The following is a 115,343-nucleotide window of genomic DNA, read 5'->3' as shown; positions in this document are numbered from 1 at the left end:
TTCCCCACGGTAGGTCTTGAAGCTTCAGCTTGCGGAGTGCCGGTGATTGCTTATTCTCGTGGTGGTTTAGTGGAAATTGTGGAAGATGGTAAAACTGGGTTTTTGGTTGAACCAGACAGTGTACAAGGTTTGATAGAGGCTGTTAAGAATTTACATACAATTGATCGTCAAATTTGTCGCCAGCGAGCGGAAAGTTTATATTCTTTAGAAGCTATGGGTGGTCGCTTGGAAAAATGGTTTCATAAAATTTTGTCAAAGGTCTAAGAATAAAGCTCCGTCTGAGCGGAGCATTTCCAAGATCAGGCATAATACAAATTCAGGTTATTTAGGGTGTGATGATGATCATAAATTTTGATAATTCCAAGTTAGACAAGTTAGATCTTAATCTTGGCTGGCGAATTGGGGAAGAAGCATTCTTGAAAATTGTGGAATTAATTCATCAAGAATTCAATATCCCAAATCATATTGTCGAGTTTGGTAGTGGAGCAAGTTCTATCCGTCTAGCTTTAAGTTTTCCTAAAACTAACATTCTTTCCATAGATGCAGATGCAAATTTTTATGATCAAACTCAAGCACTAGCTCAAGAATTTCTGGAATTTCCAAATCTTTTACAATTAAAATATCAGCCTTTGAGTTTTCAAAAATACGGTTCAGGTCAGATTTTGACTTATACTCAAGAGGCTGCTTTAAGTAACCTGAATATTGATTGTGTAATTATAGATGGGCCACCATTTTACACATTAAGAGGAAGAGAAGCCTGTTTATATCAAATCTATGATCAATTGTGTGTTGGTGGTTTGGTAATTTTAGATGATGTCAATAGAGAAGGTGAAAAAACAATCTTAAAAAACTGGTTGTCCGTGTATCCAGATAGTTTTGATGTGGAAATAATTGAACCAGGACATCAAATTGCTATTCTTCAGAAAAAACAGTCAGTACAACCTAATTGGCTGAGTGCAGACAAACATCAGGATAGTATGCAAATTAATCAAAGATATGATAATCTTTGTGCTTCATTTTTAAACTTAGAAAACGCAGATTTTGGCAAAATAATTGCATCTCTTCCAAGTAATTTAGTTGTTCCTTCTCTGGAAAATCCTGATTATTTAGATGACTTTATTAACATGATTTCCATAATTAAAGCAACTTATAAAAGCATTGCTGATCAAATTAATGTTGTTTCTCAGCCTTTTGCCAATCTTACAGACGAAGAATGTTTTCTACAACAAATAGAAAGTTTCTGTTGTTGTTTAGAATCGTTAGGTTTAACAGCAAACATTTAGTATTCCCTCATCTGCATCTAATGTTGCTTCTACCCCTACAGGTAAAGCAGCATTGGGACTATCATGACCAAAAGGTAAATCGGAAACAATAGGAATACCTAAATCAGATAATCTATCTTGCAAAACTTCTTCTATACTCAAACTCGGTATATTAGGTGGTGCATCACAGTCGGTGAAACCTCCCAAAGCAATACCCCGAACTTTTGATAAAACGCCACTTAACCGCCATTGAGTTAACATTCGATCAATGCGATAGGGTGCTTCTGCGACATCTTCAAAAGCTAAGATGACACCATCTAGATCAGGTAATAGCGGTGTACCTAAAAGATGGGTTGCTACCGTGAGATTACCAGGAAGTAGCACTCCTGTAACTTTACCACCACCCCAACCCTTACCCTGTAAAGGTGCTACAGAACGACCTGCTACAATATCAAATAACCGTTTTATTGACCATTCTGGCTCATTTGCTAGGGTAGTGAGTACGGGACTATGTAAACCAGAAATACCAGCCTTGTAGAGACTCCAGAGCAGGGCTGTGATATCAGAAAAACCGAGCAACCATTTCGGATCTGCCGTTTTTTGTTCCCAAGACCAACTTTCCAAAATGCGGGTACTACCGAAACCACCCCTAGCGCAGATAATACCGCGACAGTCTGAATCATGCCATGCTGTAGCGAGTTGTTGACAACGGTGAGCATCAGTACCGGCAAGATAACCATATCTGCTGTCTATATTGTCGCTAATTTGGATATTGTAACCATGCGCTTTCCAAATTTCCAAACTTTGTTCAAAAGCTGCAAACTCTCTTAACGCACCACTAGGAGCAATAACACGCAATAAATCACCAGGTTTTAAAGGAGGGGGTAAAATAATTTTAGACATAAAATAACCATATTTTAGATTATTTAAAAAACGATAAATCAATAATTAACAAACTTTCTATTTCCTCTTCTCTCTGCGTTCTCTGCGCCTCTGCGGTTCGTTTTCTTCTATTTCTTAAAAATGAACCACGAAGGAGCGAAGAACACGAAGATAAGAAAGTATTATAGAGATTTTCAGTTATTTTGTAAGTTCCGAATTTCCAAATCTCTAAAATAATTTACACTGTCCATGATGTCTTAAAAGATGATCGCATAAAACCAAAGCCACCATTGCATCAACCATAGGAACAGCACGAGGTAAAACACAAGGATCATGTCTTCCCTTTCCAGCTAAAACTGTTTCTTCTCCTTCCTTAGTTACGGTTTTTTGTTCTTTTCTAATAGTTGCAGTTGGTTTGAAAGCAACTCTGATAATGATATTTTCACCGTTAGAAATTCCCCCTTGAATACCACCAGAACGGTTGGTTATTGTTCTAATTTCACCACTTTCATCAATATAAAATTCGTCGTTATGTTCAAAACCTGTTAACAAAGTTCCGTCAAAACCTGAACCTATTTCAAAACCTTTACTTGCAGGAAGTGACATGACCGCTTTTGCTAAGTCTGCTTCTAATTTATCAAAAACTGGTTCTCCTAAACCTTTGGGAACGTTTCTGACTACACATTCAACTACACCACCAATAGAGTTACCATCTCTACCAGTTTTTTCTATTAGTTCTATCATTTGGTTAGCAATTTCGCCATCTGGACAACGGACGATATTACTTTCTACATCTTCCAAAGTGACGGTGTTTGTATCAACTTTTCCTTCTAGGTCTTTGATGCGTTTAACATAGGCGATAACTTCTACATTTGCAACTTGACGGAGAATTTTTTTGGCGATCGCACCTGCTGCTACTCTACCTATTGTCTCACGGGCTGACGATCTGCCACCACCTTGCCAATTTCTAAACCCATATTTTGCATCATAGGTAGCATCTGCGTGAGAAGGACGGTATTTTTGCGCCATCTCATCGTAATCTTGGGAACGGGTATCTTTATTTCTGACTAGGATAGAAATAGGTGTTCCCAGGGTTTTACCTTCAAATGTCCCTGATAATATCTCACAGGTGTCCGCTTCTTTGCGGGGTGTTGTGATTTTACTTTGTCCTGGCCGTCTTCTGTCTAGTTCAAATTGAATTTCTGCGGGGGAAATTTCCAGTCGTGGGGGACAACCATCAATGATAACACCCACACCGCCGCCGTGAGATTCGCCAAATGTTGTAATTCGGAAAAGATGACCAAATGTGCTACCCATGTTGTTGAGGAAATACAGTCTGAATTATGTATTTTACATGGAGTTGGGGATTTTAAAGCATTCTGTTGGTTATGGAGTATAAATATTTTTATTTTTAAATTTTTAGGGTTTTCAGTGAATATACGCTTTTTTTATTTTATCATCAGTATTATGTGTGATGATCTCCTAGATACAAATTACATAACATTTGAGGATGCAAATAGTGGATATGAATCTTTAAATATGGTTTTATTAGCTTTAAAAAACATTGATGACAGGGTTGATTTAACTTGGCTACCTAACTAACTATTATCTTACCATCCTAAGATTACTCTTCTTGCTTCTTGTTCTTCGTGTCTTCGTGGTTCATTCAATCAGTATTCTTATGGTGGTGAGGGAGTAATGTAAACTTTTATTTATTCTGGTAACGCATCTAAATCCATTGATTTAGCTTGCCAATTTGCTCCTTCAATTTTATTCAAGTATTCTATTATTAAATCAAGTTCTTGATTAGAAAAGGTTGATGAATAGAAATCTTCATTAATATTATCTTGTTCAGATCCATCTGTTTTACTTATAAAATAACCACCTAATTCAATATCATACCAAAATCCAAAATCTACTATAAAATTTCCGCTTGTTGCACGTGCTTGTTTACTATAAGAAGTTTGTGTTTCATCGTCACGAGTACAACATTCAAATTTCCAAGTTTTTCTAATTACACCATTATGCACTTTCTCTAGTAATTTTTTCATGTATCCTAAACGAGATCCTTCTGTAACTATAATATTCATCATTTTTTCTTCTTGCATATTTTCCCCTTGCCCATTATTTTGTAATATAAAAATACGCTGTCTTGCTTCGTTCAAAATTTCTTGATTATTTATATCAGTCTGTCTTGAACATTCTAACTCTAACCTTTCAACCAAATAACCATAAACCTCTAAACCCTTTTCATAATTTTCTGGTTGATTCAATAAATCATCACAAGCATTTAAAGTATCCAAAGCAAATTGATAATTTCCCTGTTCACAATGATGATAAAAAGCATCAATATAATCTTGTAAATCATCTTCCCAATCCCAATTTTCCAGCCAATCACCTTCTATATCATCAACATAAAGATGAATATAATCAGCACCATAATTTTGCTTATCTAGCTGCAACTGTTGGGATGCTTCCAGATATTTCCAATCTACCTCGGAAGTTGACTGATTATAAATACTTACATTCTTAGTCATAATACTATCCAGGAAAGGGTATAACAGCAATAAAATTATTCGGGCGATCGCTACTCTCTTTTAGCATAACATCAGCTAACTTGAGTAGATTGTTTGCACTGTTCACTTGAGCATCATGAGTAACCAATAAAGCCCGTTTAATACCCCAACATGATAGAGTGTTATTCCATCGCTGCTGCTTATTCAGAAAATCAGGGTTAAGTTGTTCATCCCGCAAGTTAGACATACCTGTAAGCTGAACAAACACAGGCTCAAGTGTACTAGGAACATGACTAACAAGTAAATCTGTAGCCATAGATAAATCTAGAATATAACGATTTGAAGCACTTCCGTCAGTCCTAGAATTAATTGTTTTAGTTATAGCAATAATTAAATCTTCATCACTACCACTATACTCTTCTTGTATAAGTTTTTCAATCCAGTAAGAAAATTTTGGATCTTCTTGACTCAACCAATTAGGCAATATAACGCTATACCAGTAATACTCAGTTACAGACAGATTCTTTTGTTGGCAAAATTTTTCTATTTCTCCTTGAGGTAAATTTAAAATCGGTTTGATGTCATATATATAAGTTTGAATATCGTAATAAAATTCATTGAGAAAACCTATTAAAAACCGTTTTTTATCAAGAAGTTCATTTTTATATTTAGACAATGTAGTTCCCATTTCATTAATCCTAGCTGCCAACTTAGGTTCTATTAATAAAGCTTTCTTTTTTAGCAGTTGCAACCTGGGCTTAATCTCGTTTGCTTGTAGTTTAATTCTGTATTCGGTCAAGTCAAATCTCCATCAACTGTTATGAAGTTTATTTAATACCATTTTGTATATCAAGTGTATCAAAAATGGGTATTCCAGATACACACCTCATGAAAATTATTTAACATTCAGCCTTGCAAGAACTAAAACGGAAACACTGTCACTATTTTTACTATTATGCCCTAACCTTCCTGAAACTATTAAAAATTACCATCCTGAAAATCCTAAAATCCTGGACATCCTGATTCAGACAAAAATATATTTAAAATATGTTTGAAAATTCTGATAATGTTTCTATATATAATTCCACCGCTTCCTTAATATTTGCTTGTACTGCTTCTAATGAATCACCTTCAGATTGACAACCAGGAAGTTCAGGACAATAAGCATAATATCCATCTTCATCCTTTTCAATAACAATACTGACTTTATAGGACATAAGTTACGTCTAACAGAATAATTAATAATTTACTATTATATCATATATATTCATCAAATACCTATCCTGGACATCCTGATTCAGACAAAATATTTAACTACTTAATATTCTCCAGTTTCGTCAACCATTTATCGAAATGCTGACACTGATTACGTATTGTATCCAAACCAATATCCATAGCAATTAAAGAACCATGTAAAGGTTTATCATATCCAGGACAACATCGAAGAATACGTTTAGAAGGTGCTGTTATCGGACTATCATTAATATGTTCAGGTGAAGGAAATAATTTACGTTCACTTTCTAAAATTTCTACTACACTTTGATCAAACCATCCTAAAAAAGCTTGGGGATTACTATAAAGAAGTCCCTCAAACTCATGCACCAATAAATTAGGAATAAAATTTTGCGTTCCAATATCTACACCCATTTGTTTTTCTAGATATTCAGCTTTTTCAAAAGGATTATTGGTACTAGGAATAGAACTTTTACCTGGAAAATCTTTTGGTAATCCATACAAATCTAACATCGTAGTTACAAAAGCAGTGCTATCTTCAGAACATTTACGAGATAATTCTTTTCTAATTTTTCCATAAGTTACCGCACCACCCAGAAGTATAGGATTAACATATATGTTTTGTTGTAGAAAATGATTGTAAAGCAATTCTCTAACAAAAGTTTCTTCCGTTTGTCCTTCCACAAAAATCTGTACTCGAATCATTTTGAAGGTCTACCTCCAATAATATTCTTTTTCCATAACTCTCCTAAAGTATAATCTTCTAACCACTCTTGTAAATCATCCTCATTTAATCTACGCAGTAATGATTTACCATCTTTTCTATCTACAACAATCACATCATTTGCTGTAAATTCATTCAATAATTCCACAGATTGAGTTGAAACAATTACTTGTTTTTCTCTAGAAGCAGCACGTATTAAAGATGCTAAAATAGTAATTGCATAAGGATGAAGACCTAATTCTGGTTCATCAACTAAAATAGTTTCTGGTTGTAAAATTGCAGGTTGTAAAAATACCGTTGCTAAACATATAAAACGCAGTGTTCCATCAGACAGCAGATGAGCTTTAAAAGGAATATCCTGACCTTGTTCAAACCATTCTAACTCTATTACATCCTGATTGTGTGGAGAAGGACGCAATAAGAAATCATCAAAAAAAGGTGCAACAAGCCGGATTGTTTTGACAATTTGTTGATAAGATTGAGAATAATTGTTTTTTAATAAATACAAAAAAGCCGCTAAATTACGAGCATCTGGACGCAGGTAAATATTATCATTAATAGGAGTAGGTTGTTTTACATAAGCACTGTCACTGGTATCATGAAAATGATAAACCCTCCAAGGTAGCATAGCAAATAATACATATTCATCAATTTTTCTCTCAGTCCCTGTATAAGCGTGAGTTTCAAAATGTCCACTACCTATTTCCCACTCACTATCATCAACCAATCCCAAAGACTCTTTAGAAAACATCATACGGTTATCTTGAGTTGGTTCAAGGGTCGCAAAATATGTAGTATTATCGTTAAAGTAGAGTTTAATCTCTAATTGTTCAGTTGTTTTTCGACCAAAATGTAAAATTGAATCTGGTCCACCTTGACGACTAACAAAAATTTGTAAATGTCTATCAAGTATTTCTTGAACCATACGAAAAAAGCCAATAAAATTGGATTTCCCTGCACCATTACAACCAATGAGTATATTAAGTTGAGAAAGATGAAGGTCACATTCTGCAATAGATTTGAAACCTTTTAAAACAATCCTTGATAGCTGTTTTATACTGGTTAGTTCGGTCATAGTTCTTAATTCATGTAAAGCATCTACATTTATTGAATTCGCTTACTAATTTGCATCTATTTTGCTATTTTTTTACATTTTACATCTTTACATAGTTATCCATAAAATCCCCATCCGGTACATCCTGTTCGCGCAGCGTGGCGTAAGCTACTTCTGACAAAAAATACTTCTACTATAAGTAAGTATGTGCTAAATTATAACCAAACTTGTAAACTCAAATAATCATGGGCTTTTTACTGAGAATACTTGGCTTCGGTTTGCTGATATTAGGTATCTACTTTGTAGGACAAAATATTATTTTCACTACTAACGTTTATCCCTACTGGTGGCGCGGAATAGCCGCAGATACATCTATCCTTGCACTCAGCATAGGAGTAATGATACTAATTTTCTTCCCCAGAGGGATGAAAGAATTGGGATGGATACCCGTAGTTATGGGAATTATCCTCGTATTTATGAGTAGTCGCGCTATCCTCAATCCTACGAGTTTATGGCAATTTTTCCTATCATTAATCCTCATGTCAGGAGGTTATAAAATGTTCATCACCGGACGTTTACCTATTTAGAATATTTTGATGTCTTAACTAAAAAAAGTGGCTCTGATACTCTCAGAACCACCTGTATTTTTTAACAAAGTTAAACTCAATTAATTAAATTACCGAACTTGACCATGAGCTACAGCCGCATCAATGGGTTTCATTAGGTACAAGTTCAATAACTGCCAACCATGAGAAACATAAACGGGCAATTTTTGGAAGAATTGTAAGAACTTGGGACTATTGGAGTTAGAAATCTCTCTCAATTTCTCGTTATTTCTAACGCAAACATCCAACCGTTCATAAAAAGCTGGATTCTCAACATCCAACATCACTGGGAAAACTCGACCTGCGGTTTCGTTGGTTTTCTTAATGACATGAATGTCATATTCCCTTGCATCTAAACCGAGAGTAGCATAGAAATCTTTACGCTGAATATCATTGAGATACATGGTAGCAAATACTGACAACAGGAAGAAACGACTCCATAGTTTCGCTCTCCAGTCGTTCAACATTTGGGGTTGCGCTCTCATAATTGCGTCAAAGAAGTCACCATGACGGTTTTCATCCTGACACCAATTTTCAAAGAAGCGGAAAATTGGGTAAATTCTATCTTCAGGATGTTGTTCTAAATGACGATAAATGGTGATATAACGCCAGTAACCAATCTTCTCAGAAAGATAAGTAGCGTAGAAGATAAATTTAGGTTTAAAGAATGTGTAACTACGGCTCTTAGTTAAAAACCCTAAATCCAAGGACAGATTAAAGTCTGACATAGCTTTGTTTAAGAAACCAGCATGACGGGCTTCATCCCGTGACATCAAGTTAAAACATTCTGCTAAGACAGGGCTTTTGTCTTTTAAGCGACGGCCGAGTTCTTTGTAAAGTAAAAATCCAGAGAATTCCGCAGTACAGGAACGTTCTAGAAATTCCACGAACAATTGACGAGTTTCCCCATCAATATGATCCCAGGATTGTTCAAACTCAGCATCCCGAACAAAGTGATGACGGTTGTAGTCAATGCGAAATTCTTCGAGGATGGCTTGTAATTCGTCTTCGTTGACGGAAATATCCATCCGCGCCATTTCATCAAAATCTGTTGTGTAAAACCGGGGTGTTAAAAGGGTTTCCTTAGAGGGGACTTTCACCCCAGGACGCATTTCTTCAAAGCCTGGTTTTTCGAGGGAATTTACCATGTGTTAATTGCTCTTGTGTTTTTCTTATGTTGAGTACACCAGACAGCTAAATTCTAAATTTATGCTCTCACAAGGTGCTGCTAAGGACAATAATGACATTTGTATGAAATCCAGTGTAGCAAGGTCTAGGGGTGAAAATAGAAATAAAACATTAAGAGTTGCAACAAATCTTTAGATATTGCGAAATTAGGGGTTGAAAATTGGTAATCACCTAAGATCCTCAATTCCATCTACTACTAAAATTATTGAGTTAGGATAGATATAATTTTACTTGCATTTTAAAAGACTAGCATAAACGCTTTGTTTACAGAAAGCTATGAAAACAGAAAAAAATAATCATCAAGAGCGTCTCATCGCTTCTTATATCTTATGTGCTGCTGGTTTTTTGGGTTTTGGCGGTTTACATCGCTTGTATAATGGCAAAATCGGGACGGGTTTATTATGGTTTTTTACCCTTGGTTTCTTCTATGTCGGTCAGTTCGTAGATTTGCTGTTAATTCCAGGAATGATAGATGAATATGAGCAAAATTTGCGATTAAAGGCAGGTTTATCACCTTTAGGTTTACCAGTAAATCAACCTGTTGTTAACACCCAAGTTTACCAACCCACTGGTCATAAATTAATGCTCAAATTGTTAGAAGCAGCAGCAAGTAGAGGTGGTTTTTTGACAGTTACTCAAGGTGTGATGGCTACTGGTGCTAGTTTTGCCGAGGTGGAAATGGTGTTAAAAGATATGCTGCAATCAGGTTATGTGATTATGGATAACGACCCTGTAACTGGGGCTGTTACCTATCATTTCCATGAAATGTAAATGTGTTAGTTATCAGTTAAGGAAGGGAATAGGGAATAGGGAATAGGAAAAAACTAACCACTAAGTACCAATGCCCCATGCCCTATGCCCAATGATTAATTTCTACCTAGCCATTTTTGACCGTTTAAACGGTAGAGTAGACGATTGACCAATAAATCAAGGGTGATTTTGCGTTCATCAATGAGGAATGATTCCAAAGTGCTGGGTTTTTTACCCTCATGACAGGAAAATCCCTTTTGACCTTGGATGTCTGCATCAGGGAAGTAAACATTAAATTGGCGCTGTCCGTTTTGCCAACTACCGATAATTTGCCAGCATTCTTCAGTGGAGTCAAAACCAATAAGAGGATACTTCTGTTTAGCAAAAGTCAGGTTTACATCTGTTAGTCCTTCCTGTGCGATCGCCTGTTGTAAAGCAGGTAGGTAATATTGCTGCATAAACTCTTCAAACGGCTTATCTTCCACAGCAGGGGGTTTTTCTTTCTTGGCCGCAGGTTTAGCAGCAGTTTTTTCGGTTTCTGCTGGTTTTTGGTTGGTTTCTTCTGCCATTTCTCAGATCAATCCTTTATCTAGCTGTTTGAGTGAGTTACTTACGTTGTGATAGTCAATCCTTTTTATTTTGACATACCAGAGGATAGCTATTCATCTCTAATCATCTCTCAGATTTTTTCTTTGATGACAATGACAAATCATTTTATATGGGAATAAAATTAATAAATAAGTAAGTAAATTATTTTTATCAAACCATGAATTTAAATATAATAGATGACTGTTTGCAGATTGAATTTACATTCACAGAACAACTTTTAGCAGCTAGACTGCACAAATCTTGGCAAATTCCTCTCACTAATATTATCCAAGTGACAACAGAGTTACCACCGAATACCTGGAAAGAAATCCGCGCTCCTGGTACAGCTATTCCTGGTGTAATTAAAACTGGAACTTATTATACAGACAGAGGTAAGGAATTTTGGTATGTGAGAAGAAAGAATAATTTTGGTAATGTTTTAAACATTCAATTAGCCAATGAATCCTATCAGCGAATAGTTTTGAATAATATAGAAAACAATGATGAATGGCAACAGAAATTAATTCCAACTAAATCCTGATCAGTTTTGATGATTATAGTTGATAGAAATAAATTAATTCAACATTCCTGGACTCTCAATCTCCATAAAATAAATCTATTGAAAAGAATTAACCGCAGATAAACGCAGATAGACGCAGATAAAAACGAATGAATCATAATTTTTCATATCTGTTGCATATCTGTTATTATCAATTCTGTTCGAGTTAGACAGAAATTATTCTAGGAGATTAAGAATGGGCAAGAAATATGATGTTTATGGTGTGGGTAATGCTTTGGTGGATATTGAATATCAAGTCTCTCCAGAGCTACTACAAAAGCTAAATATTGATAAAGGTGTAATGACACTCCTAGATGAAGAAAGTCAAAATCATGTTTTAGAAAATCTGAAAACTCTGAATTGTCATAAAAGTTGTGGAGGTTCAGCGGCTAACACAATTGTAGCAATTAGTCAATTTGGAGGAAGAAGTTTTTATTCCTGTAAAGTTGCTAATGATGAATTTGGCGACTTTTACATTAAAGATTTGCTTAACTGTCAGGTAGATACAAATTTAAAAGATGCTGATTTACAATCAGGAATTACTGGTAAATGTTTGGTTTTAGTAACTCCCGATGCTGATCGGACAATGAATACATTTTTGGGAATTACGGGGGAATTTTCTACTAATGAATTAGTTCCAGAGGCGATCGCAGATTCTGAATATTTATACATCGAAGGCTATTTAGTCACTTCTCCCACTGGCAAAGACGCAGCTATCAAAGCCAGAGAAATCGCTAAAAATGCGGGAGTAAAAACCACTTTTACTCTGTCTGATTACAACATGGTAAAATTCTTTAAAGATGGTTTATTAGACATAATCGGATCTGGTTTAGACTTTATCTTTGCTAATGAAAGTGAAGCATTAGGTTTAGCAGAAACTGAAGATTTTCAAGTAGCTGTAGATAAGTTAAAAATCTTGAGTAAAGGGTTTGCTATTACTCGCGGCCCCAAGGGTTCAGTCGTATTTGATGGTGAAAAATTAATTGAAATTGCTGCACCTCAAGTCAAAGCTGTAGATACAGTAGGTGCTGGTGATATGTATGCAGGTGCTTTTCTTTATGGTGTCACCCACGGGATGAACTATGAAGCAGCCGGAAAATTAGCATCTCAAGCAGCTTCTCAGATTGTTACAACCTACGGGCCAAGATTAAAAACTGAAGAGTTAAAGGCTTTATTGAGTTAACAGGTGCTACACCACGGTGACAGGTGACAGTAGGGGTTTAGCAGTGCTAAACCCATTTACTTCTAGTTTTCCAATGATTAATATTTGGCTAACTGCTAATTAACCACCTGCTACAGCTGGAACAATACTAACTTCATCACCATCATTTAGAGTTGTTTCTGTGTTGTCTAGAAAGCGGATATCTTCACTGTTAACGTAGATGTTCAGGAAACGACGGGGTTTTCCAGTTTCATCACAGATTTTTTCTTTAATTCCAGGACAAGCAGTTTCTAAGGAATCTAACAATTCAGAAATATTACTACCACTGCATTCTAAGGTAGCTTGATTATTTGTAAATTTTTGCAGCGCAGTGGGAATTAAAACTTTAACGGCCATGATTTCCAGGTGAGTCTTTACTTTTTAATTGTGAGTGAATTTGTAGGGGTTCAGCAATGCTAAACCCCCTCAAGTCAGTGGTTAAATTTTACGTTACCAATGACAGAATTTAAACTAAAACTTGTTGCCATTCTAGGCGATCAAGGGTACGGGATCTTTCTAATGCCCGCTCAAAGCTATCTAATTTAGCATCAATGGTTAGAGGTTCGCCAATGTAGCCTTGTATTGCTTCCTGGGTTTTCAAACCATTACCAGTGATGTAAACAACGGTGGTTTCATCTGGGTCAATTTTGCCAGCTTCTACTAATTTCTTCAGCACTGCAACGGTTGTACCACCTGCGGTTTCGGTGAAGATACCTTCAGTTTCTGCGAGAAGTTTGATTCCTTCGATAATTTCTGTGTCGTTCACAGATTCGATATTACCGTTGGTTTTTTGGGCTATTTCTACAGCATAGACACCATCCGCTGGGTTACCAATAGCGATAGATTTAGCGATGGTATTGGGTTTAACTGGTTTAATAAAGTCTCTACCTTCTCTGAATGCTTCAGCGATGGGGGAACATCCCTCTGCTTGTGCGCCGCTGAAACGGACTTTTTTACCTTCGACTAAACCAGTTTCTACAAATTCATTGAAACCTTTATAAATCTTGGTGAACAATGAACCAGAAGCTAAAGGTGCAACGATGTGATCTGGTAATTCCCATCCTAGTTGTTCGGCAACTTCATAGCCTAATGTTTTAGAACCTTCAGAATAATAAGGACGGAGGTTAATATTTACAAAACCCCAACCGTAGGTGTTTGCAACTTCTGAACACAGGCGGTTAACTTGGTCGTAGTTGCCTTTAACAGCCATTAAGGTAGGACTGTAGACTAAGCTACCCAAGATTTTACCTGCTTCTAAGTCAGAAGGAATAAATACACAACAATCTAAACCAGCATGGGCGGCGATCGCTGCTGTAGAATTTGCTAAGTTACCGGTACTAGCACAAGATACTGTAGTAAAACCTAATTCTCTAGCTCTGCTAAGTGCCACGGATACAACCCGATCTTTAAAGCTCAGGGTGGGCATATTAACAGCGTCATTTTTAATATAAAGTTTATTTAAACCCAGGCGGCGGGCAAGACGGTGAGAACGGACTAAGGGTGTCATCCCTGTTCCCACATCTATATAGTTATCAGTAGCAACTGGTAAGAATTGACGGTAACGCCAAATAGAATTGGGGCCAGCTTCAATAGTTTCTCGACTTACAGACTGACGCAAAACATCATAGTCATATTTAACTTCCAATGGCCCGAAGCATTCCTCACAAACATGAATTGCTTTGAGTTCGTATTCAGCACCACATTCTTTACACTTGAGTGCTTTTAAGATGGAAGCGTTGGCTTTGTTTAAGTTTGCTACTGCTTGAGTCATAAACTACCTTTCCCCGTATATTCCTTGACTGTTAAATGATAGTAGCATGAGCCAAAATACTCGTCAAACATACCCGACTATTTTTGTCGGGATTGGTGATTGGTGAGTATGTCAACATTCCAACTCTCCATTTCTCCTCAACCTCCACTTACGGGGGGAATGAGGACGACTTCATCACCATCATTTAAAAGAGTGTCCGGTTCGACAAAGGTTAAGTTAATGCCGAAGCGGGTAACATGGCGCCATTTTTCTAGTTGTGGATGTTCGCTAATTAGGCGATCGCACACGGCTTTGACTGGTGTACCATGAGGAAATTCCAGGGTTAATTCTGGCAGTTGATATGCTTCTTGATAAGCAGCGAACAATTTAACAGTGATATTTATTGCAGATTTAGACATAAAATAGTTTACAGATTTAAACAGTAATTGATTTTCATAATTAAGTGTAATGGAAAACGAATTTAACTTTTTTCAACATTGGTATCCTCTTTCACCAGTTGAAGACCTTGATCCAGAACGTCCTACACCAGTAACCTTGTTAGGAATACGTTTAGTAATTTGGAAACCCAGAAATTCCGAAAATTACCGAGTATTTATAGATCAATGTCCTCACCGTTTAGCACCATTAAGCGAAGGAAGAATTGATGATAAAACTGGAAATTTAATGTGTAGTTATCACGGTTGGCAATTTGATCAACAGGGTATTTGTACAGATATTCCCCAAGCAGAAAAACCAGAAATACTTGATAAAAACAAAGATAATTTCTGTGTAACTTCCCTTCCAGTCAAAGAAGAAAATGATTTACTTTGGGTTTGGCCAGATATCAAAACAGTAGAATTAGCAGCAAAAACACCTCTACCGCTATCACCTCAAGTAGATGCAAGTAAAGGATTTGTTTGGACTTCTGTAGTCCGTGATTTAGAATATGATTGGCAGACTTTCATAGAAAACCTAGCTGATCCTAGTCATGTTCCTTTTGCTCACCACGGGGTACAAGGCGATCGGAACAAAGCAATACCTATACCCATGAATATCACGAAATCAACCATTGATTTAATTGAAGTTGATCTTCCCAGAGGTTTACCAACAACTATTACTTTTGAACCACCTTGTCGTTTAGAATATGCCATTACTATTGGTAAAACTGAGAAGAAATTCGGAATTGTAACTTATTGTATACCTGTATCTCCTGGAAAATCCAGACTTGTTGGTCAATTTCCTCGTAACTTCGCTAAAACTACCCATTCTTTAACACCCCGTTGGTGGGATCATATTAATAATAGAAATTTTCTTTTAGATGGTGACATGATATTATTAAATCAGCAAGAGTATTTCTTAAAACAAAAACAAGAAAAAGAAAGTTGGAAAACAGCTTATAAATTACCTACCAGTGCAGATAGATTAGTAATTGAGTTTAGGACTTGGTTTGATAAATATTGTCAAGGTAAGTTACCTTGGGATAAGGTAGGTATTAAGAATACAGAAAGTAAAATTAATAATGATCGTCGTGTAATGTTGGATCGTTATCAACAACATACTCAACATTGTAGTAGTTGTAGAACAGCGGTTAAAAATATAGAACGTCTGCAAATAGGACTTTTAGGATATTTTGTAATTGTTGTTTCTGGGGTTGCTGTTCTTCCTGATAGTTTGCGTTTGCGGGTAGGTTTACCATTAATTATTACCGCACTTTTAGGAATGGGAATTTCCGCTTTGTTGAAGTTTTCTTTGATTCCTAAATTTTACTTTGTTGACTATGTTCATGCGGACAAATAAAAATTATTCTTTTAAATTCAGTTCTTGGAAAGGTTCTGAAGATTGATCTAAATTTAAACTACCAGCAGATTTACCATTAATTTCTAGCTGGTAATTTCCTTGGGGTAAATTTTCTAAATAATAAACTCCAGCACCGTTGGTAACAGAAAAACGTCTAATTCCTTGGTTTTTTTCAACTGCTTCTACCCTTGCACCTACTAACGCATCACCTTGAGAATCTGTGACAACTCCTGATACTGTGTAGGAGAGAATTAAAGGAATAACAACAGGGGTATAACTACCAGGAATTACATCTACTGCTAAAGCAGTATTATTAGCTTGCCAGTCGGGGGGGAACCCTGCTGGATCAAGGTCTAAGCGGTATGTTCCCGGTGCAAGACGGATTAAAATGCCATCACTTCTAATATCTGGTGAAAAAGACCTGAGAGGACGATTATTTATAATTACTAATAATCCTGCATCCTGTGTGTAAAATTCTTCGTTACTATCTCGTTTACCGTTATTGTTTTTATCAAAAAATGGCTGAATTAATAAACCTCCTTGGGTACGGAAATATTCCGAGCGTCTATCACTTGGTTTAATACCTCTTTGCAAATTTAAACCAGATACTAAATCAATACTAAAGCTGCTTTGATCAGAATTTACTGATACACCTTGATAACGTCCTCTCAACATTAAACCTGGTAAAATTGTAGTTCCCAAAGATGCAATGATACCTTCACCTTGAGAACCAATACCATAACCTAATTCCACATCCCAAATATAATTACCATCTAATGCTTTTTGCTCAGAACGATAACGCCAACCAATATTTAGTAAATTATTAGTGTTATTCTGATTATTGGTTTCGTATCTTAATAATATTGCATTTCCTGAATCAAATAATTTCTGGTCTGAGAATTTATAATTTAGTTCCGAAAAAGTACCAATTTCATTTCCCCGCTGTGTTAATTCCAGTTTGTTTAATCGTTGTAGTAAATTCCAACGGATGCGGTCTTTATCATCAAAACTCACCCGACCAAAAGTAGAAAAACCCCGACTATTATAACTAACTTGTAAACCTCCAGAAGTAGCATCACGGGAATTATCTAAAGCAAATAAAGTCAAATTCGGAAATACTCGCCAATTTATTTGAGAACGTTGGGAAAAACGATCGCTATTAAATGTTAAATTCAAATTAGAAAATGGATCATAACGAATATCTGTATTTACATTTCCATTCTCACCTGAAAGTGCAAATAAGGCCACCTGTACAGGTACATTAGTAGGACGATAAAATAACTCTGCTAAAGCTTTGGGAGAGTCTTCATACACACCACCCACACCAACAGTTAGACTTTCCGATAAACCCCAACGGCCAGCAATACCACCGCGAAAATCAGCAAAATCTCCTAAGAAATTTCCGTTTCCTGAAGATTCTCTTTTCATTCCTCCGGAAAATATCAAAGCTGAAGCACCTGCGGGTATTTGTCCCAGAACAGTGGTAAAACTTGCTTCTTGTATTTCTGGTTGTGCGGTTAATTTTCCTTGGGGATATAATAAAACTCGATAATTATTACTAGCAAATCGGTTATTATTTTTAATATCTTCAAAGCGATAAATACCAGAAGAATCTACTAAAATTTCCGCAATTACCTGATCACCAAAACCCTGTACTAATCTTGCTAATGTCCCTGGTTCAGCTTCACCTGCTATAGTTCTTCCAATCGCAGATGCTTGTAAACGTTGACGAGAATCTACAGCACCACCACTAAAAGGTTGAGGAGGTGTAAAACCTGTTCTATTGATGTATGTTAGACCCCAAAAATCTCCTTGACTTTGCCAAAAATTACGCTGAGAACCAATAATAATATCTGTAGATTTTTTCGGTTTAAAAAATTGTGCGTCTCTGATATTCCAAGTTTGTAAATCAGTTAAATCTCGTTGAGTTGTGCGTAAAAACCAAGAACCTCCAAAAGCACTACCAATAGTGATTAATTCACCTCGATAATTTGTGTCTTGTCTCTCACTCCCGCTAATAGTTACTTTTTGTTCTATTGCTGAGATATTAATATTTTCTGGTTTAACTTTTGGTAATCCTGTCAATGAAATTATATTTTCTGTTTCTGCAAACTTATCACTAGATTTATTTTCCCAAGGAACTTCTAAAATAATCGCATATTCATTAATATCAAATGTAGCTTTGACACCAAATAAATTTTCTAAATCTGCAATACTTAATACTAATCCTAATTCAGAATCGGTGCGTATTTTATTAGGATCAATCTTTGTAATTAAACCAGGAGATTTTACTTCTAATTGACCATCTTCCAAAATGGTAACTTTTAATTTTAAGGCTTCAATTATAGCATCATAAGGTATCAACCAATTGGCAAAATCAACAGCATCCGTTCCATCTTCCTTACCCTTAACTAAAAAACTAGATTTAACTGGACGTTTACCAATATTCAAACCAACTGGAAATACTATAAATTCTGTATTTTGATCAGATATTTGTGTAGTCTCAGAGTTGTTTTTATTTAAATCATCTGCTTGTACTGGAATTATGAGAATTTGGCAAATAATTGGGACAGTCGCAAACAGACAAATACTGATTTTATTTGTGAGATGCTGTTGCATATTCTGTTGATTTATCTGCGTTTATCTGCGTCCATCTGCGTTCAATTATTTTCGACATCTTATTCTATGCAGCTTCATATTATTTCTTATCTGGGACAGGTGCTATTTTCGGGATGGAAATATTGACATTAAATGGTAATTTACTAGCATTGTTATTATCTCCCCAGATTAAATCACCACTTAACTGATATTCACCAGGAGTTAAAGCAGGTTCATCTTTTAGAGGATATTTTAATAATAAATTACGCTCACTTTCTGCAACCACAGAGCTAGGATCTACTTTCCCGCTTTTAACAACTGTTTCCCCTTGTTTTAATGTCCAATTAACCCCAGGACGTGCGGTTGCTTTACCGCTGTTGGTAACTAGGATTTGTATTTGTTTTTGTGCTTGATTAAAACTTGCACCAGACACCTCTAATTTTTGGGAAATATTACCTTTTCTCACATAGAAAGTTACACCAATTCGTGCTACTAAACCTACGCTATTACCCTGAGAATTTTTGGTTTCTGTGAGAGTTTCATTAAAAATTACTGCCCGATATTCTCCATCTGGTAAATTAGGTGCTAACCGACTAATTAACCTGACTCTGCGACTTTCTCTGGGTTTAATTGTTAACTCACGGGGGGAAAATTGCAGATATTTGGTTAAGTCTGTGGGAGTAGATGATAAAATTTCAAATCCGCTATCACGACTATAGGTAAAAGGTTTAGCATAGACTCGCACACGGGTAATAGAATTACTGGTATTTGTAATAGTAATCATTCCTTGAGCTTGTCCCCGTTTAGCGTTGCTTTCAATAATTAGGGGAGAAACACTAACTTGAGCTTTTGCTATATTCGGAAATAGAGTTAAAGCAGATAATGTTAAGCCAAAAGCAAGGTTAGAAATCCAGGATTTATCAAGCATATTCATAAACATATTTATTTTTAAAAATCAGATCCCCAACTTCTTTTTTCAACTTCCAAATTAATTGATGATTGATATCAGAAGTAGGGGATCTACTCTAGTGATTTACAAAGGTGTAATACTCACTGTTGTGACAAAGTTGTAAACATCAGGTACTAAAGCAACACCTTTATCTACCATCATATCTATTGTTAATTCCATACCTAGACCAGGAGGAATTATGTGTGTACCAAAAGCTCCCATACCATCTGCCCAAGATGAACCAAATGGTGAGTTGAGGTTACTATAAGAATTGATAGCTATAAAATCAGATCCTCCAGTTTGCCGTGGTTTAGAGACGCTAACCACAGCATCTTGGTTACAACTAACAGCAACCTTACCCTGTGATCCTCCCGGAGCATATGTATCCAACATTGTGGGATTTGTACCTGGACCACCAGGACTATAAGTACCTAACATACCAGGAGTAACCTGGCCAACATTACAAACACCACCCACACTACCGGTAAAAGGTACATCAATACTTTGAGCGTTGACTTTAGGAGCAGCAATTACACTACCACCTAAAATTAAAGCAGCAGTTAATAAAGAACGACGAATCATAATTAATCCTTTTGCAAAAAGTAGATTTACACCGAGTCATTAAATAGGAACAAAATCTAAACTCGATACTATGGCGTAACAGTCAGGGTGACAGTATATGTATATGTCCCGGCTGGAAATGCAGTAGGGCGTTCTACCAACATACTCACCTGTAAATCATTTGTTCCCGCAGGTAAAGGCGCACTTCCACCACCAACATCACTACTGTAAGTATTTCCACCAAAACTGACATAACCTATTTTTATAGTTCCTGGAGGGTCTTCACTCGCACCAGATAACAAAACAGGGGTGGATACTGTAATGGTGGCGTTTGTGCTGGTTTGCACGTTAACTGTAGCTGGAGTTAGTGGTTCTAAGGTGGTAGGCATACCATCAGAATTACCAGAAACAGTTGGTTCTATGTAAGCTGGGGTAGTCTCTGTAAAGGTAGCCTGAACAGGGACAGTGCCATTAAAAGGAACGTCTACACTTTGAGCCAGGGCTGTATGTTGCACAGTGAACACACTAGCTAAGGCCAAAGTTGAATTTAAGATGAGACGGTAAAACATTACATACCCACCTGACGAATCAAAGTTGTGATTCAACACAACATGACATTAGATTATCCTGTTAATTTACACGATAGCTATAGTAATAATACTTAAATAAATACTCGGTGAAGGTTTTGTGTAAAATTACTTAATTCTTGTTAATTTTTGTGTAAATAGATAAATATATCTTAAAATTTAATCCCCAAGCGCTGAAAGTCTTGTTGTATTTCGTGTAACAAAGCTTTATTATGAGGATCTGTTTTCAAAGCCTTTTTTAAATAAATTCTCGCTTTGGGTAGTTGTTTGTCATTAATTAAAGCCCTACCCCAAATTTGATAAGATATAGCTTGCCATTGCCGTACTTCTGCATCTTCTGGTAATCTAGCAGCTAAAGCCTCTACAAGTGCGATCGCCTGGGGAAATCTCTTAGCTTGGAGAAACCTTTGTAACTGTTCATAGGTCTTCCACTTTAACCGTTTTTCTATATCCTCTACAGTCGGAGGATCAGGCATGACAGTGGTTGTTGTTGATGATTCCTGGGTTATTACTTCCGTTGTATTACTGACAGAAGTTGATGAACTCACAGAACTATGACGTGATTTTGCGGTTACTTCCTCTAGAGGTGCTACCGTTTGCAGGAGTTTATAAGCCTCTGTTAAGGCAATAAATTTTTCTTTAGATTTTTCATCTGGGTTAATATCTGGATGATATTGCTGTACCAGTCGGCGGTATGACGATTTCACCTCAGTAAAAGAAGCTCCTTTCCTTAAACCCAATAAACGGTAGCAGTCTCCAATGTCCATGTTTGCTTTACTCCAATCCAAAATTCAAAATTAAAAATTAAAAGTGAATAATTCTAACTTTTGAATTTTTAACCTTGAATTTTGAATCTATTTTTCTTTTTTTAGATGCGTTCTTCAATCACACGGTCAATTAAACCATATTCTTTGGCTTCTTGAGCAGACATAAAGAAGTCACGATCCATATCTTTCTCAATCTTAGACAAGGGTTGACTGGTGTTATCAGCATAAATCTGATTTAATTGGCTGCGAATTCGCAAAATTTCCCTAGCTTCAATTTCAATATCAGAAGCTTGGCCGCGAGTTCCACCGGAAGGTTGGTGAATCATAATCCGGGAGTGGGGTAAAGCTAGGCGTTTACCTTTTGTTCCTGCCGCTAATAGGAAAGATCCCATGGAAGCAGCTAAACCAACGCAAATGGTAACAACATCAGATTTGATGTGTTGCATGGTGTCATAAATTGCCAAGCCAGATGTCACCATCCCACCAGGAGAATTGATGTATAAATAGATATCTTTACCTGGATCATCGGAATCCAAATAAAGCATGACGGCGATAATTTGGTTGGCAATTTCATCATCTACATCTCTTCCCAAGAAAATAATTCTCTCCCGGTAAAGACGGTCATAAATACTAATCCAATCTGTATATTGTCCACCGGGCATCCGGTATGGAACTTTTGGTACGCCTATAGGCATTTTAGTTACTCCAGTTTTAATTTATTTAGGTGGGGAGGTGGGGTGTAGGGTGTAGGTAGACAAGGCTAGATTAATAACCCAGTCACCAGTCACCAATCACCTTCTTAAAGCACACTTGTAGGCATTGGGGGGTTGGCGAGTTCTTCTTTCTCAAACACGCGGTCTATTAAACCGTATTCCTTAGCTTGGTAAGGTGTCATGTACAACAAACGATCCATGTCTTTGATGATTTTCTCTGGTGCTTGTCCTGTGGTGCTAGAGAGAATATCCACCAGTGATGCTTTGTTTGCCAAAACTTCTCTGGCACGAATTTGTATGTCTGTTGCTTGGCCTTGAGCGTAACTCTTTGGCTGATGCAAGATAATGGAAGAGTTGGGTAAACTGGCGCGACAACCTTTTGTCCCAGCACTCAACAACATGGCCGCCATTCCCATTGCTGAACCAATACAAATGGTGTGGATGGGGGGCTTGATGTATTTCATGGTGTCGTAGATAGCGAAGGCTTCGGTTTCAAAACCAATAGGTTCGCCACTGTAACCAGAAGTACCAGTTGAGTTGATGTAGATTTTAATGGGTTTTTCTGGGTCGTCAGATTGTAAAAATAGTAATTCAGCGATGATTAACTCTGTAACCGCAGGAACTAATGGCATCCCCAGATAAACTATTCTCTCTTTTAATAACAGAGAAGGTAAATCTGGGGGTGGTGTGCGGTAGGAGTTTTCGCCGTAATAGGCAGCTTGTACAGCCTTGATGGGGAAATGTTCCATAGAAACTGAATCGCCTGAAACTATGCCGTTAACTGTATTACATCCTAGCGCGATCGCCAAATAATGAAAGGGTGTGGATTCTTCATATTTAATAATTAGTGTAGTAGCAATAGGTAAAAATTTTCACTCATCCCCAAATTTTGGAGGTTTTCAATATGGTTGCTTCCCCAGAAATCTATTTAACATCGGCAGAATACTTAGAAATGGAAGAAAAAAGTGCTATTAAACATGAGTATATCAATTGATACGTTTATGCAATAGATGAAGCTTTATATCTCATGTTACTATAGCATTGAATGTTTCCGTCGTAATAGTGAAAGGTTGTGGGTTTTACAATCTTATACAGGTGAAAGTACATCATTTCACTGTCACAGTATTGGGTTTGAGGGAAATGTTAATCATGTTTATGAAGATGTTGGTTTTGATGAGTAGTATTTAATGCCAATTTTATTTTTTAAAACGAACCACAGAGACACAGAGAAAATAAAGATTTTTTGCGTTATGTTATTACTAAGATAGTTATTTGATACGTTACGCTATCGTTAATACGCTTTCCTTATTTTAAAAAGTCAAAGTTGGTAAGTTTGCCATGCTTTCCAGAAAATATAAATAGATAGAATAGCTAATAAACTTCTAAAAGCTAAACTGACTATTTTATCTGGTAATTTTGGTAAAAACCGGGTACTGAATTGTACTCCTAATAAACCACCAAGTCCTAAAATTAAGCCTGTTTCCCATAAAACATTACCTCGATAAGCGTGGCCAGCGGTTGCGGAAATAGCAGTGATAACTATGACTCCTAAACTGGTTTGAATTGCTCTTTTAATATTTTCATTTAATAGGATAATTTGTAGAGGAACCATAATTACACCACCACCTACTCCAAATAAACCTGCTAATAAACCTCCAGTACCACCTGTGATAATTCTATTCCGAATTTCTCGGCTTTTATGAATATTATCTGGATTTTTATTATCTAGTTTTTCCTGATTACTAATTGCTTCTTCTTCAGTTTTTTTTCTAGCGATGATTTTTTTACGCAATTCAACTAAATAAACGTTGGAAATTAATAATAGCCCAAAGGTAAATAATAATAGATATTCGGGAAATAGATTAGCTAAAAAAACACCTATTTGGGCAGTTATTAAGGCTGGTAATGCCATACCTAAAACGTTTTTTATATCTAGATATCCCATGCGCCAATTTTGAATACTTCCAGCAGATGCAGTAATCACAATTGATAAACTACTGGTAGCAACTGCTTGAATTGATTCAAAACCTAATGAGATTAATAAAGGTACTAAAACTGTACCTCCGCCAATTCCTAAAAAACCCGCTAAAATTCCGGCTATAACTCCTGCAAATGCTAATATTAATAATTCAGTAGGTGTCATTTTTTTAGTTATTAGTTATTTTCATCTGTCAACTATCAAATTTTAGATCATACAGCTAAAGCAATTGCTATAAACAAAACTGTAAAATATTGAATTTCATAAACATTGGCAATTAAATTTAATAAATCAGAAATTCAAAAAATTAACAAATACCCCCTATTATTCTACAATAACATGATATGGAAATTAATCTCATCAACCCATGAAAAAATCACTCAAACTACCCCAAAAATTAATGTTACTTGGTTCAGGAGAACTAGGTAAAGAATTTGTGATTGCTGCACAACGCTTAGGTAATTATATCATTGCCGTTGACCGATATGCAAACGCTCCCGCAATGCAGGTTGCTGATTGTTCTGAAGTTATTTCTATGCTCAGTGCAAATGATTTAGAAGCAGTAGTTAGTAAACATCAACCGGATTTTATTATCCCCGAAATTGAAGCAATTAGAACCGAAAAATTACAAGAATTTGAAGAAAGAGGAATTACAGTTATTCCCACAGCAGCAGCAACTAATTACACGATGAATCGTGACAGAATTAGAGAATTAGCACATCAAGAATTAGGGGTAAGAACTGCTAAATATGGTTATGCAGTCAGCTTAGAAGAATTGATTTCAGTTTCTGAAAAAATCGGTTTTCCTAATGTTGTTAAACCCGTGATGTCATCATCAGGAAAAGGTCAATCAGTCGTTAACGATAAAACAGAAGTAGAAAAAGCTTGGAATTACGCAATTGATAATTCTAGGGGTGATAGTCAAAAAGTAATAGTTGAAGAATTTATCAACTTTGAGATTGAAATTACTTTATTAACTATTAAACAATGGAATGCAGAAACTATATTTTGTCCTCCGATTGGACACAGACAAGAAAGAGGAGATTATCAAGAATCTTGGCAACCTGCAAATATTTCTGATGATAAAATATTAGCATCTCAAGCAATAGCTAAAAAAGTAACTGATGCTTTAGGAGGTGCGGGAATTTTCGGGGTTGAATTTTTCATTACCAAAGATGAAGTTATCTTTTCTGAACTTTCACCCCGTCCCCATGATACGGGAATGGTGACATTAATTTCCCAAAACTTAAACGAATTTGAATTACATCTGCGAGCAATTTTAGGTTTACCCATTCCTAATATTCAACAATTAGGATATGCAGCAAGTGCAGTAATTTTAGCAGATAAAAAATCAGATGCTATCACATTTACAGGAGTCGCACAAGCATTAACAGAAACCGATGTAGATATTAGATTATTTGGTAAACCAACCGCACATCCTTATCGGAGAATGGGAGTAGCATTAGCAAAAGGAAAAGATGAAAATTCAGCAAGAGAAAAAGCAAGCAAAGCAGCAAGTAAAATCAAATTAAATTAAATTAAATTAAATTAAACTAACTTAATTTAATATTTGTGGTGCTTTTACTTTCTGAGATAAAGCACCCTAGAAAGCTGTTTTTAAAAAACTTTTCTCCGTGTCCTCTGTGCCTCAGTGGTTCGTTTTTAAAAACATCAACTAAAATTTACTTAATCATGGTGCAAGAAACTGTGAATGCTTCCTGGAAACAAACACACAAAGCCGCTGCTATATTAGGAATAAACGTCTAAATTCAAGATTTAATTCCCAAATCTACAGCAATACGATGAGCGCAAGCAAACCCAGAAAACGCCACAGCATTTAAACCCTGACCGGGAAACGTACTATCCCCCACACAATAAAGGTTAGGGATGGCTGTACGGTTAAAAGGCATCCCCAATAACCCCCGCAATTTTCGCCTGGGTATGGGTCCATAAGTCCCATCCACACGACCTAAAAACCGCCGATGGGTGAGGGGTGTGCCTATTTCCATATAATCTAAACCTGCATCTAAGCCAGGAAAGATTCGCTCTAATCTATTAATAATTTCCCCAGCAGTTTGTTCTTTTTTCTCTGCATATTCATTAGCAGTCAACTCCTGCCAATTACTAATCCAAGCAGGTGTAAAAGCATGAATGATATGATAACCTGTAGGGGCTAAACTAGGATCTAGTAAAGTGGGAATAGAAACAAACAGCGTCCCTGAGACTAATTCCATTTTCTCCCAGTCTTCTAGAAAAATATGATGACATTCTGTTCCTGGTGGTAAAACAGACGCTTTCACACCCAGATGAAAACTTAAAAAACTCGGTGATTTTTGATATTTTTGTTGCCAATTTTTTTCATTAGCTGGCATCTGTGCTGTTGGTAATAATTTTTCAAAGGTATCCCAGCGAGTGGCATTAGAAACTATTTTTTTAGCATGATAAATTTTACCGTTTGCTAACTGTACACCTACTGCCTTTCCCTGTTGAGTAATAATTTTTGTTACCCTGGCTTGATATTCAATTTTACCACCTTTGTTTTCTAAACCTGCTACTAATTTTTGGGCGATTTTTCCTACTCCACCCACAGGATAATTAACACCTCCATAATGCCGATCAGAAAATACCATTCCCGCATTAATCATTGGTGTCATAGCTGCGGGGACTACTGACCAACAATAACATTCAATATCAATAAATTTTAAAAGTAAAGGATCTTTAATATGACGTTTTGCGATATCACCGACATTTTGCGGTAAATACTTTGCTAAACCCAAGCAAGCTAAAGGGTTTTGAAAAAATACCCGCATCACATAACTGGGTTCTTCCAAAGATAATAATTCTATGCTGTTAAGGCAATTAAATATTTTTTGACATTCATGATAAAAACGACGAATTCCTTTTTCTTCCTGTGGAAAATAAGCTATCAGATTTTGTAAAAATTTCTCATAATTTTGCTCAACTTTGATATCTAATTTGTTGGGTAAATGATAATGAATTTGCACAGGATCAGGGATAGTTTCTAGTTTAACATTTACTGCATCTAAGGCACGGGTGAGTAAGTTGGTAGTTCCTTGTTTCCCAAAGCCGAAAATCATTGATGCACCAACATCAAATGTATAGCCTTGGTGCTGAAAGTAACCTGCACTACCACCGGGAATTAGGTAACGTTCTAAGACTAAGACCTTAGCACCTTTAGCAGCTAGTTGGGTGGCTGTAACTAAACCACCTATTCCAGCACCGATAACGATAACATCAAACATAATTAATTCGTAATTCGTAATTCGTAATTTTAAGACAGGTAGGCAGAAAAATTAGGTTCTGAGAGTGTAGGTGAAAAAAAAGAGGGACAAGCCCGCTACCGCTGGCTGATCCCGTCTGCCGATCCTTTAAAGAGAGGAGAACACTATAAATAAATATAGCCTTGATTGAGAAAATATGTCAACTACTATTGAAAATAAATCTCAATAATTTTTTGCCTTTTGCCTGTTGCTCGGTGATGAAACTGGTTTGTTACTTCAACCACACGCCAAAAGAGTATGATAGGGTTTCAGTTTCTACATAACGACAGGCTACGCTTTTTTGGCTATGACTCAACAATTGCTGGTTTATGTTCCACCCCATCCCTTGATTAAGCATTGGTTGGCGGTAGCTCGTGATGCAGCTACGCCTTCAGTTTTATTTCGCTCTGCTATTGTTGAATTAGGAAGATGGCTAACCTATGAAGCGGCGCGGGATTGGCTAGTGACGCAAGATACTATGATAGATACTCCTTTAGCAGCTTGCCCAGGGACTGTCATAGATCCACAAATACCTGTAGCAGTTGTGCCAATTCTCCGGGCTGGGTTAGGCTTATTAGATGGAGCGCAGACTGTATTGCCTTTAGCCAAAATTTATCATTTGGGTTTGGTCAGAAACGAGGAAACTTTAGAACCTTCTTGTTATTTGAATAAACTGCCAGAAAAATTAGATCCAGAAACGAGGGTGTTAATTACCGATCCAATGCTGGCTACGGGAGGATCTATAATGACAGCAATGGCAGAATTGATACAACGAGGTGTTGATCCGGCATTTACAAGAGTTGTGTGTGTGGTTGCTGCACCACCAGCTTTACAAAAATTAAGTGCTGCTTATCCAGGTTTAACGGTTTACAGTGCGACAATTGATGGCCAAGTCAATGATCAAGGGTTTATCATCCCAGGTTTAGGGGATGCTGGCGATCGCATTTTTGGAACTTAGGCGAAGATGCTTTTAAAGCCAGAAAATTAGCGAAAATATCGTAAATTTGCTTTCTTAAAGGCGGTGAAAATTATGAGTCAAAAAGATGGTTTTGCCAGTGGCTTTTTACTGGGAACTATTGTTGGTGGTGTAGTTGGTGGGGTTTTGGGTTCTGTGTTGGCATCTCGCCGGGAAAATTCCTCAGAAGATGAAACCATTGCTGATGTTGCGGTAGAAGGCAAGAAAGGCAAAAGAAGACAGATGCGATCAGCAGCCAGTGAAGATTTAGAAATGGAAAGCGCAAGGCGATCCCTAGAAGATAAAATTGCCCAACTCAACGCTACCATTGATGATGTGCGAGATCAGCTCGGTAACGTTAACGGTTCATCCTCACAAGGCGAAAGCGCTGTCTCCCAAGATTCATGAATAGAAGCTGTTTTATGGAGAAAAACCTATCTTAGATGTGATGGGAAGATTCTGATCACATCAACTCGATTAAAATCAATACATAAGACCGCATTTGACTTTTAGTAGAAAACTCACCTAACTATGTATTTACTTTTTGACACCTTGGCAAGTTTTGTCCAAATTTATAGCTATGTGCTAATTGTTCGGGTTTTATTAACCTGGTTTCCCCAAATCAATTGGTCTAATCAACCATTCGCGGCTTTAAGCCAAGTTAGTGATCCCTATCTCAATCTATTTCGTTCTATTATCCCCCCATTGGGTGGTATGGATTTTTCACCCATTTTAGCTTTCCTGGCACTCAATGTTGTGGGTAGTGTTTTAGCTAATCTGAGTCGGATGACATTAATTCAGGGACTTTAATTAATATCAGTAATTCCCCGGTTTGATACTGGCCGGGGAAGCAGGGCTGACGGATGTAGGTTTTTACAACTAGCAGGATTTGGAGTATTGACAATACCATTGCTGTCAGCAAGTCTCACCTGTTTTCCCGGCCCGTTTCAAGTCTGCCAATGCCCTACGGCGACTATAAGCAATTTTTATATTCATTGTGGAATTGTTCTGCTAATTGCAGGATTTATTATTAATTTCACCCTTGATTTTCAAACCAGGTAGTGTACATTTTCTGTTAAACATTGTTTGTACCACTGTTCCCTATTAGGTATGTCAATCGGTTTTCTTAGACAAGCCCTCAACGCAATACAACTCAAGTCACATGGCCGCACTTCCCATCGGGTTAACCAGTGGTTTAAGTGGTTATCCCCTGGAATATCAGTAAAACGCTGGTTTCTAGTCAGTATTGGAGGTGTTTTACTGGCAAGTTTGGGGTTGGCTATTTGGATTAAGCTAACCCCAATTTTTTGGACGTTAGAGTTTCTCAGAGGTTTGCTGGGATTTCTGACAGAGATATTGCCTAACTACGTTAGCGGGCCTTTGGTTTTAATCATTGGCTTGCTACTCTTACTGTGGGGACAATCTCGCACAGTAGGTTCAATCACCGAAGTATTAAGACCTCAAGGGGACGACGAAGAACTAATAGACGTTCTCCTAGCATATCGCCGCTTGTACCGGGGTCCAAAAATAGTAGTCATTGGTGGCGGTACTGGACTTTCAACTTTACTCAGAGGCTTAAAAACCTATAGTGCCAACATTACAGCTATTGTTACTGTAGCTGATGATGGTGGTTCTTCTGGTAGATTACGCCAGGAATTTGGGGTTTTACCACCGGGAGATATTCGCAACTGTTTGGCTGCACTAGCAGATGAAGAAAAGCTATTAACAGAACTATTTCAATATCGCTTCCGCGCAGGGGATGGTTTAACAGGTCACAGTTTTGGTAATTTATTTTTAACTGCCATGAGTGACATTACTGGAGACTTAGAAAGGGCTGTTGCAGCTAGTTCTAAAGTTCTGGCTGTCAGAGGACAAGTTTTACCAGCAACCCTCAGTGATGTGCGTCTTTGGGCAGAAATGGCAGATGGACGCAGAATTGAAGGTGAATCTAGTATTCCCAAAGCTGGGGGAAAAATCGCCAAAATCGGTTGTATTCCTGAAAATCCTCCCGCTGTACCCGCAGCAATTAAAGCAATTAAAGAGGCTGATTATATTATCATTGGTCCTGGTAGCTTGTACACCAGCTTAGTACCTAACTTATTAGTACCAGAAATTGCCGATGCGATCGCAGCTACTACAGTACCCCGGATTTATATTTGCAATATCATGACCCAACCGGGAGAAACAGAAGGTTTTACAGTTGCTGAACATATCAAAGCTATTGATGCAGCTTGCGGAGATAGAAAGTTATTTGATGCAGTCTTGGTACATAAAAAATCCCCATCCGCCCAAGCTTTAATTCGCTACGCCCAACAAAACTCTCATCCCGTTTTCTTAGATAGGGAAACTGTCACCCAACTGGGAAGACGAATAGTACCAGCCAACGTCATACATGAAGATGAAACGGGCTTTGTCCGCCACGACCCCCAGAAACTGGCTAAGGTGTTATTGAAATGGTACAGTGGAGTCCCCTTGGGGAAATCAAAAGTCAAAAGTCAAAAGTCAAAATTAGACAACTAATCACCAATTCCCAATGACTAAACTCTTTCTTCCCAATACAGAAGCAACACAGCAGTTAGGTATAAATCTGGGAGAAACCCTAGCTGCTGGAACTGTGATTTTATTAGAGGGTGATTTGGGCGCTGGTAAAACTACCTTGGTGCAAGGTATTGGTAAAGGTTTAGGAATTACTGACTCAATTGTTAGTCCTACTTTTACCTTAATTAATGAATACACCGAAGGACGTATTCCTTTATATCACCTAGATTTGTATCGTTTAGAACCCCAAGAAGTAACAGGATTAAATCTAGAAAGTTACTGGGAAGGAATAGAAGTAGAACTGGGAATTGTGGCCATTGAATGGGCGGAACGAATGCCCTATCTCCCAGAGAGTTATGTCAAAATTGCTTTAACTGATGGTGAAAATGGCACTCGTCAAGTGGAAATTATCCCTTTCAACTGCCAGCTAAATTTTTTACACAAACTGTAAAGCCTGTCCGCGAACTTGCGTATTTACCTTTCCTTGGTCATAAACAATTTCACCACCGACAATGGTAGTTACAGGCCAACCAGTTAAATTCCAACCCTCAAAGGAACTCCAACCACATTTACTTAAAACTTCCTCATTTTTCACAGGTCGGTAATTATTTAAATCTACCAAGACTAAATCAGCATCATAACCAGGAGTAATTTCTCCCTTATTAGGAATACCATAAGCCTGAGCTACAGCTTTAGACATCCACTTTACAACCTGACCAACAGTACATTTTCCTTCCTGTGCCGAAGTTAACATCAAAGGTAAAGAAGTTTCCACACCAGGCATACCAGAAGGAGTATTAGGATAGGTTTTGCCTTTTTCCTCTAAAGTGTGTGGGGCGTGGTCAGTAGCGATAAAATCAATCACACCATCCCGTAAAGCTTGCCAAAGTACCTGATTATCATGGGGCGATCGCAACGGTGGATTCATCTGTGCTAAAGTGCCAATAGTTTGATAAGCATCAGTATTTAACAACAAATGTTGTGGTGTTACCTCTGCCGTCACCCAACTAGGTTTATCTACACGCAATAACTCAGCTTCCTCCGCTGTGGACATATGCAGAATATGTAACCGTCGTTGATATTTTTTAGAGAGTTTTAAAGCCAGTTGAGTCGCCAGCAAAGCCGCTTTATTATCTTGAATTTGGGAATGAACAGCCGGATCACTAACTCCTGCAAACTCTTGACGACGTTGTTTAATTCTCTCCTGATCCTCAGCATGAACAGCAATCAAACGACTACCATGGGCAAAAATATTTTCTAAAGTCGTTTCCTGGTCAACCAGCAAATCACCGTGCATAGACCCCATAAAAATCTTAATCCCTGGAGTCGGAAGGGCAGAAATTAACTCCGGCAAATTATCCGCAGTTGCCCCAATAAAAAAGCCATAATTAACTACACACTTACTAGCAGCCCGTTGGAGTTTGTCATCCAAAGCCGACTGGCTAGTAGTCAAAGGTCGAGTATTGGGCATTTCCAGAAAGGAAGTAACACCCCCCTTAGCACAAGCACAACTAGCCGTAAACAAGTCCTCCTTGTGTTCTAACCCTGGTTCTCGGAAATGTACTTGGGGATCAATCACCCCAGGCAACAAAGTTAAACCTTGTGCGTCAATTTCTTGGGACGGTGTGGCATTAGCTATAGTTGAGGCTACCTCAACAATTTTACCCCCTTGGGTCAGCACATCCCCCACCATAAACTCACCATTAGGTAAAACTAGACGTGCTTGGCGAATTAGTAAACTTTTTGGAGACGACATGAATTTGTCAATTAACAGTTCTCAGTTAACAGTAAACAGTGATCCGTTTTATCTTGTAGTGTGCGTTAAAAAAATTAATTTATGAGTCAGGAGGGGCAAACGGCCATTCACCCGTACAAAAGAAAGATATATAGGGCTTGCTGATAGCGGAGCGTGGCGTAGCACCTGTCACCTGTCACCTGTCACCTGTCACCTATGTTCCCATATCAAACTGATCTTATATCTTGCTCAGGAAAACAAAGGAAAACAACAATATCTAGTTAAGATAATAAATAGAGTCTTCCCCAATAAGTTCAGTGCTTGCCTCTTAACTCTAAAATTTAAGTAATTTCATGCAAAATCAAGTGTCTGATAAAAACTCTAGCCAACAACCCAATAATTCTTGGATTGTCGAGCTAAGTAAAACTGTTATTCTAAGTATCTTTCTTGCCTTGGGAATTCGTACCTTCGTCGCTGAAGCACGTTGGATTCCTACGGGATCTATGGAACCCACATTACATGGTGTACAAGATCAGTGGAAAGCAGACAAAATCATCATTGATAAGGTGAAGTATAGATTTGCTGACCCTGAACGGGGAGATATCGTCGTATTTTCTCCCACAGAAGAATTAAAAAGAGAAAAATACAATGATGCCTTTATTAAAAGAATCATCGGTCTGCCTGGAGAAAAAGTAGAAATTAAAAATGGCAAAGTCTATATTAATAATCAACTTCTCCCAGAAGATAAATATTTATCTCCCTCCATACAGACATCTGTTGAGGTTTGTACATCAGCAACTCAGCCCCCTTTTCTAGCTCAACCAGAAACCATCCCGCCAGATTCATACCTAGTATTAGGTGACAACCGTAGTAGTAGTTATGATGGGCGTTGCTGGGGTTTAGTCCCACGGGAAAACATTATTGGTCGCGCTGTAGTTCGTTTCTGGCCTCTCAACAAAGTTGGTGGTCTTGATGATACACCCTTGTATCCATCTGCAAAGTGAATTGGGTATTGGGTATTGGGTATTGGGTATTGGGCATTGGGAATTAATTGGGTTATTCATCCTCCCCATTACCCCACTCCTCTGCCCCCTTATAAAAAAAATTAGACTTTTTCTTAACTACAGACTGCAATTTTGAGAGGGAAAACAGCATAATAGAAGAGTGACTAAACTGTTAGCCCCTTTGCAATCTCTAAAACAAGGACACTGGTTCAAACTGATTTGTGGAGCTAGTTTCCAACATCTACCTGCGGTTAGAAATTTGACCATAGCCTACACTTTGGCTGGTGCTGACTGCATAGATGTGGCAGCTGATCCGGCAGTTATTGCTGCTGTCCACGAAGGTTTACAGGTGGCTAAAGACTTGGTTGAAGAAGCTCAAGCCCGTGGATTTGGCTGGCAAGGGAATTTACCCCTATTAATGGTCAGCCTCAACGATGGCGAAGATCCCCATTTTAGAAAAGCAGAATTTAATCCTCAATATTGTCCGGCAAATTGTCCTAGACCCTGTGAAAGAATTTGTCCAGCACAGGCTATAGTTTTTAACAATCAAAAAGATAGCTTTTCAGGAATTATTACCGACAAATGTTATGGCTGTGGGCGTTGCGTTCCTGCTTGTCCTTATGAGATAATTTTCACATCTTCTTATGTGTCAACGCCGGGAGCAATTGCACCACTGGTTATGTCAACGGGAATAGATGCTATAGAAATTCATACAAAAGTCGGGCGTTTGGCAGATTTCCAGCGTTTGTGGACAGGTATCGCTCCTTGGATCAATAAATTAAAGTTAGTAGCTATCAGTTGTAATGATGGTGAAGGATTAATTGATTATCTGCAAGCAATTTATGATTTAATCACCCCGCACTGCCAAGAATTAATTTGGCAAACAGACGGGCGCTCGATGAGTGGTGATATTGGAGATGGTACTACCATTGCCACGATTAAGTTAGGGCAAAAAGTTTTGACAGCAAACCTACCGGGATATGTGCAGTTAGCAGGGGGTACTAATAGCTACACTGTCCCGAAATTGAAGGCGATGGAGCTTTTGAAAGAGACAGGGGAGAAGGGGAGCCACTGCGGTCTTGGGGTTTCCCCAAGTGGAGAAAGTGGCGTAGCAGGGAGCAAGGGGGAAAACTTGTCTTCTGCGTTCATTGCTGGTGTGGCTTATGGTAGCTACGCCCGTGTGTTGCTGTCACCCATTTTTGAACAGTTAGAAAATCAGGAGGTGAGTTCCACTGGTATTCAGGCAAGTGTCGGCTTGGAAAAAAATCCAGAATTACTCTGGCAAGCGGTAGAACTTGCTAATTCTCTCGTTTCCCAGATTAAGTCACAGTAAGGGCTTTTCATTGCTCATTCGTTATCTCTCACAACGTCACCATAGAAAGCATGACGATTACAGAAGATCTCCAAAAGTTACTGGACATTTTGCCCCAAGACCTCAAGCAAAAGCTAGAAAATCATCCTCAATGCAATAATTTGGTTGAGGTGATTTTGGATTTAGGTCGTCGCCCAGAAGCGCGGTTTCCCCATGAGGCTGAGTATCTGAGCGAAACTCCCGTTACTCAATTACAAATAGATGATTGCATTCAACGAGTCGGAACATTTGGCGGAGATAATCGGGCTGGAATTGAGCAAACTTTACATCGCATTAGCGCTATCCGTAACCGCAGTGGTAAGATTATTGGCTTGACCTGTCGTGTCGGTCGGGCTGTGTTTGGGACTATTGGCATGATCCGCGATTTGGTGGAAACTGGTAGATCCATACTTATGCTGGGTCGTCCTGGTGTGGGTAAAACTACTGCTTTACGGGAAATTGCCCGTGTGTTGGCCGATGACCTGAATAAACGAGTGGTAATTATTGACACCTCTAACGAAATCGCTGGAGATGGTGATGTTGCTCACCCGGCTATCGGTCGCGCTCGGCGGATGCAGGTGGCAAAGCCAGAATTACAACATCAGGTGATGATTGAGGCGGTGGAAAATCATATGCCGGAGGTGATTGTCATTGATGAAATTGGTACAGAATTGGAGGCTCTTGCAGCCCGTACAATTGCGGAGAGGGGTGTACAATTAGTTGGTACTGCTCATGGTAATCAAATTGAGAATCTGATTAAAAACCCTACCCTTTCTGATTTGGTAGGTGGTATTCAGGCTGTAACGCTGGGAGATGATGAGGCTAGAAGAAGGGGTTCACAAAAGACGGTTTTGGAACGTAAAGCCCCTCCTACTTTCGAGATTGCTGTGGAAATGACGGAGAGACAACGTTGGGTAGTACACGAAAGTGTCGCTGATACTGTTGATACTCTGTTACGGGGTCGTCAACCTAACCCACAAACGCGAATGGTGGATGAAAAGGGTAAGGTTTCTATTACTAGACAGTTGTCTCTGGTGAATGGCCGTGGAAATGGCTTGGGTAGTGAGCAAAATTCTTTGCCTGCGGTTAAACAGGTGAATGGTTGGCGTGCTTCTGGACAAATGGTAGCTTTACCGCCTTTATCTGTGGAAGCAGGGAGAGGTAGCCAGAGTGAGTTTGACCGCTTGTTAGATGAATCTTTCAATTATGGGGATACTGTTGATTTTAGAAGCAGTAAATTAGCAGGCCCGAATGGGGAAGATTTACCTCTGCACATTTACCCTTATGGGGTGAGTCGTCACCAGTTGGAACAGGTGGTTGGTGTGTTGAGTTTGCCGGTGGTGTTGACGAAGGATTTAGATAGTTCTGATGCGATTCTGGCTTTGCGATCGCACGTTAAGAATCACGCTAAGTTAAGGCAAATGGCTAAGGCGCGTCACATACCCATTCACATGATTAAATCTAGTACCATTCCGCAGATTAGTCGGGGTTTGCGACGGTTACTAAATATTGATGAGCCAGACATAGGCGATGATAAGGAGTTACAACTGTTTTTGCACAGTGGGAGTGATGACGAGATGGATGCTTTGGAGGAAGCAAGACTTGCGGTTGAGCAAATAGTTATTCCCAAAGGTCAACCTGTGGAGTTGTTACCCCGTTCTCCCCAAGTGCGAAAAATGCAGCATGAGTTGGTGGAACATTATCGGCTCAAGTCTAATAGTTTTGGTGAAGAACCTAATCGCAGGTTAAGGATTTATCCGGCTTAATTTTACCCTTTATCCCCTCTTCGATGTGGAGAGGGGGTTATTCATAATTTTCCTGGTTTCGTTTTGCAGGAATAATTGAAGAACATGAATATTATCCAATATTATTAATACCTACAGATCGTTTTGGCAAAGATAAAGGTAAGATAGAAAAGGAAGGGACTACAGAAGATGCTATACAGTTAGAATTGTTTAGCGGTAACTCAATAGAGCGATCGCTTTAACCATCAAAGCTTACAAATCAGGTTTTCTTACTGTTGAATTTGATAAATTTTGAGATTTTTTAATAAATTTCTCATCAAAAGTATAAAACTCTCAACAATGACTACTAGAAACTAAATGAAAAGCATCTGCAAAATCAATACCATTTTCATGCCATTCAATAACTTGTAAAATTAAATTCTCATGAGTTAAATAAACATTGGGTAACCCAAACACTTTTCTCAAAGCTTGGCAAATTTCTACAGGTTTAAACTTGTAAGCAAACCGCAATACCCACTCAGTTTCTAAGATGACAGTATCAGGAATAAAAATATTTTTAGTTTTGAATAATGCTAAACTTTTTTGATACTGTAGTTTATCATCCCTAGTAATAAATCTAATGACGATATTAGTATCAATAGCAATCATTGATTCCATGATTCTTCTATTCCCTGAGCGATGGCTTGTTCCATGTCTTCAATTGTTTTAGCTTTTCCTTGATAATTCAAATAACCAGCAACATCATCTAATTTTGTTTCAGGAAAAGTTTTTTTAGGTTTTAATAAAATTCCATCACCCACATTAATTATTATTAATTCTTGACCATCTTGCCACTGATACTGTTCTCTTAAATTTTGGGGAATAGTAATTTGACCTTGACTTGATAGCTTGGTAATTTCCATTTGCATAACTTTTATATAACAGCTTAATTGTAACATGGATTCATATCTCTATCAATTAGATGGGATGATTACCTGATAGTATTTAACTCTCTAATTCCTAATTCTAAAATTTGCGGTATTTGATTTTCAAAGTATTGTAATCTGGTGGCTAATTCGTCAGGTATATCTAAGGTAATTTGCATTTCTCTAAATCTCCACTTATTTTTTGAGAGTTTTTTAATAAAATTACCAAAACTACTCTAAATTGAATCGAACATACTTCATTTTCCAGTAATATAGCAATATTTATTTATCCAAGTAGCGATCGCCCATATACCAAATATATGAACATAGTCCTACGTAATCCACTTATTTATCTGTTAAAATATTTACTTGGTGTTTGTCACCAATTACCCATCCCCGACTACCCATCACCAATTACCCATCACCATTCACGAATCAGGTTATGATAGGAACTATTCCGGTTGCAAAAGATGATTGAGTGAATTACCCTACCCCCTCTTCAGAACTTGACTTAGGGTTGCTATTTCCCTTCGAGCTAGATCAATTCCAACACGATGCGATCGCCTCCCTCAATGCTGGACGTTCAGTAGTAGTCTGCGCGCCCACAGGATCAGGGAAAACACTTATAGGGGAATACGCCATCTATCGCGCCTTGGCGCGAGGGAAACGTGTGTTTTACACCACCCCCCTCAAAGCTTTATCAAATCAAAAATTACGGGACTTTCGGGAAAAATTCGGATTTGATCAGGTAGGACTTTTAACCGGTGATGCCTCCATCAACAGGGACGCACCGATTTTAGTCATGACCACGGAAATTTTCCGTAATATGCTCTATGGCACACCCATAGGTCAAATTGGCATCTCCTTAGTAGATGTCGAGGCTGTAGTCCTCGATGAGTGCCACTACATGAATGATCGTCAACGGGGTACAGTCTGGGAAGAATCCATTATTTACTGTCCCCGTGCCGTCCAACTGGTTGCCCTTTCCGCTACTGTGGCTAACAGTGACCAACTCACAGACTGGTTAAACCGCGTTCATGGACCGACAGACCTGATTTATTCCGATTTTCGCCCAGTTCCCTTAGAATTCCACTTTTGCAACCCCAAAGGCTTATTTCCCTTACTCAATGAAAGCAATACTAAAATTAACCCTCGTTTAGTTAGAAGAGGTAAAAAAGGTTCACGGGATCGAGGCAAAGCCGCCAGACCAGAAGCACCGAGTATTCTTTATACCCTAAATCAACTAGCACAGCGAGATATGCTGCCAGCCATTTTCTTTATTTTCAGCCGCAGAGGTTGTGATAAAGCTGTAGCTGAAGTAGGAGACCTGTGGTTAGTCAATAATGAAGAATCCCAAATATTACGTAGACAAATTGATAATTTTTTAGCCCGCAACCCAGAAGCAGGACGTTCGGGACAAATTGCCCCCTTGTATCGGGGAGTGGCTGCCCATCATGCCGGGATTCTACCAGCCTGGAAGGTTTTAGTTGAGGAACTATTTCAGCAGGGATTAATCAAAGTTGTTTTTGCCACTGAAACCCTAGCGGCAGGTATAAATATGCCAGCACGGACAACAGTAATTTCTACCCTTTCCAAACGCACAGATAACGGACACCGCTTGTTAAAAGCTTCAGAGTTTTTGCAAATGTCCGGTCGTGCTGGTCGGCGGGGGATGGATTTACAGGGTTATGTTGTCACAATTCAAACACCATTTGAAGGGGCAAAAGAAGCAGCTTATTTAGCTACATCTCCAGCAGACCCCCTAGTTAGTCAGTTTACCCCTAGCTATGGGATGGTATTAAATTTATTACAAACTCATACTTTAGAACAAGCTAAGGAACTAATAGAGCGCAGTTTTGGCCAGTATATGGCGACTTTATATTTAAAGCCAGAGTATGATGAAATAGCAGCCATTCAAGCAGAGTTAGCAAAGATTAATGCTGATATAGCTACAGTTGATGATAACGAAGTGGCTTTATATGAAAAATGCCGACAACGTTTAAAAGTAGAACGTCATATCTTTAGGACTCTCCAAGAACAAGCGAGGGAAGATAGACAAGAGCAGATTTCTATGATGTTGGATTTTGCTGTATCGGGGACGTTGTTAAGTTTGAAAGATAAAACCATGACAGCGACTTTACCTTTAACAGCTGTATTAGTTGGTAAAGCACCAGATGTAGGTCAAACAGCTTACTTTATTTGTTTAGCAGAAAATAATCGCTGGTATGTGGCTACATCCGCAGATGTGATTGATTTATATGCAGAAATACCAAAAATAGAATTACCAGAAAATCTCTTACCACCAGATGATTTGGGTTTTAAACGGGGTCAGTCTGTGCGCGGTAATGAAGAGACAGAAATCATCGTTAAAAGCATACCAGATCCGACGAAATTTATGTATATGCCTCCAGAATTGGCTACTCAATTAAGTCGGGTAAATGCAGTACAAGCACAATTAGAAAATAACCCCTTACATCAAGCTGGAAATATTGCCCATATCTTTAAACAAAGAGCGCGGTGTGTAGAATTAGAAGCGGAGTTAGAAACCTTAGAAGAGGAAATAGAACAAAATTCCCAACAACATTGGGAAGAATTTGTAAATTTAATTCAGATATTGCAGCGGTTTAATGGGTTAGATGAATTAGTTCCCACACAATTAGGACAAATGGCCGCCGCAATTCGTGGTGAAAATGAGTTATGGTTAGGGTTAGCGATCGCTAGTGGGGAATTAGATAATTTAGACCCTCACCATTTAGCAGCAGCAGCAGCAGCATTAGTCATAGAAACACCAAGACCAGATAGTAGGGTGCGTTTTAACCTCAGTAACGAAGTTGCAGATGTCTTAGCCAAACTGCGGGGTATCCGTCGTAAATTATTTCAAGTTCAACGTCGTTATAACGTCGCCTTACCTATATGGTTAGAATTTGAATTAATCGCCATTGTTGAACAATGGGCATTAGGCATGGACTGGGGCGAATTATGTTTAAATACTACTTTAGATGAAGGAGATGTAGTTAGGTTGTTACGCCGAACATTGGATTTATTATCTCAAATTCCCCACGTTCCTTTTGTTCCGGAAACTTTGCGAGCTAATGCTCAAAGAGCAATGCAATTAATTGATAGATTCCCTGTCAATGAACTTGTAGAATAGAACTACATCTACCCCCAGAAACCAGCAAATAGTAACGGTAAAAGTATCAAAGCAGAAGCAATTAAAACTACTGTTGCTGGATCAATTTTGATATGATTTTTTTGTGGATCTTTCATTTTTAGCCATCCTTGAAAATAAGTTGCAGGCATTAATAAATTATTTTTTCCAGGGCAGTTTAGTACCCATCTCTGTGAATGCAGAAAAGATTAAATAGACTATTAGTAAAGTTGCACCTGCGAAAAAAGCGATGAGATCATTATCCATACAGTAATTCAGGCTTCCTGACAAAGTTTTTGGTAGGTAATGGGGGAATAAATAGCTTTTATATTCCTGAATTTATTGAGCAAATCCCAATTCAAACAAACCCTAGCAAAAACTATCATACTACATAGAGCTTGCCAATGGAATCTAAAAAATGACCTCTTTACTAAACTGTATTTCCAGTTTAAATTTAAGTAAAGAAAGTAAAGAAAAAGGAAAAATATGTAATATTCCCTGCACGATCATGATATATCGTGCTTAATTTTCCCGGATCACATTGATTTACCGAGAGAATAGGAAATGGTGGGTATATATATTGAAGTCATATTGTAGTGACTGATCCTAGATTATCTTTATGACTCATGACTCAGACCAGAATATTTGACCTATGGCTTATTATCAGCGGAAAACGATTCTCTATTCATTCAATAAGATACCGATGCCATCAGTCATATTATTGGCTATCTTAGTGTGGTGTACAGGATGTTCTGATCAAAAAAAGCAACTCATTTTCAATTCTAATTCCTCAAATCCCACTCAAACTTCTGATTTCAATCAGCAGTCAAAAACACTACAAATAGCCGTAATCCCTGCTCAATCTTCTTCAGAACAACTAGCAAAATTACAAGATTTAGCTGCATATTTAGAAAGTGTTTTACCCAGAAAATTTGATATTCAAATTCAAAAAGATTATGACACAGCAGTGGAATTAATTGTCAATGAAAAGGTACAAATTGCATATTTAAGTCCACTAACTTATGTCAAAGCCAAGCAACTAAATCCTGAAATTGAACCCATACTAGCACCCATTACTAAATTAACAGGTAGACCTTGGCATACCAGCATGATCATTGCCAATTCTGCCAAAATAAAAAGTGTAGAAGACCTGTATAACAACCGATTTGGATTTGTAAGTAAATCTTCCACAACAGGCTTTTTAATTCCTTCTGTTGAGTTATTTCAAAAACTAGGAATTAATCCGGAACAAGCATTTAAAGAAGTTCAATTTTTAGGAAGTCATAATCAAGCGATCGCAGCATTAATTGCGGGGAAAGTTGATGCTATAGCAATAGATCAAGAAGCTTTTTTAAAAGCACAGGTAGAAAACAAATTAGATCAAAAAAAGTATGTAAAAATCTGGGAATCTTCCCCATTACCAACTGATCCAATTGTCGTATCAACAAAGCTAGAACCCAGATTAATTAATGGGATAAAAAAAGCATTACTCGACGCTCCAGAAGGAATTATAGCAGTTTCAGGAGTAGAAACAGCAGGATATACCATAGTAGATGATATGAACTATGAAAGGATTAGGCAACTGCAAAAAAAATTAGATGATAATACTCTCAATCAAATTACCATTATCAAAAATTGATTCAATCATGAATATGAAGATTTGGCAGAAATTCTTAGTATCTTCTACTATATTAATAGGTTTGATATGTCTGATGGGTAGTAGTGTTTTTCGTCTTTATCGAGCGGAAATAGCTGCACAAAAAGCACAGAAAAGCACTGCTTATGCACTAAAAATTACTCATGGACTAGAAAAATCTTTAAAAGACCAAGCTTTATCACTAAAAGATTTTGTAGTCCTAAATCACAACACTGCATACATGATCAAGTTTCAAAACATCAGGTCTAACTTTTTAATAGAACTGAAGGAGTTAGAACTTGTTATGGATGAAGCAGCAAAAGATATTTCTTTTGTACATCGTCGTCATGCTTTTTTAACTAATTTAGCTGATACTCTAGATAGTAGAGATGATGTGTTAATCTCTCAACAAGATTTGCAAGCAATTAACTCTTATATAAAAGATATAACATTTTACTTGGAAGATATTTCTCGGACAGCTAAAAACCAAAATTATGCTGCTACTGGTAATTTGGAGCGCATCAGACAGATGAATACGGTTTTTTTAAGTTTAGGAATTATTTGTATATTTTTGGTTTTTTTATTTAAACTAATTATAATTATTGTTCCGGTAATTCGTTCACTGCATAAATTGCAAATTGGAGTCGCAAAAATTGGAGCAGGAGACTTAAATTATTATTTAGATATTCAAACTAATGATGAAATTGAGCAACTAGCAGATGATTTTAATCAAATGACTATCAAATTAAGAAACTTTTATTATTCCTTAGAGTCTAGAGTTACAGAAAGAACATCTGAACTTTTCCAACTTAATCAAGATTTACAATCTGAAATAATTGAGCGCAAGGAAGCTGAAATTAAACTGAAACAATCTCAAATTGAATTAACTCAAAAAGCTCAACAATTACAAAAAACAATAAAGGAGCTACAAGAGACTCAAGCACAATTAATTCAAAAAGAAAAAATGTCTAGCTTAGGTCAATTAGTAGCTGGTGTAGCTCATGAAATTAATAATCCTGTCAACTTTATTCATGGGAATGTCACACCACTCAAGGAATATGTGCAAAATCTGATTCATTTAACTAAATTATATCAAACTTATTATCCCCAAACTATAGATGAAATTGAAGATTATATGGAATACATAGATTTATCTTTTATTCTGGAGGATACTAATAAAATAATTACTTCTTTGGAGATAGGAACTAAAAGAATTCGTGAGATTGTCTTATCTTTAAGAAATTTTTCTCGACTAGATGAAGCGGATATGAAAGTAGTAAATATCCATGAAGGTATTGATAATACACTTTTAATTCTCCAACATAGAATCAAAGGTAAAGCTCATCATCCCGAAATTGAAGTTATTAAGGAATATGGAAACTTACCATTGATTGAATGTTATCCTGGCCAGCTAAACCAAGTGTTTATGAATATTCTTAGTAATGCTATTGACGCTCTAGAAGGGAAGAAATATCAAGGATTTTTAGTAGAAGAAGTAGAATTTGAAAAGAAAATCAAAATTCAAACTAAACAAGTAAGAAATAATTGTATTGCTATTCATATAGAAGATAATGGTATGGGAATACCCAAAGAACATATAAACCAAATATTTGACCCTTTTTTTACAACAAAACCTATAGGTAAGGGAACTGGTCTGGGTTTATCAATTAGCTATCAGGTAATTAATGGTAAACATCACGGAAATTTACAATGTATCACTAAACTAGGGGAGGGAACAGAATTTATTATTGAACTACCAATTAAACAACAGAATATTCATAATAATTAAACATATATAATGTGCTTGACATGATAATATAGATTTTAACAACTTGGTGCTATTCTATTATTAAATTTACATCTAAATTATGAAACTTCATTTATTAAAACCCCTAGCATTTATTGATTTAGAAGCTACAGGATTAGATATAACCAAAGATAGAATAGTCCAAATTGCCATATTGAAAGTGTTTCCCGATGGGAGGGAAGAATTAAAAAACCAAATAATTAACCCTACTATCCCTATTCCCGCAGAAGTTTCAATGGTACATGGTATTTATGATGATGATGTCAAAGATGCACCTACTTTTGCTGATGTTGCTGGGGAATATTTACATTTTCTTGATGATAGTGACTTAGCTGGTTTTAATTCTAATAGATTTGATATTCCAATGTTGGTAGAGGAATTTTTAAGAGTGGGAATATGTTTAAAATTATCCGATAAACGTTTAGTAGATGTACAAGCTATTTTTCACACGATGGAACGACGTAATTTAAAAGCAGCTTATAAGTTTTATTGTGGACAAGAGTTAGAAGGAGCGCATGATGCAGCAGTGGATATTCGTGCAACCTATGAAGTTTTGAAAGCACAGCTAGAACGTTATGAAAATGTGGAAAATATTAATGATGGTTCTCCTGTCACTGTACCAATTAAAAATGATGTGAGTATTTTAAGTCAATTGACTAAATTTAATTTTTTAGACCCTACAGGTAAAGTGATTTATGATGAAGAACAAAAAGCTATCTTGTTTAATTTTGGTAAGTATAAAGGTAAAACTGTGTTAGAGGTTTTTGCTAAAGACCCTGGTTATTATGATTGGATGATGAATAAAGCTAATTTTTCTCTATCTACTAAAAAGGTGATTTCTAGAGCATGGAAAGCAATTCATTCTCATTCGTAATTTGTAATTCGTAATTTGTAATTTTAAAATAGTTATTTATGTCTACCAGTAATCTGAACAATATTCTATTTTATCATTGGCAGGAAATAACTCAACCTTTTAATGTTGATTTGGTAATTGCTAATCAAATATTTGCAGATTTGATTTTAGCTTATTCTCAACCTCATCGTTATTATCATACATTACAACATATTCATTCTGTTTTGACTACAATTGATATGTTAAAAATGTATGTTGAAGATTTATCCACGGTGAAACTTGCAGTTTGGTTTCATGATTTGGTTTATGATACTCATGCAAAAAATAATGAAGAGAAAAGTGCTGAATATGCTGGAGAAATGTTGAAAAAATTAGCACTGAATTATAATAAGATTGAGAAAATACAACAGTTAATTTTAGCTACTAAAAATCATCAAGCGGATGATATAGACAGTCAAGTTTTACTGGATGCAGATTTAGGAATTTTCGCTGCTGATAAAATTCAATACCAAGAATATGTTCAAGCTATTCGTCAAGAGTATGCTTGGGTTGCTGATGTTGAATATATCAAGGGTAGAAGAATGATATTAACAAAGTTTTTACAGCGTCCTTCTATTTATTTCACACCTTTAATGTTGGAATCATCTGAGGAATTAGCACGGTTGAATATTCAAGCAGAATTAGATATTAATAATTGAACGCAGATGAACGCAGATGAAAAATATGATGTTGTGATAATATTATTTTATTTATTATTTTTTAAGTTTATTTATGGTGATTTTACATCCTTTATCAGATTTTATTAATGTAGATGTTGAAAGTATTTATACAGATATCCAATATTATTATCAGGGTAAATGTCCACAAACTGGGGAGGTTTTACAATTACCAAGAACTACTTTAAGTGAATCTATAGCTAAAGGTTTAATGCAGCAACTTAGTCAAAACCCTATATATTCCCAGGAAGGGAAAATGTATGGTATTTTGTTGGTTGAATTACCTAATGGTGAACAAAGAGTTATTCAGGCTTTTTCTGGACTTTTAAATGGTGACAGTGTTGTGGATGCTTGGGTGACTCCTATTCCGGGAAGGGAAGATGTAAGTTTATTAGAAAGTCAAACTTTAGCGAAGTTGGAAAGTATTAAACAGGAAATAATTAAACTTAAACAAATTCCGGAAAGGGAAGAATATCAAAAGTTATCTCTTGAATTTCAACAGCAGTTAGATATCATTAAATTACAACATCAGCACAGTAAACAATTAAGACAGCAAAAACGTCAAGAATATTTAGCAACTCTCATAGGAGAAAATCTAACAACGGCTTTAGCAGCACTGGAAGCAGAAAGTCGTCAGCAGGGAATTGAGAAAAAAAATATCAAACGTCATCAACAAGAAGTTTTACAACCTTTAGAGAATAAAATTGCAGCAGCAGAGGTTAAAATTAGAGAACTGAAAAAACAGAGAAAAGCAATTTCCAGGGAATTACAAAGTCAAATGCACGCTGCTTATAAGTTGATGAATTTTCATGGAAAGTCTTTATCTTTACAACAGTTATTTCCTTGGGGAACACCAACAGGAACGGGTGAATGTTGCGCTCCTAAATTATTACATTATGCTGCAAGTCATAATTTAAAACCTTTAGCTATGGCAGAATTTTGGTGGGGTGAGTCGTTAGTAAAAGATAAAATTCAGGGAGAGTTTTATGGTGCTTGTGCTGAACGATGTCAACCGTTGATGGGGTTTTTGCTGTCAGGTTTAAAAATGCCAAGTTCTAAAGATCAGAACTTGGAAATTATTTATCAAGACCAATGGTTAATTGCTGTTCATAAACCTGCGGGGTTATTATCTGTACCTGGACGTTATTTATATAATCAGGATAGTGTTTTCAGTCGGTTAAAAAATTTAGATGATGGTGAATTAAGAATAGTACACCGTTTAGATCAAGAAACTTCGGGAATTTTGATCTTAGCAAAGGATAAAATTACTCAATCACAACTACATCAACAATTTGCAAATAGACAAGTAGATAAAATTTATGAGGCTATTTTGGCAGGTTCTCTGAATACAAATCAAGGTATAATTGATTTACCATTGTGGGGAAACCCGGAAAATAGACCTTATCAAATTGTAGATTTTGAAAAAGGTAAACCGAGTATTACTAAATTTCGGGTAATGGGAAAACAGGAAAGTTGCACCCGTGTAGAATTTATTCCTCTGACTGGTAGAACTCACCAAATCAGAGTTCACTCTGCTGATATATTAGGATTAGGTGTAAATATTTTAGGCGATCGCCTTTATGGTTGCAATGATGATATAACTAGATTAGAAGTTATGTGTAATTTAGGAAGTAAACGAACCACAGAGGCACAGAGTTCACAGAGGAATGAGGATGGGAGCAATATTTTGTATCAGTCTCATAGGTTATATCTGCACGCTAGAGAAATCACTTTTCAACATCCCCACACAGGGGTAAATCTGCATTTACAAACAAAAACACCGTTTTAATGGGTAATTGGTAATTGGTAAAATATTTTTGACTCCTGACTCCTGATAACTGTTTTACTCCTGTGTCGGTTATTCGGTAAACTCTTATATTGCATACACATAACTGGAGAAAAAACTTTGGGCATAGAATTACGCAGTTTCGTATTTCTAGACAATCTGCAACCGCAACACGCCGCATATATGGGAACAGTGGCCCAAGGTTTCTTGCCATTACCAGGGGACACATCCCTATGGATTGAAATCTCACCCGGTATTGAAATCAACAAAGTTACAGACATCGCTTTAAAATCTGCCTCTGTGCGTCCCGGTGTGCAGATGGTAGAACGACTCTATGGATTGTTAGAAATCCATTCCGGTTCTCAAGGAGAAATTCGCGCAGCTGGCGAAGCTATCTTAGCTTATTTAAAAGTCAAGAAAGAAGACTGTATCAAACCCCGTGTTGTTTCTAGTCAAATTATTCGCAATATTGACGCTTACCAAACCCAACTCATTAACCGCACCCGCAGAGGACAACTGCTCTTAGCAGGAGAAACCCTCTATGTCTTAGAAGTTGAACCAGCAGCCTATGCAGCTTTAGCCGCAAACGAAGCTGAAAAATCAGCACAAATCAATATTTTATCTGTACAAGCTGTAGGCAGTTTTGGCAGGTTGTATTTAGGGGGAGCAGAACAAGATATTTTAGCCGGTGCAGCCGGAGCTTTAGCTGCTATTGAAAATTGCCCAGGCCGTACACGGGAAAGTCAGCGTCAGGAATAAAGGAATACAGGAATCAGAACAATGGCAAATCAAGAACATTTAAAATTACTGTTGGCAGGTGCAGTTACTTGGACAAAATGGAGAAACCAAAACCCCGAAGTTGACATAGACCTGAGTAATGCTCATCTACAATGGGAAAATCTCCGGGGTGCAAATCTGCAAAATGTGAATTTGAATAAGGTAGATTTAAGTAATGCTTTATTAGTCAGAACTAACTTTAGTCAGGCAAATTTAAGTAGTGCAATTTTATCTCATGCTAAGTTAATAGAAGCTAATTTTTATCAAGCAAATTTGACTATTGCTAATTTGAGTGGTGCTAACCTAAATCGTTCAGATTTCAGTCAGGTAATTTTAATTGGTGCTAATTTACAAAGTGTCAATTTTCAAGATGCTGTGATTACAGATGCTAATCTCATCGGCATTGATGCTAGTTATGCTAATTTGAAAAATTCTGATTTAGCTAACTCTCAACTCATTCGCAGTAATCTGAGTTTTGCTACTTTAATCGGTGCAAATTTAATTGCTGCTGATTTGAGTGAAGCTACTTTATATGAAGCTGAATTAATGCAATGTCATGTTTATCAAGCTAATTTTTATAAAGCTAATTTAACCAGATCCCATTTAGGTAGTTCCTACTTATTCCGTGCTAATTTGAGTGAGGCAAATTTAACCAACGCTGATTTAAGTTGGTGTAATTTAAAATATGCTAACCTCGCAGGTGCAAATTTAACCGCTGCTAACCTCAGAGGTGCAAATTTAACCGGTGCAAATTTAACCGGTGCAAATTTAACCGATACAATTATGCCAAAAGCTGACAATGATTTGTTTAGCTAAAATCAGAAAAGGCATCTAGCTGTGGATACGTTAGGGGTTCTTTTTTTACTCATTGTACCAAGGCCAACGTATCTGATCATCAGGGATTAATTAAAATATAGATCCCCAATGAGTTCTATAATACCAACTGAGTTGGAAATAAAATTAACAGAATATGCCACAGGACTTATCACCCCTTTGGATATCGTTAAAAACCTCATTTTTAGCGACGTTTATCACCTTATTTTTAGGTGTTGGTACTGCTTATTGGATGTTGGGATATCGTGGTAAAGGAAAATCTTTCATCGAGGGAATATTCGTTGCACCATTAATCTTACCACCTACAGTTGTAGGTTTTCTGTTATTGTTATTCTTTGGTAATAATGGCCCGGTTGGTAAACTATTACAACCTTTTAACCTGACTATTGTTTTTACTTGGTATGGTGCGGCTATAGCTGCAATGGTGGTTTCTTTTCCGTTAATGTATAAAACTGCATTAGCTGCTTTTGAACAAATTGATAGTAATTTATTACGAGCAGCAAGAACTTTAGGTGCTAAGGAATTAACTATATTTTGGCGGGTGAGTTTACCTTTAGCATTTCCAGGAATTCTTGCAGGTGCAACCTTAGCTTTTGCCCGTGCTTTAGGGGAGTTTGGCGCAACTTTAATGTTAGCTGGTAATATTCCTGGACAAACTCAGAATATCCCAATGGCGATATATTTTGCAGTGGAAGCAGGGGATATGAATGAAGCTTGGTTTTGGTCTATTGCTATTGTGATTATTTCTTTTTCGGGAATTTTTATCACTAACATTTGGCAAGAACAAAGACATAAAAATAAAAGCGCAAATAGAGAAGAAGATATACAAATAAAATTAGAAAATCAATCTTGTTCTTTACTTCCTAATGCTGCCAACTCTGGCTTATTTATAGATATTGAAAAACAACTAGCGAGTTTTCATCTGCAAATAGCTTTTCATACCGATAATCAACCTTTAGGATTATTGGGAAGTTCTGGGGCAGGAAAAAGTATGATTCTCCGTTGTTTGGCGGGGATAGAAACACCAAGCCAGGGAAAGATAATATTAAATGGTAGAGTTTTATTTGATTCTGAACAAAGAATTAATGTTCCTATTCGGGATCGGAGAATTGGTTTTTTATTCCAAAATTATGCTTTATTTCCTCATCTGACTGTAGCCCAAAATATCGGTTTTGGTTTACCTAAAGAATCATCTGATGGCAATATCAAAGTAGAAATAGAAAAGCAATTAATAGCGATGGAATTACAGGGTTTAGGCGATCGCTATCCTCACCAACTTTCAGGAGGACAACAGCAACGGGTAGCTTTAGCGAGGGCTTTAGCAAGTCAACCAGAAGCATTACTTTTAGATGAACCATTTTCCGCTTTGGATACACATTTACGTAGTCAATTAGAACAACAAATGACAGAAACTTTAGCCGATTATTCTGGAGTAACTTTATTTGTCACTCATAACATGGAAGAAGCTTATAGGTTGTGTCCAAATCTATTAGTTTTAGAAGCTGGCAAAGAAGCCCATCATGGTTCTAAATATGAGATTTTTAAATATCCTGCTACTATAAATGTTGCTCGAATTACTGGCTGTAAAAACTTTTCTAGAGCAGCATCTGAATCAAATCAAATAGTAGCAGCAATTGACTGGGATTGTAAACTTAAAGTTGTAGAATCTATTCCTGAACAATTATCATATATCGGTATCCGCGCCCATCAAATTATTTTTAAAAATGACCATAATCAGGAAAATACTTTTCCCTGTTGGCTAGTCAGAACTAGCGAAACACCACATCGGATCACCTTATTTTTGAAATTACATTCTCCTGCTAATAATCATCATGATTATCATTTACAAGCGGAAGTTTATAAAGAGAAATGGGTGACAATTAAAGATAAACCTTTTCCTTGGTATGTATATTTAGAACCCTCTCAGTTGATCTTAATGGAATAGACATTTTTCAATATTTTTTAATATTTTCTATAGCCCCCTCCCCGCAAACAAGGAGGGGGTTGGGTGTGAGGTTTTTCTATCTTACTCAACCGATAATTGCTATATTAGTACATAGGGCTTGCTGAATAAATCTCAAAACATTACAGGTAAACGATTTTAGCGATTTTGACTTTCAAAAAATGCAAGCTTTGATGAGGTGAGAACTGAAAAACCTTGCATTTAATTCCTGCTTCAAGGAAAAATAGTTCCCATCCAACTCTTGAAACTGTCACCTGTCACCTGTCACCTGTCACCTGTCACCTGTCACCTGTCTCCACGACAAGACTTTATCAGCAAACCCTACATAGTCATTTTTATCTTTTTAGTAGTAGATAAAATAACTGCCCATTATTAACAGTTATCCCCGCGCGATCGCCTGCAATTTTACCACTCCCTAAATAATAATCCACCCTACCAGCACCTTTAATTGCACCACCAGTATCTTGATCCAAAACAAAACGGCTGACTGTACGATGTTCTAATTCACCTTGATCATTTACAAAGGGAAAAGGAGCGCGAATTAAAGCCAAAGCACCAGGAGGCATTAAAGATTTATCAGTAGCTATAGAACGTTCTGGAGTCAGAGGTACACTAATAGCACCTTGTGGCAGTCTACCCTTAGTTTCTGTAAAAAATACAAAACTTGGATTGCGAGGAATATAAACATCTAAATCTTGGGGATACTTCTCAAAATACTCCAAAATAGTTGGCATTGTTACCCCATCTTCTGGTAATTTCCCATCCGCTACTAATAACTTCCCTAAACTTTTATAATTATGGGCTGTATTCCCTGCATAACCAATTGTTGTTTCTGTTCCATCCGTTAATTTTAATCTGCCAGAACCTTGAATTTGAATCATGTAAGGTTCAAATCTATCTCGAAACCAAAATAATTCTAAACCTTTTAATCTACCTTGAGAACCTTGTAAACCATCTGCACCTTCTAACTCTAATCTAGTCGGATGAGGTCTAGACCAAGATCGTAAATTAGGCGGTAAACGATAAACAGGATATTTGAATTCTTGAGTTTGTTTACGACTTGCTACATACACTGGTTCATAATAAGCAGTAAACAAAACTGTACCTTGATCATCATTCCCAATTGATTGATAATAAACAAATTCTTTGGCAATTGCTGCTTGTAATTCTTGGGGTGAATTAGTCGCTAAAACTAACTCCCTAAATCTTTTTAAACTCCGATAAACATGATTTTTATTAATTCCCATATATTTGTATTTATAGCGCCGATAAGCAGACTCAGCGCGACCTGTTCTTAAATATCTTAAACTCTGATCAATAGATTTGATTAATTCCTTTTTATCTGTTATCTTTTCTGTGGCACTACCATAAATTCTATGGTCTAAACAAGAATCATCATTTTTACAACAACCTATAGGTTCTCTTTGTATCAGGGTAGGTAATTTTTTCACATTTTCGGTTTTTAAACCTCTAGGTAAATCCCATTTAGTAATTTGACATTCTGGAGAAATAGGACTTTTATCTTTTATTGCTGGCATTTCCAACAAAAAAATTGTGAAGAAAAACGGTAAGCTAAAGGTTGTAGTGAGTATTCTTTTCATGGAATTTATACAGAATGCAAGAAGTAAAACAATTAATTACGAATTATAAATCTATTCATTCATGTTATGGTATGTAGCCACAGCAGAAGGAGAAATCCGATTTAAGTAACGGAAAATCCAGTATTTAAAGATTGTATCTAAAATCACGGGAAATGTAGCAATGAATAAAAAGATAAAATCCCGATTTGCCGGTAAACCCCAATGACGTGATACACCTTCTAAAATTACTTCCCAACCGTGGGGAGAGTGGAAACCCACAAATACATCAGTGAATAAGATAATAATAAATGCTTTTGCGCTATCACTCAACCCATATACAATATGATCGAAGAAATCTTTAAGAACTGATATAGAAGACTTGCTAATAAGTAATAAACAGATAAAAGCAATTACAGAAAAAATATCTGCAAATACGTTTTTAATAGCATTAGAACTAGCATCGCGAAATTCAGTTGCTAATTCCTGGGCTTTTTCTTCCATCTTGCTTTTGATGACTTCAGGATCTAGAGGTGGTGCATCACTGATCATATTCTCAAACTTGATTCTTTCTTCAAATCTTTGCAGTTCTATTAATGCTTCTTCTTCCATTTCTTCATTGATAAAAATCTGGGTTGATTCTGAACTTCTAAAATGTTCTACCACTGGACCAACTACCGCAGCCTTAGCTATTTGATGAGTTAATAATGGTACGATAATGAGTAGAAGAATGAACCTAACTGATAAAATTGTGATTTTTTGAGTTTGCCGAAAATTCTGGACTACATCTTTTTCAGAACCTGGGTCTAACTCTGCTTGTAATCGAGTAATCGTAGTTAAAATTGACCGGGGTAAAATTCCCGTACTATCTGTTTTTCTCTTGGGTTTATTTTCAGTATTATCAACTGATTTTGAGACTTTATCTCCTTGATTATTGTTACTGCTATCTGCTATATTTATAGATGAATTAACTATAGTTTCAGAACTAATTTCTAAATCATTTTCTGTATATTTGTCAATAACTTGATCAATGAATTCTAGCTTTTTTAAAACCAAGGTCGGACTAGGATATTCTATACCTGCTTTAATGGCTGCTTTTTGTTTTGATTCATTGGAAAACCAGCGACTAGCTTTAAATTCTGTTAGTCGCATCCGCACATTTTTTAACAATTTCCGTAAATCTGCTCGAAAGTAATTCATGACACTACTACTGTACATAGCAGAATCAGGACTGATTTTTTTACCCTGAAAATGCTTGTCTTCGATTTCCTTAATTTTTAAAGCTATTTGGTAAGCTTCGTCTAAAGATCGTTCTGGTGTCAGTAAGTACCATCTGTAAGCAGCCAGTAAACTAGAGTATATTTTTTGACTAAACACAGAGCTTTTCATCCTCAATGATCATTCAACAAGGTTTTGTGACCTATGAACTTAAATTAACGCAAAAAATATAGTAACTAATCTATAAGGAGACTATTTGTGATTTCAGATTCGGTTTGGATTATTGGTACAAGTCGCAGCGGTAAAACCACTTACCTAACCCAAAAGTTTTGTGATTTGGTGGAAACAACCATAAATCACAGTCAGGAGAAGGGTAAAGAAACTCACAGTCCCATTAACAATTCTCATCTTTTACAACCAGAACCCAGAGTGCTGATCTTAGCCTCTAATGACGATAATCGCCGATTATTAAGTGATCAAATTGTAAACTTAACTGGGGGAAAATACCCCTTTAGGGCTAAAACTACTTTGGGTTTTATTCAAGATGAGGTAATTTTATTTTGGCCTTTATTAGTTGAGTCTTTGCAAATTCAAGCTCAGTTTCCCGTGAGGTTGCGTCCAGAAACAGAGCAAGAATTAGCGACAAAACTTTGGGATACTCAGTTAGATGCAGAAACTTTACAAATTGCGGGAGTAAATAATCAATATCGCTTAGTCAGAAAACTATTAGACATCCTACAATTAGCAGCTTATAGTGGTGTATCTTGTACAGAAATAAGTAAAATATTACAAACAGGTTTACAAGGGGAAGTTAATAATTTAGACCCAGAATTTGTACAATCTTTATTGTTAAATTGGCGGAGATGGTGTTTAGAAAGGGGGTTCTTAACTTATGGTTTAATTACAGAACTATATCACCAACATTTATTAAAAAATAGTCAATATCAGCAAAAATTAAAACAACGTTATCAGATGATCATAGCAGATGATGTTGATGATTATCCAGCTATAACTTATCACTTATTTGAATTTCTATTAGATGCGGGTGCTGTGGGAGCATTTAGTTATAATCCTCATGGTTGGGTGCGGTGGGGTTTAGGTGCAGATCCAAAATATTTAGAGAAGTTAAAAAATCGTTGTCAGGTAGTAAGTTTAAACAGTCGCAAAGTGGAAAATTTGGCTGATAAACTTGGTAAACCAATGGTAAAGTTAGTGACTGAAAAAAGGATGATTTTTAGTTTACCAAAGTCGGTAAATCGTATTCAAACTAACTCTCGCGCTCAACTTTTACGTAATATAACAGAAGTAATTATTGATGAGATTAAATCAGGTAAAGTAGAACCAGAAGAAATAGCAATTATTGCGCCTGGTTTAGATGCGATCGCTCGTTATACCTTCATAGAAATATTAACCAAGCAAAATATTTTAGTTGAATCACTCAATGAACAACTTCCCTTAATTAGTTCACCTGCTGTGAGAGCATTATTAACATTATTAACCTTGGTATATCCAGGTTTAGGACGATTAGTAGACAGAGATGAAGTAGCAGAAATGTTAGTGGTTTTAAGTCAGAATAATAGTAATACAGGAGAGAAAATTGATCCTGTACGTGCAGGTTTAATAGCAGATAATTGTTTTGTACCTCATCCAGAACATCCCCATTTGCAAGATGTCAAAACCTTTGAACGCTGGGATAGAATTGGCTATACTGCAACCACAACTTACAATCAAATATTGACGTGGATTGAAAACAAGAAATCGAAAATTCAAACAGATGTTTCACTTACACCGATAAAAATTTTATATGACGCAATTCAAGATTTTTTCTATAAAAATAATCATCTTCAGTTTCAAACATTGTCAGCATTAAGAGAATTATTAGAAACTGCCCAACATTACTGGGAAATAGATACGAGATTAAAACAAAAAAATCCAACTTCAGCAACACAAACTAGCATAATTTTTGAATTTATTCAATTATTAAAACGTGGTACAATTACCGCAAATCCCTATCCTATTCGTCCCATTGGTAATGCGAAAAAAGCCATTACTTTAGCTACTGTGTTCCAATATCGTGCAAGTCATAAACATCATAAATGGCATTTTTGGTTAGATGCTGGTTCACCTCTTTGGTCTAAAGGTGGTGCAGCTACCTTATTTGGTGCTACTTTATTTTTACAAGATAGATTAGGAGAACCTTGGACAGTAGAGGATGAACAGAAAGCGGAAACGGAAAGATTACAAAGAATTATAGTAGATTTATTGAGTCGTGTTTCTGAAAAAGTCTATTTATGTCACAGTGAATTAGCTGTGAATGGACAAGAACAAACTGGACCATTATTACCCTTGGTTAATGCTTGTGATGAATAGAATTGGGGAATTTTAAGCATAGCCAACTTTTATTTATTACCTGTATAATGTAATCAAGATTCTATAGAGTCAGGAGAAATTTTTATGCTGACCACTGATACTAACAAACAATTATATGAACAAGATTTTTATCTATGGATACAAACTACTGTCAAACTTCTGAGAGAAGGAAAACTCGAACAATTAGATATTGAGAATTTAATTGAAGAAATTGATAGTATGGGACGGAGTGAAAAGAAAGAGCTAAAAACTCGCTTAATAGTTTTAATTGAACATTTATTAAAACTGCAATATTGGACAGAAGAAAAAGATTATAATGCTAGAGGTTGGCGGAATACTGTTGTTGAGCAAAGACGACAAATAGCTTATACTCTTGCAGACAGTCCCAGCTTAAAATCTGTTTTAAATGACATATTTTTAGATTGTTATACAGATGCTAGAAATGATTCTCTCAGAAAATATCAACTTTCTTGTGAGTTATTCCCTGAAGAGTCACCATTTTCTTTAGTTGATGTTCTCAATGCAGACTTTATCCCATAAATTAGTTAGATAAATTACTTTTCATGTAACATTTTGTCAATTTTTTCTACAAAATTTTCGATATCGCTGATTACTTGTTCAATGATTTTACAATCAATCAGAATCTTATTACCATCTGTAGTTTTTCCATTTCTATGAACTAAATCATGTCTAGTATTTATATACCTCATAATTTCACCAAATTTTGGAAATGAAATGTTCAGAGTCGCTGTGTACATCTCGTTAACTTTGTCCAATTTATGGTACAATACCTTCGATGACATAGCCTCTTTTGCTATTTCTTCGGCTTTATCAATGTTTATAAATAAGTTACTCATTGATATTGTTTGTTTTTTAAAGTCTTTGAATGTAGAGAAAAAAGACTTCAGATATTCTTGGTTTGATAAAACCGTGTTGATAAATGCGTCAGATAGGTAAGTTTCTAGACAGGTTATTGTACCAATATAAATTTGTCTTTTGAGACTTTTTAGAGCTTTATCATCGGTAATCACGATATCATTGAGAACTCTTAAACTTTTAATTTCTTCAGAGAAAGTCTGATAGAATTCAGTATTAGATAATATCGCATCCAATTGATTATCATCAGGTTCATCTGGATCTATCCAAATTATTACATCCCCACCTTCATAACTCATTAATCTTTCACTGACAAAATCATTAACGTCATATCCCATTTGGTAATACTTGTACAGTTCTGGTTGTTCAATTTTTGCATTGTCTTCACTAAGATAAAAATAATCAATCTCTCCACCAGAAGCCATTGCTAACTCTTCTAACCATTCATCCCAAGTCAATTCTTGCTCAATCATGATCTCTTCTCACGCTAAAATTAAATAAAAAAATAATCAAACAATCATATTATGCAAGTTTAGAGAAAAATAGTATGAAATCAAAAAATTGGGGTACTTCCAGAAAACCCAGAAATACCCCAATCTACAAAACTATTAAAAACCAACTACTAACTACTATGCAAAAGCAGCAGTTCTGACATCGTTATTCGCAAGAATTTCCTGCAATTCATCGGCATCAACTGTTTCTTTATCAATCAACATTTGGGCGATTTGATCCAAAATTAGCTTATTGTTGAGCAAAACTTCCTTAGCGCGTGTGTAAGCAACATCTACTAATTTACGGACTTCCTCATCAATTGCAGCGGCTGTTTCTTCAGAGAAATCACGCTCAGACATGATATCTCGACCTAAGAACATATTACCTTGCTGACGACCCAAAGCTACAGGCCCCAGGCGATCGCTCATCCCAAACCGGGTAATCATTTGTTTAGCAACCCGCGCTACCTGCTGCAAATCATTAGAAGCACCAGTAGTAACTTCTTCTTCACCAAAGATAATTTCTTCAGCTAAACGACCACCCAAAGCCACAGCCATCTGATTTTCCAGATATGCACGGCTATATAAACCTGTATCCATGCGGTCTTCACTAGGAGTAAACCAAGTCAAACCACCAGCACGACCACGGGGAATGATGCTAATTTTCTGTACAGGGTCATAGTCAGGCATTAACGCACCAACTAAAGCGTGACCTGCTTCGTGATATGCAACCAAGGTTTTACGCTTTTCGCTCATAACTCGGTCTTTCTTCTCAGGCCCTGCTAACACCCGGTCAATGGCATCATTGATTTCATCCATGGCAATTTCAGTTAAATTCCGACGTGCGGCTAAAATTGCAGCTTCGTTTAACAGGTTAGATAAATCTGCACCGGTGAAACCAGGAGTCCGACGCGCGATTTTATCCAAGTCCACATCTTTAGATAAGGTTTTACCTCTTGCGTGAACTTTGAGAATTTCGCTCCGACCTGCGTAGTCAGGACGGTCTACCACTACTTGACGGTCAAAACGACCAGGACGTAATAAAGCAGCATCTAAAACATCAGGACGGTTGGTAGCAGCAATGATGATGATACCGGTGTTACCTTCAAAACCATCCATTTCTGTTAACAACTGGTTCAGGGTTTGTTCCCGTTCATCGTTACCACCACCTAAACCAGCACCCCGTTGACGACCGACTGCATCAATTTCATCAATGAAGACGATACAGGGAGCGTTGGTTTTTGCTTGTTCAAATAAATCGCGGACACGGGAAGCACCCACACCAACGAACATCTCTACAAATTCAGAACCGGAAATACTGAAGAAAGGTACACCAGCTTCCCCAGCTACTGCACGTGCGAGGAGGGTTTTACCAGTACCAGGAGGTCCGACTAACAATACACCTTTAGGAATTTTTGCACCAACGGCGGTAAAGCGGTCGGCATTTTTCAAAAAGTCTACAACTTCGTTTAATTCCAGTTTAGCTTGATCAATACCTGCAACATCACCAAAGGTAACTTGGGTTTGGGGTTCCATTTGGACTCTGGCTTTAGATTTACCAAAGTTCATGGCTTGGCTACCAGGACCACTACCAGCGCGACGGAGGAGGAAAAATAATCCTACTAACAGCAATACAGGTATAAATAAGCTGCTGAGTGTTTTTACCAAAAATCCCTCGTCATTTTGTGGTGATACAGCAATATCAACACCTCTCTCTGAGAGAGTATTGATTAATTCTGGATCATTAACTAGGGTGACACGCTTTTTGTTGGGGTCAAATTTGGGTGTGACTAAGGCGCTGGAACGATCTGAACTGAGGCTAACTCTTTCTACTCGTCCTTGTTCAACTTGTTGAATAAATTCGCTATAGCGCCATGTTTCTGCTTGGGGAGGTCTGTTGTCAAAAAACGCAGTCCCCAAAGCGATGAAAACTATAAATAGCAATGCGTACAGCCCTGCATTTCTCCATCTTTTATTCACTAAGGTTAATCCTCCTGTATATTTTGTTCGTTAGTTTAACTTCTCTAAAAATAAGAGAGGGCTTTATGAGAATTATGTTAACTTATTTTAAGATATACCAAAATGGCTTTCTTGTCATGGTAGAAATAATCCTTTAAGCTCTAAAAAACAAGGGTGGTAAGGATTATATTCTAACGATCCTGAAGGCGTTTGTAAGGTATGGATAGGAATTATCTCAATCACGCTGTTAGTGTAGGCGATCGCAACAAAGTCTTTAACTAGCTGTGGTGTCCAAGGTTCTTGACAGATGGTAGTTTGGCGTTTTTGCAGATTTTTGATAATGTGCGATCGCTCAATTCCCGGTAATATCCCCACTTCTACGGGTGGTGTCCACCAACAATCATTTTTCCATCCCCATAAATTCCCTGTACTGGTTTCTAACCAATTTCCCTGACTATCTACTAAAATCGCTTCTTCTGCTTTGACACGATTCTTTGCTAACCAAGCACTCAAATAATTACCCGTTTTATGGTTGGGGAGAGAACGAGTAAATTCTGTTTGCGAAATAGCTGCAACGATGCCATAATTTTGCTTTTGGGTCAATTTTTCTGGTAATAATCTTCCCAGTATCCATTCTCTACCATCAGGAAAAATAGTAATTCTCAAAACTGGATATTTTTGTAAAATAATCTCCGCACCTTGACGGACAAAATCCCAATTTGGCTCAGTCCAAGCAAAGGTTTGTAAACTACATTTTAAGCGATCACAGTGAGCATCCCAATTTGTTAAATAATGATCCAGAGAACAATTATAAACTCTTAAAGTTGTAAAAACCGTAGCCCCATATAACAAACCTGGATCATTAATATCTAATTCTAGATTTTTTGAGTTTATTAATTTACCACAATACCAATACATAAAAAGGGTGATGGGGAGACAAATTAGTTCTGTATTTTTCTAAATCCTGACTCCTGAATTAAGTTCGCGAAGCGTTTCCGATAGCGTGGCGTTAGCCATAGGAAATATTACGAATTACTTAATCTTTTTCAGGTAAACTTATAGTTGGTACACCTTGTTCATTAATCTCTACTTTACCGCCTAAACTTTCAATTTCTTTAATTGCGCGTTCACGGGTTTTTTCATCTACTTTATTTTGTAAAACCATTGTCCAGGTAGCAACACGAGCATTTTTACTATCAGGATTATTGGCTAAAAATTTAGCAGTAGCTTGGGAAAGATAAACTATATTTTTACCTTCTTCATTATTATATTCACTAGCCCATTCTGCGGCTTTAAGAAAAGAATTTCTTGCGGCTTGGGAGTCACCTAAAAATAATAACTCATCCGTGCCTTTATATCGCCAAATATAATAAGCTCGATCTGGAACTTTGGCAGATAAAGATTTTAAATTGTGATCCATAATTTTAATAGCTTTTTCTGGACTTCCTGCATACAAAGAAGTGCTAACAGAAAGATTGAGATAAGCTTCTAAAAATTTCGGATCACGGTTGAGGATAACCTCAAAAAAATCGGGACTGATTTCATAACCAATTCTATCTCTAACCTCATTATCACCAAAATATTGTAAGAAGTCTATAAATACCCAGTCAGCAACGAGATTATCAAAACCAAAACTGGGTATATTTTTAAATAACTCCAGACTTAATTTGTGTTTTTGCTGTTCTTTTCTGAGAGATTCTATAGATACAGAATCTTTACTACTTAACAACTTCTGTAGTCTAGGGTATTGACTAAAACTAATCCCTAAAATACAGCATAAAGCAAATAAAGGAGTAATAAAGAATTCACGAGATAACAGCATATTCATAAATTCAAAATGATATTTTATTCATTATGTAATAATTGCCAACATTGTTGAGCGATCGCCCAATCTTCCAAAGTATCTATGACTAATACTCTCACACTTGAATCAGCTGTAGCAATATCTACATCTAATAAATTTTGTTGATTTTTTTCAGGATCTATCTTCAACCCCAAAAATTCCCACGCTTCACAAGCAGCTTGACGCAATAACGGCGATTTTTCACCTACACCAGCGGTAAATACTAATACATCTAAACCTCCTATACTAGCCAACATAGAACCAATCCCAGCCCGGAGACGATGTACGTAAATATCCCATGCTAGTTTAGCACGCTCGTTACCTTGTTCAATAGCTTCCAATACCTGGGGAACATCACTAGAAACACCCGAAATTCCCCGTAAACCAGAAGCTTTATTTAACACATAATCTAAACGTTCAGCAGAGTAATCAGACTGACGCATGAGATAAATTAAAATGCCTGGATCAATTGAACCACAGCGGCTTCCCATCATTAAACCATCTAAAGGAGTAAATCCCATCGTTGTATCAATACTGATACCATCTTTAACAGCAGCTAAAGAACAACCATTACCTAAATGACAATTAATTAAACGTAATGATTTTAACTCTCTTCCTAGAATTTGCGCTGCACGATTCGCACAATACTGATGGCTGATACCATGAAAGCCGTAGCGACGAATACCTTGTTCTACCCATTCATAGGGGCCAGGATAAATAGCAGCAGCATCAGGTAAAGTATTGTGAAAACCTGTATCAAATACTGCCACTTGGGTAACATCTCCCAAACTTTGCTCAATCGCTTCTACACCATCTAAAGCTGCTGGATTGTGTGCTGGTGCGAGGGTAGAAAGACGGGATATTTCCTGCTTGACATCCTTAGTAATTACCACACTATTACGGTATTTTTTACCACCATGTACAACCCGGTGTCCCACTACATCAATTTCTGATAAATTACTAACTACCTTAGTAGCACCACGACTGAGGGTATAAAGCATATAAGCGACGTGAGCTTTGCGGGAGTCACCATAAATAGATTCCTTTAAAACTGCACCTGTAGCTGTTTTTACCTGAATTTCCGCTACTCCTCTATCTTGAGTCCAGTTTACTCGTCCTTCCCAGAGGGGTTTGGGTGCTTCAGTAGGTAAAGTTTCATTGGAAATTTCATATAGAAAACCTTTTTGGCTACTAGAACCAGCATTTAATACTAAAATTTTCATAGGACAATAGGAAAAATAACCTGGTCTGATGATGCCATGATTCTACAATTGCCAATTAAATTTTGCCACCGGGTAAAAAGATTTTTAGCTAAAAAATAGTTACATTCTCATTATTTTTTAATTCACTTAGTTTTACGGGTTTAGCAATGCTAAACCCCTACCATCAAATTCTGACTTTTTACAATTTTAACTTTTCTCCACGAATAGCATAATCTAACAATTCCATCGGGTGAATTACCGACATATTTTTACCCTGTAAATACTGACTAATTTGCAAACTACAACCAGGGTTAGGAGAAGCAATTAAAGCAGCACCAGTATTAATTAAATTCTGAGCTTTTTGTTTACCTAATTCCTCAGCAACTTCAGGTTGCAACATATTATAAACCCCAGCGCTACCACAACATAAAGCAGCATCTAAGGGTTCTTTTAAAATTACCCCTGGAATTTGTTTTAAAAGTTGACGGGGTTGGACACTAATTTTTTGACCATGTAATAAATGACAAGCATCTTGATAAACCAAATTTAAAGGTGCATCAGCTAAAGGTGAAAGTTGAGCAGTTAAACCCACAGTAGCTAAAAATTCCTGTGCATCTTTTACCTTTGCGGCAAAATTTTTAGCCTTTTGTGCATATTCTGGATCATCAGCTAAAATGTGACCATATTCTTTTAAAGTATGACCACAACCAGCAGCATTAATAATCACAAAATCAACATTTGTATCAGCAAAACTATCAATCATTTGTCGTGCTAAAACTTTAGCTTGTTCAGTTTGTCCTTGATGTTCAGGAAGTGCAGCACAACAACCTTGAGATTTAGGAATTACCACCTCACAACCATTAGCAGTTAAAACCCGCACCGTTGCTTCATTTACAGGAGAGAAAAACAGACGTTGCACACATCCTAAAATCATTCCTACCCGATATCTTTTTTCACCCTGTGCAGGAATAACATCCGGTAAATTATCCTGAAAAGACTTAACAGTGATTTCCGGTAAAATAGACTCCATCGCAGCTAACCGGGGAGAGATTTTATTAATTACTCCAGTAGCGCGTAATAATTTAGAAATACCCAACTTTTGATAAACAAAAAGCGGTAAAAGTAAAATTCTTAAAACATCAGGATTAGGAAACAGAGAAAAAATCAATTGTCTGATTAACTTATCTGCAAAACCGCGATTATAATTTCGTTCCACCTGATGACGAGTTGCTGAAATTAACTTATCATACTGCACACCAGAAGGACAAGTAGACACACAAGCAAGACAACCCAAACAAGAATCAAAATGTTCAACGGTTGCGGTATTTAAAGCAATTTCCCCCTCATTAATAGCATCCATCAAATAAATTCTTCCCCTGGGTGAATCCATCTCCTTACCTAATACTCGATAACTAGGACAAGTAGAAAGACAAAACCCACAATGAACACAACTATCAATCAACTTAGGATCAGGAGGATGACTAACATCAAAACCTTTTAAATTCTTCAAACTAGCAGTATTATTAACAGCACCATCTGAAACTTGCATAATATTTTATCCTCTTAAACTCTGTGTTTTCTGTGACTCTGTGGTTCCTTATTCTTAAACCTTAAATCCCACCCAAAAAGCGACCAGGACTTAAAATCAAATTACCATCAAACTGCTTTTTAATTCCCTGCATAATCGGTAAAGCATTACCAGAATAACCCCAAATATCCAACCGTTCCTTAACCTCAACAGGTGCAGATAACATAGTTAAAAAACCAGAATTAGCCTCACATAAACGACGCAAAGCCAAAACCTGATCTTGATTTTCCAACCGCACCAAACCCAAACCACTGTTCAGATGAATTAACCCTAATTTTATCTGATTAATTACCTCCATAGCAGCAGTTGGTAATACTCCTATTTTGCAACTAATTTCTGAATTATTTACAGATGAATGTATTTTCTCTGGTAATTGTTGCCATAGATTAGTCTCATCTTCATCTTGATAAATTGCTGATTCTAAGCCCAACTTTTCCCCAACAGTTAAGATTATATTTGACTGTTCCTTCACACTTTCATTAATACTTTGAAACTGAATAATTAAACCATTACCATTACCTAGACCTAAATTAGATACTAACTGATTTGATAGTAAATCTGCTTTAGTTGGTGTTAACTCAGAACCTTGGAGAATTGTAGCAGCTTGGGAAATAGCTTCAGCTTTACCTGTTAATAAAACCGTTGCAGATGTTTCTAGTTGGGGATAAACCCGAAAAGTGAGTTGAGAGATAATTCCTAATGTACCGTAAGCACCGGTAAACAATTTCATTAAATCGTAACCTGCTACATTTTTTACTACTCTTCCCCCAGCTTTAGCAATTTTTCCATCAGCACGAATAAAAGTTATACCTAAAAGTTGGTCACGAATACCACCATAACGTTGACGGAGAGAACCTGTATCAGCAGTAGAGACAACACCACCAATGGTAGCATCAGCGGGAAAAGCCGGGTCAATAGCTAATATTTGCCCTGATTTAGCTAAAATTGCTTGAACTTCGCAAAATTTCATTCCAGCTTCTACAGTGATGGTTAAATCCCCAACAGCGTGTTCTATGAGTTTATTAATACGTTTTGTACTGACGACAATATCAATATTTCTACTTAAACCACCCCAATTGATTTTACTCATATTACCGCAGGGAAGAATAGACCATTTATTTGCGTCAGCAGTAGTGATAACTCCACTCAATTCTGCTTGGGTGTGGGGATAAACAATACAACTAGGATTACTTTTAGGGTTCATCGCTAGTTGGATGGGTTGTTGTTGTGCGGGTTCGAGATTTTCCCAGGGGACAACAGCATTTTCTGTGTGAATGATAGATGCAAGAGAAGAAGAAATTGCATTCATTAGTTGATTGTGATTTTGATATTTTTTTTAAAAATATACAGATAGGTAAATTTATCTGCAAAGATATCATACCTCAGTGGGGTAATTGTGTGAAAATTTGAGGATATATCTGTCTATGGATATATTATCAAATCTATCTATACATATAGTTGAAATTTGTAATTTGAAGTCAGAATAGAGGTGATGGTTGTAGAGGTAATGAATAATTATGTGGGTAACATTTTTAACGATATTAGGTACAGCTTTAAGTTTATTAATTGTAGATATAATTTTCCCTGGTGTTGATTTGGTCAATTTTCCCGCTGCTTTAATTGCAGGTTTAATAATTGGTTTGATTAATAGTTTTGTGAAACCTGTTATTAATATTCTGTCTTTACCATTGACGTTGGTAACCTTGGGTGGGTTTTCTTTAGTTATTAATGGTTTGTGTTTTTGGTTAGCATCGGTGATAGTTCCTGGATTTAAAGTTGAAGGAATTGTGGCGTTTATTTTTGCTCCCATTGTTCTATCTTTAGCTAATACTTTCATGAGTAAATACTTTGCAGAACGGAATATGGAAATGCAAAGAGATAGTAATGAATAGATGTTCAATTAGTTAGTAATTTTGAAGTTATGGAATTTATCTCATGAAATTAACACGCTTGTTACTGGGTTTATTTTTACCTCCTGTGGGAGTTTTTTTAACGGTTGGTTTTGGTTGGACTTTGATGATTAATATTCTCTTGACTCTTTTAGGTTGGCTTCCTGGTAGTATTCATGCAATTTGGGTGATTACCAAGCATGGGGAAAGAATGAATAGGGAGGAGGGTATTTAAAAAGTTGTTGAATGTTCAACTTTGATTTTTAAATATTTAATACAATTGACTTTCTTTGTTTAGTTAGCTGCTAACAAAGTAAAGTCATATTTTTGGTGTTGATTTTTTTCTTGCAAATAAATTAATAAACAGTTAGCAACATATTCTGCTAATTTAACAGTTACTGCATTACCAATCATTTGTTCTAAGTCAGTTTTTGAACCTGTGAAAATAAAGTTTTTAGGGAAGGTTTGAAGATAACTTCTTTCAATGGTAGTTAAAGGACGTAAATTGAGTTTTGCCTGTGTAGCTAATACTTTCATTCGTCCAGATATATATGAATTTAGACTTTTCAAACAATCTTTAAGCAGCAAATTGATAAACGGGAATTTGCATAAACCGAGCTGGTTGAGGTTGATGTAAAATAATTTGTTGTAACTGTTCAACCGTTTCTGGAGAAAAGAATTGCTCACCCGTTTCTATGTTGACTCTAGCGGGTACATTTTCGACTATAAAAAACTGACCATCTTTTTCTAATGAATAAGTAACTCTTTGCTCTACCAAGTGTTCGTTAAAATTGTTATTCTGCATTACTTTTCCTCCTAGTAAAATCATCACTCCAGCGTTGAAAGTCAGGCTCGTACACTGTAATAATTTTAATCAATGGACGCGACGGATAACTACACTGTACATGAATAGGGCGACTATTTTGGGTAAAACCATGAATTAGACAACTAGCTCCATACTTATCATTTGGATAATCTTCAATTATTTTTCCGTTTTGAATTGCCTCTTTAATTTCCCTGACTCGAATACCTTTGAGTATAGACTGATCAACTCCATGTTTAGAAAACTCGAATTGATCCTGAGAAAATTTCGTTTGTATTTCTTCAAGAGAAACTGACATTATTTTATCTCTTTGTTTAAGAATTCAACACTCCCAGAAGTTTAATTATTCCAAATTCTTTAACCCCACAGCAATTTTACTATGCTTTTCGATTTGTCCCATTACCTGTTTTGCTCTTTGAATTACCACCCCAGGTAAACCCGCTAACCTTCCCGCTTCTATCCCATAGGACTTATCAGCACCACCGGGTTGAACTTGATGTAAAAAGATAATTTGATCAGGTAATTCCTTCACCGTCACTTGATAATTTGCCACATTATTAATAATACTTGCTAACTCATTTAACTCATGATAATGAGTAGCAAAAATAGTTCTAGCTTTAATCTCAACTGCTAAATATTCTGCCACAGCCCAAGCAATAGATAAACCATCAAAAGTTGCAGTTCCCCTACCAATTTCATCCAACAAAATCAAAGATTTAGCAGTTGCATGATTAAGAATATTAGCAGTTTCATTCATTTCTACCATAAAAGTAGATTGACCAGTAGCCAAATCATCAACCGCACCAACACGAGTAAAAATGCGATCGCACACAGCCAACCTAGCCGACCTAGCAGGTACAAAACTTCCAATTTGCGCCATTAACTGAATTAAACCCACCTGCCGTAAATAACAACTCTTACCACTAGCATTAGGGCCCGTCAAAATCACTAAATCAGGATATAAAGATGGGGAGTTGGGGTGATGGGGTGATGAGGTGATAGAAACAACATTCTTCTTCCCCTCTTCCTCCGTGTCGTCTGTTCCTCTGTGGTTCGTTCCTCCGTAATTATTCCCACCTAACCAAGTAGAATTAGGAACAAAAAACCCCGCAGGTAAAGACTGTTCCACCACCGGGTGACGGCCATCAACAACCTCAACCTCCCGTCCCTCCAACATTTCCGGCCGACAATAACCCTGATGTACAGCCAACTCAGCCAAACCACATAATACATCAGCAGCAGCCACTGCACGGGAAATAGTACGGATAGTATCGGCATGATTAGCGACATCATCCCGTAAAGCGGCAAAAATCTCATATTCTAGCTGATTTAAGTCATCTCGCGCCGTCAATATCCGCGCTTCTCGTTCTTTCAACTCTGGAGTGATGTAACGTTCCTCATTCGTCAAGGTTTGCTTACGGATGTAATTCTCAGGAACTTGGTCAGATTTAGAACGGGAAATACTGATGTAATACCCAAAAGTTTTATTAAACCCCACCTTTAAATTGGGAATACTGGTTCTTGTTCTTTCATCAACTTCTAAAGTTGCAATCCATTGTTGATCCGCTTCAACTGTAGCTTTTCTTTCATCCAACAGCGAGTTGATACCAGGACGAATTAAACCCCCATCTTTGAGGTGCATAGGTGGTGATTCTACTATGTGTAATTGTATTTTTTTTGCTAATTCTTCCAGTACAGGGGGGACTTTTTGCAAGGCTTTTAAAAAAGGCGATCGCGCTGCCGAAGCCAGGTAAGCTAATTCCGGTAAAAGGCAGATAGAATCAGCTAGAGCGGCTAAATCCCGTGCATTTGCCCTACCAGAACCTGCCCGACCTGCTAACCGTTCTAAATCGTAGATTTTCCTTAATAATGCCCGTAAATCTTGCCGTAGAGGTGTGTTGTCTATTAATTCTTGAATTGAATCTTGTCTTGCTCGAATACCTCTAATATCAAGTAGCGGTTGTAACAACCATCTTCTTAACGCTCGGTTTCCCATTGCGGTACTTGTTCGGTTTAAAGACCATAATAAAGAACCGTGAAATGTGCCATCCCGCACGGTTTGGGTAATTTCTAAGTTGCGACGGGTTTGATGATCTACAATCAAATAATCAGTTAAGGTATAGGTGCGTAACAATTGCAGAGATACGGGGTTTTGTTTTTGGGTATCTTCCAGATATTCCAAAAGTCCACCAGCAGCACGAACAGCGAGGGGGAGATGTTCACAACCGATACCTTCTAGCGATCGCAATTTGAATTTCTGTAATATTTTACTTCTAGCTTCTGCTTGGGAAAAGGGCAGTTGCGATCGCAAACTATAACAAAAAGTTGGTGGTAAACACTGAGGCAAAGATGGGGAAGTTTCCCCCGGTCGTAGTAAACTACCTAAATCTGGTGCATTGGTGGGAAACAAAACCTCCGATGGTTGCAATCGCATCAACTCTTGAGTGAGGTGTTCTAAATCACTTCCTTGACAGGTGAGAAATTCCCCAGTTGATATATCAGCATAGGCTAAACCCCAATGATTAACCGCAATTACCACAGCAGCTAGGTAATTATTGCGACTAGCTTTCAGCATTCCTTCTTCCAGCAAAGTCCCCGGTGTGAGGATGCGGGTTACTTCCCGTTTAACTAAACCTACCGCTTCTGATGAGTCTTCAACTTGATCGCAGATAACAACAGCGTAACCTTTCTCTACCAATAATGTTGTGTAGCGTTCCCATGCGTGATGAGGTACACCAGTCATTGCTACCCGACCAACTTCACCACCATGTTTACTGGTTAAGACTAATTCTAATTCTCTGGATACGGTTACAGCGTCTTGAAAGAAGGTTTCAAAGAAGTCACCAACACGATATAGCAGCAACGCATGGGGGTATTTATCTTTTACTTCTACGTAGTGCTGATACATTTTACTCAGCTTGCTGCGGTCTTCTACCAGTTTTGTATCGCTGAGGGGTGTATTTGGTTGCTGGGGTTCTGGTGTGGTCATGGTAGATGCTGAGTTTTTGGTAGTGCTTTTGATGGTAGCGTGAGGTGGGGTGGTTGTTTAAGGTTTTTTTATTTTTTAATGTTTTAAGTTTTTCTCACGCAAAGACGCGAAGACGCAAATAGGAAAAGAAAGATTATGATTTTAATACGGGTTCTTTATCTTCTAGCAGCATTTCCATTACTTCACGTAAATTTTGCTGTAATTCATCTAATGTTTCTCCTTGAGAATGCGCTCCTGGAAAACCTGGAACATAGCCTACATAAAGTTTTGTTTGTGCGTCTCTTTCAATAATTGCGGTAAAAGTTTTCATAGAATTTTAGTTGAGATGATTTGGTTAAATTTGACATTATTTTCGACTACTGCGACGGGTTTGTGCCGTTTTCAGTTCATAAGCTTTCAGTTCACGATCACCTGTAAAAATCTCTACAGGATAACCAATTTTAGCATAAAATTGAGCCACATTTTTAATTGTGGCATCACCTAGAGAAATGTTACGAGATGCTAGTATAGGCCATTCTGTGGCTAACTCCTTCAGCTTTTCTTTACTCCAAAGTTCATCTAATTCAGTAGTGAAAACAGCCCAGGGGATAATTCCCTCAGCTACTTTTATCAAAATGTCAGCAAAAGTTTGAGCAATTTCATATCGTTTTGAATTAGCTTGTGCAATATGATTGCCAGTTTCTATAATTGTTGCTAATGGCAATATAAAATCTGTTCCTTGTTTTTCTTCTTCTAGAAAACGAGCGTCAACTCTTTTTTTATCCCATTTATCATTATCATCACCACAGGTTTCTTTACCAGGAACACCTAGATAAACACAAAGTATTGAAGTATCAATAATCAGAACTTTTTTCATAATCTGCTTTGTTTTTTAGTAGAAAGACTTTTTTCAATCGCACCTTTAGTTGCTAATCTTCCTAAAGTTCCTGATGCTAGTAAAAGCGGTAAATTTTCAATATCTTCTAATAAGGTAAGTTTACTTTCTCCGGTTTCTGAATCTCGATGTGCAACAACTACAAAGGGAACTATTTCTGAACCAAAAGCATCTAATAAAGCTGGGTTATGGGTAGTTAATAAAATATCAATATTGCGTTTACTGCCAATTTCTTTTAAGATTTTTACTAACAATGCTGCACGGGAAGGATGTAAACCATTATCTATTTCTTCTATAACAATTTGACTACCTTCAGGACGGGTTAATAATGCTGTGAGAATTGCAAGAAATCGCAATGTTCCATCTGACATACTTCTAGCATCAATTTCTGTAATTTCTCCTGGTTTCCATTCTTCTTGACAGTACAACATTGCATCTGTTTTCAGTCTTCCAACTGGTTCAGCCCATACTTTTTTAATATCACCTTCTGGTAAATATTTAATATATTCAGATAGGATGTTTTCGACTTCTACTTTTTTGTCATCTGGTAATGCTGCTAATACTCCAGCAATATTTGAACCGTCACTTTCTAGGTTTTCGGAAAGTCTGGAATATTCACGCATTGTTGAAGGTATAGGATTTAAAATATGGATATTTTGAAGTGTTGGCAAAATGAAATTATTAATTATTATTTGTAAGTTTTTATTACCAAACTCGGTTTGTTCTTCCCATTCATAAATTATTTTTTGTTTTTTATCTTGGTTTTCAATCGGGTTTTCAATATTGTTAATTGGCAATTCTTCTAAATATTTACCTATGTCAAGATTATGTCCTTGGTAGTTAGGCAACATAGGTTTACTACTATAAGTTTGATCAAAGGGATTTATAACAAAAATACTTTTTGTAAGATAGTTATGATTGAGTAATTTATCTATTGCAATAGATTCTTCTGTAATCCAAATAACTGAACTACTTCCTAAGATAATATTATAAAAGTAATCATTATCTTCACCTCCAATTAACACCTTTAAACTAAACTCATTTTCACCTTTCCTTGCAGCTAATTCTACACCACCACGAATAGAAGAAAGTGTTTTATCTCCTGCTAAAGCAGTTTCAATATTTTCACCATTAGCTATTCTTTGCAAAAATTCCAAAGCTTCCACCACATTAGACTTACCACTTGCATTAGTTCCAATAAGTACAGTTAAAGGATCTAGGGGTAGTTCAGCATAACGGAAACTTTTCCAATTTTCGAGAATCAGTTTTTTCAGCATAATTAACACCAAATATATTTTAGTGATTTAATAATTGTAATATACAGCAATTTTGGAGTAAATTAGGTACACCAATTTTAGAAGGTGGTTTTAAAACTTGAAGTTCAATCGGTTACTGTACCTCATAAACCTCGAAACTGCTGTAACTATCATTATTCTTGGAATAACCGGGGTATTTCCCTAGAAAAACTACAAAAATACGAAGAAGCACTAAAATGTTATGAAAAGGCAATTAGTATTAAACATAGGTTTAAATTAGCAATCAATAATCGCAATAATTTATTAAAACAATTGGGGCGTTTAAATTAGCTCAAAATGTGCAATATTTATAATAAAACACATAACTTTCAGGAGTCTCTAATTAGTGTCTGAAAAAATCCATTCCAGATATGCGGATGGAACACCAGTTTATCAAAGTCAAAGACCTCCTAGATTTGGTGAACCTATAGCCGATCCTTTAGCACAATCAGCCCATTCCAGATTAAGATGGGATCACTACCATCAAAGAATTTATCAAGCTAGAGAATTTGATACTAATGGTCAACCAGTGCGAGATATAGACTTTACCAGTCCTACCTATCCTAATGGTACACCCCGCCCGGATCATTTACCACCGCCTCATCAACATCTTTGGATTGCTAATATCACAGGTGGTATTCCCAACCGTAGTAAACAACCACAACCTCTATGAGTAACCTCCAAAAATCGGCTTTTACCCTAGTTATTCAACCAGAAGAAAAAATAGAAAATAGCGTTTATATCATTGTTGATCATCTAGCTAAAACTTATACTGAATTACAATGGCTGATTACTGAAATAGATGCAACAGGATTATTAGGAAATAATTTAACATCTATTTTAAATAATCAAGAAAATATCACAATTTCTGCTTCAGATTTTTTACAACTTTTGCAAGAAGAAGGACAAATTATAGATTTAGAAGCTACTTTATTTCAAGATAGTCAAGAAATTATTACTATTTTTATCAGGGATGGTTATTCTGTAGATATTTTAGGAGTTACAGAATTGTTACCTGTTAATCTTTTCCATGATTATATTGAAGTTGACGCTAATTTATTCGATACTCAAGAAACAGAAACATCTCAATCAAAGATTAATGTTGTTTATCAGAAAATTGCTTAATGTTGCTAGAAGAATATGATTTCAGTACAGGAGTCAGAGGTAAATATTATCAAAAATATCAAAATAATAACTTACCTCAATTACAAAGTATTCAATTTTTAACAGACCAACAAAATCAAAGAACAGGAGTATTTATAGACTTACAACCCCATCAAACACTTTGGGAAACAGTCATTAATAAATATCCTGAACTGGAAAATATTCAGTTTTTAACTGATAGTCAAGGTCAAAAAATCGCTGTCATTCTCAACTTTCGACAACATTTAACCCTGTGGCAAGATATTTATGATCGCCTAATTGCTGATTTAATGGATGAGTAATAATATGCACATTATCAGCAAAAAAAGAATAAAAGAATTTTCTCAACAACATCCAAAAGCTGAATCAAACTTAGAAACATGGTATAAAATTGTTAGTAAAGCTAAATGGGAAAATTTTGTTCAATTACGTCAAGTATTTCCATCTGCTGATTTAGTTGGTAATTTTACAGTTTTTAATATTAGTGGTAATAATTACCGACTAATTGCATTAGTAGACTATCAATATCAAGAAGTGTATATTCGCCATATCCTTACCCATGCAGAATATGATAAACAAAACTGGAAACAAGACCCTTGGTACACCTAAAACCTACTTAGAATTAATTACCTCTTTCCCACCCAGAAAAATCACATCTGAAGAAGAATTAAACAGAACTCAAAATATCATTGATGAATTATTAGACCAAGGAAATTTAACTCCTGATGAACGAGATTATCTACATTTATTGGGATTAGTTGTATCTGAATATGAGGATCAAAATTATCCCATTCGTGATATTTATGGGGTAGAATTATTGAAAGTATTAATGGCAGAATTGAATTTACAATCTACCGATTTAATATCAATTTTTGAAAATGAAACTATATTGTCTGATGTGATAGCAGGAAAACAACTCCTCACCATTGAACACATCGAGAAAATTAGTGATTTCTTTCATGTTGAACCATCTGTGTTTTTAAGAAATGTTTAATCAAGTTTATCCAAACAATTTACAATTTATATTCCCAAACCTCCCAAATTTATTAACCCTAACACCAGAGGATAAACTAATGCGTGAAATCAAATGTAACTTTTGCGGAAGTCCCCATTATGAACAACGTCAAATTGATTATTTATATCGCCATCAAGGACAATATTTATTAGTTCCTAATACTCCGGTGCAAATTTGTCTTGATTGTGGCATGATTTATTATGATGCCAAAATTTTGAAGAAAATTGAACAGTATTTTTTTGACATCTATCAAAATCATCAACAACCTGATGAATATTTATCTATTCCTACTAAGGTTTTCTGATAAGTGAAATAATTAGATAAATTGAAGTTAGGTGAATTTAGTAATTATATACAAGCAGCAGAATTTGATACTAAATTTGACAATGATGAAAATACCATTGAACATTTAGATTTATCTCAAGCACATCGTCCTAGATGTCAAAAAACAGCAATCAATTATTCAAATGATACCATCAATCATGGTAATTCCCAGCCAGGGAATAAATTCCCTGTCTCATAGATGAAGTCGGTTAAAACCGACTATTTCTATTTCCCTAAATTATAGATTTTAACATTAATTATATATTTTCAATTTCCTTTAAAAATAGTAAGTTTTAACCTACTTGAGCTATTAGCAAGGAAATTTATCTCCTTGCGGGTGTAGCGCATCACCTCACCTCTAAACCTTCTTTAATTTCACCCACACTCCCATCAACATCCTCAACCTTCCTCAACTCACCCGCTTTCCAACTATCAGTAATATCCTTAATAAAACTAGCAATAGGAATCGCTACCAACAAACCCAAAACACCACCCAATTTTGCCCCAATTAACAAAGAAATTACCACCCAAACCGGATTTAACCCAGTCAAATTTCCTAACAATCTTGGTGCAATAATATTCGCGTTAATTTGGTCAAGTGTTACTGCAATAGCTGCTACTTCCACACCTTCCCAAAAGTTCTCTAAAGTCACCAACAAACTGACAATACCAATACCTATTCCCGTACCAAAAGGGAAAAGAGAGAAAAACCCAATCGCAATTCCAAATAATAAAGCTAGAGGTATTCGTAACGCCACAAATGCTAAAGTCACAGAGACAGCTAAAATAGAACCTAAAGTGATTTGGCCAATAAAATAATTTTGAAAATCTTCTCTGAGTAATTCTCTAACTTTTTTACCAATGTGAACAGGAAACCATTGGTAAATACCATCCCACAAATTTTCACCATTCAAAATTAAATAGATGGTTAAAATCAAAGCTAAAATCAAATTTAATAAAAACCCAATCGTATCAAAAGCCAACCCCAATATTTTACCTGTAAAAGATTGAAATTGATTAGATATTTTTTCTAACAATTGAGTAGCTATTCCTGCTACATTTACTGGTAAATCTTGTTGTGTAGCTGCCCAAGTTAAAAAAGCCTGTAATTGTTCCTTCCCAGAATCTATCCAAGCGGGGAGAATATTAACTAATTCATTCAGTTGTTGAAAAATCAAAGGTATTAAAATTACACCTATCGCTCCCAAAATAACTACTGCGATTAATAAAACTCCCACAATTGCTAAAATACGCGGTATTCCCCGATTATGAAAAAATTGAATTGGATAACTTAAAACAAAAGATAATAAAACAGCTATAGCGACGACACTAACCAAAGGCTGAAAATATTTAACAACCTGAATTAATAACCAACCATTTAAAATAATGATAGGAAAAGCCAAACCCAAACTTAACCAACGTGGTAATTTATTTCTTATTTCCATAACCTTGATTTATTAACAATCTCTTAAATTCAAAAACCACTAAATTGCTCGCCAAAATATCCGCGTTTATCTGCGTTTATCTGCGTTTAATTATCCAGAAATCTTGTCATTAATAAAATCTAACATAATTTTTTGATGAGGAATTCCCAAAGGTCTAACTTCTCCAGCAATAGGAGAATAACAACTACCTGCTTGAATATCTGCTAATGTTAAAAATCCCATATCCCAACCTTCATTTAAAATCAATTCTTCTAACCCTACTAACAACGGTGCTTGAAAAACATGACGAATAATTTTTTCATCACTATAAATTCCGAATTTTTCAAACGAGGTAATATTATAATTAATTTCCTCTTTAACTTCTCTTACCAGTGCTATTTCTGGAGTTTCATCTAGTTCCAAATGTCCACCAAACAAACCCCAACAACCAGGAGCAGCAATATGAGGAATATTGTCTCTTAACTGCATCAAATATTGATGATTTAGATGCAGAATAACAATCGCAACTTGTGGTATTTGATTATTCATAATCACAGAAAAAAGATAATGTTTTTAAGTATGCTTGGAAATAAAATCCAGCATAATTTCATGGTGTATATCTCCCAAAGGACGTATTTCTCCAGCAACGGCAGAATAACAAGCACCTTGAAGGATATCTGCTGCCGTTAATAATCCCATATCCCAGCCTTCATTTAACATCAATTTGTCTAAACCTACTAACAATGGTGCATGAAAAACATGATGTAAAACCTTCATATTAGAGTAAACACCAAATTTAGTAAAAGACGGTAATTGATAGCCTATTTCCTCCAAAATTTCCCGTTCTAGGGCTATTTCTGGTGGTTCATCCGCTTCTAAATGTCCACCAAATAAACCCCAACAACCAGGATGAGCAATATGGGGGAAATTATCTCGCAATTGCATCAAATATTGATTATTGCGGGAAAGAATAGCGATAGCTACCTGTTCTGTGGGATGATTCATAATCTTACTCTTCTTCTAGGTAAACTTCTCCGTACTCTTGCCCAGCCAAAGGAATACTTTTGTATTTTACTTTACCTTTGATTACTACATCTTGTCCCATTTTGAGATGAGTTTGATTAGTCACCACCCAAATTTTCCCAGTTGCATCAGCGATGAGATAGGCTTGCTGCTTAACTAAAGGAGCAATTTTTTCTACCTTACCTTGGATATAAACCGTAGTTTGCTTACCTTCTTGTGGTTTAATTTCCTGAATTTTAGTGACATTAGCACCAATTTTCAAACTTGGTAAATTTAAATTAGAAGGTTCATTACTAGCACAACTCCAAAGTCCTACCACCAGAAAAAAAGCTAACCCTTGGTAAAATAACCGCAAGGCAGTAAATTGGATTTGTTGTATAAAATTAAACTGCTTAAAAAATTCCGACATTAATTTAAACCTGGTAACAAAATTCCTCATTTTCCCATTTATAGTATCTACCTTGTCTCGAAAAAAAAGGATTTAGATCATCCTTTTACTCTTTATCCTTCAGTTGACACAGTTAATCTGAGAAAATAGTCCTTGATCATTCATACATATAGTCAGCAGTAAAAGATTACTGACAATTCACAAAAATAATGGAAACTGCAAAAATTCTTGATGGTAAAGCTTTAGCTGCCAAAATTCAGCAAGAATTAGCTGATACAATCACAGCATCACAACCCAAAATTGGCCGCCCTCCAGGTTTAGCCGTTTTGATGGTTGGTGATAACCCAGCCTCAGCCGCTTATGTGAAAAATAAAGAAAAAGCCTGTGCAAAGGTGGGTATTGCTTCCTTTGGGAGACATTTTCCCACCCAAACTAGCCAAAGTGAACTAGAAGCAGTCATTGAGGAACTTAATCAAGATGAACGAGTAGACGGAATTTTGGTACAGTTGCCCCTACCTAAACATTTAGATGCAATTTCCCTTTTACATAAAATTGCACCAGATAAAGACGCTGATGGACTCCATCCTGTTAACTTAGGGCGATTGGTCAGGGATGAACCAGGTTTACGTAGTTGTACCCCCGCCGGAGTCATGCGACTTTTAGAAGAATATAAAATTCCCCTGATGGGAAAACAGGCAGTGGTAGTAGGACGTAGTATTTTAGTGGGTAAGCCTATGGCGTTAATGTTATTAGCCGCTAATGCCACAGTCACAATTGCCCACTCCCGCACCCAAGACCTGAAAACCATTACCCAAAATGCTGATATTCTCGTCGCCGCCGCAGGTATTCCTGGCTTAATTACTGCGGAAATGGTCAAACCAGGGGCTGTTGTCGTAGATGTGGGCATAAACCGCGTTACCGATAGCAACGGGAAAAGTCGTTTAATCGGCGATATTGATTTTACTACAATTGCTGATGTGGCAGAATATATTACCCCAGTTCCTGGTGGTATCGGTCCAATGACAGTTGCTATTTTACTGCAAAATACAGTCTTCAGTTATTTGCAGACAAACAGTAACTAAGCAGTGATAATTGATCAGCTAACTGAGTAGATTTGGAGTTTATGGAAGCTAACTCAAATCCAAAATCCAAAATCTAGTGAGCATTTCCGACCTAGATCAACGTAAAATTATCACACACATTCAGCATCAATCAACAATGTTAGGAAATTTAGCATGGTAGCAACGGATAATTTTCAAAAAACATCAGAACTAGCCCAGTTTAATCTCGCTGCCTATCTCAAAGAACAAAAACAGCTTTGTGATACTGCTTTGGATCAATCTATTCCTGTGGTTTATCCAGAGAAAATTTATGAAGCTATGCGCTACTCTCTCCTAGCAGGAGGTAAGCGTATACGTCCCATTCTTTGCCTTGCTACCTCGGAAATGATTGGTGGCACAATTGAAATGGCAATGCCAACAGCTTGTGCAGTGGAAATGATGCACACTATGTCTTTGATTCATGATGATTTACCAGCAATGGATAATGATGATTATCGTCGCGGTAAATTGACAAATCATAAGGTATATGGCGAAGATATCGCTATTTTAGCCGGAGATGGTTTATTAGCTTTATCCTTTGAGTTTGTAGCCACTCAAACCCCAGAAAATGTCCCCCCGCACAGAACCTTACAAGTGATAGCTAGACTCGGTAAAGCTTTAGGTGCTGCTGGTTTAGTTGGTGGTCAAGTCGTAGATTTGGAATGTGAAGGTAAAACAGACACTTCCCTAGAAACCCTGAATTTTATTCATAACCACAAAACCGCCGCCCTGCTAGAGGCTTGTGTGCTGTGTGGGGGCATTATTGCTGGTGCATCTCCAGAAGACGTAAAAAAATTAACTCGTTATTCTCAAAATATTGGTCTGGCATTCCAAATCATTGATGATATTCTTGATATCACTTCTACCCAAGAACAACTAGGTAAAACCGCAGGTAAAGACCTGACAGCCCAAAAAGTTACTTATCCCAGTTTGTGGGGAATTGAAGAATCACGGGTCAAGGCAAAACAACTGGTTGATGAAGCTTGTGCAGAACTGGCAAGTTTTGGAGAAAAAGCAGTTCCTTTACAGGCGATCGCTCACTTTATCATCAATCGCAATCACTAGGGAAATTTGTAGATTTTGGATTGTAGATTTTGGATTGTAGATTTTGGATTTTAAATTGAAAAATCTCAAACTTAAAATCACAAGTCCAAAATTTAGTCACAAAATCATAACCAAACATTTTTGATCACTAACTCCTAACTGTTGATCTCATAAAACTGTTACTCGACACACAACTCTGCCCATATTCCATCACCTAAATCACAATATCATGCAGGACATAGGAGATATTTTTAACAACCGAGTGCTGTTGGTTGCACTTGTGGCTTGTTTTGTTGCTCAAGGATTAAAACTCATTTTTGAAGTCATCAAAAATCGGAAAGTGGATCTGCGTGTCTTAGTCACTACCGGAGGTATGCCCAGCGCTCACTCAGCTTTAGTCACAGCTTTAGCATTTGGCGTTGGACAAACTCTAGGTTGGGCATCTCCAGATTTTGCCTTAGCTACGGTTTTTGCCATCATCGTTATGTACGATGCCGCCGGAGTCCGACAAGCCGCAGGTAAACAAGCTCGCATACTCAATCAAATGATTGATGAATTATTTCATGAAAAACCAGATTTTTTTCAAGACCGTTTAAAAGAACTACTAGGACACACACCAGTTCAAGTTATCGCTGGTTCAGTTTTAGGTGTCACTATTTCCTGGTTAGCTAGAGCCGCTTATTAGTCATTAGTCATTAGTTATTAGTCATTAGTTATTAGTCATCCAATCACCAATCACTTGTAACTTACAACTGAACGCAATAACATTACTTTTCGACCATCTGCTAACAGGGCAAAAAACCCACTTTCATTGAGTTTTTGCAATGTCCTGTAGGCTTCTGATTGATTCGTAGTGTAAACAGCTAACAAGTAAGGTCTTTCTCCATAGGAAACCAGACCTACATTACCACCTACAACTTTTTGTAAATTACCTGCTAATTCTGGACGATTAAAATAATCTACTAATACAGCAAAACCTTCCCCTAAAACTCTGGGATTATAACTGATATTCTGATTTGGTAATGCTGCTGATGGAACTATTGCCGGACTTGTATTTGGTGATGGAACTACTGCTGGTGTTACCGTTGTTGATGCTGGTCGAGTTGTAATAATAGCAGACAAACCAACAACATTATTAATGTATCTTGCCCAGCGGTTAGCATCATCAACCTTATTAAAACCACCTACCCTTGTGACCGTCTCATTAAAATATTTACAGGTAACAGTCTTCAAATCAGATGGTAAAGCACTACGTAACTGTTGTTGTTTAGTCACGGTAGGACTAACAACTAATAACAAATATTCTCCAGAACTGGGAGCTTGACAAGGAGAAATAGTCGGTTGAGATAAAGCAGGATTAATACCAGCAACTATAGGGATAATACTCACAGCAAGAGCGGCTTTGATTAATGATAAAGCACTTGGTAAAAAATTTACTTTTGGTAAAAACATTGGCTACCTGGTATATGTATATATTGTTTATATGGGATTTTGTAAGCATCTAGCACTAAGCTTAAATGCTTACAGAAATACTACTTTAAGAAACAGCAGTTAAAGATGCCAAAGGATCGGGAATTGTTGCCGAGGGAGCGTTAAATTCTCCAGTAATCACATACTCCAGGCGTAATTTTAGCCAAGTAATAAATTGAGAATTTGTAGAAATAATTGCGACTGGAGGTTTAGGACACTTAGCTTTATTGGCTGCCATTTCCGGCGCTTCCAGAAAAGCTGGGTTTCTCACCAACCAAAAATCTATCTCTTTTTCTTGTTCGTGGTAGTTGCGGGTACGTTCTTTGAGGACTTCCTCTAAGGGTTCTTCTTCTAGTAAGAAGTGGTGACTAGCCAAAACGTAGTAGTATGTTTGCATTTTCATCCTTGAGTTCTATCTAATATTTATAGTATTTATAGGGTACAGTTGGAATTCTGTACCCTAAGCCGTTAACTTTTCTTTAATCCCTTAAACCAAGAACCAAAGGGACAACCGCCACTTTTAGTTTCACTGTCGCCACTATTGTTACTGTCTGCTAGTTTTCCCCCTGCTGTTAGTTTCTCTATAAACAGGTTGTTGTCAAAATAGTGTTCCAAGGAGATGATTTTTAAATCATCGGTAACATTCGCTATGGTCATCCCAATAATTTCTATGGTCTCTCCTGTGGGTGCAAAGTCTTTATATTGACCCCGGAAATGTCCCCAGTGTCGCCATTTAAATGTAACTACTGGTGGGCCTGAATAAACTTCTAGCACTTCCCAGGGAAAACCTTGAGGAAAGGTACTATGGAAAAGTTTAGCTGATGATTCAAAATTTTCTTCGGAAGCTTTGTAATGTTCAGAGTCAGCCATAAATAGGTTATAAGTACCTTGGGCTGATAGGTCTGCTGCTGTGTACTCTTTACCTCCGTTGGTACTGATCCGGAATTGATCATTCACTACGGATAACCATTGTTGGGGGTTACTTTTAAAAGATACCTCCATTTCAAAGGTTCTCACTAAGTTCTGGACGATCGCTTCTAGTGTACCTTCGACGTGGTTGCGGGTACTTTCTTTAGCCAGATTTTCCTTAGAACGATTATAATCTGGGGATTCTTGATAACGCCATTGGGCGTGTTGACTATACTCAATTACGGTATCTCTGTCCTGTACCCAAAGAGGTAGATTGTTAGGCTGTGCGGAAGTCATAAAATTATTCTAGTTAAGAATTTGACTTGAGGTTTTCCAGAATTTACGCAGCGACAATCCCTCTAATAATTCGTAATTCGTAATTAAGAATTTTTACCCATTACCAATTACCCATTACCTTTCATTGCTTCTTTCATCTCTCGGACTGCCCTTTCTATACCAACTAGGGCTGCCCTGCTGATGATAGTATGACCTATATTTAACTCTTCCATGCCTGGAAGTGCGGCTACTGGGTGAACATTCCAGTAGGTGAGTCCATGTCCAGCATTAATTCGCAACCCTGATTTAATGGCTTGTTCGCATCCCTGTGCCAATAAATTTAGTTCTTGCTGCTTGGTTGTTTCATCTTTGGCTTCGGCATATTTTCCTGTGTGCAGTTCAATAAACTTCGCTTGCACCTTGACAGAGGCCTCGATTTGTGCTGGTTCAGCATCAATAAATAAACTCACGGGAATGCCCGCATTTTGCAGTTTATCAACTATTTCCCCTATTCTAACAATTTGGCCAACAATATCTAATCCGCCTTCTGTGGTGATTTCTTCCCTTTTTTCTGGGACTAAGGTTACATAGTCGGGTTTTATATCTAGGGCGATCGCTAACATTTCATCAGTAGCAGCCATTTCTAAGTTTAAGTGAGTTCTTACCGTTTGCCGTAATAACCGCACATCTCGATCTTGTATATGTCTTCTATCTTCTCTTAGATGGGCTGTAATTCCGTCTGCACCAGCTAGTTCTGCTAATACTGCGGCGGCAATGGGATCTGGTTCTACTGTCCTTCTAGCTTGGCGGATAGTAGCGATATGGTCAATATTAACACCAAGGGTAGGCACGCCCGGTTTCTCCTGTTTGACTGTTCTGTGATGTTGATTTTAACTAATTTCGGGACTTTGAGTATGTTCAAGTTAAAATTGTGATTGTGAGCAGTGTGACAGAGTAAAAAATAAATAATAATCGAAACAATTGGTTCTAAAACCTTGCCTTTGAAGGCGAAAAGTTTTTGAAGCGGGGTATAAATCCTCGTTTAAAAAATTCCCTCCTGCCTTCTGCCTTCTGCCTCCTGCCTTCGTTATGAATTAATCAGAGGTAATATGTTGTTAGAATTGCAACAAATTATTGTTCATCCAGGCCAACAAATGTTACTTAGAGATATTAGTTGGCAGCAACTAGAAAATATTTTAGAAGAAATGGGGGAAAAGCGTGCTGCGCGTATTTCTTATAGTGATGGTTGGTTAGAAATTATGGTTCCTTTACCAGAACACGAAAAAGATAAAGAAATCGTTGGTGATTTGGTTAAAATCTTGCTGGAAATACTCGATTTTGATTTTGAGCCTTTTGGCTCTACAACTCTGAAAAATGAGAGAATGAGGCAAGCTGTAGAACCGGATACAAGTTTTTACATTCAAAATCAAGCGGCTGTAATTGGTAAAAATCGGATTGATTTAAGTATAGATCCGCCGCCAGATTTAGCGATTGAAATTGATATTACTTCTCGCACTACATTTGATAATTATCAGATTTTGGGAGTTCCTGAACTTTGGCGATATAAACAACAAGGTTTAGAGATTTTTTTGTTACAGGAAGGGAAGTATGTAAAATCTTCATCTAGTCCTAATTTTCCGAATATTCCGATTGTGGAATTAGTCAATGAGTATGTGCAGCAATGTTTAACTATTGGCAGAAGTCAGACAATGCGTAATTTTAGGAATTGGATTAAGGAAAATTTATACGAAAATTTATAAAAAAATTTATTTCTAGATAGAATTTACAAATATTTCTGGCTCTACACATTTTTATAAACTTTGCAAATAACTTAATAAATCTGCCATTTCTTGGGGTTTAGGCTGAAATTTAGGCATGGGTGGTGTTTTACCGCTGATTACTTGGTTGATCAAACCGTATCGAGATTTATGCTTGGAGACTTCTTGTAGACTCGGTCCGACAAATCCATCTGCTTCTGAACCGTGACAACCAGCACAGTTGATGAGAAAGATGGCTTTTCCCTGGACAGGGTTGCCTCGCAGTGAGATGACATTTTTAATGTAAGGATCGGAGGATTGAACCATCTCAACACCCAGAACAGTCAAGGGTATGGTTATGAGTATGGCTAAAACCGATAAGGCGATCCATTGAGTTAATGTTTCCGGTTTGTTAAGCTGCTTATCCAAAGGGTTTACTTTCACAGTCTAGGTGTACAAGAAACTTTATCATTTCCTACACATAGCTTAAAATTTCTTGATTGTCCCTGCAAGCAGAGATGAAAATTTTAGATAGTATTTAGATTCTGAAAACAAGGTATGGCACTGGATTGATACGATTTTTGGTAAAATCAAAAACAGGAACTAATTCTGAATATTTGTAAAGAGGAGATTTACAGTGGTTGAACCCCTACTGTCTGGTATTGTTCTGGGTCTAATTTTTGTTACCCTGAGCGGACTTTTCTATGCTGCTTATAAGCAATACAAACGCCCTACTGAGTTGGGTGGTTAAGGCTGAAGGCTGATTTTTGAGTGATGGGGATGTTATTAAAACTAATGCCCCATTACTCGCTTGTTTCTATTTCTGTGTTTTTATAAAAGGTGAGTGCTGTTTTACCGTAGGTTTTCTGGCGGCTAATTTCCCAATTGGTGATGGTTGGGGTTGTGAAGTTGGGGCTATGTTCTACAGCTATTTCTCCGTGAATATTTAAGAGTTGATAGTTAGCGATCGCTTCTAAAACAGGTTGATATAAATCACTGGCGTAAGGTGGATCAAAATAAATTTTGTCAAATTTTTGATTTGATAATTTTTTTAATTGCTGAAGTACATTTCCCCTCAGTATTTGAAATTTTTGATTTTGTTTAGCTAATTGTTGCCAGTTTTCTTGGATGATGGCACAGGCTCGATTTGATTGTTCTATTCCTATTACTAAATTTGCTCCCCTACACAATGCTTCTGCACCCATTGAGCCACTACCTGTACATAAATCTAACCAGTGACAACTATCTATTTCTCCTTGCCATATATTAAAAACTGCTTCTCTGACCCTGGCGCTGGTGGGTCTAGTTTCTTGTCCTGGCAAAGTTTTTAGCAGCCGATTCCCGTAAATTCTCAGACTCATTTGTTTTTGGTCATTAGTTATTAGTCATTAGTTATTAGACATGAGGAATAGGTAAATAACTTTTTGTCTTTTTCTGTTGACCACTGAAAAAGTGCAAATTTTTATTAAGCCGGGATTTTTTCACGAACTTGAGCCACAAAATTAGATAGAATTTGCAATCCAATGTTAGAAGATTTTTCGGGATGGAATTGAACTGCCATCAGATTATCTTGGGCGATCGCCGCTGTGACGTTTTGACTACCATGATTGACTGTAGCTGCTTTCACTTTTGGCTCAATAGGGTCAACATAATAGGAATGGACAAAATAAACCCAAGGATTAGGGGGTAAATGTTCCCACAAAATGCTCTTTGCTTGAGTTAGTTGGAGTTGATTCCAACCCATCTGGGGAATAGCAATACCAGCTTCAGGACGAAAGCGTTTGACTTTTCCTCGGATAATTCCTAAACCTGGTTGAGTTCCTTCGGCGCTAGATTCAAATAAAATTTGCAGTCCTAGACAAATACCTAAAAAGGGTTTACCAGAGGCGATAACATCTTTGATAGGTTGTTCTAAACCACGCGATCGCAAATGTTGCATGGCAGGATCAAAAGATCCAACTCCTGGCAAAACTACCGCATCTGCTTGTTCTATCTCTCTAGCAGAATAAGTGACATTAGGAGTTGCCCCAGCTTTTTCTAAACCTTTGCAAACTGAGTGCAAATTTCCCATTTCGTAATCTATGACTGCAATCACTGGCATTTACCTACTCCTTGTAAATTAATGGGGGAAGGAATTCAACACTTCTCGGTTAAGGGGGAAAAGGTCAGAAAAAATTTCTTTCAACTTCACCCTTTAATCTTTTCTCCAGGCAAATGGAAAATTAAAGATTGTTAACTTAGCAGTATTGGCAAGCTATTTCTAATATATATTCTAATTCTAAATAATATTTGTTATGCAGAAAAAAATATTATTAACTTCTTTTGACACTTGGCTAAGTGAACAACAGTCAAATTCTTCTGATGACTTGTTACTCGAATTAGCCAAAATGGCCGATAGCTCTGATGACTTAATTTTTTTGCGCCGACTTCCTGTAGATGTTGAGGTTGCTAGTTCTCTAGTCATTACCAAAATTAATCAACTCCAACCTGATTATGTTATCTGTTGCGGTATGGCTGCTAGTTATGAAAATTTAAGTGTAGAAGTTATAGCTAGTAGCATATCTGTAACCTCTACGGTTATGACATCTAAAAATTGTCCCGAAAATTTTGGGCAAAAAACTTTGCAAACAATTGTTAATGTTGAACAATTATTAGTTGGTACGGCAGCAGTTGATATTAGCTATGACTGTGGTAAGTTTGTCTGTGAAGGTCTTTATTATTCGGTGTTGGACTACTTGAGTCAATCTCAATTACCCATTCCTTGTCCCAATTTTGAATCAAGAAAATTTGATGGACATTCTTGCTGATTTTGTTTTGATCATTAATCAATTGGCACTTATCTAAAGTTGTCAGCGTCTTTTTAGGGTATTTTTAGAAAAACTTTTCTCTGTATTATGTTGCCAGTATTACTCGGTTTAACTCTCGCTCAAGCAACTCCAACTACACCACCTGCAGAGGTAGTACAACCTCAAGAGGTGCGGATGTTACCAGGAAGGTTGGATAGTGTACCAGTATTTAATAGCAATAGTCCAGAGTTGGTATTAAAGGAAGGAATTTTACTTTCTACCTTTCCCGGAAATGATAAAAAAGTACCAACTGCACATTTAAACTTTCCGTTTCGGGGACGGTTTGATGTTTTTTCCCATCATGTTGCTAAAGCTGATCCACCGGAAAATTTACGTTCTCTTTACCACGGGGTAATTTTACATAACCCTGGGGATAAACCTGTGCAGGTAAATATATTACAAGGAGCAAGCTATTTAAGTCAGCCAGATGCACCTTTTGTGCAATTAGATTCTTTTGTTCCTAATGATTCGGGTTTGGTGTTTGCAGGTCCTGGTAGTCGGGTGATGTCTGATATTTTAAGAGGGAGAAGACAAGATATTTTCCCTGCTTATATTAGTATTCCCCCTGGGGAAAGTCGAATGTTATTAAACTTACCTATTCCCGTACGAGAATTAACACCACCGTTAAATGGTCGTTCTACATATATGCGTTTGCGGAGTGATGGAACTGTGTATGCTGCTAGTTTAGCGATGTTTGCACAGATAAACGCTGATGGTAGTGAACGTGCGCCAAATTTAGCGGAGTGGGAAGGTTTATTAAATAATGGTGAATTATCAACACCGAGAGATAAAACTCCGACTCCCATAGAGGGAAATGGTAAACCTGCAATTTATGGACGAGTTGCCGGTGTTGCACGTGGTTCTCAATGGCGATCGCTTTTAACGGATAATTCTAAGAGTAGATATTTAACTATTCCTGAACCTGGTAAGGCTTTTTCTTATCCTTTAAGTTCTTTACATGGGGGAACTTTTGGCACAGGTCAAATTCAAACTGCACCGATGTTAGTCCGTTATCCTGATACGGCTTATTTTGCCCATGGTAATTATGGCATTCAATATAGTTTAAGGTTGCCTTTGTTAAACAATTCTCAAAAGTCAAAAAATGTCACTATATCTGTGCAAACTCCTATTAAGGAAAATGAGTTAACAAAATCAGGTTTACGATTTTTTACAACTCCTGCACGTCAGGTTTTCTTTAGGGGAACTGTGCGAGTACGTTATCGGGATGATCAAGGTAAACCGGCGACTAGGTTTGTGCATTTAGTACAAAAAAGAGGTGAACCAGGAGAACCTTTGGTGTCATTAAATATGAAACCTGGGGATAATTCTTGGGTGGAAGTTGATTTTCTGTACCCTCCTGATGCTTCTCCTCCACAGGTTTTAACTGTTGCGACCCAGGAGTAAGTTAGGTGACAGGTGACAGGTGACAGTTTATGGGGAATAGGGAATAGATGATTATCAACTACCAATTACCAAATTTATCTAATAGTGAAGCGTTGCGTAGCAATCAGCATATTCGCAGAGCGTAGCGTTAGCCATAACCCAACAGATGCGTTGGGTTGCGCTTTCTTTGCACCCAACCTTGTATCTTAGAGGTATTGTTGTCACATAATATTTTTTGAGTCATAATCTCAAAACATTAGTACCATTTTAATCTCAAGACAAAAATAATCTTTATCCCCTGTCGCTAACTTTGATTTTTGACTTGATATGTCCCCAACACTCAGTAAGTATTTATGCCTAAAAATAGGTTGTTTCCAGGGCAACAATGCAGCAAATAATACAATATATTCAGAAATCTATATAAATTAATGCTTTCATCTATCCACTTCTGGCTACAACACCTTAGAATGATTCATTGAAAAGTCGAGCCAATCTGATTTACAGCGGTTTTGAGTGTAAATACTCTTGAAGGACGATTTTTGTAGTTCTGCTAACAGAGATTTCAGTAAAGATGCGACAGAGTACATCTTGAAAATAATCTCCAGTAAACATCAAGGAGTTTGATATGAACAAGGGTGAATTAATTGATGCGGTGGCTGAAAAGGCTACTGTGACTAAAAAACAAGCAGACGCTGTTTTAACTGCTGCTTTAGAAACCATTATCGAAGCGGTTTCTTCTGGGGATAAAGTTACTCTCGTAGGGTTTGGTTCTTTTGAATCACGGGAACGGAAAGCTCGTGAAGGTCGCAACCCCAAAACCAATGAAAAAATGGAAATCCCAGCTACCAAAGTTCCTGCCTTCTCTGCTGGGAAACTATTTAGAGAAAGGGTAGCACCCCCAAAAGAGCCAAAAGAGCCAAAAGAGTAGTTTCTGTTTTAGGAAATCCATTTTTGATGAGGCAAAAAGCACATGGGGGGAATTTAGCTTGGGCAGCAGCGTTAGCTGGCTGTCCTCGTGATGCCATTGTTGATTTTTCTGCCAGCATCAGCCCGTTGGGACCGCCAAACAGTGTTATTGCTGCAATCGCCTCCCAACTGGGCAATATTCAACACTATCCCGACCCAGATTATGGAGAGTTAAAACTCGCTCTGGGTCGCTTTCATCATCTATCCCCGGAGTGGATTTTGCCGGGTAATGGTTCTGCGGAATTACTAACTCTATTGGGTAGGGAATTAGCACAACTAACGGCTACTGTTTTACTGACTCCAGCCTTTGGCGATTACTACCGCACTCTTGCGGCTTATGATGCCAAAGTTCTGGAGTTTCCTGTTAGTTTACAGGTAGGAGTCAGGAGTCAGGAGTCAGGAGTCATGAAAAATTACTATTCACCCCCTCTCCCCCGCTCTCCCTCTCTCCCTCTCTCCCCATCCTCAGATTATGGACTGCTACTAAATAACCCTCATAACCCTACCGGGAAACTATTTTTACGGGATGAAATTCTGCCTTACCTGAAAGATTTTGCTTTGGTGGTGGTGGATGAGGCGTTTATGGATTTTCTGCCTCCTGAACAGGAACAAAGTTTGATAGAATTAGTGCAGGAATATGAGAATTTAGTAATATTGAGATCGTTAACAAAGTTTTATAGTTTACCAGGTTTAAGGTTGGGATATGCGATCGCACATCCTGAACGTCTAGCGAAATGGCAATCTTGGCGAGATCCTTGGCCTGTAAATACTTTAGCTGAAGCCGCTGCGATCGCCGCATTACAAGATACTAAATTTCAACAACTCACCTGGAAATGGCTACCACAGGCACGCAACCTACTATTTCAAGGTTTATCATCAATTAATGGGTTAAGACCCCTAGAAGGCTCGGTTAACTACTTACTGGTGGAATCTCAACACTCTACTTCTGAGTTACAAATGAAATTACTCCAACAAGATCAAATTCTCATTCGTGATTGTCAAAGCTTTAAAGAATTAGGCGATCGCTACTTCCGCGTTGCAGTCCGTTCTGAAGCTGATAACCAACGTTTAATAACAGCCCTGCAATCAGTTATCAGTTAACAGTAAACTGGTGATTGATGAGAAAAGGTAAAAAGCAAAGGAGGTTGATAACCCAATGCCTAATACCCAATGCCTAATACCCAATGACTAATACCCAATGACTAATGACTACGATATCGTCATAATTGGTGGTGATCTTGCCGGCTACAAAGCGGCTTTAGAAGCTATCCAACTACAGGCTAAAGTTGCCTTAGTACAGCCTCAAGTTAATTATGAGTTGAATCATAATTACGTACTTAGAGAACTCAGTAAAATCTCTCGGCAATGTTTAGAAATAGCAAATATTGGTATTATTAACCATACAGAAAATACAGAACTAACCAATAAATTACAAACACCAAAAATACATTCAAATAGCTGCAATTATTCTGATCAACAAGCAATATTGTATGCTCAAAATATAACTGCAAATTTCAACCAAGTTAATTCCCTCACTAACTTAGCTACTCAAGGAGTTGATGTAATTATTGGTAAGGGAAAATTTCAAACTTCCAAAAAGCTAAACTTTGTAGTTAATAACCGAATTTTAAAGGGACGTAGTTATATACTCGCTTGTGGTTCTTGTCCAAATATTCCTAACATTGAAGGTTTACAAAATACAGGTTATCTGACATTAGCTAATATTTGGCAATCTTTAGAAAAATCAAATCTACCCAAAAATTGGGTAATTATTGGTGGTTTACCCCAAAGTATTGAAATAGCCCAAACTTTAGCCCACTTGGGTTGTAGCATCAATTTAATATTGAATCATCCAAGTTTTTTATCTCATCTTGAACCAGAAATAGGACAATTATTAATAGCAGAATTAGAAGCTGATGGTATCAGAGTTTTCAATAAAATAAATATTTCTCAAGTCAGAAAAATAGAAAATAAAAAATGGTTACAAGCTGGAAATAAAGCAATTGAAACAGATGAAATTTTAGTAGCAACTGGACAACAACCAAATATAGAAGATTTGAATTTAGCAGCAGCAGGAGTTAAATGGTATCCACACCGTTTAGTTATTAATAAAAAACTGCAAACTACAAATCAGCGAATTTATGCCTGTGGTGATGTAATTGGTGGTTATGATATTCCGAATATTGCTAATTATGAAGCTAAAATTGCCGTCAAAAATGCGCTATTTTTTAATAGAAATACAGTCAATTATTCTGATCTTCCTTGGGTAATAAATTCTCAATCAACAGTAGCACAAGTAGGTTTAACAGAACGACAAGCTAAACACCGATATGGAACAAAGGAAGTTTTAGTTTTTAAAAACTATTTTAAAACATTAACAGCAGCACAAATTAAAAATGAAATTACAGGTATTTGTAAATTAATAGTTTTAAAAAATGGTAAAATTTTAGGATGTTCTATATTAGGTGCAGCAGCGGGAGAATTAATAAATTTAATTTCTTTGGCAATGTCTAAAAATCTGAAAATTGAAAATTTAGGAAAATTAGCTGTTGTTTATCCTAGTTATGCAGAAATTTTAGAACAAACTGCAAGAGAATGGAGTCAACAAAAACTGCATCAAAATCATAATTTACAAGAGTTTTTACAAAGTTTCTTTCATCTTAGAAGAGACTGGAATTTGTGATCTTGCAGTCAGCATTAAGCTTTAAAAATTTTGACAACAGACATTATTTATTTCTTTGATGATTGCGTTTAGAGTTTTTGTCTGTGAAAGAAACACTACCAATACCTTGGAGAATACCACGAGCAACTAAACCTAAACCTTTACCAATTATTTGGGTGAGGATAAAAACAATACCACTACCTGCAAATGATACTAAAGATTGTACACGAGGTGCGATCGCATCCCTAAATTCTAAGATTAATGTCACCGTTAAAGGAATACCAGAGAGTTGTGCTAACTCCTGGTTGCGGGGTGAATAAACGGAGATTTTAGCAATACCACGAGGTGCAAATACAAATAGTTCATAACGACTTTCAAAAATTGCCTGGGGTTCATTTACATAATTATTTAACCTGTATTTCCAAGATAAATTATTTCTAAATCTTTCAATTTCTCTTGTGGAAATCAAATGTTGATCATAGAAAGTTTGTTTAATAGTTTCTACATCTGCCAAAAAATTTAACAGTGGTTGTAAAACACCATTAGCAACTTGAATGATTAAATTTTCTAGAATCATTGATGCTTGAGAATTTGCTGTTTCGCTACCTGCTGGAGATAATTTATTATCAACATATAAATCTGTTTGTAAAAGCAGATAGGAAAATAAGTCTTCAATCAAGGGAATTTTATTAAGAATTTCAGTTTCTACATTTGTAGAGTTATTTAATAAGAAATCAACGACTTCTATATTTATTCCACCTATATTTAGAGGCAAAACTTTACCATAAAAATCTTTCAGGGTTGACTTCCATACATAATTAAGAGTTTTAGTTCTTAATTCAGATAATTGCTGATTTATCAATTGTGAATCTCTAATTTCTTCTAATTGTTGAGATAGTTTTTGAATGATAATATATAGTAATTCTCTTTTTTTGTCTTCCCGCAGAATATCAATCTCTAATGGTACATCTGTGAGATTTTCTAGTGAAAATTGCAGTTTATTAATACAAGCTGTCAATAATGTAGATTGTATTGCTTTCGGAGTTAGTAAAGGTGGGATAATAGTTTGTATCTGTTGTGGTTCTGTTTGAATAATACTATTCTGAAGATAAGAAGTAGGTGGAGTAGGTGATTTAGATATTTGTTTGGGTTGTTTTTCCTCTGGTGTAACTAATAAATGATTAACTAACCAACGTGCTGCTAAGAGTTCTCTTCTTTGTCCTGCTAAAAGAGCTTTATCTAATATTGGTAGTCCGGGAATTTTTAATTTAGATGTCACAGAAGTGAGCGATTTATCAATATATTCAACTCCTGATAAACGGATATTATTTCGCAGTTTTACAAAGGGTAAACGAGATAAATAAGAATCTATTCCTGGCATTTCTAACCAGTAAAAACCACCATTGGCTATTTCTGTAATAATAGGAATTAAGTCAGAAATAGATGTACCTTTAAGACAATAACCATTAACACCAATGCTTTGAGCAGTTGATAATATTTCTGGTTTGGATATTGCACTCAACAATAAAATAGGTATTTGGGGATATATAGCTTTTAGTTGTCTACAAAATTGCAATCCTAGCTGCTGAGATTCGCTAGAAATACCATTTCCTAATTCTAAAATGATTAAATTAACTGGGTTTTGATCAGGTGGAGAAATTTCCGCTAAAACCTGCAAAGCTGCCGTATCTGTGGGGACATCAGCTAATATTTGAAAATGGGGAATTGTTTCTAGAGCTACCCTTAATCCTAAACGGAAAATGGGATCTGGGTCAATTAACAGTAATTGTAAAGGTAAAGGGCGATCGCTCATAGTTAGGTCAAATACAGGTAGACTTTATTCTCAGCCACAAAAATCTGGTTATCCCTAGCTGAGTCATCCCCATTTTTACCTTTTTTTGTCACTTTAATCTATCAACAATAACAATGTAGAACATTAATCAGGTATTAAGTTCCGGTGTCCAAAAAAGTTGATGGTGTAACCACTAATTTTCACACCTGTTTGTGCTTCTACTTGCTCAATTATATCCTTTGGTAATTCTACATACACATCTAAAATTTGATTTGTATCTAAGCAGTTAAGGTGACTATGAGCATCACTAATATTTCCGTATAAACGCCCATCACAATGTTCAATACATTCAATTATCCCTTGACTAGATAGTGCATCTAGATTTTGATAAACAGATGTATGACCAATCTCTTTACCTTGTTGGTTTAAGCGGTCATAAATTTCTCTGGCTGAAAGATGTTCATTGGCTTGCCAAAGTAATTCTAGTATAAATCGGCGCTGGCGACTCACACGCATCCCAAGCATTTGACATCTATCTAGAGCATCTTCTAGAGAACGAATTACTTTTTTAGAAATAGCTGGCTTTTGCATATTTCAATTTTAACTATAGGAAAATGACGATTACTGATTTTTATATGCAAGGATGTTACATACAAACTTTTTGCTTGCACCTGTGTTATTGACGTTAAATGATGTAGCAATCACAGGTTTGAGAAAGTTTGATTTTGATAGATAGTTGCTGTATGAGATTTCAACTCTAAAACAAACTCATTACAACTTTAGCTTAAAAATACTCTAAATGTCCAGGGTAAAGTAGTAGCATCAAGAGCTAAAAACTGCTACTGTGTATTGTCAATCCTACTGTTGAGTCATCTAGAAAAGCTGCCAAAAAGTCAATGACAATCACAATCAGCCTCAATAGCAACTTTATTCATAACCTAGATTTGTCACCTGCATTAGAGGTAATTGAACCACTGCTGCAAGAAAAATCTGTTACATCCCAGGAACAGCAACTAAGCTTTGAAATTAACTATACACGGGAAGCCAATGATCCCAGGGAACTTTCAGAAATTCCAGAGGTAAGATTGTGGTTTGTGCGTTTAGATGCCAAGTATCCGTGGTTGCCATTTTTACTAGACTGGAAATCAGGGGAATTAGCCCGTTATGCAGCCATGTTAGTACCTCATCAATTTAGTTCAAAAGAAGGCATTCTCTACAACCCAGAAGCCTTAGAAATATTTTTGATGCACAAAATTTTTATTTTGAGCGATTGGTTAAAACAGCAAAATATACCCACTCAATTTAGATTGAAATCTCTCGCACAAATTTTAGGTTATGAATTAGAAGATGGATTTTTTGAAATGATTGAAAAAAGTAATTTGTAATTCGTAATAGAGCCTACAGCACGCTACGAATTACGAATTAGTAATTATGAGTTCAACCTCCCCAAATTTTTTCCAGCACGGTTACAGGTGCAATATCCGCAGTTTTGCCCGTCATAGATTTAATAGCTACGAACTTATCACTTGTAGGTAATAATCTACCAGGATCTACAGAACCCAGAAGGGCAATTGTGTATGTTTGTACAGCGACAGCCAATTGTAATGGCGCGCCGTTGATAGTTAACATCAAACTAGCACCACCAATAATGGCTGTTAATTTACGAATATCATCAGTGGCAATAACCTTAATACCCGGACAGGATCTGACCAGAGATGATACAAATGGTTCATCCTCAGTTTCTTTAATCACTAGAACTGGTAAATCTGGCTGTTTTTGTTGACAATCTTGAATAATTTGTTGCCAATTAGCAACAGGGTAGCTGTCATCTGCACCATTAATTTGAGATAACTTACCAGAACCGCCATAAACCAGGATATAACCTGAATCATTGATACCTAAACGTTGTTGTTGCTGCTGCGCCCATTCTATATCTGGTTTAAGTATATTCACTGCTAACTCTGGACAAGGTTTATTAATTCCCAGAGGTTTAAGCAGATCATGATACATAGATGCTACATATTGGGAAGAATTTACAGACACAACATGAGTGAGAAAACCAGCACCCTTACCTTGAAAACCAATCCGGGTGGGAATTCCCGTTAGCCAGAGAAATAAACCTACAAACCAACTTTCTCCAGCGCTAATGGCAACATCATATTCGCGATCGCGGATTGTACCGACTAAGTTACCCCAATCTGCTAAACTATTACGATCCTTGTAATCAAAGGTCAAAACCTCGTGAACTGACTTGCTCACTTGATAGGCAGCCTTTGACTGGGGTTCGACCACGACATCTATCTGCGCGTCGGGATAATGACGCTTTAGACCATCCAAGGTGGGGAAGAAAAGAATTTGGTCGCCAATTGAACCAGGTACAAGGGCTACTACTCGCATAAATAATCTATTTATTGAAGCTTATCGCTCTTATTTTAGGGGAAATAGGGAATGGTAATTGGTAATTGGTGAGTAATTAGTGATTGGTGATTAGTGATTGGGTTATCAGCCTACCTTCCCACCCCTATCTTCTGCTAGTTAAAAAATAGAGGAAAATTGTGTATTTATTAATTCCAGCCGCAGGTAGCGGTAAAAGAATGGGTGCTGACCGCAATAAACTTTTATTAGAGGTACGCTCGAAAACTCTCATTGCTTGGACTTTATTGGCTGCGGAAGCGGCAACTGCTATTAATTGGATGGGGATTATTTCCCAACCCCATGACTGGGATGACTTTAAAGCCATTCTGGCTGATTTAAAACTAACTAAACCTGTGGAATTTATTCCCGGTGGTAATACTCGCCAAGAATCAGTTTACAACGGTTTACAGGCATTGCCGGAGAGTGCTAAACAAGTGTTGATTCATGATGGAGCGCGATGTTTAGCTACGCCAAATTTACTTAATAATTGTGCGGAAGCAATTCTTAGCTGTTCGGGTTTAATAGCAGCTATACCAGTCAAAGACACAATCAAAATTGTAGATGCAAGTAATGTGGTTCAAAGTACACCCAAGAGAGAAAATCTGTGGGCAGCGCAAACACCCCAAGGGTTTGATGTTAAGCTACTCAAACAATGTCATGCTGAAGGTGTGCGCCAAGGTTGGGAAGTGACCGATGATGCAGCTTTATTGGAAAAATGTGGAATTGAAGTACAGATAGTCCCAGGGGAAGAAACAAATTTAAAAGTGACAACTCCCCAAGATTTAGCGATCGCTGAATTTATTTTAAGTCATAGGGAATAGGAAGATGGGGGATGGATTTAAAACTTCTGTACGGGTGAACGGCCGTTCGCCCCTCCTGACCACTTTAATTGTTAAATATGTCCAAGAAAAATATACCTATAACCATCAAAATAGAAGCGATTTTATATTTAAAGGGTAAACCCTTATCTGTGAGTGAAATTGCAGATTATGCTGGGTGCGATCGCCATACAGCAGAAGAAGGCATAATTGAACTGATAGATAGCTATGCCCGTCGGGATAGTGCCTTAGAAGTTGTAGACACTGCAAATGGTTATAGTTTACAACTGCGGTCAGATTTTTATGATTTAGTACAGGCGTTGATACCTGTAGAATTAGGTGTAGGAGCTTTGCGAACATTAGCCGCCATCGCTCTCAATAGTCCGATTTTACAAAGTGATTTAATTAACCTCCGTGGTTCAGGTGTATATCAACACGTTCCTGAATTAGTAGAACTGGGATTTGTCCGCAAACGCCGAGATGGAGAATCTCGGTCATATTCATTACAAGTTACACCTAAATTTCATCAATATTTTCAAATTGATCAACTTCCTGAAATTATCCCCATAGATCGCCAAGAACAGCAACTAGAACTAGAGTTAGCAAGAACAGACAACAGTGAAGAAACAGGTGAAACAGGGGGAGATTAATAACCGAATGACCAATCACAAATGCGCTAGGCTTGTACTATGGTTTAGAGTAGAATTAGCAACTAAGCTAAAAATAATTGCCAATGGTGTTTGATCCTGACTTTTTGAATGACAACTCTGAGGAACACACTAATCAGATTTTGAACGATCACTTGGGGGAAAACCCGAATCAGTTATTGAAATATTTACAGCATCAATCCCCCGACGTTCTCGCCCGTGTAGCCCAGTCTGTCAGCCCGGAAATTAAACAAATCATCTCCCAGAATGTTCAAGGGCTGGTGGGAATGCTCCCAGGGGAACATTTTCACGTCCAAGTGACAACAGACAGGGATAATTTAGCTGGGCTATTAGCATCAGCAATGATGACGGGGTATTTTCTGCGTCAAATGGAACAAAGAATGCAACTAGAACATTTATCCAACGAATAGTTAAAAGTACAGACGTGATTATTTACGCCTGTACTCCACTGACTTTCACGGTTTAGTTCCTGAACGCACTTTGAGAGTCTTAGTTTTACCATTGCGGTTGACTTCAATTGCTAAAATGTCACCGACTTTACTAGACTCAACCATTTTGTGTAATTGGGCTGTAATTTTCACAGGTTGACCATTGATTTTTTGAATCACGTCACCGGGGAGCAGTCCCCCTTTCTCTGCCGGGGAATTTTTGGTTACTTGTGTGACGACTATACCAACATCAGGTTGAATGTTAAAAAGGTTTCCCTGATCAAAATCTTGTTTTTGGGTAGGTGAAAGAGTTGACATTTCAATCCCCAAAAAAGGGTGATCTGCCTGTCCTTTGGTAAACAAATCATGGGCAATACGAGCGGCAACTTCTATGGGAATAGCAAACCCAAGTCCTTGAGCATCAGTGCGAATAGCGGTATTAATCCCAATAACTTCTCCTTGGGCATTCAGAAGAGGTCCGCCAGAGTTACCAGGGTTAATAGCTGCATCAGTTTGGATAAAGCTAACTCGCCTATCAGGAACTCCTACTTGGGCGCTGGTGCGATCTGTCGCGCTGATAATGCCAATAGTCACAGTATTATCCAAACCTAAAGGATTACCAATAGCGATCGCCCATTGACCAGGGATTAAGTTATGTGAATTACCTAATTTAACTGTAGGTAATTTATTAGCAGGAATTTTCACCACTGCTACATCAGTGATATTATCCACACCCACTACTTTACCCTCAAAAACTCGCCCATCTTTGAGGGTAACTTGTACTTTGTCTGTCTTTGCAACTACATGAGCATTAGTCAGTAATTGACCATCTTCGCTTAAAATAAATCCCGAACCTGTACCGCGCTCTATACGTTCTTGGGGAATTGGTTGCTCCTCTTCTCCAAAAAAAGGCTGCCAAATAGGCTTTTTAAACATATCAAAAATTGGATTTGCTACTTTTCGAGTGGCATTGATTCGCACCACCGCAGGCCCAACTTTTTGTACAGCATCAGCAATAAAATTAACGTTATCACTATTAACAGCATTGCCCACACTTAATCTAGGATAAGCTATAACAGATTCTTGAGGTACTGAAGCTGTGACATTTTTCAACTCTGTAAATGTTTTATTTTGGAGTACATATTGACTCCCAAACCAACCAATGCTGCCACCAATAGCCACTAACCAAAGATAAACGGCTAATTGCTTTACAGATAACTTCATATTAATTAATTAAGAATAATGACGCTGAAAATAAGACGGGTACTGTTTCTATGGAAAATCACTCTCAAGAATAATTTTCACCCCAGGCAGTTACTAACTTTTAAGTGTAATCAGGGAAACAAGAACTAAACAAATTAATTTATTTTTAATTAAACTTATAGCAACTATCTGTAATCAGCGTTCAGTAATCAGCTAAAACTGATTTGTTTGTAAACTTACTTTCTAGGGGAAAAGTATAAAAAGCGCAGAAGATACAAGTAAGATCCCATCTTGAAAATTCCTCAACTAAAATCTAAAATTAGCCATCTTTAAACAAATTGACATGAATTTTATATATCGTTCCCTGTTTTTATGTGGTTTAATTAGCTTTACGGGATTAATATCCATATTTTCAAAACCACAAAGTGCTAATGCTGAACTAAAGATAAAAGGGAATCAGATGATCGCAGTTCCCCTGATAAAAACCGCATCAGCGACAACAATAACAGGATATCCCTTAACTAATTTTACAACTATAGCATTACCTTATGGATGGCAAATTCATCCAATTACAGGTAAAGTTTTTTTTCATAGTGGTGTTGATTTAGTCGCACCTGTAGGTACACAAGTAAAAGCGAGCGCTCCTGGTATTGTCGTCTTTGCCAAAGATCAAGGCAGCTATGGCAAATTAGTGATAATCAACCATGCAGGAGGTTTACAAACTCGTTACGCCCAATTAGAGACCATACAAGTGAATTTAGGACAAACAATACAAAAAGACGACATTATAGGAACAGTAGGTGCTACAGGACAACCTACATCTAGGGAAACACATCTACATTTTGAAATTCGTGCTGATGAACCCTTGGGGTGGACAGCTAAAGATCCAAAAGAGTATTTGAAATAAGACAGACGACGCAGGGGGAGATGAATAACCCAATGCTCAATGCTCAATTACGAATTCATTTGTTGATTTAATCATGTTCATTCCCGCATCTGCAAATCTTTTAAATGCTGTATTAGCTTGTTCTGTGTAGTCAACCACACCAGGAACAACTACAGGTGAAGTGCAATCTGCTAATAGATAGATTTTCCTGGTTAGGGTGCGATCTACCTGGTTAATTTCTGTTAATAAATCATCAATTGTCCAAGCTACACAGTGACTCTTAGCTTGTCCAGCAATAATCACCGCATCATATTCCAAAAGTTGTTTAATTAAATTTGTATTTTTGTCAGCAATAGGCTGATCATCAAATCCCGTTAACACTTCTGGTCGCAAAATAGAATAATTTTCAGTTAAAGGATTTTCTCCTTTTAATTCAAACTGTGTTTGAGTTTGACGAGCAATACCATGGAAAAAAATGGCTTCTTCTACAGAGGAAACCAAAGCATGGCCAATTCCTCCTAACATAGAATGATAAGGCCAAACCGTGAGGGGATATTTACCATCTAAACTCAGTTTTTTTACATAATGAAAAACCTGTTTTTCTAATAATCCATAATCCCCTTGAGTAATGCTATTAGCAACCACTGGATTTACTTGCCAGATACCTGCTTCTATGTCTGATAGTGTAATATTGGTAGCTGCTGGTATGGGGTGTTTTCCATCTTTGTTAATCCAAAATATAGGATGGAAAATTTGCATAGTATTGTGAGTATCTAGGGTGGGAATAATTTTAGTAATTATGCCTAAATTACGATAAATAAACTCACATAATCTTTGATTATCTTCAACTGCACCAGTTCCAGTTTCTCCCCTTACATATAATTCAAAATCTGGAATACAAAAAGTATTTTGGACATCTATTAATAACAAACAAATATTGACTTTATCATTGGCTGAGACTGAAATATTTTGTTTTTTTGCCCATGATTCTGCTTCAGGAGCAAGTTTTTGATAAGGTACGCGCCAAACTTCACCGACCTTTAATGGGTTAAAGTGCGGGGGGATGGGAAATTGGTTCATGAGGAGAGTATTCATAATCAAATAGCAGCATAATTAATGTTTAAAACAGTAGATTTGATATCAGCATCTTTTTGAGTCAACATTTAGCTACTAGCATTCAGTGGTCAGTTTTTTTAAAATTATCCGTAAGTATTCAGCAATCATTCAGCTTTTTCAGGTGTATGCCAAAAATGACTAGTTGATTATTTACTGATTTTCAAACATTCTGACTTTTGACTCTTTAATTCTTACCTATTTGAGATTATGTAGTTAAAGTTTTAGAGTTACTTAACTCAGCTAGTAACTCAGCAGCTGAGACAAAAGTAACCTCACCTTGATCATAAGTTTGACGAGCAGTTTCAAACGCCTTTAATAATTCCTTACGACGATATTCTTTGAGACTCTTACTAAAAATTTCCATAAGCATCTCTTGTTCTGCCAGTTCAAGTGCGTCTATAGCTTCAATAATTTCTTGGAGTGTTGAGGTTTTTTTTATCATGGGTATTCAACCATAGAAATGATCATCTATTTTAACTTCATGTAAGTTGTTACTACAGAAATATAAAATAATAACAAAACTGGTGAGCTAAGTTGAGGTAATAAGTTGAGGTAATATTTATACAAATTATAATCATAAAAATTAAGAGTATAGCGATCGCCAAAAGAAATATTTCCTAATTTTTCCCAACTCATCTCCCAAAAGTACCTCAACTGTGGCAATCTGAGAAGCAGAACCCCTTGCAATCTGATATTTTAGCTACAGAAAATCTACTTATTGAGGCTATGCAAACTCTGCCAACTCTTGAAAATAGCGAAACTACATCCAGTCAACCAAGCTTTGACACTACCATCAAACGCCGCAAAACCAGAGCAGTTCAGGTAGGAGATGTAACCATTGGCGGAGGCCACCCAGTGGTGGTACAGTCAATGATCAATGAAGACACCCTAGATATTGATGGTTCTGTGGCCGCAATTCGTCGTCTCCATGAAATTGGTTGCGAAATCGTCCGGGTTACAGTTCCCAGCTTGGCCCATGCTAAAGCTTTAGCAGAAATCAAACAAAAATTAATCGCAACTTACCGTGATGTCCCCATTGTTGCCGATGTCCATCACAATGGCCTGAAAATTGCCCTAGAAGTCGCTAAACACATCGAAAAAGTGCGAATTAATCCAGGGTTATATGTATTTGAAAAACCCAACACCAACCGCACCGAATATACAAAAGCAGAATTTGACGAAATTGGGGAAAAAATCCGGGAAACCTTAGAACCTTTGGTTGTTTCCTTGCGGGATCAAGGTAAAGCGATGCGAATCGGTGTAAATCATGGTTCATTAGCAGAAAGAATGCTATTTACCTACGGTGACACCCCTGAAGGCATGGTAGAATCTGCCTTAGAATTTATCCGCATTTGTGAATCTTTGGATTTTTACAACATTGTTATTTCCATGAAAGCTTCACGAGTGCCGGTGATGATCGCTGCATATCGGTTAATGGCCAAGCGGATGGATGATTTAGCCATGGATTATCCTTTACACCTGGGTGTAACAGAAGCTGGCGATGGGGAATATGGCAGAATTAAATCCACAGCTGGAATTGCCACATTATTGACGGATGGTATCGGTGATACGATTCGCGTGTCTTTGACAGAATCTCCAGAAAAAGAAATTCCCGTTTGTTACAGCATTCTGCAAGCTTTAGGGTTGCGGAAAACAATGGTTGAGTATGTAGCTTGTCCTTCCTGTGGGAGAACTTTGTTTAATTTGGAAGAAGTGCTACATCAAGTTAGGGAAGCTACCAAACATTTAACCGGTTTAGATATTGCGGTGATGGGTTGTATTGTCAATGGACCCGGAGAAATGGCCGATGCTGACTATGGTTATGTCGGTAAAAATCCTGGTTTTATTTCCTTGTATCGGGGTCGGGAAGAAATTAAAAAAGTTCCAGAAGACCAAGGTGTAGAGGAGTTGATTAATTTGATTAAAGCCGATGGACGTTGGGTAGATCCTTAAAATTAGGTGATAGGTGACAGGTTACAGGTGACAGGTGACAGAGTAAATATCACCAATTACCAATCACCAATCACCAATTAGCCAATCCTGTGTTAGATTGGGCATACTGACAATAAATTTTCCCTCTGACACAGCTGTCATTATGGTGATTACAAAAAGTAGACTTGTTTTAGGTGCTACAGCAGTTACTCTTTCTACAATCGCAGTTACAGGCCTTGGTATTCATTCCCGTGGTCAAGCTTTGTTTAAGGCAAGTCCCAAGGAATTAGTAGATGAGGTTTGGCAAATAGTCTACCGTCAATATGTGGACGGAACTTTTAATCAGGTAGATTGGCAAGCTGTTCGTAAAGAATATTTAGACAAGTCCTACACTAATCAGGAGGAAGCTTATAAGTCCATCCGGGAAATGCTGAAAAAGCTAGAAGATCCTTACACCCGGTTTATGGATCCAGAAGAATTCAAAAATATGCAGGTTGATACCTCTGGTGAATTAACAGGCGTTGGTATCACTATTAGTCAGGATGAGGAAACTAAGCAGTTAGTTGTAATTGCACCGATTGAAGATACACCTGCTTTTAAGATTGGGATTTTAGCTAAGGATATCATCGTAGAAATTGATGGTAAAAATACCAAGGGAATGGATACCAATGAAGCTGTATCTTTAATCCGGGGTGAAGTAGGAACTAAAGTGAAGCTCACCATTCTCAGGGATGGCGAGAAAAAGGTATTTGATGTCACACGGGCGCGGATTGAAATTCATCCGGTGAAGTTTTCGGAAAAACAAACTCCAGCAGGTAATTTAGGTTACATTCGCCTCAATCAATTCAGTGCTAATGCTGGTAAGGAAATGAGAGATGCGATTAGAAAACTAGAAACTAAAAACGTATCTGGTTATGTGTTAGATTTGCGTGGCAACCCTGGCGGTTTATTATTCTCCAGTATAGAAATTGCCCGAATGTGGTTAGATAAAGGAATTATTGTTTCTACTATTAATCGTCAAGGTGAGAAAGAACGGGAAGTAGCTAGGGGCAGGGCTTTGACTACTAAACCGTTGGTGGTTTTGGTGGATAAGGGTTCAGCTAGTGCTAGTGAAATTCTCTCTGGTGCTTTACAGGATAATAAACGAGCAACTATAGTAGGTAGTCAAACTTTTGGTAAGGGTTTAGTACAGTCAGTACGTCCTCTCACAGGTGATGCAGGTTTAGCTGTGACGATTGCTAAGTATCACACTCCGAGCGGTAAAGATATTAACAAACATGGCATTGATCCAGATGTGGTAGTTGATTTGACTGATGCCCAAAGAGAAGAATTGTGGTTAAAGGAACGGGATAAATTAGCTACTTTGGCAGATCCTCAGTTTGCTAAAGCTGTGGAAATTTTGGGTAGACAAGCTACGGATAATAGTGTAAATACTAATAATAATTAAACGGATTTTTAATTGTGAATTAACTAGGGTTGGTATTTTCTAGCCCTAGTAAATCAGGTTTTTTGTGTCAGTATATTTATCTTAGCACAATTGACATGATACCCTAGAATAGACAATATGTAGTGATTTTTATATCCTCTTCAGGTTTTTAAATTATGTCAAATTTGAGAGGATTACAGATATAGCAATGGATAAGGCGGCTAGGACTTAACCAGAACTAAAACTTAGACACTGAAAGACTTCTAGCTCTGTCACCTGCTATGATTTCATGTCAAATACTTTAATTAGGGCTTGCTGAGTCTTGATATCATTCAGCGGCAATCTTTTTTATGTAAAATTACGCCTTTAGTTGATCTTAAATAAATAATACATATGATGAAATACATTCGTTTTCAGCAAATCGCTCCTGTTATTAAACCATCCCTGGTATTAATAACTCTGTTTTGTTTGAGTACACTCTCTTTTAGTTGTACACCAACAACAAACAATAATTCTGGAAATAATACAGAAGCTAAGACAGAAACACATAAAAACCAGTTGTTAGAAATTGCTGTGAATCCTTGGCAAAGCGCGAAGGAGCAAGATGAAAAATTTGCACCCTTAACAGCTTACCTACAAGAAAAAATCCAACGTCCAGTGAAGTTTGAAGTTACCAAGAACTATCAAACTGCGGTGGATTTATTGGTAAAAGAAGAAGTTGATATGGGTTATTTAGGGGCATTAAGCTACATCAAGTGTCATGAGCGCAATCCCAATATTCAACCATTGGTGATGCCGATTGATCAAAAAACAGGGAGACCTTGGTACACAGGTGTGATAGTGACTAAATCTGATCCAAAAATCAATTCATTGGCAGATTTAAAAGGTAAACGTTTTGCTTTTGTGAGTCCCTCATCAACTTCTGGTTTTTTGATGCCGATGATGGGATTAAAGGAACAAAATATTGATCCAAATAAAGACTTTACAAAAATTCTTTATTCCGGTAGTCATGACAAAACAGAAGCAGATTTGGTTAAAGGGGTGGTTGATGCGATCGCTGTTGATAAAATTTCTTTTTTACGCTCTCAAGAAACAGGTAAACTACCTGCGACAAAATACAAAATTATTTGGGAATCTCCTCCCATACCGATGGCATCCATCGTGATTAACACGAAAAAGTTTTCATCAGAAGAGTTAAGCTTAATCCGTCAAGTCTTAATTGATGCTCCCGTTGGTATTTTAGATGTGAGTGGTTCTGCATCTGCTGGCTATACTTTAGCTAAAGATACAGACTTTGATACAATTAGACAAATTTACACTCAATTTAAATTAGTACAGATACCTGCAAAATGAGAATCTTAACAAAGTTTATTGGTTCGACACTCATGTCTGTAGGATGTGTGGTTGTCTTGATGGGAGGTAGTACCTTACTGATTACAAAGATGGAAAAATCAGTTTCTCAAAGCCGCGATCGCACCAATCAAGCCCTCCGCACTACTCAAAAACTCCAATTGACTTTACAAGAAGAAACATCTGCACTCAAAGATTATCTCTTATTTAATCAAAATTCTGGGGATATGCTCAAGTATGACCAGGCTAGACTTGAGTTTGTCAATAGTTTGACAGAGCTAGAACAACTCATGCCAGGAACACAACAATTAAATGTTGTTGAGCGTCGTCATAAATATCTTGTGCGGTTAGCTAATGATTTAAAAAAAAATACTATTTCCTCAACACCAGCCCAGACACAGCAAGATGTTAAAGCTATCAATTCATTTCTTGAAGACATCAATTTTTTTATAAATTTACTACTTCAAGATGTAAAACAAGAAAATTTGCAAACCCAATTAGCTGCCAAACAATTTAAACAGAATGCTAATATTATTACCTACAGTTTAATAGGCGTAGTGTTGCTGATTTTTATTGCTCAGTTTACCCTAACTCTCCTACCAGTAATTCGCTCAATTCAAGAATTAGAACTTGGGGCAACAAAACTAGGTGCAGGTGATTTGACATACCGATTAAATATCAACACAGATGATGAAATTGAGCAGTTAGCTCAGGCATTTAATCAAATGGCAGTTCAATTAGCAGATTCCTATGCTTCTTTAGAGCAGAAACGCCAAGCAGCGGATATTGCTAACCAAGCCAAGAGTGAATTTCTGTCCAATATGAGCCATGAACTGCGTACCCCTTTAAATGGAATTCTTGGTTATGCTCAAATTCTTAATCGTTCCCAAACTTTGGCAGAAAAAGAACGCAAGGGTATTAATATCATTCACCAATGTGGTTCCCATTTATTAACTCTGATTAATGATATTCTCGACATTTCCAAAATCGAAGCCCGCAAACTAGAATTACAACCCCATGGGATTCATCTACCATCTTTTTTACAAGGGATTGTAGAAATTGTCCGCATTCGGGCTGAACAAAAAAGTATTAATTTTATTTACTTCCTCGATGATAAATTACCAGAAGGAGTGGAATTAGATGATAAAAGGTTACGGCAGGTATTAATTAATATTTTAGGTAATGCCATCAAATTTACAGATCAAGGAGAAGTAATATTTAAAGTTGAAAAAATAGAAAACTCTGATAGTTTTTACCGGGAAAAGATCACAATTTCTTTCCAAATAATTGATACGGGAATTGGCATGAATCCCGACTCATTAGCTAAGATTTTCTTACCTTTTGAACAAGTTAGTGATGGTAAACGACAAGCAGAAGGAACAGGATTAGGACTAGCTATTAGTCAAGAGATTATCTCTTTAATGGGCAGTGAAATTAAAGTAGAAAGTCAGTTAGGAGTTGGTAGTCGGTTTTTTTTCAATGTTGATTTTCCCCTAGTCCAAGAGTGGCAACAAAACTCTATGACTAGCAATGGACAAACATTGGCAGGATACCAAGGTGAGCGACAAGCAATTTTAGTAGTTGATGATAAATGGGAAAATCGCTCTGTAATTATTAATTTGTTAGAACCTCTAGATTTTGTGGTCATTACAGCGGAAAATGGGGAAGAAGGATTAACTAAAGCCACTGAATCTAAACCTAGTTTGATCATTACTGATGTTTTAATGCCGATTATGGATGGATATGAGTTTTTGGAAAAACTAAAAGCATCACCATCATTGCAGAATATTCCTGTAATTGTTTCATCTGCGTCAGTTTCAACAATAGAGCAGCAAAAAAGTTTAGATGCGGGAGGAGATGATTTCTTAGTAAAACCAGTAGAAGCTGAGGAATTGTTTAAACTTTTAGAGAAAAATTTAAATATTACCTGGATCGACAAATCTACAACTGTGACTGAAGAATCTACTGAGTCAGTAGTTCATGGTGATTACACTGATACAAATACTATTTCAGAAATGTTAATACCTACTCAAGATGAATTAGGGCAAATGCTGGAATTGGCACAACAGGGGAGGTTACAAAAACTGGGGGAATTTGTCAAAAATTTAGAAAAAAATGATCCCAAGTATATTCCTTTCCTGGAACAAATTCTGGCTCTTGCTCAAAAATTCCAGTTAGAAAAAATTGAAGTTTTTATTCAGCAGTTTATGATATTAACAGTAGAAAAAGAATGAGGTATTTATGGAGAATGATGATTTAATTTTAGTTGTAGATGACACGCCAGCAAACTTAGAAGTAATTTCTGAAGCTTTGAGTGATGCGGGATTGGAAGTGGCGATCGCCACCGATGGGGAACGAGCAATTAAACAAGCCGAACGCAGTTCCCCAGGTTTGATTCTGTTAGATATTATGATGCCTGGTATAGATGGATTTGAAACTTGTCGTCGTCTTAAAGCCTCAAGTATTACTAAAGAAATTCCCGTGATTTTTATGACTGCCCTTTCTGACAGCACTGATAAGATAAATGGTTTTAACTTAGGTGCAGTTGATTATATTACAAAACCTTTTCAAGAAGCGGAAGTCATTGCTCGTGTTAAAACTCACTTAAAATTGCGTCAACTTAACAAAAATCTAGAGACGCAAGTGTGCCTACGTACAGCAGAATTAATGACTGCTCTGAAGCGAATGGAAGATTCACAAATACAGTTGATCCAATCAGAAAAAATGGCAACATTGGGGCAATTAGTAGCGGGGGTTGCTCATGAAATTAATAATCCGATTAACTTTATTCACGGCAACCTCACTCATATAGAAGAATACACGCAAACACTGTTAGAATTTTTGCACCTTTACCAAATCTACTATCCTCAACCAGTTGGAGAAATCCAAGCAAAAGCCAAAGAAATGGATCTGAACTTTTTACAGGAAGATATGCCAAAAATAATTTCTTCTCTGAGAATAGGAACTGATCGGATTCGTCAAATTGTACTTTCTTTAAGAAACTTTTCACGGCTAGATGAGGCGACCTGCAAAGAGATTAATATTCATGATGGTATAGATAGCACATTAGTAATTTTGCAACATAGATTGAAAGCTAAATCAGATACTCACAGTATTGAATTAATTTGTGAATATGGAGATTTACCATTAGTAGAATGCTATCCAGGATTACTCAATCAGGTATTCATGAATATCTTAGCAAATGCCATCGAAGCTTTAGAAGAAATTCAGGTTAAGCGCAAATCTGAGCATCTTAATCAAGAACCTTGTCGAATTACTATTAGTACCTCAGTTATTCCTGGAGATCAGGTGGAAATTATCATTAGTGACAATGGCATAGGCATACCTGAGAATATAAAACAAAATATTTTTGAGCCGTTTTTTACTACTAAACCTGTGGGTAAAGGTACGGGATTAGGTTTATCTATCAGCTATCAAATTATTAAAGAACAACATCGGGGAATATTGAAGTGTGTTTCTACACAAGGAGTAGGAACACAATTTATTATTCAAATTCCCATTTTCCAGAAAATTAAACCTCCAGATCGTGTTTCTATGATTAGTGATCATATAATTCGTTAGTTAAGTTTGACTAAAAAAGTTTTTCAGCCAGCCCTATATAAAAATTAAATTATTAATAACCTTTAGCTAAACCTTCACCTCAAGGATTTGTAACTCCTTCTAAATCTAAAGTATTATCTTCTGTAACGGCGATAACATTGGCATTTCCCCAAGGTTTAATTTCTTGAATTTTATATCCGCGACGGAGTAACTTTTGCAAAGTTAAAGCATCTAAACTCCATGGTGGGTATTTTTTAGGAAATTCAATTGTTTATATCTACATCTTTTTAAAATTGTAGTCTTGGGAATGTTGATGGGTTGAGATTTGAAGTAACCAATGTTGGCTGACAATATTTGATACCAACCATCAACCCACAACGCCAGAACTTTAAACCTAACCCCACAATGAGGACTATTAGCTTTCTGACATATTGGCTTCAACAACGTTTTCTGCAAAGCTTTGATAAGCTCCACCAATTTGTTTTGCCATTGTGTCAGGGAAGACATGAAAATCTCCTGCTTTCAATGCTGCTATCATCGCTTCTGCGACTAATGTAGGTGGTTCGGCAATTTCTGTCAGACCTGCTGCATCACCCATGTCTGTAGCAATTGGACCAGGATGAATACTGAGAACAATTGTTCCTTGCTCACTCAATAATTCTCGCAATGTTTGGGTAATGGAATAAGATGCTGCTTTTGATGCAGAATAAGTAGCAAAGTTAGAGAACGTTTTTATGGAAACGACAGAGTTAAGTTGAGCAAAAACTCCACCACCATTGGCTTTTAAAATTGGCGCAAAGGCTTGTGCGATGCGAATTAAACCATATACATTGATATTAAGCTGAAATTCAAGGGATGCGATCGCATTCTCATCTAAGAGACTTGTAGGGTTAAATACTCCTGCATTATTCACAACTATTTCCACATCCTGAGCAACTTGAGCAGCCGCAGTGATAGATTGAGGATCAGCTAAATCTACATAAACTGGAATTACTTTATCACTGTATTTTTCCACCAATGGGATAGCAGTTTCTAGGTTTCGCACAGCAGCATATACTTTTTTTGCTCCATGTTCAAGAAAAGATTCAACTATTGCCTTACCAATACCACGATTTGCACCTGTTACTAAGACGATTTTGTTGTTGATATCGTAAGTCATTTTGTATTTCTCCTGTTTGTGTTAACGATGATTTAAAAACTTTGAACGATTAGTCTAAGTTAAGGCAAAAAAATTTAGTTTTCAAGTAAGGAGAGTAAGCTTTCTACTGCTCCTGCTAGTTTGGAGTTATTATCCATTACAAGACCGAGTAATGCTACTCCCTGAGTGGTACAAAGCAATAAACGAGCCAAATTGCGCGGGTTTGCCTGAGAATCTAACTCTCCTAAAGTTTGGGCGTGAGTTAGAGTTGTGGTAAAAATATCTTCTAGTGGTTGCAAATAGGCTCCATAAATCAAAGATGATAGATATCGTATTGGAGTGGATAAGGTGATTACAGATATGACTAGAATTTTTTAACGTCCTAACATCTTATCCCGCAAATGCTTAATCCGATCGCGCAATTTTGCCGCTTCTTCAAACTCCATCTTTTTCGCTGCATCCTTCATCTGTTTTTCCAATACAGTAATTAACTCAGGAATATCCTCCAAGGATAATTCATCTAGATGTTTATCAACTACTTCTAAATCACTTGCATTTAACCGCCGCGATACATCTAAAAAAGATAAAATTGCATTACTTGATTTTTTGAAAACTGGTTGCGGTGTGATTCCGTGCAGCTTATTGTATGCTGTTTGTATTCCCCTTCTTCTATCAGTTTCATCAATGGCTTTAATCATACTCTTGGTTAAATTGTCAGCATACATAATCGCCTTTCCATTGATATGACGCGCTGCACGACCAATAGTTTGAATTAACGAACGTTCTGCACGCAAGAAACCTTCCTTATCTGCATCCATAATTGCAACTAAAGAAACCTCTGGTAAATCCAAACCTTCCCGCAGTAAATTCACCCCTACCAAAACATCAAATTTACCATTTCTTAAATCTTGTAGAATCTCAATTCTCTGAATAGAATTAATCTCAGAATGCAAATATCTAACTTTAATTCCCCTTTCTTCTAAATACTCGGTTAAATCCTCCGCCATCCGTTTAGTTAACGTAGTAATTAAAACTCTCTCTTTCTTATCTACCCTATCCTTAACTTCTCCTAATAAATCATCAACTTGTCCTTCTGTAGGACGGACAAATATTTCTGGATCAACTACTCCCGTCGGTCTAATTACCTGTTCTACAATATTATCTTCAGAAATTTCTAATTCCCAATTTCCCGGAGTTGCAGAAACGAAAATACATTGATTAGCTTTTAGCCAAAATTCTTCTGCTTTTAAAGGACGATTATCAGCAGCACTAGGAAGACGAAAACCATGATCAATTAAAACTTTTTTCCTGGCTTGATCTCCATTGTACATTCCTCGAATTTGCGGTACAGTCACATGAGATTCGTCAATTACTAATAACCAATCTTTGGGAAAATAATCAATTAAACATTCTGGTGGTTCTCCCGCTTGTCTTCCTGCTAAATGCCGAGAATAATTTTCTACGCCGTTACAATATCCGACTTCTCTTAACATTTCCAAGTCGTAGCGAGTACGTTGATCTATCCGTTGTGCTTCAACTAATTTACCTATTTCTTCTAATGAAAATTTTTGTTGTTTTAATTCGGCGGAAATATCTGCACAAGCAATTTCTAAACGCTCTTCTGGGGTAACAAAGTGACGCGCTGGGTAAATATTGACTGCTTCTAAACTGCTGAGAATTTCTCCAGTTACGGGATCAATATAACGGATGGCATCAATTTCATCACCAAAAAATTCAACTCTAATAATTCTATCTTCGTAAGCTGGGCCAATTTCTAAAACATCACCACGAACGCGGAATTTTCCCCTCCCCATTTCCACATCGTTGCGGCTATACTGCACAGATGTTAAATTTCGCAAAATCTGCCTTTGATCAACTTCCATGCCTATTTTTAGGGGAATTGCGGCTTTAAGATATTCTGCTGGCATTCCTAAACCGTAAATACAACTAATAGAAGCAACAACAATTACATCACGACGTTCAAATAAAGAACGAGTTGCAGAATGTCGCAACATATCTATTTCATCATTAATTGCTGCTGTTTTTTCGATGTAAGTATCGGTGACAGGAATGTAAGCTTCTGGTTGATAATAGTCGTAGTAACTGACAAAATACTCAACAGCATTGTGGGGAAAAAATTCCCGTAACTCGTTACATAATTGCGCTGCTAGGGTTTTATTATGGGCTAAAACTAAGGTGGGTTTACCAATTTTTTCAATGACAGCAGCGATAGAAAATGTCTTACCAGTTCCTGTTGCACCTAGTAAAGTTTGATAACGATTACCCCCTTGGATACTGTTGACAAGTTGGGCGATCGCCTGTGGTTGATCACCAGTAGGACTAAAAGGCGCTTTGAGACTAAATTCCATCATAACCGTTTCGTTGAATATACCCTTTAATATAGTAACTACATCACTTTAAAATGTGGCAATCAAGTGGTATAATTGGAGTAATCTAAAAGTAATGAAGTAATAAATATTTAGCTATTTAGCAATTTTTGCTTACATAAGTGAATAGTTTAAGTTTACTTATGTATCAGTTTTGAAGAAACTTATATCTATGCGTCGTTTTTTAGAGTTACACTCTACATATATTAGGAAAAAAATACACCTTTCCTTAATTATTGTAAAATTCACGTAACAAGCTAGGCGAGTTAGTTTACAAAGCGCCTCAGCAGCCAAGGAGATAAAAAAATGGAAGAAAATAACCAAGCTAATACACAACAAAGTTCTTCAGGAACAATTGTAGTTGCTGGACAGCGCCCAATTGGTCACAGCGGTTTGCAAGTTGCGGGAATAGTATCAATGTCTGGCTCACGTCCCATTAGCACCAGCAGCTTACAAGTAGTTGAGACTTTTAATGCCATGGGTATCCGTCCTATTGGTGCTCATACATTTGAAGTGGTGAGTAGCATTAACTTATCTGGAAGTCGTCCCATCGGTTCTAGTGAATTGGCAGTTTCAGAAAACTATGCTGTTTTTGGTAATCGTCCAGTAGCATCCAATAACATGGATGATTCTGATATGTTGATGGGTTTTCTAGACTAATTACTAATACTATCCTCATATCTTGATTCACCCAGTTTTATTAAGAAGCTGGGTTTTTTTATCGGGAATAGCAAAGCCTGAATGTCATGTCCGGTTAATGACAATGAACTCAACTGTTTACTCTTCACTCTTGATTTGTCACAACGAAAATTTTCAATGCCAACCTACTTAAATACTGAATTTTTAATTCTTTCTTTTTGCATATATATCTCATATATTTTATATAACTTATGGTGGAAGTAATCAAACTATATTCAAGTTAATTTGGTATAGTAATTTGTACAGGTCAAACAAAATGAGCGTAGAAAAAAAAGTAAAAGCCGCAGCTAAAAATGTCGAAGGTAAAGCGCAAGAAGCATTAGGAAATATTACAGGAGATCCAAAAGACCAAGCTGAAGGTAAAGCCAAGCAAGCAGAAAGTCAAGTACGTAACGCTGTAGAAGACGTGAAAGATGAAGTCAAAAAAAACATTGACTAGAAAAGATTAACTAGAAGACATATAGTTCGTAGTTAGAGATTTACAAATATCTAACAATGTTTTAGAGGTTGAAGCCTTACTACGAACTTGCGCTAAAAATGAAACTTAGAAAACTTAAATTTTGATTTGTCTGAGGCAGAAAATTATGGTTCTAATTCAGCAAAGTCGGAAAATTTTCATAGCTTTTGGATTAATTTTTATCCTGACATTAACAACTGCTTGCGGTGGGGGAACAGTTACAGAAACTAATCGAACAACCACACCATCAGCAGTTGGAAAGAATGTTACTTATAAAGAATTAGAGCGTGGTAATACTCCAGCAGGGCAAGATTTTGGTAAATGGGTTGTGCAAACTTCCCAGGGATTAGTTACTGATGCCTTTGTACGAGATAATAATAAATTAGGCGTGGTTATTTCTCCTCAAGTTAGTCCTAATGAAGTGAAACCTTTAGCTAGTTCTTTGGTACAAGGTTTTAAAAAGAATTTTCCTAATCAAGATTTGAAGGTTTTGATATATGCAGCCGATAAAAAATTAATTTTAACTGCTGATTATATTGCTCAGACTAATCAAATCAAATACACCTAACAGCTTATTAAAAGCTAAATTTTAGATATCCAGGAGAAAAAATAAATGGCAAGTAATGAACAATATAGACAACAAATTTTGCAAGATTTAGCTCAGGGAAATGTAGAATCTCTGGGTAATATCAATACTGTGACAACGGATGAATATGAAAATTTTGATGATTTTGCTCAGAGAACAACAACAGATCAAAGACGGCAATTATTCAGTCAATCTTTGCAACCAGAACGTATTCCTCCTAGTCAGATAGAACCGGAATTACAAAAGGCAATTGCTCAAATTAAACCCAATGAACGGGATGATGTGGCACGGGCTTTTTTCAAACAGTTAAAAGAACGAGGACTGGATGATAAAAGGTTAGAACAACAATTAAATCTTTCTACTCACAACCCTAATCGTATGACTGCTGATGATGTGAGTAATCTTGCATCTTTTACTTATCATAATCATCCTGATGTTTTTCGAGAAGTTTTAGCGGAACA

Annotated in this window: 122 protein-coding genes and 2 pseudogenes (2 of these 124 running past the window's edge); 63 read left to right on the top strand and 61 right to left on the bottom strand. The window is 36.9% G+C overall.

The annotated features are described in order from the left end of the window. Positions 1-264 carry the 3' end of a glycosyltransferase family 4 protein gene (locus WJM97_RS08885; RefSeq protein ID WP_353932679.1) on the top strand. 813 nt of this gene lie to the left of the window's left edge, so 264 of the gene's 1,077 nt are visible here — the last part of the coding sequence; the start codon falls outside the window, past its left edge; its stop codon occupies positions 262-264. Positions 265-335: 71 nt separating this feature from the next. Next, positions 336-1,283: a hypothetical protein gene (locus tag WJM97_RS08880; RefSeq protein WP_353932678.1), complete on the top strand. Its 948-nt coding sequence runs from the start codon at positions 336-338 to the stop codon at positions 1,281-1,283. Here the strand turns inward: WJM97_RS08880 and WJM97_RS08875 are convergent. Continuing rightward, positions 1,266-2,165 (bottom strand): LD-carboxypeptidase, encoded by a 900-nt coding sequence (locus WJM97_RS08875; RefSeq protein ID WP_353932677.1) that lies wholly within the window; start codon positions 2,163-2,165, stop codon positions 1,266-1,268. The genes WJM97_RS08880 and WJM97_RS08875 overlap by 18 nt on opposite strands. Positions 2,166-2,372: 207 nt before the next feature. Further along, positions 2,373-3,461, bottom strand: a complete 1,089-nt coding sequence (gene aroC, locus WJM97_RS08870) for a chorismate synthase (RefSeq protein ID WP_353932676.1) — start codon at positions 3,459-3,461, stop codon at positions 2,373-2,375. Here aroC and WJM97_RS08865 point away from each other — a divergent pair. Next, the gene (locus tag WJM97_RS08865; protein ID WP_353932675.1) at positions 3,441-3,746 is read left to right on the top strand and encodes a hypothetical protein; all 306 of its coding nucleotides are present in this window, start codon (positions 3,441-3,443) and stop codon (positions 3,744-3,746) included. The two genes, aroC and WJM97_RS08865, sit on opposite strands and share 21 nt — an antisense overlap. A gap of 110 nt (positions 3,747-3,856) precedes the next feature. Here WJM97_RS08865 and WJM97_RS08860 read toward each other — a convergent pair whose 3' ends face one another. The 5 genes from WJM97_RS08860 to WJM97_RS08840 form a co-directional block, all read right to left on the bottom strand. Beyond that, positions 3,857-4,681, bottom strand: coding sequence for a hypothetical protein (locus WJM97_RS08860; RefSeq protein WP_353932674.1), 825 nt, complete (start codon positions 4,679-4,681; stop codon positions 3,857-3,859). 4 nt (positions 4,682-4,685) lie between these two features. Next, positions 4,686-5,459, bottom strand: coding sequence for a hypothetical protein (locus tag WJM97_RS08855; protein WP_353932673.1), 774 nt, complete (start codon positions 5,457-5,459; stop codon positions 4,686-4,688). Between the two features lie 241 nt (positions 5,460-5,700). Further along, positions 5,701-5,877 (bottom strand): type II toxin-antitoxin system HicB family antitoxin, encoded by a 177-nt coding sequence (locus WJM97_RS08850; protein ID WP_353932672.1) that lies wholly within the window; start codon positions 5,875-5,877, stop codon positions 5,701-5,703. A 97-nt stretch (positions 5,878-5,974) separates the two neighbouring features. Continuing rightward, positions 5,975-6,598 (bottom strand): DUF4276 family protein, encoded by a 624-nt coding sequence (locus WJM97_RS08845; protein WP_353932671.1) that lies wholly within the window; start codon positions 6,596-6,598, stop codon positions 5,975-5,977. Beyond that, positions 6,595-7,692 carry an AAA family ATPase gene (locus tag WJM97_RS08840; protein ID WP_353932670.1) on the bottom strand — a complete coding sequence of 366 codons (1,098 nt, stop codon included), beginning with the start codon at positions 7,690-7,692 and terminating at the stop codon, positions 6,595-6,597. The genes WJM97_RS08845 and WJM97_RS08840 overlap by 4 nt, the downstream gene beginning before the upstream one ends. A 224-nt stretch (positions 7,693-7,916) precedes the next feature. On the opposite strand from WJM97_RS08840, the gene WJM97_RS08835 reads away from it, so the two are divergent. Then, positions 7,917-8,258: a hypothetical protein gene (locus WJM97_RS08835; protein WP_353932669.1), complete on the top strand. Its 342-nt coding sequence runs from the start codon at positions 7,917-7,919 to the stop codon at positions 8,256-8,258. A gap of 89 nt (positions 8,259-8,347) precedes the next feature. On the opposite strand, the gene acsF is transcribed toward WJM97_RS08835, so the two are convergent. Further along, positions 8,348-9,424, bottom strand: coding sequence for a magnesium-protoporphyrin IX monomethyl ester (oxidative) cyclase (acsF, locus tag WJM97_RS08830; RefSeq protein ID WP_353932668.1), 1,077 nt, complete (start codon positions 9,422-9,424; stop codon positions 8,348-8,350). Positions 9,425-9,740: 316 nt separating this feature from the next. On the opposite strand from acsF, the gene WJM97_RS08825 reads away from it, so the two are divergent. After that, positions 9,741-10,235: an NINE protein gene (locus WJM97_RS08825; protein WP_353932667.1), complete on the top strand. Its 495-nt coding sequence runs from the start codon at positions 9,741-9,743 to the stop codon at positions 10,233-10,235. 95 nt (positions 10,236-10,330) lie between these two features. On the opposite strand, the gene WJM97_RS08820 is transcribed toward WJM97_RS08825, so the two are convergent. Further along, positions 10,331-10,783, bottom strand: a complete 453-nt coding sequence (locus WJM97_RS08820) for a DUF2996 domain-containing protein (RefSeq protein ID WP_353932666.1) — start codon at positions 10,781-10,783, stop codon at positions 10,331-10,333. Between the two features lie 197 nt (positions 10,784-10,980). Here WJM97_RS08820 and WJM97_RS08815 point away from each other — a divergent pair, with 197 nt between their 5' ends. Together WJM97_RS08815 and WJM97_RS08810 are read left to right on the top strand one after the other, a co-directional pair. After that, a complete protein-coding gene (locus WJM97_RS08815; RefSeq protein ID WP_353932665.1) occupies positions 10,981-11,343 on the top strand; it encodes a hypothetical protein in 363 nt (120 codons plus the stop codon). 214 nt (positions 11,344-11,557) lie between these two features. Further along, positions 11,558-12,544: an adenosine kinase gene (locus WJM97_RS08810; protein WP_353932664.1), complete on the top strand. Its 987-nt coding sequence runs from the start codon at positions 11,558-11,560 to the stop codon at positions 12,542-12,544. Positions 12,545-12,643: 99 nt separating this feature from the next. Here WJM97_RS08810 and WJM97_RS08805 read toward each other — a convergent pair whose 3' ends face one another. The 3 genes from WJM97_RS08805 to WJM97_RS08795 all read right to left on the bottom strand — a co-directional run bounded on the left by WJM97_RS08805 (position 12,644) and on the right by WJM97_RS08795 (position 14,731). Continuing rightward, positions 12,644-12,919, bottom strand: a complete 276-nt coding sequence (locus WJM97_RS08805; protein WP_353932663.1) for a MoaD/ThiS family protein — start codon at positions 12,917-12,919, stop codon at positions 12,644-12,646. A gap of 109 nt (positions 12,920-13,028) precedes the next feature. Beyond that, positions 13,029-14,333: a threonine synthase gene (gene thrC / locus WJM97_RS08800; RefSeq protein ID WP_353932662.1), complete on the bottom strand. Its 1,305-nt coding sequence runs from the start codon at positions 14,331-14,333 to the stop codon at positions 13,029-13,031. A 137-nt stretch (positions 14,334-14,470) separates the two neighbouring features. Then, entirely contained in the window at positions 14,471-14,731 is a 261-nt protein-coding gene (locus WJM97_RS08795; protein ID WP_353932661.1) for a MoaD/ThiS family protein, read from the bottom strand. Between the two features lie 49 nt (positions 14,732-14,780). On the opposite strand from WJM97_RS08795, the gene WJM97_RS08790 reads away from it, so the two are divergent. After that, positions 14,781-16,109, top strand: a complete 1,329-nt coding sequence (locus WJM97_RS08790; RefSeq protein WP_353932660.1) for a Rieske 2Fe-2S domain-containing protein — start codon at positions 14,781-14,783, stop codon at positions 16,107-16,109. Positions 16,110-16,112: 3 nt separating this feature from the next. Here WJM97_RS08790 and WJM97_RS08785 read toward each other — a convergent pair whose 3' ends face one another. The 7 genes from WJM97_RS08785 to WJM97_RS08755 all read right to left on the bottom strand — a co-directional run bounded on the left by WJM97_RS08785 (position 16,113) and on the right by WJM97_RS08755 (position 23,033). Next, positions 16,113-18,728 carry a carboxypeptidase-like regulatory domain-containing protein gene (locus WJM97_RS08785; RefSeq protein WP_353932659.1) on the bottom strand — a complete coding sequence of 872 codons (2,616 nt, stop codon included), beginning with the start codon at positions 18,726-18,728 and terminating at the stop codon, positions 16,113-16,115. Between the two features lie 79 nt (positions 18,729-18,807). After that, complete coding sequence (locus tag WJM97_RS08780; protein ID WP_353932658.1) at positions 18,808-19,635, bottom strand: P pilus assembly protein, chaperone PapD; 828 nt, start codon at positions 19,633-19,635, stop codon at positions 18,808-18,810. A 105-nt stretch (positions 19,636-19,740) separates the two neighbouring features. Then, the gene (locus WJM97_RS08775; protein ID WP_353932657.1) at positions 19,741-20,238 is read right to left on the bottom strand and encodes a hypothetical protein; all 498 of its coding nucleotides are present in this window, start codon (positions 20,236-20,238) and stop codon (positions 19,741-19,743) included. 68 nt (positions 20,239-20,306) lie between these two features. Next, the gene (locus tag WJM97_RS08770) at positions 20,307-20,786 is read right to left on the bottom strand and encodes a hypothetical protein (protein WP_353932656.1); all 480 of its coding nucleotides are present in this window, start codon (positions 20,784-20,786) and stop codon (positions 20,307-20,309) included. Positions 20,787-20,956: 170 nt separating this feature from the next. Further along, entirely contained in the window at positions 20,957-21,571 is a 615-nt protein-coding gene (locus WJM97_RS08765) for a DnaJ domain-containing protein (RefSeq protein WP_353932655.1), read from the bottom strand. A 101-nt stretch (positions 21,572-21,672) separates the two neighbouring features. Further along, positions 21,673-22,266: an ATP-dependent Clp protease proteolytic subunit gene (locus WJM97_RS08760; RefSeq protein WP_200319576.1), complete on the bottom strand. Its 594-nt coding sequence runs from the start codon at positions 22,264-22,266 to the stop codon at positions 21,673-21,675. Positions 22,267-22,370: 104 nt separating this feature from the next. Beyond that, positions 22,371-23,033, bottom strand: a complete 663-nt coding sequence (locus WJM97_RS08755) for an ATP-dependent Clp protease proteolytic subunit (RefSeq protein WP_353933133.1) — start codon at positions 23,031-23,033, stop codon at positions 22,371-22,373. A 261-nt stretch (positions 23,034-23,294) separates the two neighbouring features. Between WJM97_RS08755 and WJM97_RS08750 the strand changes: the two genes are divergently transcribed. Beyond that, complete coding sequence (locus WJM97_RS08750; protein WP_353932654.1) at positions 23,295-23,465, top strand: hypothetical protein; 171 nt, start codon at positions 23,295-23,297, stop codon at positions 23,463-23,465. 137 nt (positions 23,466-23,602) lie between these two features. Here WJM97_RS08750 and WJM97_RS08745 read toward each other — a convergent pair whose 3' ends face one another. Next, positions 23,603-24,427: a sulfite exporter TauE/SafE family protein gene (locus tag WJM97_RS08745; RefSeq protein WP_353932653.1), complete on the bottom strand. Its 825-nt coding sequence runs from the start codon at positions 24,425-24,427 to the stop codon at positions 23,603-23,605. A gap of 202 nt (positions 24,428-24,629) precedes the next feature. Here WJM97_RS08745 and purT point away from each other — a divergent pair, with 202 nt between their 5' ends. Then, positions 24,630-25,799, top strand: coding sequence for a formate-dependent phosphoribosylglycinamide formyltransferase (purT, locus tag WJM97_RS08740; RefSeq protein ID WP_353932652.1), 1,170 nt, complete (start codon positions 24,630-24,632; stop codon positions 25,797-25,799). 232 nt (positions 25,800-26,031) lie between these two features. Here purT and crtH read toward each other — a convergent pair whose 3' ends face one another. Further along, positions 26,032-27,525: a carotenoid isomerase gene (gene crtH / locus WJM97_RS08735; protein ID WP_353932651.1), complete on the bottom strand. Its 1,494-nt coding sequence runs from the start codon at positions 27,523-27,525 to the stop codon at positions 26,032-26,034. A 325-nt stretch (positions 27,526-27,850) separates the two neighbouring features. Between crtH and upp the strand changes: the two genes are divergently transcribed. From upp to tsaE, 5 genes are all read left to right on the top strand, one after another. Continuing rightward, on the top strand, positions 27,851-28,501 hold the full coding sequence (gene upp / locus WJM97_RS08730; RefSeq protein WP_353932650.1) for a uracil phosphoribosyltransferase: 651 nt from the start codon (positions 27,851-27,853) through the stop codon (positions 28,499-28,501). A 72-nt stretch (positions 28,502-28,573) separates the two neighbouring features. Beyond that, complete coding sequence (locus WJM97_RS08725) at positions 28,574-28,906, top strand: hypothetical protein (protein WP_353932649.1); 333 nt, start codon at positions 28,574-28,576, stop codon at positions 28,904-28,906. A gap of 123 nt (positions 28,907-29,029) precedes the next feature. Then, positions 29,030-29,308, top strand: coding sequence for a YggT family protein (locus tag WJM97_RS08720; protein WP_353932648.1), 279 nt, complete (start codon positions 29,030-29,032; stop codon positions 29,306-29,308). Between the two features lie 300 nt (positions 29,309-29,608). Next, positions 29,609-31,018 carry a gluconeogenesis factor YvcK family protein gene (locus WJM97_RS08715; RefSeq protein ID WP_353932647.1) on the top strand — a complete coding sequence of 470 codons (1,410 nt, stop codon included), beginning with the start codon at positions 29,609-29,611 and terminating at the stop codon, positions 31,016-31,018. Positions 31,019-31,031: 13 nt separating this feature from the next. After that, positions 31,032-31,487 carry a tRNA (adenosine(37)-N6)-threonylcarbamoyltransferase complex ATPase subunit type 1 TsaE gene (tsaE, locus tag WJM97_RS08710; protein ID WP_353932646.1) on the top strand — a complete coding sequence of 152 codons (456 nt, stop codon included), beginning with the start codon at positions 31,032-31,034 and terminating at the stop codon, positions 31,485-31,487. Here the strand turns inward: tsaE and WJM97_RS08705 are convergent. Beyond that, entirely contained in the window at positions 31,473-32,792 is a 1,320-nt protein-coding gene (locus WJM97_RS08705; RefSeq protein WP_353932645.1) for a dihydroorotase, read from the bottom strand. The genes tsaE and WJM97_RS08705 overlap by 15 nt on opposite strands. A 332-nt stretch (positions 32,793-33,124) precedes the next feature. On the opposite strand from WJM97_RS08705, the gene lepB reads away from it, so the two are divergent. From lepB to WJM97_RS08690, 3 genes are all read left to right on the top strand, one after another. Further along, positions 33,125-33,775 (top strand): signal peptidase I, encoded by a 651-nt coding sequence (gene lepB / locus WJM97_RS08700; protein ID WP_353932644.1) that lies wholly within the window; start codon positions 33,125-33,127, stop codon positions 33,773-33,775. Between the two features lie 160 nt (positions 33,776-33,935). Beyond that, entirely contained in the window at positions 33,936-35,108 is a 1,173-nt protein-coding gene (gene ldpA, locus WJM97_RS08695; RefSeq protein ID WP_353932643.1) for a circadian clock protein LdpA, read from the top strand. A gap of 50 nt (positions 35,109-35,158) precedes the next feature. Continuing rightward, positions 35,159-36,892, top strand: a complete 1,734-nt coding sequence (locus tag WJM97_RS08690) for a R3H domain-containing nucleic acid-binding protein (protein WP_353932642.1) — start codon at positions 35,159-35,161, stop codon at positions 36,890-36,892. 312 nt (positions 36,893-37,204) lie between these two features. Here the strand turns inward: WJM97_RS08690 and WJM97_RS08685 are convergent, their stop codons facing one another. Beyond that, positions 37,205-37,528: a type II toxin-antitoxin system VapC family toxin gene (locus WJM97_RS08685; protein WP_353932641.1), complete on the bottom strand. Its 324-nt coding sequence runs from the start codon at positions 37,526-37,528 to the stop codon at positions 37,205-37,207. Continuing rightward, a complete protein-coding gene (locus tag WJM97_RS08680) occupies positions 37,516-37,773 on the bottom strand; it encodes an AbrB/MazE/SpoVT family DNA-binding domain-containing protein (RefSeq protein ID WP_353933132.1) in 258 nt (85 codons plus the stop codon). Before WJM97_RS08680 ends, WJM97_RS08685 begins: the two co-directional genes overlap by 13 nt. A 481-nt stretch (positions 37,774-38,254) precedes the next feature. Between WJM97_RS08680 and WJM97_RS08675 the strand changes: the two genes are divergently transcribed. The 9 genes from WJM97_RS08675 (at position 38,255) to modB (ending at position 51,278) form a co-directional block, all read left to right on the top strand. Further along, on the top strand, positions 38,255-40,927 hold the full coding sequence (locus WJM97_RS08675) for an RNA helicase (RefSeq protein ID WP_353932640.1): 2,673 nt from the start codon (positions 38,255-38,257) through the stop codon (positions 40,925-40,927). A 700-nt stretch (positions 40,928-41,627) separates the two neighbouring features. Then, the gene (phnD, locus tag WJM97_RS08670) at positions 41,628-42,563 is read left to right on the top strand and encodes a phosphate/phosphite/phosphonate ABC transporter substrate-binding protein (protein ID WP_353932639.1); all 936 of its coding nucleotides are present in this window, start codon (positions 41,628-41,630) and stop codon (positions 42,561-42,563) included. A gap of 7 nt (positions 42,564-42,570) precedes the next feature. Next, positions 42,571-44,349: an ATP-binding protein gene (locus WJM97_RS08665; protein WP_353932638.1), complete on the top strand. Its 1,779-nt coding sequence runs from the start codon at positions 42,571-42,573 to the stop codon at positions 44,347-44,349. Positions 44,350-44,428: 79 nt separating this feature from the next. After that, a complete protein-coding gene (locus WJM97_RS08660) occupies positions 44,429-45,241 on the top strand; it encodes a 3'-5' exonuclease (RefSeq protein WP_353932637.1) in 813 nt (270 codons plus the stop codon). Positions 45,242-45,279: 38 nt separating this feature from the next. Beyond that, positions 45,280-45,918 (top strand): hypothetical protein, encoded by a 639-nt coding sequence (locus WJM97_RS08655; RefSeq protein WP_353932636.1) that lies wholly within the window; start codon positions 45,280-45,282, stop codon positions 45,916-45,918. 73 nt (positions 45,919-45,991) lie between these two features. Continuing rightward, positions 45,992-47,725, top strand: coding sequence for a pseudouridine synthase (locus tag WJM97_RS08650; RefSeq protein ID WP_353932635.1), 1,734 nt, complete (start codon positions 45,992-45,994; stop codon positions 47,723-47,725). Positions 47,726-47,842: 117 nt separating this feature from the next. Continuing rightward, on the top strand, positions 47,843-48,481 hold the full coding sequence (locus WJM97_RS08645) for a hypothetical protein (RefSeq protein WP_353932634.1): 639 nt from the start codon (positions 47,843-47,845) through the stop codon (positions 48,479-48,481). Between the two features lie 21 nt (positions 48,482-48,502). Further along, a complete protein-coding gene (locus tag WJM97_RS08640; RefSeq protein ID WP_353932633.1) occupies positions 48,503-49,315 on the top strand; it encodes a pentapeptide repeat-containing protein in 813 nt (270 codons plus the stop codon). A 154-nt stretch (positions 49,316-49,469) separates the two neighbouring features. Next, complete coding sequence (gene modB / locus WJM97_RS08635; RefSeq protein ID WP_353932632.1) at positions 49,470-51,278, top strand: molybdate ABC transporter permease subunit; 1,809 nt, start codon at positions 49,470-49,472, stop codon at positions 51,276-51,278. Positions 51,279-51,631: 353 nt separating this feature from the next. Here the strand turns inward: modB and WJM97_RS08630 are convergent, their stop codons facing one another. Together WJM97_RS08630 and WJM97_RS08625 are read right to left on the bottom strand one after the other, a co-directional pair. Continuing rightward, a complete protein-coding gene (locus WJM97_RS08630; protein ID WP_353932631.1) occupies positions 51,632-52,897 on the bottom strand; it encodes an MltA domain-containing protein in 1,266 nt (421 codons plus the stop codon). 51 nt (positions 52,898-52,948) lie between these two features. Continuing rightward, positions 52,949-54,262, bottom strand: a complete 1,314-nt coding sequence (locus tag WJM97_RS08625; protein WP_353932630.1) for a proton extrusion protein PcxA — start codon at positions 54,260-54,262, stop codon at positions 52,949-52,951. An 87-nt stretch (positions 54,263-54,349) separates the two neighbouring features. On the opposite strand from WJM97_RS08625, the gene WJM97_RS08620 reads away from it, so the two are divergent. After that, the gene (locus WJM97_RS08620) at positions 54,350-56,461 is read left to right on the top strand and encodes a recombinase family protein (RefSeq protein ID WP_353932629.1); all 2,112 of its coding nucleotides are present in this window, start codon (positions 54,350-54,352) and stop codon (positions 56,459-56,461) included. 84 nt (positions 56,462-56,545) lie between these two features. Beyond that, positions 56,546-57,001, top strand: a complete 456-nt coding sequence (locus tag WJM97_RS08615) for a DUF29 domain-containing protein (RefSeq protein ID WP_353932628.1) — start codon at positions 56,546-56,548, stop codon at positions 56,999-57,001. Between the two features lie 14 nt (positions 57,002-57,015). Here WJM97_RS08615 and WJM97_RS08610 read toward each other — a convergent pair whose 3' ends face one another. From WJM97_RS08610 to WJM97_RS08580, 7 genes are all read right to left on the bottom strand, one after another. Beyond that, on the bottom strand, positions 57,016-57,810 hold the full coding sequence (locus WJM97_RS08610; RefSeq protein ID WP_353932627.1) for a hypothetical protein: 795 nt from the start codon (positions 57,808-57,810) through the stop codon (positions 57,016-57,018). A gap of 156 nt (positions 57,811-57,966) precedes the next feature. After that, complete coding sequence (gene ftsH3 / locus WJM97_RS08605; RefSeq protein ID WP_353932626.1) at positions 57,967-59,808, bottom strand: ATP-dependent zinc metalloprotease FtsH3; 1,842 nt, start codon at positions 59,806-59,808, stop codon at positions 57,967-57,969. A gap of 114 nt (positions 59,809-59,922) precedes the next feature. Next, complete coding sequence (locus tag WJM97_RS08600; RefSeq protein ID WP_353932625.1) at positions 59,923-60,705, bottom strand: aminotransferase class IV; 783 nt, start codon at positions 60,703-60,705, stop codon at positions 59,923-59,925. A gap of 118 nt (positions 60,706-60,823) precedes the next feature. Next, on the bottom strand, positions 60,824-61,609 hold the full coding sequence (locus WJM97_RS08595; RefSeq protein ID WP_353932624.1) for a hypothetical protein: 786 nt from the start codon (positions 61,607-61,609) through the stop codon (positions 60,824-60,826). A gap of 23 nt (positions 61,610-61,632) precedes the next feature. After that, the gene (locus tag WJM97_RS08590; RefSeq protein WP_353932623.1) at positions 61,633-62,853 is read right to left on the bottom strand and encodes an acetate kinase; all 1,221 of its coding nucleotides are present in this window, start codon (positions 62,851-62,853) and stop codon (positions 61,633-61,635) included. 178 nt (positions 62,854-63,031) lie between these two features. Beyond that, positions 63,032-64,381, bottom strand: a complete 1,350-nt coding sequence (locus WJM97_RS08585) for a (Fe-S)-binding protein (RefSeq protein ID WP_353932622.1) — start codon at positions 64,379-64,381, stop codon at positions 63,032-63,034. Positions 64,382-64,442: 61 nt separating this feature from the next. Next, a complete protein-coding gene (locus WJM97_RS08580) occupies positions 64,443-65,729 on the bottom strand; it encodes an FAD-binding oxidoreductase (protein ID WP_353932621.1) in 1,287 nt (428 codons plus the stop codon). 208 nt (positions 65,730-65,937) lie between these two features. Between WJM97_RS08580 and WJM97_RS08575 the strand changes: the two genes are divergently transcribed. Both WJM97_RS08575 and WJM97_RS08570 read left to right on the top strand, forming a co-directional pair. After that, entirely contained in the window at positions 65,938-66,312 is a 375-nt protein-coding gene (locus WJM97_RS08575) for a phage holin family protein (RefSeq protein ID WP_353932620.1), read from the top strand. A gap of 43 nt (positions 66,313-66,355) precedes the next feature. Further along, positions 66,356-66,544: a YqaE/Pmp3 family membrane protein gene (locus tag WJM97_RS08570; RefSeq protein ID WP_353932619.1), complete on the top strand. Its 189-nt coding sequence runs from the start codon at positions 66,356-66,358 to the stop codon at positions 66,542-66,544. A 59-nt stretch (positions 66,545-66,603) separates the two neighbouring features. On the opposite strand, the pseudogene WJM97_RS08565 reads toward WJM97_RS08570, so the two are convergent. From WJM97_RS08565 to WJM97_RS08535, 7 genes and pseudogenes are all read right to left on the bottom strand, one after another. Then, positions 66,604-66,816, bottom strand: a pseudogene (locus WJM97_RS08565) (DNA cytosine methyltransferase); the annotation flags it as partial. A gap of 70 nt (positions 66,817-66,886) precedes the next feature. After that, entirely contained in the window at positions 66,887-67,114 is a 228-nt protein-coding gene (locus WJM97_RS08560) for a hypothetical protein (RefSeq protein ID WP_353932618.1), read from the bottom strand. Then, a complete protein-coding gene (locus tag WJM97_RS08555; protein ID WP_353932617.1) occupies positions 67,104-67,430 on the bottom strand; it encodes a DUF4258 domain-containing protein in 327 nt (108 codons plus the stop codon). Before WJM97_RS08555 ends, WJM97_RS08560 begins: the two co-directional genes overlap by 11 nt. Positions 67,431-67,475: 45 nt before the next feature. Further along, on the bottom strand, positions 67,476-70,121 hold the full coding sequence (gene mutS, locus WJM97_RS08550) for a DNA mismatch repair protein MutS (protein ID WP_353932616.1): 2,646 nt from the start codon (positions 70,119-70,121) through the stop codon (positions 67,476-67,478). A 133-nt stretch (positions 70,122-70,254) separates the two neighbouring features. After that, entirely contained in the window at positions 70,255-70,431 is a 177-nt protein-coding gene (locus WJM97_RS08545; RefSeq protein WP_353932615.1) for a type II toxin-antitoxin system HicB family antitoxin, read from the bottom strand. Positions 70,432-70,467: 36 nt separating this feature from the next. Beyond that, entirely contained in the window at positions 70,468-70,977 is a 510-nt protein-coding gene (locus WJM97_RS08540) for a hypothetical protein (RefSeq protein ID WP_353932614.1), read from the bottom strand. Further along, on the bottom strand, positions 70,974-72,272 hold the full coding sequence (locus WJM97_RS08535) for an AAA family ATPase (RefSeq protein WP_353932613.1): 1,299 nt from the start codon (positions 72,270-72,272) through the stop codon (positions 70,974-70,976). The genes WJM97_RS08540 and WJM97_RS08535 overlap by 4 nt, the downstream gene beginning before the upstream one ends. 84 nt (positions 72,273-72,356) lie before the next feature. Here WJM97_RS08535 and WJM97_RS08530 point away from each other — a divergent pair, with 84 nt between their 5' ends. The 8 genes from WJM97_RS08530 (at position 72,357) to WJM97_RS08495 (ending at position 74,971) form a co-directional block, all read left to right on the top strand. Continuing rightward, a complete protein-coding gene (locus WJM97_RS08530; RefSeq protein ID WP_353932612.1) occupies positions 72,357-72,581 on the top strand; it encodes a tetratricopeptide repeat protein in 225 nt (74 codons plus the stop codon). Between the two features lie 55 nt (positions 72,582-72,636). Continuing rightward, positions 72,637-72,963, top strand: coding sequence for a hypothetical protein (locus WJM97_RS08525; RefSeq protein ID WP_353932611.1), 327 nt, complete (start codon positions 72,637-72,639; stop codon positions 72,961-72,963). Next, the gene (locus WJM97_RS08520; RefSeq protein ID WP_353932610.1) at positions 72,960-73,415 is read left to right on the top strand and encodes a hypothetical protein; all 456 of its coding nucleotides are present in this window, start codon (positions 72,960-72,962) and stop codon (positions 73,413-73,415) included. The genes WJM97_RS08525 and WJM97_RS08520 overlap by 4 nt, the downstream gene beginning before the upstream one ends. Beyond that, a complete protein-coding gene (locus WJM97_RS08515; protein WP_353932609.1) occupies positions 73,415-73,735 on the top strand; it encodes a hypothetical protein in 321 nt (106 codons plus the stop codon). The genes WJM97_RS08520 and WJM97_RS08515 overlap by 1 nt, the downstream gene beginning before the upstream one ends. A gap of 4 nt (positions 73,736-73,739) precedes the next feature. Next, entirely contained in the window at positions 73,740-74,042 is a 303-nt protein-coding gene (locus tag WJM97_RS08510; RefSeq protein WP_187040272.1) for a type II toxin-antitoxin system HigB family toxin, read from the top strand. Further along, a complete protein-coding gene (locus WJM97_RS08505) occupies positions 74,002-74,427 on the top strand; it encodes a transcriptional regulator (RefSeq protein WP_353932608.1) in 426 nt (141 codons plus the stop codon). The genes WJM97_RS08510 and WJM97_RS08505 overlap by 41 nt, the downstream gene beginning before the upstream one ends. A 79-nt stretch (positions 74,428-74,506) precedes the next feature. Continuing rightward, positions 74,507-74,752 (top strand): type II toxin-antitoxin system MqsA family antitoxin, encoded by a 246-nt coding sequence (locus tag WJM97_RS08500; RefSeq protein ID WP_096571031.1) that lies wholly within the window; start codon positions 74,507-74,509, stop codon positions 74,750-74,752. Positions 74,753-74,773: 21 nt separating this feature from the next. Further along, positions 74,774-74,971 carry a hypothetical protein gene (locus WJM97_RS08495; protein WP_353932607.1) on the top strand — a complete coding sequence of 66 codons (198 nt, stop codon included), beginning with the start codon at positions 74,774-74,776 and terminating at the stop codon, positions 74,969-74,971. 148 nt (positions 74,972-75,119) lie between these two features. On the opposite strand, the gene WJM97_RS08490 is transcribed toward WJM97_RS08495, so the two are convergent. From WJM97_RS08490 to WJM97_RS08475, 4 genes are all read right to left on the bottom strand, one after another. Continuing rightward, a complete protein-coding gene (locus tag WJM97_RS08490; RefSeq protein WP_353932606.1) occupies positions 75,120-76,217 on the bottom strand; it encodes an AI-2E family transporter in 1,098 nt (365 codons plus the stop codon). A gap of 90 nt (positions 76,218-76,307) precedes the next feature. Next, positions 76,308-76,745 carry an NUDIX hydrolase gene (locus WJM97_RS08485; protein WP_353932605.1) on the bottom strand — a complete coding sequence of 146 codons (438 nt, stop codon included), beginning with the start codon at positions 76,743-76,745 and terminating at the stop codon, positions 76,308-76,310. A 24-nt stretch (positions 76,746-76,769) separates the two neighbouring features. Then, positions 76,770-77,201, bottom strand: coding sequence for an NUDIX hydrolase (locus tag WJM97_RS08480; RefSeq protein WP_353932604.1), 432 nt, complete (start codon positions 77,199-77,201; stop codon positions 76,770-76,772). 4 nt (positions 77,202-77,205) lie between these two features. Next, the gene (locus WJM97_RS08475) at positions 77,206-77,628 is read right to left on the bottom strand and encodes a hypothetical protein (RefSeq protein ID WP_353932603.1); all 423 of its coding nucleotides are present in this window, start codon (positions 77,626-77,628) and stop codon (positions 77,206-77,208) included. A gap of 188 nt (positions 77,629-77,816) precedes the next feature. Between WJM97_RS08475 and folD the strand changes: the two genes are divergently transcribed. The 3 genes from folD (at position 77,817) to WJM97_RS08460 (ending at position 80,436) form a co-directional block, all read left to right on the top strand. Then, complete coding sequence (folD, locus tag WJM97_RS08470) at positions 77,817-78,689, top strand: bifunctional methylenetetrahydrofolate dehydrogenase/methenyltetrahydrofolate cyclohydrolase FolD (protein ID WP_353932602.1); 873 nt, start codon at positions 77,817-77,819, stop codon at positions 78,687-78,689. Between the two features lie 153 nt (positions 78,690-78,842). After that, the gene (gene crtE, locus WJM97_RS08465) at positions 78,843-79,772 is read left to right on the top strand and encodes a geranylgeranyl diphosphate synthase CrtE (protein ID WP_353932601.1); all 930 of its coding nucleotides are present in this window, start codon (positions 78,843-78,845) and stop codon (positions 79,770-79,772) included. Positions 79,773-79,980: 208 nt separating this feature from the next. Further along, positions 79,981-80,436, top strand: a complete 456-nt coding sequence (locus WJM97_RS08460; RefSeq protein WP_353932600.1) for a divergent PAP2 family protein — start codon at positions 79,981-79,983, stop codon at positions 80,434-80,436. Between the two features lie 50 nt (positions 80,437-80,486). On the opposite strand, the gene WJM97_RS08455 is transcribed toward WJM97_RS08460, so the two are convergent. The 4 genes from WJM97_RS08455 to WJM97_RS08440 form a co-directional block, all read right to left on the bottom strand. Then, positions 80,487-81,203 (bottom strand): hypothetical protein, encoded by a 717-nt coding sequence (locus WJM97_RS08455; RefSeq protein ID WP_353932599.1) that lies wholly within the window; start codon positions 81,201-81,203, stop codon positions 80,487-80,489. Between the two features lie 85 nt (positions 81,204-81,288). Then, positions 81,289-81,618, bottom strand: a complete 330-nt coding sequence (locus WJM97_RS08450; RefSeq protein ID WP_353932598.1) for an MgPME-cyclase complex family protein — start codon at positions 81,616-81,618, stop codon at positions 81,289-81,291. Positions 81,619-81,689: 71 nt separating this feature from the next. Then, positions 81,690-82,427, bottom strand: coding sequence for a SnoaL-like polyketide cyclase (locus WJM97_RS08445; RefSeq protein ID WP_353932597.1), 738 nt, complete (start codon positions 82,425-82,427; stop codon positions 81,690-81,692). 107 nt (positions 82,428-82,534) lie between these two features. Further along, complete coding sequence (locus tag WJM97_RS08440) at positions 82,535-83,257, bottom strand: pyridoxine 5'-phosphate synthase (protein ID WP_353932596.1); 723 nt, start codon at positions 83,255-83,257, stop codon at positions 82,535-82,537. Positions 83,258-83,515: 258 nt separating this feature from the next. Here WJM97_RS08440 and WJM97_RS08435 point away from each other — a divergent pair, with 258 nt between their 5' ends. Then, a complete protein-coding gene (locus WJM97_RS08435; protein WP_353932595.1) occupies positions 83,516-84,166 on the top strand; it encodes a Uma2 family endonuclease in 651 nt (216 codons plus the stop codon). Between the two features lie 51 nt (positions 84,167-84,217). Here the strand turns inward: WJM97_RS08435 and WJM97_RS08430 are convergent, their stop codons facing one another. Then, the gene (locus WJM97_RS08430) at positions 84,218-84,592 is read right to left on the bottom strand and encodes a cytochrome c (protein WP_353933131.1); all 375 of its coding nucleotides are present in this window, start codon (positions 84,590-84,592) and stop codon (positions 84,218-84,220) included. A gap of 208 nt (positions 84,593-84,800) precedes the next feature. Here WJM97_RS08430 and petG point away from each other — a divergent pair, with 208 nt between their 5' ends. Next, positions 84,801-84,914 carry a cytochrome b6-f complex subunit V gene (gene petG, locus WJM97_RS08425; protein WP_013191177.1) on the top strand — a complete coding sequence of 38 codons (114 nt, stop codon included), beginning with the start codon at positions 84,801-84,803 and terminating at the stop codon, positions 84,912-84,914. A 52-nt stretch (positions 84,915-84,966) separates the two neighbouring features. Here the strand turns inward: petG and rsmD are convergent, their stop codons facing one another. Further along, positions 84,967-85,524, bottom strand: a complete 558-nt coding sequence (gene rsmD, locus WJM97_RS08420) for a 16S rRNA (guanine(966)-N(2))-methyltransferase RsmD (RefSeq protein ID WP_353932594.1) — start codon at positions 85,522-85,524, stop codon at positions 84,967-84,969. Between the two features lie 104 nt (positions 85,525-85,628). Further along, on the bottom strand, positions 85,629-86,264 hold the full coding sequence (hisH, locus tag WJM97_RS08415) for an imidazole glycerol phosphate synthase subunit HisH (protein WP_353932593.1): 636 nt from the start codon (positions 86,262-86,264) through the stop codon (positions 85,629-85,631). Between the two features lie 193 nt (positions 86,265-86,457). Here hisH and WJM97_RS08410 point away from each other — a divergent pair. The 5 genes and pseudogenes from WJM97_RS08410 (at position 86,458) to WJM97_RS08390 (ending at position 92,041) form a co-directional block, all read left to right on the top strand. Continuing rightward, a pseudogene (locus tag WJM97_RS08410) lies at positions 86,458-87,007 on the top strand (peptidase C15). Between the two features lie 50 nt (positions 87,008-87,057). Beyond that, positions 87,058-88,413: a DUF3370 domain-containing protein gene (locus WJM97_RS08405; RefSeq protein ID WP_353932592.1), complete on the top strand. Its 1,356-nt coding sequence runs from the start codon at positions 87,058-87,060 to the stop codon at positions 88,411-88,413. Between the two features lie 604 nt (positions 88,414-89,017). After that, entirely contained in the window at positions 89,018-89,320 is a 303-nt protein-coding gene (locus WJM97_RS08400) for an HU family DNA-binding protein (RefSeq protein ID WP_353932591.1), read from the top strand. Positions 89,321-89,346: 26 nt separating this feature from the next. Further along, positions 89,347-90,459: a threonine-phosphate decarboxylase CobD gene (gene cobD / locus WJM97_RS08395; RefSeq protein ID WP_353932590.1), complete on the top strand. Its 1,113-nt coding sequence runs from the start codon at positions 89,347-89,349 to the stop codon at positions 90,457-90,459. A 97-nt stretch (positions 90,460-90,556) separates the two neighbouring features. After that, positions 90,557-92,041, top strand: coding sequence for an NAD(P)/FAD-dependent oxidoreductase (locus tag WJM97_RS08390; protein WP_353932589.1), 1,485 nt, complete (start codon positions 90,557-90,559; stop codon positions 92,039-92,041). Between the two features lie 43 nt (positions 92,042-92,084). Here the strand turns inward: WJM97_RS08390 and WJM97_RS08385 are convergent, their stop codons facing one another. Together WJM97_RS08385 and WJM97_RS08380 are read right to left on the bottom strand one after the other, a co-directional pair. Next, positions 92,085-93,833, bottom strand: coding sequence for a DUF3685 domain-containing protein (locus WJM97_RS08385; RefSeq protein WP_353932588.1), 1,749 nt, complete (start codon positions 93,831-93,833; stop codon positions 92,085-92,087). A 123-nt stretch (positions 93,834-93,956) separates the two neighbouring features. Next, a complete protein-coding gene (locus tag WJM97_RS08380) occupies positions 93,957-94,403 on the bottom strand; it encodes a Fur family transcriptional regulator (protein WP_353932587.1) in 447 nt (148 codons plus the stop codon). A gap of 305 nt (positions 94,404-94,708) precedes the next feature. Here WJM97_RS08380 and WJM97_RS08375 point away from each other — a divergent pair, with 305 nt between their 5' ends. After that, a complete protein-coding gene (locus WJM97_RS08375) occupies positions 94,709-95,197 on the top strand; it encodes a CRR6 family NdhI maturation factor (protein ID WP_353932586.1) in 489 nt (162 codons plus the stop codon). Between the two features lie 52 nt (positions 95,198-95,249). Here WJM97_RS08375 and WJM97_RS08370 read toward each other — a convergent pair whose 3' ends face one another. Beyond that, entirely contained in the window at positions 95,250-96,209 is a 960-nt protein-coding gene (locus WJM97_RS08370; RefSeq protein WP_353932585.1) for a glycosyltransferase family 9 protein, read from the bottom strand. A 158-nt stretch (positions 96,210-96,367) separates the two neighbouring features. Between WJM97_RS08370 and ispD the strand changes: the two genes are divergently transcribed. The 3 genes from ispD to WJM97_RS08355 all read left to right on the top strand — a co-directional run bounded on the left by ispD (position 96,368) and on the right by WJM97_RS08355 (position 98,123). Next, positions 96,368-97,048: a 2-C-methyl-D-erythritol 4-phosphate cytidylyltransferase gene (ispD, locus tag WJM97_RS08365; protein WP_353932584.1), complete on the top strand. Its 681-nt coding sequence runs from the start codon at positions 96,368-96,370 to the stop codon at positions 97,046-97,048. 77 nt (positions 97,049-97,125) lie between these two features. Further along, on the top strand, positions 97,126-97,695 hold the full coding sequence (gene scpB / locus WJM97_RS08360) for an SMC-Scp complex subunit ScpB (protein ID WP_353932583.1): 570 nt from the start codon (positions 97,126-97,128) through the stop codon (positions 97,693-97,695). An 83-nt stretch (positions 97,696-97,778) separates the two neighbouring features. Beyond that, positions 97,779-98,123, top strand: coding sequence for a DUF760 domain-containing protein (locus tag WJM97_RS08355; RefSeq protein ID WP_353932582.1), 345 nt, complete (start codon positions 97,779-97,781; stop codon positions 98,121-98,123). A 45-nt stretch (positions 98,124-98,168) separates the two neighbouring features. On the opposite strand, the gene WJM97_RS08350 is transcribed toward WJM97_RS08355, so the two are convergent. Further along, positions 98,169-99,365, bottom strand: a complete 1,197-nt coding sequence (locus tag WJM97_RS08350) for an HhoA/HhoB/HtrA family serine endopeptidase (protein WP_353932581.1) — start codon at positions 99,363-99,365, stop codon at positions 98,169-98,171. A gap of 322 nt (positions 99,366-99,687) precedes the next feature. On the opposite strand from WJM97_RS08350, the gene WJM97_RS08345 reads away from it, so the two are divergent. Then, positions 99,688-100,251: a M23 family metallopeptidase gene (locus tag WJM97_RS08345; protein WP_353932580.1), complete on the top strand. Its 564-nt coding sequence runs from the start codon at positions 99,688-99,690 to the stop codon at positions 100,249-100,251. Between the two features lie 36 nt (positions 100,252-100,287). Here WJM97_RS08345 and WJM97_RS08340 read toward each other — a convergent pair whose 3' ends face one another. From WJM97_RS08340 to WJM97_RS08330, 3 genes are all read right to left on the bottom strand, one after another. Further along, positions 100,288-101,325, bottom strand: coding sequence for an isochorismatase (locus tag WJM97_RS08340; RefSeq protein ID WP_353932579.1), 1,038 nt, complete (start codon positions 101,323-101,325; stop codon positions 100,288-100,290). A 226-nt stretch (positions 101,326-101,551) separates the two neighbouring features. Next, complete coding sequence (locus WJM97_RS08335; protein ID WP_353932578.1) at positions 101,552-101,788, bottom strand: hypothetical protein; 237 nt, start codon at positions 101,786-101,788, stop codon at positions 101,552-101,554. 26 nt (positions 101,789-101,814) lie between these two features. After that, positions 101,815-101,982 (bottom strand): hypothetical protein, encoded by a 168-nt coding sequence (locus WJM97_RS08330; RefSeq protein ID WP_353932577.1) that lies wholly within the window; start codon positions 101,980-101,982, stop codon positions 101,815-101,817. Positions 101,983-102,072: 90 nt separating this feature from the next. Here WJM97_RS08330 and ispG point away from each other — a divergent pair, with 90 nt between their 5' ends. From ispG to WJM97_RS08305, 5 genes are all read left to right on the top strand, one after another. Further along, positions 102,073-103,299: a (E)-4-hydroxy-3-methylbut-2-enyl-diphosphate synthase gene (gene ispG / locus WJM97_RS08325; protein ID WP_353933130.1), complete on the top strand. Its 1,227-nt coding sequence runs from the start codon at positions 102,073-102,075 to the stop codon at positions 103,297-103,299. A 142-nt stretch (positions 103,300-103,441) separates the two neighbouring features. Next, positions 103,442-104,725 carry a carboxyl-terminal processing protease CtpC gene (gene ctpC / locus WJM97_RS08320; protein WP_353932576.1) on the top strand — a complete coding sequence of 428 codons (1,284 nt, stop codon included), beginning with the start codon at positions 103,442-103,444 and terminating at the stop codon, positions 104,723-104,725. 375 nt (positions 104,726-105,100) lie between these two features. Beyond that, positions 105,101-106,057 (top strand): phosphate/phosphite/phosphonate ABC transporter substrate-binding protein, encoded by a 957-nt coding sequence (gene phnD, locus WJM97_RS08315; RefSeq protein WP_353932575.1) that lies wholly within the window; start codon positions 105,101-105,103, stop codon positions 106,055-106,057. Then, entirely contained in the window at positions 106,054-108,288 is a 2,235-nt protein-coding gene (locus tag WJM97_RS08310; RefSeq protein ID WP_353932574.1) for an ATP-binding protein, read from the top strand. The genes phnD (WJM97_RS08315) and WJM97_RS08310 overlap by 4 nt, the downstream gene beginning before the upstream one ends. Positions 108,289-108,295: 7 nt before the next feature. Then, a complete protein-coding gene (locus WJM97_RS08305; protein ID WP_353932573.1) occupies positions 108,296-109,636 on the top strand; it encodes a response regulator in 1,341 nt (446 codons plus the stop codon). A gap of 394 nt (positions 109,637-110,030) precedes the next feature. Here the strand turns inward: WJM97_RS08305 and WJM97_RS08300 are convergent, their stop codons facing one another. From WJM97_RS08300 to uvrB, 3 genes are all read right to left on the bottom strand, one after another. Next, on the bottom strand, positions 110,031-110,774 hold the full coding sequence (locus tag WJM97_RS08300; protein ID WP_353932572.1) for an SDR family oxidoreductase: 744 nt from the start codon (positions 110,772-110,774) through the stop codon (positions 110,031-110,033). A gap of 74 nt (positions 110,775-110,848) precedes the next feature. Beyond that, positions 110,849-111,052 (bottom strand): hypothetical protein, encoded by a 204-nt coding sequence (locus WJM97_RS08295; RefSeq protein WP_353932571.1) that lies wholly within the window; start codon positions 111,050-111,052, stop codon positions 110,849-110,851. Positions 111,053-111,127: 75 nt separating this feature from the next. Further along, the gene (uvrB, locus tag WJM97_RS08290) at positions 111,128-113,125 is read right to left on the bottom strand and encodes an excinuclease ABC subunit UvrB (protein WP_353932570.1); all 1,998 of its coding nucleotides are present in this window, start codon (positions 113,123-113,125) and stop codon (positions 111,128-111,130) included. Positions 113,126-113,446: 321 nt separating this feature from the next. Between uvrB and WJM97_RS08285 the strand changes: the two genes are divergently transcribed. From WJM97_RS08285 to WJM97_RS08270, 4 genes are all read left to right on the top strand, one after another. Continuing rightward, positions 113,447-113,800, top strand: coding sequence for a hypothetical protein (locus tag WJM97_RS08285; protein ID WP_353932569.1), 354 nt, complete (start codon positions 113,447-113,449; stop codon positions 113,798-113,800). 295 nt (positions 113,801-114,095) lie between these two features. Continuing rightward, positions 114,096-114,278 (top strand): CsbD family protein, encoded by a 183-nt coding sequence (locus tag WJM97_RS08280; RefSeq protein WP_353932568.1) that lies wholly within the window; start codon positions 114,096-114,098, stop codon positions 114,276-114,278. 145 nt (positions 114,279-114,423) lie between these two features. After that, the gene (locus WJM97_RS08275; protein WP_353932567.1) at positions 114,424-114,864 is read left to right on the top strand and encodes a hypothetical protein; all 441 of its coding nucleotides are present in this window, start codon (positions 114,424-114,426) and stop codon (positions 114,862-114,864) included. A gap of 45 nt (positions 114,865-114,909) precedes the next feature. Then, on the top strand, positions 114,910-115,343 hold the 5' portion of the coding sequence (locus tag WJM97_RS08270) for a hypothetical protein (RefSeq protein ID WP_353932566.1). It continues 88 nt past the right edge of the window; only the first 434 of its 522 coding nucleotides appear in the window; its start codon is at positions 114,910-114,912; its stop codon lies beyond the right edge, outside the window.

This window comes from Okeanomitos corallinicola TIOX110 (assembly GCF_038050375.1).
GTDB classification, from domain to species: domain Bacteria; phylum Cyanobacteriota; class Cyanobacteriia; order Cyanobacteriales; family Nostocaceae; genus Okeanomitos; species Okeanomitos corallinicola.
This window is presented reverse-complemented; position numbering and strand designations above follow the sequence as displayed.

Excerpts from the sequence above, each read along its gene's own strand:
- WJM97_RS08880 (WP_353932678.1), top strand. The coding sequence starts at position 336 with ATGATGATCATAAATTTTGATAATTCCAAGTTAGACAAGTTAGATCTT.
- WJM97_RS08875 (WP_353932677.1), bottom strand. The coding sequence starts at position 2,165 with ATGTCTAAAATTATTTTACCCCCTCCTTTAAAACCTGGTGATTTATTG.
- WJM97_RS08865 (WP_353932675.1), top strand. The coding sequence starts at position 3,441 with ATGACCAAATGTGCTACCCATGTTGTTGAGGAAATACAGTCTGAATTA.
- aroC (WP_353932676.1), bottom strand. The coding sequence starts at position 3,461 with ATGGGTAGCACATTTGGTCATCTTTTCCGAATTACAACATTTGGCGAA.
- WJM97_RS08860 (WP_353932674.1), bottom strand. The coding sequence starts at position 4,681 with ATGACTAAGAATGTAAGTATTTATAATCAGTCAACTTCCGAGGTAGAT.
- WJM97_RS08850 (WP_353932672.1), bottom strand. The coding sequence starts at position 5,877 with ATGTCCTATAAAGTCAGTATTGTTATTGAAAAGGATGAAGATGGATAT.
- WJM97_RS08845 (WP_353932671.1), bottom strand. The coding sequence starts at position 6,598 with ATGATTCGAGTACAGATTTTTGTGGAAGGACAAACGGAAGAAACTTTT.
- WJM97_RS08840 (WP_353932670.1), bottom strand. The coding sequence starts at position 7,692 with ATGACCGAACTAACCAGTATAAAACAGCTATCAAGGATTGTTTTAAAA.
- WJM97_RS08835 (WP_353932669.1), top strand. The coding sequence starts at position 7,917 with ATGGGCTTTTTACTGAGAATACTTGGCTTCGGTTTGCTGATATTAGGT.
- acsF (WP_353932668.1), bottom strand. The coding sequence starts at position 9,424 with ATGGTAAATTCCCTCGAAAAACCAGGCTTTGAAGAAATGCGTCCTGGG.
- WJM97_RS08825 (WP_353932667.1), top strand. The coding sequence starts at position 9,741 with ATGAAAACAGAAAAAAATAATCATCAAGAGCGTCTCATCGCTTCTTAT.
- WJM97_RS08820 (WP_353932666.1), bottom strand. The coding sequence starts at position 10,783 with ATGGCAGAAGAAACCAACCAAAAACCAGCAGAAACCGAAAAAACTGCT.
- WJM97_RS08815 (WP_353932665.1), top strand. The coding sequence starts at position 10,981 with ATGAATTTAAATATAATAGATGACTGTTTGCAGATTGAATTTACATTC.
- WJM97_RS08810 (WP_353932664.1), top strand. The coding sequence starts at position 11,558 with ATGGGCAAGAAATATGATGTTTATGGTGTGGGTAATGCTTTGGTGGAT.
- WJM97_RS08805 (WP_353932663.1), bottom strand. The coding sequence starts at position 12,919 with ATGGCCGTTAAAGTTTTAATTCCCACTGCGCTGCAAAAATTTACAAAT.
- thrC (WP_353932662.1), bottom strand. The coding sequence starts at position 14,333 with ATGACTCAAGCAGTAGCAAACTTAAACAAAGCCAACGCTTCCATCTTA.
- WJM97_RS08795 (WP_353932661.1), bottom strand. The coding sequence starts at position 14,731 with ATGTCTAAATCTGCAATAAATATCACTGTTAAATTGTTCGCTGCTTAT.
- WJM97_RS08790 (WP_353932660.1), top strand. The coding sequence starts at position 14,781 with ATGGAAAACGAATTTAACTTTTTTCAACATTGGTATCCTCTTTCACCA.
- WJM97_RS08785 (WP_353932659.1), bottom strand. The coding sequence starts at position 18,728 with ATGCAACAGCATCTCACAAATAAAATCAGTATTTGTCTGTTTGCGACT.
- WJM97_RS08780 (WP_353932658.1), bottom strand. The coding sequence starts at position 19,635 with ATGCTTGATAAATCCTGGATTTCTAACCTTGCTTTTGGCTTAACATTA.
- WJM97_RS08775 (WP_353932657.1), bottom strand. The coding sequence starts at position 20,238 with ATGATTCGTCGTTCTTTATTAACTGCTGCTTTAATTTTAGGTGGTAGT.
- WJM97_RS08770 (WP_353932656.1), bottom strand. The coding sequence starts at position 20,786 with ATGTTTTACCGTCTCATCTTAAATTCAACTTTGGCCTTAGCTAGTGTG.
- WJM97_RS08765 (WP_353932655.1), bottom strand. The coding sequence starts at position 21,571 with ATGGACATTGGAGACTGCTACCGTTTATTGGGTTTAAGGAAAGGAGCT.
- WJM97_RS08760 (WP_200319576.1), bottom strand. The coding sequence starts at position 22,266 with ATGCCTATAGGCGTACCAAAAGTTCCATACCGGATGCCCGGTGGACAA.
- WJM97_RS08755 (WP_353933133.1), bottom strand. The coding sequence starts at position 23,033 with ATGGAACATTTCCCCATCAAGGCTGTACAAGCTGCCTATTACGGCGAA.
- WJM97_RS08750 (WP_353932654.1), top strand. The coding sequence starts at position 23,295 with ATGAAGCTTTATATCTCATGTTACTATAGCATTGAATGTTTCCGTCGT.
- WJM97_RS08745 (WP_353932653.1), bottom strand. The coding sequence starts at position 24,427 with ATGACACCTACTGAATTATTAATATTAGCATTTGCAGGAGTTATAGCC.
- purT (WP_353932652.1), top strand. The coding sequence starts at position 24,630 with ATGAAAAAATCACTCAAACTACCCCAAAAATTAATGTTACTTGGTTCA.
- crtH (WP_353932651.1), bottom strand. The coding sequence starts at position 27,525 with ATGTTTGATGTTATCGTTATCGGTGCTGGAATAGGTGGTTTAGTTACA.
- upp (WP_353932650.1), top strand. The coding sequence starts at position 27,851 with ATGACTCAACAATTGCTGGTTTATGTTCCACCCCATCCCTTGATTAAG.
- WJM97_RS08725 (WP_353932649.1), top strand. The coding sequence starts at position 28,574 with ATGAGTCAAAAAGATGGTTTTGCCAGTGGCTTTTTACTGGGAACTATT.
- WJM97_RS08720 (WP_353932648.1), top strand. The coding sequence starts at position 29,030 with ATGTATTTACTTTTTGACACCTTGGCAAGTTTTGTCCAAATTTATAGC.
- WJM97_RS08715 (WP_353932647.1), top strand. The coding sequence starts at position 29,609 with ATGTCAATCGGTTTTCTTAGACAAGCCCTCAACGCAATACAACTCAAG.
- tsaE (WP_353932646.1), top strand. The coding sequence starts at position 31,032 with ATGACTAAACTCTTTCTTCCCAATACAGAAGCAACACAGCAGTTAGGT.
- WJM97_RS08705 (WP_353932645.1), bottom strand. The coding sequence starts at position 32,792 with ATGTCGTCTCCAAAAAGTTTACTAATTCGCCAAGCACGTCTAGTTTTA.
- lepB (WP_353932644.1), top strand. The coding sequence starts at position 33,125 with ATGCAAAATCAAGTGTCTGATAAAAACTCTAGCCAACAACCCAATAAT.
- WJM97_RS08690 (WP_353932642.1), top strand. The coding sequence starts at position 35,159 with ATGACGATTACAGAAGATCTCCAAAAGTTACTGGACATTTTGCCCCAA.
- WJM97_RS08685 (WP_353932641.1), bottom strand. The coding sequence starts at position 37,528 with ATGGAATCAATGATTGCTATTGATACTAATATCGTCATTAGATTTATT.
- WJM97_RS08680 (WP_353933132.1), bottom strand. The coding sequence starts at position 37,773 with ATGGAAATTACCAAGCTATCAAGTCAAGGTCAAATTACTATTCCCCAA.
- phnD (WP_353932639.1), top strand. The coding sequence starts at position 41,628 with ATGCCATCAGTCATATTATTGGCTATCTTAGTGTGGTGTACAGGATGT.
- WJM97_RS08665 (WP_353932638.1), top strand. The coding sequence starts at position 42,571 with ATGAATATGAAGATTTGGCAGAAATTCTTAGTATCTTCTACTATATTA.
- WJM97_RS08660 (WP_353932637.1), top strand. The coding sequence starts at position 44,429 with ATGAAACTTCATTTATTAAAACCCCTAGCATTTATTGATTTAGAAGCT.
- WJM97_RS08655 (WP_353932636.1), top strand. The coding sequence starts at position 45,280 with ATGTCTACCAGTAATCTGAACAATATTCTATTTTATCATTGGCAGGAA.
- WJM97_RS08650 (WP_353932635.1), top strand. The coding sequence starts at position 45,992 with ATGGTGATTTTACATCCTTTATCAGATTTTATTAATGTAGATGTTGAA.
- WJM97_RS08640 (WP_353932633.1), top strand. The coding sequence starts at position 48,503 with ATGGCAAATCAAGAACATTTAAAATTACTGTTGGCAGGTGCAGTTACT.
- modB (WP_353932632.1), top strand. The coding sequence starts at position 49,470 with ATGCCACAGGACTTATCACCCCTTTGGATATCGTTAAAAACCTCATTT.
- WJM97_RS08630 (WP_353932631.1), bottom strand. The coding sequence starts at position 52,897 with ATGAAAAGAATACTCACTACAACCTTTAGCTTACCGTTTTTCTTCACA.
- WJM97_RS08625 (WP_353932630.1), bottom strand. The coding sequence starts at position 54,262 with ATGAAAAGCTCTGTGTTTAGTCAAAAAATATACTCTAGTTTACTGGCT.
- WJM97_RS08615 (WP_353932628.1), top strand. The coding sequence starts at position 56,546 with ATGCTGACCACTGATACTAACAAACAATTATATGAACAAGATTTTTAT.
- WJM97_RS08610 (WP_353932627.1), bottom strand. The coding sequence starts at position 57,810 with ATGATTGAGCAAGAATTGACTTGGGATGAATGGTTAGAAGAGTTAGCA.
- WJM97_RS08600 (WP_353932625.1), bottom strand. The coding sequence starts at position 60,705 with ATGTATTGGTATTGTGGTAAATTAATAAACTCAAAAAATCTAGAATTA.
- WJM97_RS08595 (WP_353932624.1), bottom strand. The coding sequence starts at position 61,609 with ATGCTGTTATCTCGTGAATTCTTTATTACTCCTTTATTTGCTTTATGC.
- WJM97_RS08590 (WP_353932623.1), bottom strand. The coding sequence starts at position 62,853 with ATGAAAATTTTAGTATTAAATGCTGGTTCTAGTAGCCAAAAAGGTTTT.
- WJM97_RS08585 (WP_353932622.1), bottom strand. The coding sequence starts at position 64,381 with ATGCAAGTTTCAGATGGTGCTGTTAATAATACTGCTAGTTTGAAGAAT.
- WJM97_RS08580 (WP_353932621.1), bottom strand. The coding sequence starts at position 65,729 with ATGAATGCAATTTCTTCTTCTCTTGCATCTATCATTCACACAGAAAAT.
- WJM97_RS08575 (WP_353932620.1), top strand. The coding sequence starts at position 65,938 with ATGTGGGTAACATTTTTAACGATATTAGGTACAGCTTTAAGTTTATTA.
- WJM97_RS08570 (WP_353932619.1), top strand. The coding sequence starts at position 66,356 with ATGAAATTAACACGCTTGTTACTGGGTTTATTTTTACCTCCTGTGGGA.
- WJM97_RS08560 (WP_353932618.1), bottom strand. The coding sequence starts at position 67,114 with ATGCAGAATAACAATTTTAACGAACACTTGGTAGAGCAAAGAGTTACT.
- WJM97_RS08555 (WP_353932617.1), bottom strand. The coding sequence starts at position 67,430 with ATGTCAGTTTCTCTTGAAGAAATACAAACGAAATTTTCTCAGGATCAA.
- mutS (WP_353932616.1), bottom strand. The coding sequence starts at position 70,121 with ATGACCACACCAGAACCCCAGCAACCAAATACACCCCTCAGCGATACA.
- WJM97_RS08545 (WP_353932615.1), bottom strand. The coding sequence starts at position 70,431 with ATGAAAACTTTTACCGCAATTATTGAAAGAGACGCACAAACAAAACTT.
- WJM97_RS08540 (WP_353932614.1), bottom strand. The coding sequence starts at position 70,977 with ATGAAAAAAGTTCTGATTATTGATACTTCAATACTTTGTGTTTATCTA.
- WJM97_RS08535 (WP_353932613.1), bottom strand. The coding sequence starts at position 72,272 with ATGCTGAAAAAACTGATTCTCGAAAATTGGAAAAGTTTCCGTTATGCT.
- WJM97_RS08520 (WP_353932610.1), top strand. The coding sequence starts at position 72,960 with ATGAGTAACCTCCAAAAATCGGCTTTTACCCTAGTTATTCAACCAGAA.
- WJM97_RS08515 (WP_353932609.1), top strand. The coding sequence starts at position 73,415 with ATGTTGCTAGAAGAATATGATTTCAGTACAGGAGTCAGAGGTAAATAT.
- WJM97_RS08510 (WP_187040272.1), top strand. The coding sequence starts at position 73,740 with ATGCACATTATCAGCAAAAAAAGAATAAAAGAATTTTCTCAACAACAT.
- WJM97_RS08505 (WP_353932608.1), top strand. The coding sequence starts at position 74,002 with ATGATAAACAAAACTGGAAACAAGACCCTTGGTACACCTAAAACCTAC.
- WJM97_RS08500 (WP_096571031.1), top strand. The coding sequence starts at position 74,507 with ATGCGTGAAATCAAATGTAACTTTTGCGGAAGTCCCCATTATGAACAA.
- WJM97_RS08490 (WP_353932606.1), bottom strand. The coding sequence starts at position 76,217 with ATGGAAATAAGAAATAAATTACCACGTTGGTTAAGTTTGGGTTTGGCT.
- WJM97_RS08485 (WP_353932605.1), bottom strand. The coding sequence starts at position 76,745 with ATGAATAATCAAATACCACAAGTTGCGATTGTTATTCTGCATCTAAAT.
- WJM97_RS08480 (WP_353932604.1), bottom strand. The coding sequence starts at position 77,201 with ATGAATCATCCCACAGAACAGGTAGCTATCGCTATTCTTTCCCGCAAT.
- WJM97_RS08475 (WP_353932603.1), bottom strand. The coding sequence starts at position 77,628 with ATGTCGGAATTTTTTAAGCAGTTTAATTTTATACAACAAATCCAATTT.
- folD (WP_353932602.1), top strand. The coding sequence starts at position 77,817 with ATGGAAACTGCAAAAATTCTTGATGGTAAAGCTTTAGCTGCCAAAATT.
- crtE (WP_353932601.1), top strand. The coding sequence starts at position 78,843 with ATGGTAGCAACGGATAATTTTCAAAAAACATCAGAACTAGCCCAGTTT.
- WJM97_RS08460 (WP_353932600.1), top strand. The coding sequence starts at position 79,981 with ATGCAGGACATAGGAGATATTTTTAACAACCGAGTGCTGTTGGTTGCA.
- WJM97_RS08455 (WP_353932599.1), bottom strand. The coding sequence starts at position 81,203 with ATGTTTTTACCAAAAGTAAATTTTTTACCAAGTGCTTTATCATTAATC.
- WJM97_RS08450 (WP_353932598.1), bottom strand. The coding sequence starts at position 81,618 with ATGCAAACATACTACTACGTTTTGGCTAGTCACCACTTCTTACTAGAA.
- WJM97_RS08445 (WP_353932597.1), bottom strand. The coding sequence starts at position 82,427 with ATGACTTCCGCACAGCCTAACAATCTACCTCTTTGGGTACAGGACAGA.
- WJM97_RS08435 (WP_353932595.1), top strand. The coding sequence starts at position 83,516 with ATGTTGTTAGAATTGCAACAAATTATTGTTCATCCAGGCCAACAAATG.
- rsmD (WP_353932594.1), bottom strand. The coding sequence starts at position 85,524 with ATGAGTCTGAGAATTTACGGGAATCGGCTGCTAAAAACTTTGCCAGGA.
- hisH (WP_353932593.1), bottom strand. The coding sequence starts at position 86,264 with ATGCCAGTGATTGCAGTCATAGATTACGAAATGGGAAATTTGCACTCA.
- WJM97_RS08405 (WP_353932592.1), top strand. The coding sequence starts at position 87,058 with ATGTTGCCAGTATTACTCGGTTTAACTCTCGCTCAAGCAACTCCAACT.
- WJM97_RS08400 (WP_353932591.1), top strand. The coding sequence starts at position 89,018 with ATGAACAAGGGTGAATTAATTGATGCGGTGGCTGAAAAGGCTACTGTG.
- cobD (WP_353932590.1), top strand. The coding sequence starts at position 89,347 with ATGAGGCAAAAAGCACATGGGGGGAATTTAGCTTGGGCAGCAGCGTTA.
- WJM97_RS08390 (WP_353932589.1), top strand. The coding sequence starts at position 90,557 with ATGACTAATGACTACGATATCGTCATAATTGGTGGTGATCTTGCCGGC.
- WJM97_RS08385 (WP_353932588.1), bottom strand. The coding sequence starts at position 93,833 with ATGAGCGATCGCCCTTTACCTTTACAATTACTGTTAATTGACCCAGAT.
- WJM97_RS08380 (WP_353932587.1), bottom strand. The coding sequence starts at position 94,403 with ATGCAAAAGCCAGCTATTTCTAAAAAAGTAATTCGTTCTCTAGAAGAT.
- WJM97_RS08375 (WP_353932586.1), top strand. The coding sequence starts at position 94,709 with ATGACAATCACAATCAGCCTCAATAGCAACTTTATTCATAACCTAGAT.
- WJM97_RS08370 (WP_353932585.1), bottom strand. The coding sequence starts at position 96,209 with ATGCGAGTAGTAGCCCTTGTACCTGGTTCAATTGGCGACCAAATTCTT.
- scpB (WP_353932583.1), top strand. The coding sequence starts at position 97,126 with ATGTCCAAGAAAAATATACCTATAACCATCAAAATAGAAGCGATTTTA.
- WJM97_RS08355 (WP_353932582.1), top strand. The coding sequence starts at position 97,779 with ATGGTGTTTGATCCTGACTTTTTGAATGACAACTCTGAGGAACACACT.
- WJM97_RS08350 (WP_353932581.1), bottom strand. The coding sequence starts at position 99,365 with ATGAAGTTATCTGTAAAGCAATTAGCCGTTTATCTTTGGTTAGTGGCT.
- WJM97_RS08345 (WP_353932580.1), top strand. The coding sequence starts at position 99,688 with ATGAATTTTATATATCGTTCCCTGTTTTTATGTGGTTTAATTAGCTTT.
- WJM97_RS08340 (WP_353932579.1), bottom strand. The coding sequence starts at position 101,325 with ATGAATACTCTCCTCATGAACCAATTTCCCATCCCCCCGCACTTTAAC.
- WJM97_RS08335 (WP_353932578.1), bottom strand. The coding sequence starts at position 101,788 with ATGATAAAAAAAACCTCAACACTCCAAGAAATTATTGAAGCTATAGAC.
- WJM97_RS08330 (WP_353932577.1), bottom strand. The coding sequence starts at position 101,982 with ATGAGTTGGGAAAAATTAGGAAATATTTCTTTTGGCGATCGCTATACT.
- ispG (WP_353933130.1), top strand. The coding sequence starts at position 102,073 with ATGCAAACTCTGCCAACTCTTGAAAATAGCGAAACTACATCCAGTCAA.
- ctpC (WP_353932576.1), top strand. The coding sequence starts at position 103,442 with ATGGTGATTACAAAAAGTAGACTTGTTTTAGGTGCTACAGCAGTTACT.
- phnD (WP_353932575.1), top strand. The coding sequence starts at position 105,101 with ATGAAATACATTCGTTTTCAGCAAATCGCTCCTGTTATTAAACCATCC.
- WJM97_RS08310 (WP_353932574.1), top strand. The coding sequence starts at position 106,054 with ATGAGAATCTTAACAAAGTTTATTGGTTCGACACTCATGTCTGTAGGA.
- WJM97_RS08305 (WP_353932573.1), top strand. The coding sequence starts at position 108,296 with ATGGAGAATGATGATTTAATTTTAGTTGTAGATGACACGCCAGCAAAC.
- WJM97_RS08300 (WP_353932572.1), bottom strand. The coding sequence starts at position 110,774 with ATGACTTACGATATCAACAACAAAATCGTCTTAGTAACAGGTGCAAAT.
- uvrB (WP_353932570.1), bottom strand. The coding sequence starts at position 113,125 with ATGATGGAATTTAGTCTCAAAGCGCCTTTTAGTCCTACTGGTGATCAA.
- WJM97_RS08285 (WP_353932569.1), top strand. The coding sequence starts at position 113,447 with ATGGAAGAAAATAACCAAGCTAATACACAACAAAGTTCTTCAGGAACA.
- WJM97_RS08280 (WP_353932568.1), top strand. The coding sequence starts at position 114,096 with ATGAGCGTAGAAAAAAAAGTAAAAGCCGCAGCTAAAAATGTCGAAGGT.
- WJM97_RS08275 (WP_353932567.1), top strand. The coding sequence starts at position 114,424 with ATGGTTCTAATTCAGCAAAGTCGGAAAATTTTCATAGCTTTTGGATTA.